This window comes from Pseudomonas sp. Z18(2022), assembly GCF_036346535.1.
Taxonomy (GTDB): Bacteria; Pseudomonadota; Gammaproteobacteria; order Pseudomonadales; family Pseudomonadaceae; genus Aquipseudomonas; species Aquipseudomonas yamanorum_A.
Genome location: NZ_JAOTOA010000007.1, coordinates 56,983 through 172,325, shown reverse-complemented (window position 1 = coordinate 172,325; position 115,343 = coordinate 56,983). Strand labels below are relative to the sequence as shown.

The 115,343-nt window shown below is 60.5% G+C and carries 105 protein-coding genes and 5 tRNA genes (2 of these 110 only partly in view); 50 read left to right on the top strand and 60 right to left on the bottom strand.

The features are described 5' to 3' along the window. Nucleotides 1-592: the 5' portion of an ATP-binding cassette domain-containing protein gene (locus V3W39_RS17085; protein ID WP_003216128.1), read on the bottom strand. The gene continues 218 nt to the left of window position 1, outside the view; only the first 592 of its 810 coding nucleotides appear in the window; its start codon is at nt 590-592; the stop codon falls past the left edge of the window. 292 nt (nt 593-884) lie between these two features. Between V3W39_RS17085 and V3W39_RS17080 the strand changes: the two genes are divergently transcribed. From V3W39_RS17080 to V3W39_RS17035, 10 genes are all read left to right on the top strand, one after another. Beyond that, a complete protein-coding gene (locus tag V3W39_RS17080; protein WP_330212995.1) occupies nt 885-1,859 on the top strand; it encodes a KpsF/GutQ family sugar-phosphate isomerase in 975 nt (324 codons plus the stop codon). Beyond that, nucleotides 1,860-2,384, top strand: a complete 525-nt coding sequence (locus tag V3W39_RS17075) for a KdsC family phosphatase (protein WP_177043444.1) — start codon at nt 1,860-1,862, stop codon at nt 2,382-2,384. 8 nt (nt 2,385-2,392) lie between these two features. Beyond that, complete coding sequence (lptC, locus tag V3W39_RS17070) at nt 2,393-2,965, top strand: LPS export ABC transporter periplasmic protein LptC (RefSeq protein ID WP_177043443.1); 573 nt, start codon at nt 2,393-2,395, stop codon at nt 2,963-2,965. Beyond that, nucleotides 2,952-3,524 (top strand): lipopolysaccharide transport periplasmic protein LptA, encoded by a 573-nt coding sequence (gene lptA, locus V3W39_RS17065; RefSeq protein ID WP_177043442.1) that lies wholly within the window; start codon nt 2,952-2,954, stop codon nt 3,522-3,524. The genes lptC and lptA overlap by 14 nt, the downstream gene beginning before the upstream one ends. Then, nucleotides 3,524-4,249 carry an LPS export ABC transporter ATP-binding protein gene (lptB, locus tag V3W39_RS17060; protein WP_003216119.1) on the top strand — a complete coding sequence of 242 codons (726 nt, stop codon included), beginning with the start codon at nt 3,524-3,526 and terminating at the stop codon, nt 4,247-4,249. The genes lptA and lptB overlap by 1 nt, the downstream gene beginning before the upstream one ends. 184 nt (nt 4,250-4,433) lie before the next feature. Continuing rightward, complete coding sequence (locus V3W39_RS17055; protein ID WP_026078000.1) at nt 4,434-5,927, top strand: RNA polymerase factor sigma-54; 1,494 nt, start codon at nt 4,434-4,436, stop codon at nt 5,925-5,927. Nucleotides 5,928-6,002: 75 nt separating this feature from the next. Next, complete coding sequence (gene hpf / locus V3W39_RS17050) at nt 6,003-6,308, top strand: ribosome hibernation-promoting factor, HPF/YfiA family (protein ID WP_010170586.1); 306 nt, start codon at nt 6,003-6,005, stop codon at nt 6,306-6,308. 12 nt (nt 6,309-6,320) lie between these two features. Next, nucleotides 6,321-6,785: a PTS IIA-like nitrogen regulatory protein PtsN gene (gene ptsN / locus V3W39_RS17045; RefSeq protein WP_010170588.1), complete on the top strand. Its 465-nt coding sequence runs from the start codon at nt 6,321-6,323 to the stop codon at nt 6,783-6,785. Between the two features lie 2 nt (nt 6,786-6,787). Then, nucleotides 6,788-7,645 (top strand): RNase adapter RapZ, encoded by an 858-nt coding sequence (gene rapZ / locus V3W39_RS17040; protein WP_177043441.1) that lies wholly within the window; start codon nt 6,788-6,790, stop codon nt 7,643-7,645. 16 nt (nt 7,646-7,661) lie between these two features. Then, entirely contained in the window at nt 7,662-7,934 is a 273-nt protein-coding gene (locus tag V3W39_RS17035; RefSeq protein WP_330212994.1) for an HPr family phosphocarrier protein, read from the top strand. A 108-nt stretch (nt 7,935-8,042) separates the two neighbouring features. Here the strand turns inward: V3W39_RS17035 and V3W39_RS17030 are convergent, their stop codons facing one another. The 6 genes from V3W39_RS17030 to pmbA form a co-directional block, all read right to left on the bottom strand. Then, on the bottom strand, nt 8,043-8,936 hold the full coding sequence (locus V3W39_RS17030; protein WP_177043440.1) for a ZIP family metal transporter: 894 nt from the start codon (nt 8,934-8,936) through the stop codon (nt 8,043-8,045). A 31-nt stretch (nt 8,937-8,967) separates the two neighbouring features. Further along, nucleotides 8,968-9,579, bottom strand: coding sequence for a superoxide dismutase (locus V3W39_RS17025; protein ID WP_076014428.1), 612 nt, complete (start codon nt 9,577-9,579; stop codon nt 8,968-8,970). Between the two features lies 1 nt (nt 9,580). Continuing rightward, nucleotides 9,581-10,024, bottom strand: coding sequence for a hypothetical protein (locus V3W39_RS17020; protein WP_063027153.1), 444 nt, complete (start codon nt 10,022-10,024; stop codon nt 9,581-9,583). 27 nt (nt 10,025-10,051) lie between these two features. Next, complete coding sequence (locus tag V3W39_RS17015; protein WP_177043439.1) at nt 10,052-11,428, bottom strand: class II fumarate hydratase; 1,377 nt, start codon at nt 11,426-11,428, stop codon at nt 10,052-10,054. Further along, complete coding sequence (locus tag V3W39_RS17010) at nt 11,421-11,816, bottom strand: hypothetical protein (RefSeq protein WP_010170602.1); 396 nt, start codon at nt 11,814-11,816, stop codon at nt 11,421-11,423. The genes V3W39_RS17015 and V3W39_RS17010 overlap by 8 nt, the downstream gene beginning before the upstream one ends. 150 nt (nt 11,817-11,966) lie before the next feature. Continuing rightward, complete coding sequence (pmbA, locus tag V3W39_RS17005) at nt 11,967-13,313, bottom strand: metalloprotease PmbA (RefSeq protein ID WP_003216094.1); 1,347 nt, start codon at nt 13,311-13,313, stop codon at nt 11,967-11,969. Nucleotides 13,314-13,421: 108 nt separating this feature from the next. Here pmbA and yjgA point away from each other — a divergent pair, with 108 nt between their 5' ends. Continuing rightward, complete coding sequence (yjgA, locus tag V3W39_RS17000) at nt 13,422-13,943, top strand: ribosome biogenesis factor YjgA (RefSeq protein ID WP_003216092.1); 522 nt, start codon at nt 13,422-13,424, stop codon at nt 13,941-13,943. A 45-nt stretch (nt 13,944-13,988) separates the two neighbouring features. Here yjgA and tldD read toward each other — a convergent pair whose 3' ends face one another. The 8 genes from tldD to mreB all read right to left on the bottom strand — a co-directional run bounded on the left by tldD (nt 13,989) and on the right by mreB (nt 25,187). Then, nucleotides 13,989-15,431 (bottom strand): metalloprotease TldD, encoded by a 1,443-nt coding sequence (gene tldD, locus V3W39_RS16995; protein WP_010170608.1) that lies wholly within the window; start codon nt 15,429-15,431, stop codon nt 13,989-13,991. 16 nt (nt 15,432-15,447) lie between these two features. Further along, nucleotides 15,448-16,296: a carbon-nitrogen hydrolase family protein gene (locus V3W39_RS16990; RefSeq protein ID WP_177077908.1), complete on the bottom strand. Its 849-nt coding sequence runs from the start codon at nt 16,294-16,296 to the stop codon at nt 15,448-15,450. Between the two features lie 48 nt (nt 16,297-16,344). Then, entirely contained in the window at nt 16,345-20,160 is a 3,816-nt protein-coding gene (locus V3W39_RS16985) for a YhdP family protein (protein WP_330212993.1), read from the bottom strand. 76 nt (nt 20,161-20,236) lie between these two features. Then, nucleotides 20,237-21,694 (bottom strand): ribonuclease G, encoded by a 1,458-nt coding sequence (rng, locus tag V3W39_RS16980; protein ID WP_003216085.1) that lies wholly within the window; start codon nt 21,692-21,694, stop codon nt 20,237-20,239. A gap of 70 nt (nt 21,695-21,764) precedes the next feature. Further along, complete coding sequence (locus V3W39_RS16975; protein ID WP_177043436.1) at nt 21,765-22,361, bottom strand: Maf family protein; 597 nt, start codon at nt 22,359-22,361, stop codon at nt 21,765-21,767. A gap of 50 nt (nt 22,362-22,411) precedes the next feature. Next, the gene (gene mreD, locus V3W39_RS16970; RefSeq protein WP_177043435.1) at nt 22,412-22,900 is read right to left on the bottom strand and encodes a rod shape-determining protein MreD; all 489 of its coding nucleotides are present in this window, start codon (nt 22,898-22,900) and stop codon (nt 22,412-22,414) included. After that, on the bottom strand, nt 22,900-24,009 hold the full coding sequence (gene mreC / locus V3W39_RS16965; protein ID WP_177043518.1) for a rod shape-determining protein MreC: 1,110 nt from the start codon (nt 24,007-24,009) through the stop codon (nt 22,900-22,902). The genes mreD and mreC overlap by 1 nt, the downstream gene beginning before the upstream one ends. A gap of 140 nt (nt 24,010-24,149) precedes the next feature. Next, a complete protein-coding gene (gene mreB / locus V3W39_RS16960) occupies nt 24,150-25,187 on the bottom strand; it encodes a rod shape-determining protein MreB (protein ID WP_002555108.1) in 1,038 nt (345 codons plus the stop codon). A gap of 210 nt (nt 25,188-25,397) precedes the next feature. Between mreB and gatC the strand changes: the two genes are divergently transcribed. The 6 genes from gatC (at nt 25,398) to V3W39_RS16930 (ending at nt 30,621) form a co-directional block, all read left to right on the top strand. Continuing rightward, entirely contained in the window at nt 25,398-25,685 is a 288-nt protein-coding gene (gatC, locus tag V3W39_RS16955; protein ID WP_032860102.1) for an Asp-tRNA(Asn)/Glu-tRNA(Gln) amidotransferase subunit GatC, read from the top strand. Nucleotides 25,686-25,701: 16 nt separating this feature from the next. Beyond that, on the top strand, nt 25,702-27,153 hold the full coding sequence (gene gatA / locus V3W39_RS16950; protein ID WP_177043434.1) for an Asp-tRNA(Asn)/Glu-tRNA(Gln) amidotransferase subunit GatA: 1,452 nt from the start codon (nt 25,702-25,704) through the stop codon (nt 27,151-27,153). A 10-nt stretch (nt 27,154-27,163) separates the two neighbouring features. Continuing rightward, nucleotides 27,164-28,609, top strand: a complete 1,446-nt coding sequence (gene gatB, locus V3W39_RS16945; protein WP_010170723.1) for an Asp-tRNA(Asn)/Glu-tRNA(Gln) amidotransferase subunit GatB — start codon at nt 27,164-27,166, stop codon at nt 28,607-28,609. A 157-nt stretch (nt 28,610-28,766) separates the two neighbouring features. Then, the gene (locus tag V3W39_RS16940) at nt 28,767-29,138 is read left to right on the top strand and encodes a septal ring lytic transglycosylase RlpA family protein (protein WP_177043433.1); all 372 of its coding nucleotides are present in this window, start codon (nt 28,767-28,769) and stop codon (nt 29,136-29,138) included. Nucleotides 29,139-29,188: 50 nt separating this feature from the next. Next, nucleotides 29,189-30,244 carry a calcium/sodium antiporter gene (locus tag V3W39_RS16935; protein WP_177077916.1) on the top strand — a complete coding sequence of 352 codons (1,056 nt, stop codon included), beginning with the start codon at nt 29,189-29,191 and terminating at the stop codon, nt 30,242-30,244. Beyond that, on the top strand, nt 30,241-30,621 hold the full coding sequence (locus tag V3W39_RS16930) for a carboxymuconolactone decarboxylase family protein (RefSeq protein ID WP_003216068.1): 381 nt from the start codon (nt 30,241-30,243) through the stop codon (nt 30,619-30,621). Before V3W39_RS16935 ends, V3W39_RS16930 begins: the two co-directional genes overlap by 4 nt. Here the strand turns inward: V3W39_RS16930 and V3W39_RS16925 are convergent. The 5 genes from V3W39_RS16925 to kdgD form a co-directional block, all read right to left on the bottom strand. Next, complete coding sequence (locus V3W39_RS16925) at nt 30,618-31,559, bottom strand: AEC family transporter (protein ID WP_177043431.1); 942 nt, start codon at nt 31,557-31,559, stop codon at nt 30,618-30,620. The two genes, V3W39_RS16930 and V3W39_RS16925, sit on opposite strands and share 4 nt — an antisense overlap. Nucleotides 31,560-31,748: 189 nt before the next feature. Next, nucleotides 31,749-33,302 carry a galactarate dehydratase gene (garD, locus tag V3W39_RS16920; protein WP_177043430.1) on the bottom strand — a complete coding sequence of 518 codons (1,554 nt, stop codon included), beginning with the start codon at nt 33,300-33,302 and terminating at the stop codon, nt 31,749-31,751. Between the two features lie 13 nt (nt 33,303-33,315). Next, nucleotides 33,316-34,680: an MFS transporter gene (locus tag V3W39_RS16915; RefSeq protein WP_177043429.1), complete on the bottom strand. Its 1,365-nt coding sequence runs from the start codon at nt 34,678-34,680 to the stop codon at nt 33,316-33,318. Between the two features lie 87 nt (nt 34,681-34,767). Then, complete coding sequence (locus V3W39_RS16910) at nt 34,768-36,213, bottom strand: aldehyde dehydrogenase family protein (RefSeq protein WP_177043428.1); 1,446 nt, start codon at nt 36,211-36,213, stop codon at nt 34,768-34,770. A gap of 54 nt (nt 36,214-36,267) precedes the next feature. Then, nucleotides 36,268-37,179, bottom strand: coding sequence for a 5-dehydro-4-deoxyglucarate dehydratase (gene kdgD / locus V3W39_RS16905; RefSeq protein WP_003216058.1), 912 nt, complete (start codon nt 37,177-37,179; stop codon nt 36,268-36,270). Nucleotides 37,180-37,414: 235 nt separating this feature from the next. Between kdgD and V3W39_RS16900 the strand changes: the two genes are divergently transcribed. After that, on the top strand, nt 37,415-38,569 hold the full coding sequence (locus V3W39_RS16900; protein ID WP_330212992.1) for a phospholipase: 1,155 nt from the start codon (nt 37,415-37,417) through the stop codon (nt 38,567-38,569). A 191-nt stretch (nt 38,570-38,760) separates the two neighbouring features. On the opposite strand, the gene V3W39_RS16895 is transcribed toward V3W39_RS16900, so the two are convergent. From V3W39_RS16895 to rplM, 8 genes are all read right to left on the bottom strand, one after another. Continuing rightward, nucleotides 38,761-39,510 carry a FadR/GntR family transcriptional regulator gene (locus V3W39_RS16895; protein WP_177043426.1) on the bottom strand — a complete coding sequence of 250 codons (750 nt, stop codon included), beginning with the start codon at nt 39,508-39,510 and terminating at the stop codon, nt 38,761-38,763. Between the two features lie 170 nt (nt 39,511-39,680). After that, entirely contained in the window at nt 39,681-40,100 is a 420-nt protein-coding gene (locus tag V3W39_RS16890; protein ID WP_003216051.1) for a ClpXP protease specificity-enhancing factor, read from the bottom strand. 17 nt (nt 40,101-40,117) lie between these two features. Beyond that, nucleotides 40,118-40,735: a glutathione S-transferase N-terminal domain-containing protein gene (locus tag V3W39_RS16885; protein WP_010170749.1), complete on the bottom strand. Its 618-nt coding sequence runs from the start codon at nt 40,733-40,735 to the stop codon at nt 40,118-40,120. A gap of 145 nt (nt 40,736-40,880) precedes the next feature. Continuing rightward, a complete protein-coding gene (locus tag V3W39_RS16880) occupies nt 40,881-41,660 on the bottom strand; it encodes a cytochrome c1 (protein WP_010170751.1) in 780 nt (259 codons plus the stop codon). After that, the gene (locus tag V3W39_RS16875; RefSeq protein WP_003216042.1) at nt 41,660-42,871 is read right to left on the bottom strand and encodes a cytochrome b; all 1,212 of its coding nucleotides are present in this window, start codon (nt 42,869-42,871) and stop codon (nt 41,660-41,662) included. The genes V3W39_RS16880 and V3W39_RS16875 overlap by 1 nt, the downstream gene beginning before the upstream one ends. Continuing rightward, the gene (gene petA / locus V3W39_RS16870) at nt 42,871-43,467 is read right to left on the bottom strand and encodes a ubiquinol-cytochrome c reductase iron-sulfur subunit (protein ID WP_003216040.1); all 597 of its coding nucleotides are present in this window, start codon (nt 43,465-43,467) and stop codon (nt 42,871-42,873) included. Before petA ends, V3W39_RS16875 begins: the two co-directional genes overlap by 1 nt. Nucleotides 43,468-43,733: 266 nt before the next feature. Next, nucleotides 43,734-44,126, bottom strand: a complete 393-nt coding sequence (gene rpsI, locus V3W39_RS16865) for a 30S ribosomal protein S9 (RefSeq protein ID WP_003216038.1) — start codon at nt 44,124-44,126, stop codon at nt 43,734-43,736. 14 nt (nt 44,127-44,140) lie between these two features. Further along, complete coding sequence (gene rplM / locus V3W39_RS16860) at nt 44,141-44,569, bottom strand: 50S ribosomal protein L13 (protein WP_003216032.1); 429 nt, start codon at nt 44,567-44,569, stop codon at nt 44,141-44,143. Between the two features lie 248 nt (nt 44,570-44,817). Between rplM and V3W39_RS16855 the strand changes: the two genes are divergently transcribed. Continuing rightward, entirely contained in the window at nt 44,818-45,858 is a 1,041-nt protein-coding gene (locus tag V3W39_RS16855; RefSeq protein WP_177043425.1) for an NADP(H)-dependent aldo-keto reductase, read from the top strand. 107 nt (nt 45,859-45,965) lie between these two features. On the opposite strand, the gene V3W39_RS16850 is transcribed toward V3W39_RS16855, so the two are convergent. Further along, entirely contained in the window at nt 45,966-47,102 is a 1,137-nt protein-coding gene (locus V3W39_RS16850; protein ID WP_003216028.1) for an acyl-CoA dehydrogenase family protein, read from the bottom strand. Nucleotides 47,103-47,322: 220 nt separating this feature from the next. On the opposite strand from V3W39_RS16850, the gene V3W39_RS16845 reads away from it, so the two are divergent. Continuing rightward, nucleotides 47,323-48,243, top strand: a complete 921-nt coding sequence (locus V3W39_RS16845; RefSeq protein WP_172834601.1) for a GlxA family transcriptional regulator — start codon at nt 47,323-47,325, stop codon at nt 48,241-48,243. Nucleotides 48,244-48,437: 194 nt separating this feature from the next. Here V3W39_RS16845 and zapE read toward each other — a convergent pair whose 3' ends face one another. The 3 genes from zapE to V3W39_RS16830 form a co-directional block, all read right to left on the bottom strand. Continuing rightward, nucleotides 48,438-49,532, bottom strand: a complete 1,095-nt coding sequence (gene zapE / locus V3W39_RS16840; protein ID WP_177043424.1) for a cell division protein ZapE — start codon at nt 49,530-49,532, stop codon at nt 48,438-48,440. 78 nt (nt 49,533-49,610) lie between these two features. Continuing rightward, nucleotides 49,611-50,966: a tryptophan--tRNA ligase gene (locus tag V3W39_RS16835; RefSeq protein ID WP_177077920.1), complete on the bottom strand. Its 1,356-nt coding sequence runs from the start codon at nt 50,964-50,966 to the stop codon at nt 49,611-49,613. Nucleotides 50,967-50,982: 16 nt separating this feature from the next. Next, the gene (locus V3W39_RS16830; RefSeq protein WP_026078004.1) at nt 50,983-51,612 is read right to left on the bottom strand and encodes an alpha/beta hydrolase; all 630 of its coding nucleotides are present in this window, start codon (nt 51,610-51,612) and stop codon (nt 50,983-50,985) included. 147 nt (nt 51,613-51,759) lie between these two features. Here V3W39_RS16830 and V3W39_RS16825 point away from each other — a divergent pair, with 147 nt between their 5' ends. Then, complete coding sequence (locus V3W39_RS16825) at nt 51,760-52,197, top strand: YhcB family protein (protein ID WP_010170781.1); 438 nt, start codon at nt 51,760-51,762, stop codon at nt 52,195-52,197. A gap of 198 nt (nt 52,198-52,395) precedes the next feature. Further along, nucleotides 52,396-52,746: a hypothetical protein gene (locus V3W39_RS16820; RefSeq protein ID WP_177043421.1), complete on the top strand. Its 351-nt coding sequence runs from the start codon at nt 52,396-52,398 to the stop codon at nt 52,744-52,746. Nucleotides 52,747-52,792: 46 nt separating this feature from the next. On the opposite strand, the gene V3W39_RS16815 is transcribed toward V3W39_RS16820, so the two are convergent. From V3W39_RS16815 to V3W39_RS16805, 3 genes are all read right to left on the bottom strand, one after another. Further along, nucleotides 52,793-54,514, bottom strand: a complete 1,722-nt coding sequence (locus tag V3W39_RS16815) for an ABC transporter ATP-binding protein/permease (protein ID WP_177113441.1) — start codon at nt 54,512-54,514, stop codon at nt 52,793-52,795. A 99-nt stretch (nt 54,515-54,613) separates the two neighbouring features. Continuing rightward, entirely contained in the window at nt 54,614-55,174 is a 561-nt protein-coding gene (locus V3W39_RS16810; protein WP_003216016.1) for a response regulator transcription factor, read from the bottom strand. After that, the gene (locus V3W39_RS16805) at nt 55,167-56,429 is read right to left on the bottom strand and encodes an ATP-binding protein (RefSeq protein ID WP_177043419.1); all 1,263 of its coding nucleotides are present in this window, start codon (nt 56,427-56,429) and stop codon (nt 55,167-55,169) included. The genes V3W39_RS16810 and V3W39_RS16805 overlap by 8 nt, the downstream gene beginning before the upstream one ends. 206 nt (nt 56,430-56,635) lie before the next feature. Here V3W39_RS16805 and V3W39_RS16800 point away from each other — a divergent pair, with 206 nt between their 5' ends. The 11 genes from V3W39_RS16800 to V3W39_RS16750 all read left to right on the top strand — a co-directional run bounded on the left by V3W39_RS16800 (nt 56,636) and on the right by V3W39_RS16750 (nt 72,653). Continuing rightward, entirely contained in the window at nt 56,636-57,346 is a 711-nt protein-coding gene (locus tag V3W39_RS16800; protein ID WP_330212991.1) for an SIMPL domain-containing protein, read from the top strand. 335 nt (nt 57,347-57,681) lie between these two features. Continuing rightward, entirely contained in the window at nt 57,682-59,925 is a 2,244-nt protein-coding gene (locus V3W39_RS16795) for a hypothetical protein (RefSeq protein WP_330212990.1), read from the top strand. Between the two features lie 126 nt (nt 59,926-60,051). After that, nucleotides 60,052-61,653 (top strand): ABC transporter substrate-binding protein, encoded by a 1,602-nt coding sequence (locus tag V3W39_RS16790; RefSeq protein ID WP_177043417.1) that lies wholly within the window; start codon nt 60,052-60,054, stop codon nt 61,651-61,653. 258 nt (nt 61,654-61,911) lie between these two features. Beyond that, nucleotides 61,912-63,540 (top strand): ABC transporter substrate-binding protein, encoded by a 1,629-nt coding sequence (locus V3W39_RS16785; RefSeq protein WP_010175075.1) that lies wholly within the window; start codon nt 61,912-61,914, stop codon nt 63,538-63,540. Between the two features lie 362 nt (nt 63,541-63,902). Beyond that, complete coding sequence (locus tag V3W39_RS16780) at nt 63,903-65,447, top strand: ABC transporter substrate-binding protein (protein WP_371318569.1); 1,545 nt, start codon at nt 63,903-63,905, stop codon at nt 65,445-65,447. Nucleotides 65,448-65,618: 171 nt separating this feature from the next. After that, nucleotides 65,619-67,016 (top strand): OprD family outer membrane porin, encoded by a 1,398-nt coding sequence (locus V3W39_RS16775; protein WP_177043415.1) that lies wholly within the window; start codon nt 65,619-65,621, stop codon nt 67,014-67,016. Between the two features lie 81 nt (nt 67,017-67,097). Continuing rightward, nucleotides 67,098-68,696 carry an ABC transporter substrate-binding protein gene (locus tag V3W39_RS16770; protein WP_330212989.1) on the top strand — a complete coding sequence of 533 codons (1,599 nt, stop codon included), beginning with the start codon at nt 67,098-67,100 and terminating at the stop codon, nt 68,694-68,696. A gap of 74 nt (nt 68,697-68,770) precedes the next feature. Beyond that, the gene (locus tag V3W39_RS16765) at nt 68,771-69,781 is read left to right on the top strand and encodes an ABC transporter permease subunit (protein WP_177043413.1); all 1,011 of its coding nucleotides are present in this window, start codon (nt 68,771-68,773) and stop codon (nt 69,779-69,781) included. A gap of 10 nt (nt 69,782-69,791) precedes the next feature. Further along, complete coding sequence (locus V3W39_RS16760; RefSeq protein ID WP_003215991.1) at nt 69,792-70,703, top strand: ABC transporter permease subunit; 912 nt, start codon at nt 69,792-69,794, stop codon at nt 70,701-70,703. Between the two features lie 10 nt (nt 70,704-70,713). Then, on the top strand, nt 70,714-71,682 hold the full coding sequence (locus tag V3W39_RS16755) for an ABC transporter ATP-binding protein (protein WP_017138287.1): 969 nt from the start codon (nt 70,714-70,716) through the stop codon (nt 71,680-71,682). Continuing rightward, nucleotides 71,682-72,653 (top strand): peptide ABC transporter ATP-binding protein, encoded by a 972-nt coding sequence (locus V3W39_RS16750; RefSeq protein WP_177043412.1) that lies wholly within the window; start codon nt 71,682-71,684, stop codon nt 72,651-72,653. The genes V3W39_RS16755 and V3W39_RS16750 overlap by 1 nt, the downstream gene beginning before the upstream one ends. A 113-nt stretch (nt 72,654-72,766) precedes the next feature. Here the strand turns inward: V3W39_RS16750 and V3W39_RS16745 are convergent, their stop codons facing one another. Beyond that, nucleotides 72,767-73,042: a hypothetical protein gene (locus V3W39_RS16745; RefSeq protein WP_003215984.1), complete on the bottom strand. Its 276-nt coding sequence runs from the start codon at nt 73,040-73,042 to the stop codon at nt 72,767-72,769. A gap of 168 nt (nt 73,043-73,210) precedes the next feature. Then, on the bottom strand, nt 73,211-74,794 hold the full coding sequence (locus tag V3W39_RS16740; protein WP_010175060.1) for a peptide chain release factor 3: 1,584 nt from the start codon (nt 74,792-74,794) through the stop codon (nt 73,211-73,213). A gap of 331 nt (nt 74,795-75,125) precedes the next feature. On the opposite strand from V3W39_RS16740, the gene V3W39_RS16735 reads away from it, so the two are divergent. The 5 genes from V3W39_RS16735 to V3W39_RS16715 all read left to right on the top strand — a co-directional run bounded on the left by V3W39_RS16735 (nt 75,126) and on the right by V3W39_RS16715 (nt 80,133). Continuing rightward, a complete protein-coding gene (locus V3W39_RS16735) occupies nt 75,126-75,842 on the top strand; it encodes an ABC transporter permease (protein WP_177043411.1) in 717 nt (238 codons plus the stop codon). 21 nt (nt 75,843-75,863) lie between these two features. Further along, nucleotides 75,864-76,757, top strand: a complete 894-nt coding sequence (locus V3W39_RS16730; RefSeq protein WP_177043410.1) for a glycine betaine ABC transporter substrate-binding protein — start codon at nt 75,864-75,866, stop codon at nt 76,755-76,757. An 11-nt stretch (nt 76,758-76,768) separates the two neighbouring features. Next, on the top strand, nt 76,769-77,422 hold the full coding sequence (locus V3W39_RS16725; RefSeq protein WP_003215973.1) for an ABC transporter permease: 654 nt from the start codon (nt 76,769-76,771) through the stop codon (nt 77,420-77,422). Further along, nucleotides 77,419-78,576: an osmoprotectant ABC transporter ATP-binding protein OsmV gene (locus V3W39_RS16720; protein ID WP_008437274.1), complete on the top strand. Its 1,158-nt coding sequence runs from the start codon at nt 77,419-77,421 to the stop codon at nt 78,574-78,576. The genes V3W39_RS16725 and V3W39_RS16720 overlap by 4 nt, the downstream gene beginning before the upstream one ends. Nucleotides 78,577-78,969: 393 nt before the next feature. Beyond that, nucleotides 78,970-80,133, top strand: a complete 1,164-nt coding sequence (locus V3W39_RS16715) for a type III PLP-dependent enzyme (RefSeq protein WP_003215969.1) — start codon at nt 78,970-78,972, stop codon at nt 80,131-80,133. A gap of 86 nt (nt 80,134-80,219) precedes the next feature. Here V3W39_RS16715 and V3W39_RS16710 read toward each other — a convergent pair whose 3' ends face one another. Beyond that, complete coding sequence (locus V3W39_RS16710; RefSeq protein WP_330212988.1) at nt 80,220-80,972, bottom strand: tetratricopeptide repeat protein; 753 nt, start codon at nt 80,970-80,972, stop codon at nt 80,220-80,222. Nucleotides 80,973-80,974: 2 nt separating this feature from the next. After that, nucleotides 80,975-81,655 (bottom strand): Fe2+-dependent dioxygenase, encoded by a 681-nt coding sequence (locus V3W39_RS16705; protein WP_177043408.1) that lies wholly within the window; start codon nt 81,653-81,655, stop codon nt 80,975-80,977. Between the two features lie 218 nt (nt 81,656-81,873). On the opposite strand from V3W39_RS16705, the gene V3W39_RS16700 reads away from it, so the two are divergent. Further along, nucleotides 81,874-84,165 (top strand): TonB-dependent receptor, encoded by a 2,292-nt coding sequence (locus V3W39_RS16700; RefSeq protein ID WP_330212987.1) that lies wholly within the window; start codon nt 81,874-81,876, stop codon nt 84,163-84,165. A gap of 135 nt (nt 84,166-84,300) precedes the next feature. Next, nucleotides 84,301-86,826 (top strand): sulfite reductase flavoprotein subunit alpha, encoded by a 2,526-nt coding sequence (locus V3W39_RS16695; RefSeq protein WP_330213009.1) that lies wholly within the window; start codon nt 84,301-84,303, stop codon nt 86,824-86,826. A 132-nt stretch (nt 86,827-86,958) separates the two neighbouring features. On the opposite strand, the gene V3W39_RS16690 is transcribed toward V3W39_RS16695, so the two are convergent. The 4 genes from V3W39_RS16690 to ptsP all read right to left on the bottom strand — a co-directional run bounded on the left by V3W39_RS16690 (nt 86,959) and on the right by ptsP (nt 94,189). After that, entirely contained in the window at nt 86,959-88,500 is a 1,542-nt protein-coding gene (locus V3W39_RS16690) for an alkaline phosphatase D family protein (protein ID WP_330212986.1), read from the bottom strand. Nucleotides 88,501-88,685: 185 nt separating this feature from the next. Continuing rightward, nucleotides 88,686-90,398, bottom strand: a complete 1,713-nt coding sequence (locus V3W39_RS16685) for a PTS fructose-like transporter subunit IIB (protein WP_330212985.1) — start codon at nt 90,396-90,398, stop codon at nt 88,686-88,688. Between the two features lie 11 nt (nt 90,399-90,409). Then, a complete protein-coding gene (gene pfkB, locus V3W39_RS16680; RefSeq protein ID WP_177113458.1) occupies nt 90,410-91,330 on the bottom strand; it encodes a 1-phosphofructokinase in 921 nt (306 codons plus the stop codon). Then, the gene (gene ptsP, locus V3W39_RS16675) at nt 91,331-94,189 is read right to left on the bottom strand and encodes a phosphoenolpyruvate--protein phosphotransferase (RefSeq protein ID WP_330212984.1); all 2,859 of its coding nucleotides are present in this window, start codon (nt 94,187-94,189) and stop codon (nt 91,331-91,333) included. Nucleotides 94,190-94,483: 294 nt separating this feature from the next. Between ptsP and cra the strand changes: the two genes are divergently transcribed. Together cra and V3W39_RS16665 are read left to right on the top strand one after the other, a co-directional pair. Then, nucleotides 94,484-95,479, top strand: a complete 996-nt coding sequence (cra, locus tag V3W39_RS16670; protein WP_177043402.1) for a catabolite repressor/activator — start codon at nt 94,484-94,486, stop codon at nt 95,477-95,479. Nucleotides 95,480-95,484: 5 nt separating this feature from the next. Further along, on the top strand, nt 95,485-96,261 hold the full coding sequence (locus V3W39_RS16665; RefSeq protein WP_177120535.1) for a TatD family hydrolase: 777 nt from the start codon (nt 95,485-95,487) through the stop codon (nt 96,259-96,261). On the opposite strand, the gene V3W39_RS16660 is transcribed toward V3W39_RS16665, so the two are convergent. From V3W39_RS16660 to V3W39_RS16635, 5 genes are all read right to left on the bottom strand, one after another. Beyond that, nucleotides 96,247-96,639, bottom strand: a complete 393-nt coding sequence (locus V3W39_RS16660; protein ID WP_259195882.1) for a hypothetical protein — start codon at nt 96,637-96,639, stop codon at nt 96,247-96,249. The genes V3W39_RS16665 and V3W39_RS16660 overlap by 15 nt on opposite strands. A gap of 119 nt (nt 96,640-96,758) precedes the next feature. After that, nucleotides 96,759-97,463, bottom strand: coding sequence for a methyl-accepting chemotaxis protein (locus tag V3W39_RS33810; RefSeq protein WP_442968408.1), 705 nt, complete (start codon nt 97,461-97,463; stop codon nt 96,759-96,761). 1,555 nt (nt 97,464-99,018) lie between these two features. Continuing rightward, entirely contained in the window at nt 99,019-99,855 is an 837-nt protein-coding gene (gene ampE / locus V3W39_RS16645) for a regulatory signaling modulator protein AmpE (RefSeq protein ID WP_177043398.1), read from the bottom strand. Next, complete coding sequence (gene ampD, locus V3W39_RS16640; RefSeq protein ID WP_177043397.1) at nt 99,852-100,415, bottom strand: 1,6-anhydro-N-acetylmuramyl-L-alanine amidase AmpD; 564 nt, start codon at nt 100,413-100,415, stop codon at nt 99,852-99,854. Before ampD ends, ampE begins: the two co-directional genes overlap by 4 nt. Nucleotides 100,416-100,476: 61 nt before the next feature. Then, nucleotides 100,477-102,636, bottom strand: coding sequence for a DUF1631 domain-containing protein (locus V3W39_RS16635; RefSeq protein ID WP_330212982.1), 2,160 nt, complete (start codon nt 102,634-102,636; stop codon nt 100,477-100,479). Between the two features lie 282 nt (nt 102,637-102,918). Between V3W39_RS16635 and nadC the strand changes: the two genes are divergently transcribed. Further along, complete coding sequence (nadC, locus tag V3W39_RS16630) at nt 102,919-103,767, top strand: carboxylating nicotinate-nucleotide diphosphorylase (protein ID WP_177043395.1); 849 nt, start codon at nt 102,919-102,921, stop codon at nt 103,765-103,767. Nucleotides 103,768-103,901: 134 nt separating this feature from the next. Here the strand turns inward: nadC and V3W39_RS16625 are convergent, their stop codons facing one another. From V3W39_RS16625 to V3W39_RS16610, 4 genes are all read right to left on the bottom strand, one after another. Continuing rightward, the gene (locus V3W39_RS16625; RefSeq protein ID WP_008437299.1) at nt 103,902-104,207 is read right to left on the bottom strand and encodes a DUF6388 family protein; all 306 of its coding nucleotides are present in this window, start codon (nt 104,205-104,207) and stop codon (nt 103,902-103,904) included. 136 nt (nt 104,208-104,343) lie between these two features. Then, a tRNA-Thr gene (locus tag V3W39_RS16620) sits at nt 104,344-104,416 on the bottom strand. 39 nt (nt 104,417-104,455) lie between these two features. Beyond that, a complete protein-coding gene (locus V3W39_RS16615; RefSeq protein WP_330212981.1) occupies nt 104,456-105,865 on the bottom strand; it encodes an O-antigen ligase family protein in 1,410 nt (469 codons plus the stop codon). An 86-nt stretch (nt 105,866-105,951) separates the two neighbouring features. Further along, nucleotides 105,952-106,365: a pilin gene (locus V3W39_RS16610; protein WP_177113560.1), complete on the bottom strand. Its 414-nt coding sequence runs from the start codon at nt 106,363-106,365 to the stop codon at nt 105,952-105,954. Between the two features lie 201 nt (nt 106,366-106,566). Here V3W39_RS16610 and V3W39_RS16605 point away from each other — a divergent pair, with 201 nt between their 5' ends. Genes V3W39_RS16605 through yacG form a run of 4 tightly spaced genes read left to right on the top strand, consistent with a single transcriptional unit; the run spans nt 106,567 to nt 109,467 of the window. After that, nucleotides 106,567-107,775, top strand: coding sequence for a type II secretion system F family protein (locus V3W39_RS16605; RefSeq protein WP_330212980.1), 1,209 nt, complete (start codon nt 106,567-106,569; stop codon nt 107,773-107,775). Continuing rightward, nucleotides 107,772-108,650, top strand: a complete 879-nt coding sequence (locus V3W39_RS16600) for a prepilin peptidase (protein ID WP_442968406.1) — start codon at nt 107,772-107,774, stop codon at nt 108,648-108,650. The genes V3W39_RS16605 and V3W39_RS16600 overlap by 4 nt, the downstream gene beginning before the upstream one ends. Next, entirely contained in the window at nt 108,647-109,270 is a 624-nt protein-coding gene (gene coaE, locus V3W39_RS16595) for a dephospho-CoA kinase (RefSeq protein WP_177077955.1), read from the top strand. Before V3W39_RS16600 ends, coaE begins: the two co-directional genes overlap by 4 nt. Then, the gene (gene yacG, locus V3W39_RS16590; protein WP_010174995.1) at nt 109,267-109,467 is read left to right on the top strand and encodes a DNA gyrase inhibitor YacG; all 201 of its coding nucleotides are present in this window, start codon (nt 109,267-109,269) and stop codon (nt 109,465-109,467) included. The genes coaE and yacG overlap by 4 nt, the downstream gene beginning before the upstream one ends. Here yacG and V3W39_RS16585 read toward each other — a convergent pair. The 3 genes from V3W39_RS16585 to V3W39_RS16575 form a co-directional block, all read right to left on the bottom strand. Continuing rightward, nucleotides 109,464-109,679 carry a hypothetical protein gene (locus tag V3W39_RS16585; protein ID WP_003215917.1) on the bottom strand — a complete coding sequence of 72 codons (216 nt, stop codon included), beginning with the start codon at nt 109,677-109,679 and terminating at the stop codon, nt 109,464-109,466. The genes yacG and V3W39_RS16585 overlap by 4 nt on opposite strands. Before the next feature lie 65 nt (nt 109,680-109,744). Continuing rightward, entirely contained in the window at nt 109,745-110,434 is a 690-nt protein-coding gene (locus tag V3W39_RS16580) for an energy-coupling factor ABC transporter permease (protein ID WP_177043390.1), read from the bottom strand. Further along, entirely contained in the window at nt 110,431-110,898 is a 468-nt protein-coding gene (locus V3W39_RS16575) for an FAD/FMN-containing dehydrogenase (protein ID WP_177077957.1), read from the bottom strand. The genes V3W39_RS16580 and V3W39_RS16575 overlap by 4 nt, the downstream gene beginning before the upstream one ends. Before the next feature lie 102 nt (nt 110,899-111,000). On the opposite strand from V3W39_RS16575, the gene V3W39_RS16570 reads away from it, so the two are divergent. The 3 genes from V3W39_RS16570 to V3W39_RS16560 all read left to right on the top strand — a co-directional run bounded on the left by V3W39_RS16570 (nt 111,001) and on the right by V3W39_RS16560 (nt 113,252). Then, the gene (locus tag V3W39_RS16570) at nt 111,001-111,630 is read left to right on the top strand and encodes a DUF1780 domain-containing protein (RefSeq protein ID WP_008437312.1); all 630 of its coding nucleotides are present in this window, start codon (nt 111,001-111,003) and stop codon (nt 111,628-111,630) included. Nucleotides 111,631-111,719: 89 nt separating this feature from the next. Beyond that, complete coding sequence (locus tag V3W39_RS16565; RefSeq protein ID WP_177043388.1) at nt 111,720-111,893, top strand: DUF3094 family protein; 174 nt, start codon at nt 111,720-111,722, stop codon at nt 111,891-111,893. A 60-nt stretch (nt 111,894-111,953) separates the two neighbouring features. After that, on the top strand, nt 111,954-113,252 hold the full coding sequence (locus V3W39_RS16560; protein ID WP_177043387.1) for an NAD(P)/FAD-dependent oxidoreductase: 1,299 nt from the start codon (nt 111,954-111,956) through the stop codon (nt 113,250-113,252). A 193-nt stretch (nt 113,253-113,445) separates the two neighbouring features. Here V3W39_RS16560 and V3W39_RS16555 read toward each other — a convergent pair. From V3W39_RS16555 to clpB, 5 genes are all read right to left on the bottom strand, one after another. After that, nucleotides 113,446-113,522: transfer RNA gene (locus V3W39_RS16555), tRNA-Pro, on the bottom strand. 94 nt (nt 113,523-113,616) lie between these two features. After that, nucleotides 113,617-113,692, bottom strand: a tRNA-Lys gene (locus tag V3W39_RS16550). A gap of 5 nt (nt 113,693-113,697) precedes the next feature. Next, a tRNA-Pro gene (locus tag V3W39_RS16545) sits at nt 113,698-113,774 on the bottom strand. 9 nt (nt 113,775-113,783) lie between these two features. Beyond that, nucleotides 113,784-113,859 (bottom strand) — tRNA-Asn (locus V3W39_RS16540). Nucleotides 113,860-114,159: 300 nt separating this feature from the next. Continuing rightward, on the bottom strand, nt 114,160-115,343 hold the end of the coding sequence (gene clpB, locus V3W39_RS16535; protein WP_169386332.1) for an ATP-dependent chaperone ClpB. Its footprint extends 1,381 nt past the window's final position; only the last 1,184 of its 2,565 coding nucleotides appear in the window; its start codon lies beyond the right edge, outside the window; it ends in the stop codon at nt 114,160-114,162.

The window sequence follows — 115,343 nt, the reverse complement described above, 5'->3', positions numbered from 1 at the left end:
TGGTGATACCCAGCGCATCATTGAGCAGGCGGATAAGACGTACCAGGACGCCCATGGCAATCGGGTCCTGGCCAACGAAGGGTTCGTCGTACATGAGAATTTGCGGGTCAAGGGCAATGGCACGCGCCAGGGCCACCCGACGCTTCATGCCACCGGACAGTTCGTCGGGCATCAGGTCGATGGCACCGCGCAGCCCTACGGCCTGCAATTTCAGCAACACAATGTCACGAATCATTTCATCGGACAGCTGTGTATGCACCCGCAGAGGGAACGCCACGTTTTCGAAAACGTCGAGGTCGGTAAACAGGGCACCGCTCTGGAACAGCACGCCCATGTGCTTGCGGGCATCGAACAGGTCGCTGCGCGAGAGGGTCGGCAGGTTCTGGCCATTGACCCAGACTTCACCGGCGGAGGGGCGCAATTGCATGCCCATCAGGCGCAGCAGCGTCGTCTTGCCGCAGCCGGAAGGCCCCATGATGCCCGTGACTTTGCCGCGGGGAATGCGAATATCCACATTATTGAAGATGCTGCGCGTACCGCGCTTGAAGGAAAGGCCCTTCAGCTCGACCGCGTAGGCGTTATCGGCACTCATCTAAACTCCTTGGGATGCAGCCTTTCACTCAGACACCTTGTTTTCGACAAATGCTTGCGTCGAAGAGACAAAAAGGCTGTGCGGACCGAACTGGCGGCGAACTATATCACTGCTGGTACAGCGCCCCCAAGGCCGGAACAGAGCTTGTTCAGAAACAGGACAGCTAAAAAAACCTTGCTGAGGTTCAATCTCAACCACAAACGGAATGAATAAAGCCTGACGAACTTACGTGAGGGAATCGATCATTACCGCTATAATCGCCGACTTTTCGTCAGGCTATACGATTTCAGACATGAGCCAATCCAGCGACCTTATTCAATCCGCACAACGCACCATCCGCCTCGAGCTTGAAGCCGTAGAAGGTTTGCTGGCTCATATCGACGCGGATTTCGTACGCGCCTGCGAGATGATTCTGGCCAGCAAGGGCCGCGTAGTCGTGGTCGGCATGGGCAAATCCGGGCATGTTGGCAACAAGATCGCCGCCACCCTGGCAAGCACCGGTACCACCGCGTTCTTCGTGCATCCGGCCGAAGCCAGCCACGGCGACATGGGCATGATCACCCGGGATGACATCATCCTGGCCCTGTCCAACTCTGGCACCACCAACGAAATCGTGACCCTGCTGCCGCTGATCAAGCGCCTGGGCATCCAGCTGATCAGCGTGACCGGCAACCCGGACTCGACGCTGGCAAAAGCGGCTGAAGTGAATTTGAACGTACACGTTGCCGAAGAAGCCTGCCCGCTGAACCTGGCGCCAACCTCCTCCACCACCGCCGCCCTGGTCATGGGCGATGCACTGGCCGTGGCATTGCTGGAAGCCCGCGGCTTTACCGCCGAAGACTTCGCCTTTTCCCACCCGGGTGGCGCCCTGGGCCGCCGCCTGCTGCTGAAAGTGGAAAACGTGATGCACGCCGGCGAAGAGCTGCCACAGGTGGCGCGCGGCACGTTGCTTAAAGATGCCTTGATGGAAATGACCCTCAAGCGCCTCGGCATGACCGTGATCCTGGAGCCCGACGGGCGCCTGGCCGGGGTTTTCACCGACGGTGACCTGCGCCGCACCCTGGACCGCAACCTCGACATCCAGACTGCAACCATCGACGAAGTCATGACGCCTCACGGCAAGACCGCCCGCCCCGAGATGCTCGCGGCCGAAGCGCTGAAGATCATGGAAGACCATAAAATCCTGGCGCTGGTGGTGGTCGACAGCGACGACCGCCCGGTTGGCGCCTTGAACATGCACGACTTGCTGCGTGCGGGAGTGATGTAAATGACCACCGATCTGCTGCAACGGGGCAAAAACATCAAGCTGGCGATTTTCGACGTCGACGGCGTGCTGACGGACGGCCGCCTGTACTTTCTGGAAGACGGCAGCGAATTCAAGACCTTCAACACCCTCGATGGCCAGGGCATCAAGATGCTGATGGCGGCGGGCGTGCAAACCGGCATCATCAGTGGTCGCAAGACCCCGGTTGTGGAACGCCGCGCACAAAACCTGGGGATTCCTCACCTGTATCAGGGCCGCGAGGATAAACTGGTGGTTCTGGACGAGCTTCTTGGCAAACTCAACCTAAGCTATGAGCAGGTTGCCTACCTCGGTGACGATTTACCCGACCTGCCGGTGATCCGCCGGGTCGGCCTGGGCATGGCTGTGGCCAATGCGGCGGCGTTCGTGCGCGAACACGCGCATGGCGTTACCACCGCCCGTGGCGGCGAAGGCGCCGCCCGCGAGTTCTGCGAGTTGATTCTGCGCGCCCAAGGCAGCCTCGAAGCGGCTCATGCCGCCTACCTATAGAGCGTTTTATGCTGAGTAAAAAGATTCGCAATTTCCTGATATTCGCCGTGATCGCCGCCGTGTTTCTCGCGGTTGGCTACTGGAATATCAGCCCGGAGCGCTTCCTCGACAAGCCTGTTGCGCAGGTCGACGAAAGTGCCATCGACTATTACGCCATCAACGCCCACAGCATCCAGTACCTGCCCGATGGCAAGGTCCAGTATGAAATGACCTCCGACAAGGTCGAGCACTTGAAGGCCTCCGAGGTCACGCTGCTCACCAAGCCGGACATGAACCTGTACCGCGGCGCCGAATTCCCGTGGCACGTCACCAGTGAGCGTGGCGAGGTCAACCCGGACGGCACCCAAGTGGAACTGATTGACTCCGTGCGCGTTGCGCGCACTGACGCCAAGAACCGCGACACCATCATTACCAGCAGTCGCATGACCGTATTCCCACAGAAGCAATATGCGCAGACCGAGCAAGACGTTAGAATCGACGGCGCTGGCGGTGTATCGACTGGCAAGGGAATGAAAGCGTATTTGAAAGAAAGCAGGATACACCTGCTATCGAACGTAAGAGGACAGTATGAGGCTCGTTAAAACCCTCCCTATTTTGCTCGGCCTGGGCGCAGCACTGGGAAGCGTGAGCGCCTGGGCTCTGCCGAACGATAGCCAGCAACCGATCCACATTCAGGCTGACGACGCGCAGCTGGATGACAAGCAAGGTATCGCGACCTACACCGGCAGCGTGATCATCACCCAAGGCTCGATGAAAGTGACGGGTAACACCGTGACACTGACTCGCACCCCGGCAGGCGATATCGACGTGGTCACTTCGGTCGGCAACCTGGCGTATTTCGAACAGCTGCAGAAAGTTGGCGACCCTACGCCGGTCAAAGGCTACGGCAAGACAATTCAGTACCACGCCCAGCAAAATCGCATCGTACTGATCGACCAGGCCCGGGTCATCAATGATGGCAACACCACCGACGGCGAAAAAATCGTCTACGACACGGTGAAGCAGATTGCCCAGGCCGGTCGCGCCACCGGCTCTAAAATCAGCACGCCGAAGCCACGCATCGACATGGTTATCCAGCCTAAGCAGAAACCTGGCGAAGCCCAGGCGGCGCCGAAAACCGACGCGAAGAAGGCGAATTAATGGCAACCCTGAAAGCCCAGCATCTGGCCAAGGCCTATAAAAGCCGTCAGGTCGTGCGCGACGTCAGCCTGTCGATCGACAGCGGCCAGATCGTCGGCTTGCTCGGCCCCAACGGTGCCGGCAAGACCACCTGCTTCTACATGATTGTCGGCCTGGTACAGGCCGATCAAGGCCGCGTCCTGATCGACGACCTGGACGTAAGCCACCAGCCCATGCACGGTCGTGCACAGGCGGGTATCGGCTATCTTCCCCAGGAAGCATCGATCTTCCGCAAATTGTCGGTTTCCGACAACATCATGGCGATCCTCGAGACCCGCAAGGAACTCGACCGCGCCGGGCGCAAGAAAGAGCTGGAAAGCCTGCTGCAGGAATTCCACATCAACCATATCCGCGACAACCTCGGCATGAGCCTTTCCGGCGGCGAGCGTCGTCGTGTGGAAATCGCCCGCGCCCTGGCCACTGCGCCGAAGTTCATCCTGCTGGATGAACCTTTCGCCGGTGTCGACCCGATCTCGGTCGGCGACATCAAGCAGATCATCCACCACCTGAAAGCCAAGGGCATCGGTGTGTTGATCACCGACCACAACGTCCGCGAGACCCTCGATATCTGCGAAACCGCGTATATCGTCAACGATGGACAGCTGATTGCCGAAGGTGACTCCGCCACCATCCTGGCCAACGAACTGGTCAAGGAAGTGTATCTGGGTCACGAGTTCCGCCTGTAAACACGGTGGTATCAGGCCATTCGCCATGGAGCGCGGGAGTCAATAAAAACCTCAGTATTTTTATTGTTACCGCGCTCTAGGCAAAGCCCCCGATATCAGGCATATAATTTGCTTATGTTTGGCGCTCACGCGCCCTGTCGTGGATGGCGCATTGCGCCGGCGAATAAGGTGTTAAGCCCCTGCCATGAAACCATCGCTAGTCCTGAGAATGGGCCAGCAGCTGACGATGACACCGCAGCTGCAACAGGCCATCCGCCTGCTCCAATTGTCGACCCTGGACCTGCAACAGGAAATCCAGGAGGCCCTGGAGTCCAATCCGATGCTCGAACGCCAGGAAGAAGGCGACGACTTCGATAATGCAGACCCGCTGGCCGACAACATCGAGCAAAAACCCAACCCCGACGTACAGGAACCCTCCTACCAGGAAACCGCCCCCACGGTGGATAACCTCGAGGAAGGTGAATGGAACGAACGCATTCCCAACGAACTTCCCGTGGACACCGCGTGGGAAGACGTCTACCAGACCAGCGCCAGCAGCCTGCCCAGCAATGATGATGACGAGTGGGACTTCACCACCCGCACGTCCGCCGGCGAGAGCCTGCAGAGCCATTTGCTCTGGCAACTGAACCTGGCCCCGATGTCCGACACCGATCGCCTGATCGCCGTGACCCTGATCGATTGCATCAACAATCAGGGCTACCTGGACGAGACCCTTGAGGAGATCCTCGAGGCCTTCGACCCGGAACTGGACATCGAACTGGACGAAATCGAAGCCGTCCTGCACCGCATCCAGCAATTCGAGCCCGCCGGCATCGGCGCCCGCACCCTCAGCGAGTGCCTGCTGCTGCAACTGCGCCAATTGCCGGCGAAAACACCTTGGCTGGCCGAAGCGCAGCGCCTGGTCACCGACTACATCGACCTGCTGGGCAGCCGCGACTACAGCCAGTTGATGCGCCGCATGAAGCTCAAGGAAGATGACCTGCGCCAGATCATCGAGCTGGTGCAGAGCCTCAACCCGCGTCCGGGCTCACAGATCGAGTCCAGCGAAGCCGAATACGTCGTGCCGGATGTAATCGTGCGCAAGGACAACGAGCGCTGGCTGGTGGAGCTGAACCAGGAATCGGTACCGCGCCTGCGGGTCAACCCGCAATACGCAGGTTTCGTGCGCCGCGCCGACACCAGCGCCGACAACACCTTCATGCGCAACCAGTTGCAGGAAGCCCGCTGGTTCATCAAGAGCCTGCAAAGCCGCAACGAAACCCTGATGAAAGTCGCCACCCAGATCGTCGAGCACCAGCGCGGCTTCCTGGAATACGGCGATGAAGCGATGAAGCCGCTGGTACTGCACGACATCGCCGAGGCGGTAGGCATGCACGAATCGACGATTTCCCGGGTAACCACGCAAAAATTCATGCATACCCCACGGGGCATTTATGAGCTGAAATACTTTTTCTCCAGCCACGTCAGCACCTCCGAAGGCGGCGAATGCTCGTCCACGGCGATCCGCGCGATCATCAAAAAACTGGTTGCCGCGGAAAATCAGAAAAAGCCGTTGAGTGACAGCAAGATCGCTGGTTTACTGGAGGCACAAGGCATTCAGGTCGCCCGTCGAACCGTCGCCAAGTACCGCGAGTCCCTTGGGATCGCGCCTTCCAGCGAGCGTAAACGTTTGATGTGACGGGCGGGCCATAGCGTTCCAGTGGCAGGCACCCCGGCCTGCCGCTTTATGCACTGGCAACGAAGGAGAAGCTGTATGCAAGTCAACATCAGTGGACACCAACTGGAAGTGACCGAACCGCTGCGCGCCTATATCGGCGAAAAACTCAAACGAATTGAGGGGCATTTCGACAAGATCACCAACGTGCAAGTCATCATGACTGTCGAGAAGCTCAAGCAGAAAATCGAAGCCACCTTGCGTATACCCGGCGGGGAAGTAGTCGCCAATGCCGAGCATTCAGATATGTATGCTGCCATTGACGACCTTACCGACAAGCTGGATCGCCAAATCAAAAAGCATAAGGAAAAGCAGCAGAGTCTTCTTCAAGGCACTGGCCGCTAACACTCCCCACCCATGATTCGACTTGAAACCATCCTGACCCCCGGCCGTTCCCTTGTGAACGTGCCGGGCGGCAGTAAAAAGCGTGCCCTCGAACAAATTGCCAACCTGATCGGCCGCGAAGTGCCCGAACTGGATACGCAAGCTGTGTATGAGGCACTGATCGCCCGTGAAAAGCTCGGTTCCACCGGCTTTGGCAACGGCATCGCCATTCCTCACTGCCGCCTGCAAGGCTGTGAGTCGCCAGTCAGCGCCCTGCTGCACCTGGACGCCCCCATCGATTTCGACGCCATCGACGGCGCGCCGGTCGACCTGCTGTTTGTATTGCTGGTCCCGCAAGCTGCCACCGATGCACACCTGGAACTGCTTAGGCAGATCGCCAGCATGCTCGACCGCAAGGAAGTACGCGACAAACTGCGCAGCGCTCCGAGCAATGAGGCGCTTTATCAGGTTGTCCTGGATGAACAAAACGGGCAGTAATCATGCGTTTGATCATCGTCAGCGGCCGTTCCGGCTCAGGTAAAAGCACGGCTCTCAATGTTCTTGAGGACAACGGCTTCTATTGCATCGACAACCTGCCCGCCGGCCTGCTGCCGGAACTGGCGGAACGTGCACTGATCCATACCGAGCTGGCACAACCGCTGGTCGCTGTTTCCATCGACGCCCGCAACCTGCCCAGCCACCTCACCCGCTTCCCCGAACTGCTCGAAGAAGTGCGGGCCAAGCACATCCATTGCGACGTGCTGTACCTCGACGCCGACGAAGAGACGCTGCTCAAGCGCTTCTCCGAAACCCGTCGACGCCACCCGCTGAGCAGCCCGCACCGCTCGCTGGCCGAAGCCATCGAGGACGAGACCAAGCTGCTGGGGCCGATCATTGACCTGGCCGACCTCAAGATCAACACCACCGGCCTGAACCTGTATCAGTTGCGCGATGCGATCAAGCTGCGCCTGCTGAATCAGCCGGAGCCGGGCACCGCCTTCCTCGTTGAGTCGTTTGGCTTCAAACGCGGTATGCCCGTGGATGCCGACCTGGTGTTTGACGTGCGCTGCCTGCCCAACCCGTACTGGAAGCCGGAACTGCGTGATCAATCCGGGCTGGACGCACCCGTGGCCGAGTACCTGGCGGCGCAACCGGATGTGGAAGAGATGTTCCAGGATATCTCCAGCTACCTGCTCAAATGGCTGCCGCGTTTTGCGGCCAGCAACCGGGCTTATGTCACCATTGCCATTGGCTGCACCGGCGGCCATCACCGTTCCGTCTACCTGACCGAACGCCTGGGCAAGGTGCTGCAACAAACCCTCAAGAACGTCCAGGTTCGCCACCGCGACCTCAGCTGAAAGGAACACCCCCGCGATGCCCGTTCTGGAAATTGAAATCATCAACAAACTGGGCCTGCACGCCCGGGCCTCGGCCAAGTTCGTCGGCGTCGCCGGGCAGTTCCCTTGCCAGATTCGCGCCGGGCGCACCCCGGAATCCATGGTCGACGGAAAAAGCATCATGGCCATGATGATGCTGGCTGCGGGCAAGGGCACGAAGATTCACTTGAAGACGGAAGGCGAGCAAGAGCAGGAAGCGATGGATGCGCTGGTAAAACTGATCAATAACTACTTTGACGAAGGCGAGTAACGCCCTCTGTAGGAGCCGGCTTGCCGGCGATTGGCCCACAAGTCTTGCACTGACCTCAGGAAGGCCATCGCCGGCAAGCCGGCTCCTACAAGGAATTTGGCAGAGTTCTTAGCCCAACGCTGTATCCATCACCATCATCAAACAAAACCCGATACACAACCCCAGGCTGGCGAGCTTGTCATGGCCATTGCGCCGCGACTCGGGAATCACTTCGTGGGTCACCACCAGCAGCATCGCCCCGGCCGCCAGCGCCAACCCCAACGGCAACAACACCTGCGCCAAACTCACCAGCCAGGCACACAGCACGGCAAATACCGGCTCCACCAGGCCTGACGCCGCGCCAATCAGGAACGCCTTGACCCGCGACATCCCCGCCCCGGCCAGCACCAACGCAATCACCAAGCCCTCCGGCACATCCTGCAAGGCGATGCCCATGGCCAGGCTGTCGGCATCGGGCATGCCGCCGCCCGCCGAGACACCGACCGCCATGCCTTCGGGAATGTTGTGCGCAATGATGGCGAACACAAACAGCCAGATGCGCGGCGGTATTACCGGATGCTCCAGACTGCCCACCAGCATTTCCGGGCTGGCGCCGGAGACCTTGCGGTCCACCAGATACAGCCCGAATGCTCCCAGCATGATGCCGAAACTGATCAAACCGCTGGCCGCCCAAGGCGTCAGCCCCAGGCTTTCGGCAGCCGCAATACCCGGCACGATCAGCGAAAACGCAGTGGCCGCCAGCATCACCCCGGCACCGAAGCCGAGCAGCGTGTCACTCACCGCCAACGGCATCCGGCGAATCACCAGTACCGGCACGGCGCCCAAGGCAGTGCCCAGTGCGCAAATCGCACCACCCTGCAAGGCACGCAGGATACGGGGCTCCAGGTCCAGCCAGGCCAGCCCTTGGGCCACCAGCAATGCAGTGCCTGCCAATAGCAGCAGCGAGCCAAACGCATAACGAAACATTCGCACGCTGCTGATCGCCAGTGTTTCAGTGCCCATAGTCGGCCTTAGATCTTGTTATAGAGGAGTTTCAGCCCAGTGCAGCCTGGTAGCGGCCGGCAACTTCCGGCCAATTGATGACGCTGTAGAACGCGTTGATGTATTCCGGACGACGGTTCTGGTACAGCAGGTAATAAGCGTGTTCCCAGACGTCCAGGCCGAGGATTGGCGTATTGCCGTTCATCAGCGGGCTGTCCTGATTACCGCTGCTCTCCACCACCAGGGTCTTTTGCGGGGTGACACTCAACCAGGCCCAGCCACTGCCGAAACGGGTCAAGGCAGCTTTGGTAAAGGCCTCTTTGAAGGCGTCGAAACCGCCCAACTGCTCGTCAATGGCTTTGCCCAGCGCACCGTCTGGCTTGCCGCCGCCCTTGGGCGACATGACGGCCCAGAACAATGAGTGGTTGGCGTGTCCGCCGCCTTGGTTGATCACCGCCGCCCGGAGTTTTTCCGGCAGTTGCTGCACGCTGGAGACCAGCTTTTCCACCGGCCAACCGGCAAACTCGGTGCCTTCCACGGCGGCGTTGAGGTTATTGATGTAGGTCTGGTGGTGCTTGGTGTAGTGGATCTCCATGGTTTGCGCGTCGATATGCGGTTCAAGGGCATCGTAGGCGTAAGGCAAGGCCGGCAAGGTGTAGGACATATCAATGAGCTCCATAAAAAGGGCTGTTGCGGGTCGACGCATCCGATGGCGCCACGTTGCTGCCCAGCAGGCGGTGGGTACGCGGGTACTCACCGTGATCGCTGATGAAATTCAACAGTTCGACGTAGGTCTTGCTGCTCTGGCGCAGCGCCGCTTCCCGCAGTTGCGGGTTGAGGCGGGTGTCCTGCATGGTCTGCAACAGCCGCTGGTGAATGGCGCAGAGGTATTCGGCGCTTTCTTCCGGCTGGTTCAGGCGCAGGTGCAGGTCGGCCAGGTTGTGATGGGAAATGACGCAAGCCGCCACCGCCTCGTCGGCATCCGCCCAGCGCTCAAACAACACTTGAGCCAGGGCCAGGGCTTGCAGGTAGGCCTCGCGGGCATCTACCAGCTCGCCCGCCATAAAGCAGCGATTGGCCCGTTCGATCGTGCGTTTCCAGTGCTCCATGGTGAGCCTCCAAAGCAGGGTCGGTGATTACACGCCGCCGGCCGTGAGCTTTTCCGGATCCAGCAGGATTTCCAGTTGGCTGCGGGGCAAGTCGGTGTGTTCGAGCGCCACATCAATCACCGGACGGCCTTGCTGATAGGCCTTCTTGGCGATTTCGGCGGCCTTTTGGTAACCGATGATCGGGTTGAGTGCGGTCACCAGGATCGGGTTGCGCGACAGCGCTTCCTTGAGCTTGGCTTCATTGACCTTGAAGCTGGCGATAGCCTTGTCGGCCAGCAGGCGGCTGGAATTGGCCAGCAATTCCAGGCTGCCGAGCAGGTTCTGGGCGATGATCGGCAGCATCACATTGAGTTCGAAGTTGCCGGACTGACCGGCGATGGTAATCACCGTGTCATTGCCGATGACTTGCGCGGCAACCATCGCAGTGGCTTCCGGGATCACCGGATTGACCTTGCCCGGCATGATCGAGGAGCCCGGTTGCAGGCCTTCCAGTTCGATTTCACCGAGGCCGGCCAACGGGCCGGAGTTCATCCAGCGCAGGTCGTTGGCAATTTTCATCAAGGACACGGCGGTGGTCTTGAGCTGCCCGGAGACCGCGACGGCTGTGTCCTGGGAGCCGATCAGGGCAAACAGGTTCTTGCCCGGAGTGAACTGCACCTGGGTCAGGCTGCTCAGTTGTTGGCTGAAGCGCGCTGCGAACTCCGGATGCGCATTGATCCCCGTGCCCACCGCGGTGCCGCCTTGGGCCAGCGCCTGCAAACTCGGCAGCAGGTCCTGCAGATGGCCAATATTGGCCTTTAGCTGTTGGGCCCAGCCATTCAGGACTTGGCTCATGCGCACTGGCATGGCGTCCATCAGGTGAGTGCGGCCGGTCTTGACGTAGCGATGCACCTCTTCGGCCTTGTGCTCGATCACCTGCACCAGGTGCAGCAGCGCCGGCAGGGTTTGTTCGTGCAGCACCAGCGCGGCGCTGACGTGGATCGTGGTCGGAATGATGTCGTTGCTGCTCTGGCCGCAGTTGACGTGGTCATTGGGGTTGACCGGCTCGCCCAGCAAACGGCTGGCGAGGGTCGCAATCACTTCGTTGGCGTTCATGTTGGAGCTGGTGCCGGACCCGGTCTGGAAGATATCCACCGGGAAATGTTGCATGAAGTCGCCTTCCAGCAAACCTTGGGCAGCATCGACGATGGCCTTGCCCTGGGCTTCGCTCAGTTGCTTGAGCTCAACGTTGGCCTTGGCGGCGGCGGCCTTGGCCAGGATCAGCGCACGAATGAACTGCGCCGGCATGCGCTGGTGGCTGATGGGAAAGTTATTCACCGCACGCTGGGTTTGTGCGCCATACAAGGCCTCGGCGGGTACTTGCAGTTCGCCCATGCTGTCGCGTTCGATACGGGTGTTACTCATCGGAAGATCCTTGCACCAGGTCAGAGTGAGAAATCGATGGAAGCAATTCGCAGGTCGCCAATTGCCAGGCAAACGTCTGCCAGCGCTTGAGGCGGCAGGCACAGTGGGAAAGCTTTTCCAGGTCGCGCAACGGGCGCCAGGCCTGGTCCAGGCACATGGATCGCCAGTGCCAGGGCAAGGCGATGTCGGAGGCGGTGTCGAGCAACAGGCGGAATGAGGTTTCGCCGATGGTCCACGGATGGGTTGCCGTGCAACAGGCCAGGTACCGGCCTTCGGCCAGATAATGTTCGATCAGGCGGGGCTCGTCGGGATCAAGGCCGCAGCGAATCTGACGACTCATCCAACGCCAGCTTTCCAGGTAGGGATCCTCATGCAGGACAGAACTCATGATCCACGCTCATTCGGTAATGATATTTATTATTAAATGATATTGAGAATCAAAACAAGAGCCTGAGGAAATCACTCGGAATTCCAGGCACAAAAAAAGGCGCGCCACCCAATGGGTGGCGCGCCTTGTTTACAAGTGTCTGTCGGCGGGTCAGCTGCCGGCGACGGTCATCTTCTCGATCAACACCGAACCGGTGCGGATGTTGCTGCGCAGTTCCAGGTCATTACCCACCGCGACGATCTGCTTGAACATGTCACGCATATTGCCGGCGATGGTCACTTCCTGCACGGCGAACTGAATCTCGCCGTTTTCGACCCAGAAACCCGCCGCGCCACGGGAGTAGTCGCCCGTGACCATGTTCAGGCCGTGGCCCATCAACTCGGTGACCAACAAGCCGCGCCCCATACGCCGCAACAGCGCCGCCTGGTCTTCATCGCCATGGGTGATGAACAGGTTGTGCACGCCACCGGAGTTGGCGGTGCTTGGCAGGCCGAGCTTGCGACCGGCGTAGGTGCCCAGCACGTAGGACACCAACTCACCGTTCTCGACGAATGGCTTGGCGTAGGTCGCCAGGCCATCACCGTCGAACGACGAGCTGCCCATGGCGCGCATCAGGTGCGGGCGTTCATCGATGGTCAGCCATTCCGGGAACAGCTTCTGGCCGATCGCCCCTTCCAGGAACGACGACTTGCGATACAAATTGCCGCCGGAAATCGCCCCGAGGAAACTGCCGAACAGACCACCGGCCAGCTCCGCCGAAAACAGCACCGGCACTTCGCACGTCGGCACCGGGCGCGCACCCAGGCGGCTGGCGGCACGTTGCGCGGCACGCTGGCCGATGAGTACCGGGTCCATCAGCAATTCGCCCTGGCGGTTCACGTCGTACCAGTAATCACGCTGCATCTGGCCGTTGGCTTCGGCAATCATCACGCAGCTCAGGCTGTGACGCGTCGAGGCATAACCGCCGATAAAGCCGTGGCTGTTGCCATACACGCGGCAGCCCTGGTGGGTGCTCAAGGTCGTACCATCGGCGTTCTTGATCCGGCTGTCGGCGTCAAATGCCGCCGCTTCACAGGTCAGTGCCTGCTCAATGGCCTGCTCCGGGGTGATGTCCCAGGCATGAAACAGGTCAAAATCCTTCAGGTCGCGTGCCATCAAGGCCGCATCGGCCAAACCCGAGCTTTCATCTTCGGAGGTGTGCTTGGCGATCGCCAGCGCGGCGGCGACGGTTTCGCGAATCGCTTCCGGGCCACTGGCGGAGGTGCTGGCCGAGCCTTTGCGCTGGCCTACGTACAAGGTGATGCCAAACCCCTGGTCGCGGTTGAATTCGACCGTTTCCACTTCCCGCTGGCGGACCGATGTCGACAAGCCCTGCTCCAGGGACACCGCCACTTCACAGGCACTGGCCCCCTGGCGCTTGGCCTCGGCAATGATCTGCTCGACTTGTTCCTGCAGTGCCGGTAACGCTTGCGGACCGACGCTTTGGGCTGCACTCATGGTTTTCTCCACTCAAATTCTGCTTTCGGTTAAGGCCTTCTAGCGACCGGGCCGGACAAGCGGCCCCCGACTGGTTATCATGGCGGCGTTTCTTTGCGGACTGCCACCATGGTTGATTCTTACGACGACTCCCTCGATGGGGAGAAAAGCAAATCTCAGGTCAAACGCGAGCTGCATGCTCTGGTTGACCTCGGCGAGCGCCTTACAACACTCAAGCCTGACTTGTGTGCAAAACTGCCATTGACCGACGCCCTGCGCCGGGCTCTGAACGATGCGCCCAAGCACACCGCGAATATCGCGCGTAAACGGCACCTCATGTTCATCGGCAAACTGATGCGCGACCAGGACACGGACGCCATTCTGACGTTGCTCGATCAACTCGATGCCTCCACTCGCCAGTACAACGAGCGTTTCCATAACCTGGAACGCTGGCGTGATCGCTTGATCGCCGGCGATGACGCGGTACTGGAGAAGTTCGTCATCGAGTACCCGGATGCCGATCGCCAACAATTGCGCTCCCTGATCCGTCAGGCCCAGCACGAACTGGCGCAAAGCAAGCCACCGGCTTCCAGCCGAAAAATCTTCAAATACATCCGTGAGCTGGACGATAGTCAACGCGGCCTGCGCTGACCCTCTTCCCCGGGTGGCGGCCTTCGCCACCCGAAGCTCCCGTTCTTACGAGCCCGTGCCACCCACGGTGATCGCATCAATTTTCAAGGTTGGCTGGCCGACACCCACCGGCACCGACTGACCATCTTTCCCGCACGTCCCCACACCGCTGTCCAGCGACAGGTCGTTACCGACCATCGACACCTTGCTCATGGCTTCCGGGCCGTTGCCAATCAACGTTGCACCCTTGACCGGCGCGGTGATCTTGCCGTCTTCAATCAAGTACGCCTCGCTGGTGGAGAACACGAACTTACCGCTGGTGATGTCCACCTGCCCGCCACCGAGGTTGGCGCAGTAGATCCCGCGTTTCACCGAGGCGATGATTTCGGCCGGATCGCTTTCGCCGCCGAGCATGTAGGTGTTGGTCATGCGTGGCATCGGCAGGTGCGCGTAGGACTCGCGACGGCCGTTACCGGTACGGGCCACGCCCATCAGGCGGGCGTTGAGCTTGTCTTGCATGTAGCCCTTGAGCACACCGTTCTCGATCAGCGTGGTGCACTCGGTCGGCGTGCCTTCGTCATCGACGCTCAACGAACCGCGACGCCCGGCCAGGGTGCCGTCATCGACAATGGTGCAAAGCTTGGACGCGACCATCTCGCCCATGCGCCCGCTGTAGGCGGAACTGCCCTTGCGGTTGAAGTCGCCTTCCAGGCCGTGGCCCACCGCTTCATGCAGCAGCACGCCGGACCAGCCGGAACCCAGCACCACCGGCAACGTGCCGGCCGGTGCCGGAATCGCTTCCAGATTGACCAGCGCCTGGCGCAACGCTTCACGGGCATAACCCATGGCGCGGTCTTCGGTGAGGAAATAACGGTAGTCGGTACGCCCGCCGCCGCCATGGCCACCGCGCTCGCGGCGGCCGTTCTGTTCGACGATCACGCTGACATTGAAGCGCACCAGTGGGCGTACATCTGCCGCCAGGCCGCCATCGGTGGAGGCCACGAGGATGCGCTCCCACACACCGGCCATGCTCACGGTGACTTGCTGGATACGTGGGTCCAGGGCTCGGGTCGCGGCGTCCACACGCTTGAGCAGCTCGACCTTTTCGGCACGGCTGATCACTTCCAGCGGGTTATCCGGCGCATACAACTGGGCCACATCCTGGGTGCTGAACGCCTGCACCGTACCGTTTTGACCGGCGCGGGAGATCGAACGGGCAGCGCGAGCCGCCAGGCCCAAGGCTTCCAGGGTGATGGCGTTGCTGTAGGCAAAGCCGGTTTTCTCACCGGACTGGGCACGCACGCCCACACCCTGGTCGAGGTTGAAGCTGCCTTCCTTGACGATCCCGTCTTCCAGGGCCCAGGACTCGGAAATCTGCCCCTGGAAATACAGGTCGGCAGCGTCGATGCCTGGCCCGGCCAGATCGCCGAGGACTGTTTGCAAGCTTTCGATGGTCACGCCACCGGGCGCCAGGAGGTGTTCACTGACTGAGGACAACAACTCGCTCATAGGTTTGGCCTTAAATTCATCGTTCTGAAGCAGGTCGCTGCGCGCCCTGCGAGAAAAAGCGCCGGTGGCCTGCCACCGGCATGCGCGTCCGTATCGACGCCTGTTCACTGCTGTCGCGTTCGGCCAGTAACACCGCCTCGCCTTGATCCTGTTGTGCCAGCACTCGCCCCCATGGGTCGATAATCGCTGCATGCCCGAAGGTTTCCCGTGGCCCCGGGTGCACGCCGCCCTGGGCAGCCGCCAGCAGGTAGCACTGGGTTTCGATGGCCCGGGCACGAATCAGCACGTCCCAGTGCGCGGCGCCCGTCACCGCCGTAAAGGCGGAAGGCGCGGTGATCAATTCGGCTCCCGCAGCGCGCAATTCGCTGTACAGCTCCGGGAAGCGCAGGTCGTAGCACACCGTCAGCCCCAGACGGCCCACCGGCGTATCCGCCACCACCACCTGGCTACCATGAGCATAGTCATCGGATTCGCGATAACGGCCCCGGGCATCGGCCACGTCGACATCGAACAGGTGCAGCTTGTCGTAACGGGCGACGATTTCGCCCTGATCGTCGATCAACAACGAGCAGGCGTTGGACTTGGCGTTCGGTTGGTCCTTGGGAGGCAGCGGCAAAGTGCCGGCCACTATCCATAAGGTGAGGTCGCGGGCGGTCTGTTTCAACCATGGCAGGACAGGACCTTCGCCCAAGGCCTCGGCGCGACCGATATCGGCCACATCGCGACGGCCCATGGCGGCGAAGTTTTCCGGGAGGACCGCAAGCTTTGCTCCGCCCGCCGCCGCTTGCTCCAGCAGGCGCCGGGCCTGGGCCAGGTTGGCCAGCACGTCGCTTTGGCTGACCATTTGAATTACCGCGAAGGACATGGGCCCACACTCCATAAAAAGCATGAGGCCATGCTACTCCACAGGTACTCAGTTTGGCTTTTCAAATGGCTTGTCGAAGGTGATTTTCGGGTCCTTCCACGGGCCTTCGACCTTGTACTGCACGCTGGCGAAACGCGAAACGCGGTCGCCAATCAGCTTGTCGATCAGGAACAATGCACCGCCAATGGCCGGCGCGCCGACGATCAGCGCCGCAATCGGCAGGTTATTGGTGACCGGTAGCGTCACCAGCAACTTGGCGTCCACACGATCAGCCACCAGGTCCAGGGTGCCGTTGATCTCCAGGTTGCTCGACGGCCCCGTCATGGTGATCGGCTCGCGGGTTACAAACACGCCGTTGCTGGCGGCCAGCAAGCCCTTGACCCGGTCATAGCTCAAGCCTTTGCCGAGCAAGTCCGAGAAGTCCAGGCGCAGACGGCGACCGATGGAGTTGAAGTTCAGCAAGCCAAACACCCGCAGGGCCTGGGCACCGCCTTCCACTTCGACGAATTGGCCTTTGCGAAAGCTTGCATCCAGGCTGCCGGAGAAACGCTTGGGGCCGACCCAGGCCGGCGAACCCGGCCAGCGCCCGTCCACGTCAACATGAAAGTCTTCGCTGGTCACGCTCGGCGCAAACCCCCAGCCCTTGAGCACGTCGCCAATATTCTTGCCATCCAGGCGGCCCTTGTACCAACTGCTGCTGGCCCCGGGAGCGCCTTCCCAACCGCCGGCGCCCTGCAGCAGCATACCTTTGAGCCCCAGGTTGAGGCTGTTGAACGCCATGCCCTTGGTGGTCGGCCGGACTTTCAACGACCAGGCACCTACCAGATCCGGGCCCTGGAACAACTGGGCAATCGAGATATCCAGTGCCGGAATATCCTTGGGATCGACATCAGCCAGCGGGTCCGGCGCATTTTCATCCGCCTGCACCGTCGGATCCACCGCAGGCAATTTCACGTACTGCAAGTTGACCGCAATCGGCGCGCCCTTGGCATCCGGAAGCCCCACGGTGCCTTTGGCCTGCTGGCTGTCGAACTGCAAACCCCAGGCAGCGGGCTTGCGATCCAGTTGCAGGTTGACCTGGTCAAACTGGGTGCCGAAGCCGGTCAGCTTGCCGACCTTGAAGTCGGCGCCGCTCAACAGTTGCTTGGCACTGCCACCCGGGTCGTTGCCGGCGTAGCGGTCTACCAGTTTTTTCCAGGGGTCGATATCCAGCTCCGACAACACACCGCGAATACGCAAGCCCTTGCCGGCTGGCAACACGGCATCGCCTTCCCCCAGGAACAGCTCACCACGGCCATCGGCAAAATTGTCCGCCGGGGCGGCGAAGGTGAAGCTGCCCAACTCGCCATAATCAAACCAGTAGCGGCGCTCCTTACCCTGCAACGTCATGCGGAACACGCTGTCACGGCCCTGGCTCGCCGGCATGCCGAACGGTGCCGGCAGGTCCACGGCCACGCCCTTGAGGTTGGAGCTGACCATCAACTGGCTGTCGGCGCCGTCGAGGTTGAGCTGCAATTGGTACGGAATATCACCGGACACCGGCAACGGCTGGCTGACTTTCAGCCAGTCAGTCAGCCGCTTGACGGTCACTTGCCCCTTGGCGGTCACGCGGGTATTGAGATTGCCCTGCCGGCCATCGGCAAAAATCTGCGCGGTGATCGGCCGGTCGAAGGCCTGGGCGCTGATGTTCTGGCCACTCAGGCCCTTGGCGCTGTCGAAACGGAAATCACCCTTGAGCTGGCTCAGGTCCAGCGTCGGCTCGGCGAGTTGCAGGCGCGCCTTGTCGGTCTTGAAATCCACCACAATCTTGGGATCTGCACCCTTGGCCAGTGGAATATCCAGGTCGAGCTTGCCTTGCAGGTCGCCCTCGCCTTTCCAGCCAGCGAAGGTCGAGGCGGTGCCAATCGGCGCTTCCTGAAGGATCTTGAGGCCATCGCCCAGGCCGCCGGCAAAATTGCCGGTGAGCAGCAGGTGGCTGTCTTTGCCTTCCGGGGCATGGGGAATGTTGACGTAGATGTCGTTGACCTTGGTGTCGAGCAACTGGCCCTTGCTGGCCAGGATGCGCACGCCGCTTTCCTCGACAAACACTTCGCCCTTGACCTTGCTGACGTGGGGCCAGCCCGGCTGGAACGCCAGTTCGGCATCGTGCACCTTGAAGAACAGGCTGATATTGCGCGAAGCAGGCAGCGCATCGTGGTTCAGCGAGCCCTGGTACTGGAAGAAGCCCTCATCCACCGCGCCCTTGAGGATCGCGGTGCGCAGCCACTCATCGAGTGCGGGGCTCAAGACGGCAGGCAGGTATTTGGGGGTGAAGCGGCCATCGCCGTCGACCATACCGACCCGTAGGTCCATGTAGTCTTCCTGGCTATGGTCGAAATGCAGGCGAATCAGGAAGTCCGCCGCCACTTTGCCCTCTTCTCCCAGCACCTTGATGTACGGCGCAATCAGGGTGAAGCCTTCTTTATCCAGCTTCCACGTCAGGCGAGCGTTGGCCTGGATGTACTGCCAGGGCTTGGCAAAAATCGGGAACAGGTGCAAGGAGAAGTCCTTGCTGTCCATGCGCAGCTCGCCCTTGCCCAGGTCACCGCTGATGCTACCGCTGACATTGCGGGCCGCCGGCGCGCCGAAGTAGGCGTCAAAGCCGATGCGATCGAGGTTGGCCGCGAAGCTCACGCGCTGGTCAGTGGTGTCTTCAGGACGGTAATCCAGCAACACGTTGCGCAGCGTACCCGTGGCCTTGAGGTGATCCAGGGTGGTGGCCAGGGCTTCCGGCAACGGTGCCAAGGCATGCAGCAACGGGGTGATCGGGGTCAGGTCGAGGCGATCGGCCTGCAGGTTCCAGACTTCCAGGGCCTTGTCCGTGGCCAGCGTCTGTTGCAGTTGCAGGCGCGATTCCCAGCGGGTGTCGCCGAGGTTCATCGCCAACGAATCAAACAGTACCTTGAGGCCACTGTCACTGCGTTGCAGGTACGCGGTGAGGGCCAGGTTCTCGATATGGGTCGGCTTGCGGTCGGCATAGCTGCCCTTGAGTTGCGGGGCATTGAGGCGCACGGCGGCGCTTTGTACGGTGCCCTTGGCCCAGCTCAGCCAGAATTCGCCGCCAGCCTTCAGCTCGGTGAGCTTCCATTGTTGGGTCAATTTCGCCGGGATCCATTTTGCCCAGTCACTCTGCGGCAAGCTCAGGTAAGCCTCGGCTTCCCCGTCTTTCCACTGGCTGGCGCGGATCCGGGTACGCAGGTTCAGCGCCAACGGCTGGCCGTCGGGCAGGGTCAAGCGTGCGTCCAGGCGCTGGCGGTTGGCGCCGGTCTGCAGGCTCACGCCGACATAGGTCAAGGTCAGCGGCGCCTGGTCGAACGGCTGCAGCGTCACCTGGCTGTCGAGCAATGAGACTTGCCCGACCATTTGCATGCGCGTCAGCAGCTGTTCAGGGTCCAGCGGCTGGTCGTCCTGCACCGGCAGGCCTTGCAGCGCCCAGTGGCCGTCCTTGTCTTCCTTCACGCTGACTTGCAGGCCACTGACTTCCAGATGGGCAATCCGCACTTCCCGCGCCAGCAGGCTGGCCCAGATATCCGGCACCACTTGCACCTGGTCCAGGCGCAGGGCGTTGTTGCCCTCGCCGACCATCACGTCGTGAGCCATCAACACCGGGGCGAAACCGCTCCAGCGCCCTTCCAGGCTGCCGATGTTCAGGGGCATATCCAGCGCGGTGCGGGCCTTGGCTTCGATTTCGCCACGGTATTCCGCTACCAGCGGCGTCAATTCACGGCCAAGGCTCACGTACACCGCTGCCAATACCAGCAGCAAGGCACACAGGCCGAGGCCCCAGCGGGTCAATGCGGCAAAAAAGCGTATCAGACGCTCCATGTCAGGCGACCCTCAAAGGCAATAGTCGGACAGCAGATCAAGGTCTGCCGGTCTCGTTGATAAGAGCTAACGCGAATCAGAGCAGCACCACGTCATATTGTTCCTGGGAATACATGGTTTCGACCTGGAAGCGAATGGTGCGCCCGATAAAACCCTCCAGCTCGGCCACGTTGCCGGACTCTTCATCCAGCAGTCGGTCGACCACCTTCTGGTTAGCCAGGACTCTATAACCCTCGGCCTGGTAGGCGCGCGCCTCCCGTAAGATTTCCCGGAAAATCTCGTAGCAAACCGTTTCCGGGGTCTTCAACTTGCCGCGCCCCTGGCAACTGCTGCACGGCTCGCACAGCACTTGCTCCAGGCTTTCGCGGGTGCGCTTGCGGGTCATCTGCACCAGGCCCAACTCGGTAATGCCAATGATGTTGGTCTTGGCGTGGTCGCGCTCCAGTTGCTTCTCCAGGGTACGCAGCACCTGGCGCTGGTGCTCTTCGTCTTCCATGTCGATGAAGTCGATAATGATGATCCCGCCCAGGTTGCGCAGGCGCAGCTGGCGCGCAATCGCGGTGGCGGCTTCGAGGTTGGTCTTGAAGATGGTTTCTTCGAGGTTGCGATGGCCTACAAAAGCGCCGGTGTTGACGTCGATGGTGCTCATGGCTTCCGCCGGGTCCACCACCAGGTAGCCGCCGGACTTGAGCGGCACTTTGCGCTCGAGGGCTTTCTGGATTTCGTCTTCGACGCCATACAGGTCGAATATCGGCCGTTCGCCCGGGTAGTGCTCCAGGCGGTCGGCGATTTCCGGCATCAGCTCGGCAACAAATTGCGTGGTGCGCTGGAAGGTTTCCCGCGAGTCGATGCGAATTTTCTCGATCTTCGGGCTGACCAGATCGCGCAAGGTGCGCAAGGCCAGGCCGAGGTCTTCATAGATCACGCTGGGTGCGCCGATGGTCTTGATCTGCGCGCCAATCTGATCCCAGAGGCGACGCAGGTAGCGGATGTCCATAAGGATTTCATCGGCGCCGGCGCCTTCTGCGGCGGTACGCAGGATGAAACCTCCGGCTTCCTTGATGCCTTCCAGCGCAACGCAGTCGCTGACCACCTTTTTCAGGCGCTCGCGCTCGGCTTCGTCTTCGATCTTCAGGGAGATGCCAACGTGGGCCGTGCGTGGCATGTACACCAGGTAACGCGAAGGAATCGACAGTTGCGTGGTCAGGCGCGCGCCTTTGGAGCCAATCGGGTCCTTGGTGACTTGCACCACCAGGCTTTGCCCTTCGTGCACCAGGGCGCTGATGCTTTCAACCGCCGGGCCTTCGCGCAGGGAGATTTCCGAAGCATGGATAAACGCGGCGCGGTCCAGGCCGATGTCGACGAAAGCCGCCTGCATCCCCGGCAACACACGCACGACTTTGCCTTTATAGATATTGCCGACGATCCCGCGCTTTTGGGTGCGCTCGACGTGCACTTCTTGCAGAACACCGTTCTCTACCACCGCCACGCGCGATTCCATCGGCGTGATATTGATCAGAATCTCTTCACTCATGGCTGGGTCTCGTTCAGGCGTTTTCACAATAGTGACCGATCGCTTAAGGCTTGGCGCTGGAATACGGCGTTTAGCGCACGGTAAGGTTTTGCCAACAGGGTATGCCGAATTGGCCCAGCAGTTCTGCGGTTTCGCAGACAGGCAGGCCAACGACGGCAGAGTAGCTGCCATTGAGTCCGGCGACGAACACCGCCGCCAAGCCTTGGATAGCATAGCCGCCCGCTTTGTCCTGGGGCTCGCCGCTGTGCCAATAAGTGGTGGCTTCATCCGCTGAAATCTTGCGAAAGCGCACGCGGCTGCTGATCAGCCGCGTTTCGCAACGCTGGCCGTCAATCAGGGCAATAGCCGTCAGAACTTCATGTTCACGATCAGAAAGGGCCAGCAACATGGCCTGGGCGTCGGCCTGACCCACGGGTTTACCGAGGATTTGGCCATCGAGGATGACCGCGGTGTCGGCGCCCAGCACGCAGGTGCCAGCCGCATCGGCCAAGGCCGCACGACCGGCCGCAGCCTTGCCGCGCGCCAGGCGCTCTACGTAGGACGCAGGCGATTCATTGGTAAGAGGAGTTTCATCAATGGCGGCGCTGACGACGGTGAACGGCACACCGATCTGGGTCAGCAGTTCACGTCGCCTCGGAGAGCCCGAGGCCAGATAAAGCGAATTCATGCAGACTCTCCCTGTTGGGTTCGATAACCAGGCAGAGCCTCGCGATCCATTCAATTGATTTTATAGCGACGACGCAACCCACGCAGGCCGAAACTGATCCAGGGCCACAACAGCGCACTGACCAGGGCGGGCAATACCAGCGCCAGGGTCGGTTGGCGGTTGCCGGTCAAGGCACTGAGCCACAGCTGCACCAACTGCGCCAGGCCGAAGATCACCAGGATCACCAGGCACTGTTGCCACATGGGGAACATGCGCAGGCGCTGCTGCAACGACAACACCAGGAAAGTAATCAGGGTCAGGATCAGCGCGTTCTGGCCCAGCAGCGTGCCGTAAAGCACGTCTTCCATCAGCCCCAGGCACATGGCCGTGACCATCCCGACCTTGTGGGGCAACGCCAGAGACCAGAAGGCCAGCAGCAAGGCGAGCCACAACGGACGCAGGATTTCCATGAATTGCGGCAACGGCGAAACGCTGAGCAGCAAGCCGATGGCAAAGGTCAGCCAGACGATCCAGCCGTTACGCGAATGAGTACCGGCCATTATTCTTCCCTCTGCCGAGTGGTTGCCGGGGCCGCTGCCGGTGGCTTGGCGGCGGCGGGCGGTTTGGCAGCGGCAGGTGTTGCAGCCGCAGGCTTGGCCGGACGCGCGCTATGGGCCACCGGTTTGGCCGGGGTTGCGACAGGCGCGGCTGGGGTTGCCGGAGCGGCAGCCGGGGCGGCAGGTACAGCCGGCTTTGGCACGGTGGCCGGAATGATCGGCGCAGTGCCGTTTTGCTTGTCTTCCGCTTCCTGGGCCTGGGCGGCGTCGTTGGCGCGCTCTTCCGGGGTGCGGTTGTCGCTGAACACCAGCAGCAGGTAGCGGCTGCGGTTCAACGCGGCAGTCGGCACGGCGCGCACAATGGCGAACGGCTGGCCGGAGTCGTGGATCACTTCCTTGACCGTCGCGACCGGGTAGCCTGCCGGGAACCGCTGACCCAGGCCGGAACTGACCAGCAGGTCGCCTTCCTTGATGTCGGCGGTGTCTGCAACGTGGCGCAGTTCCAGGCGTTCCGGGTTACCCGTACCGCTGGCAATCGCCCGCAAGCCATTGCGGTTCACTTGCACCGGGATACTGTGGGTGGTGTCGGTGAGCAGCAGGACGCGGGACGTATAAGGCATCAACTCCACCACTTGGCCCATCAAGCCACGGGCATCGAGCACCGGCTGGCCAAGGACCACGCCGTCGCGCTCACCCTTGTTGATGATGATGCGATGGGTGAAGGGGTTCGGGTCCATACCGATCAACTCGGCCACTTCGACCTTCTCGTTGACCAGCGCGGAAGAATTGAGCAACTCGCGCAGCCGAACGTTCTGCTCGGTGAGGGCCGCCAGCTTTTGCATGCGCCCCTGCAGCAGCAGGTTTTCGGTCTTGAGTTTTTCGTTTTCGGCCACCAGCTCGGTACGGCTGCCAAATTGGCTGGCCACACCCTGGTAAAGACGCTGCGGCAGGTCAGTGATCCAGTAAGTCTGCATCAGGACCAGCGACATCTGGCTACGCACTGGCTTGAGCAGTGTGAAGCGGGCATCGACCACCATCAGCGCAACCGATAGCACGACCAGCACCAACAGGCGCACGCCCAATGAGGGGCCTTTGGAGAAAAGCGGTTTAATAAGCCGCTCCTCCCGGGCAAATGTTTTCTTTATTCATACGGCATCAAACCGGCCTGGATGCAGATTGAAGAAGATAAACGCCAACAGGCAGCACTGCAAAGTGCTGCCTGTTGGCGAAGCATGGGCCAACCAGCAAAATCTTATTCGCTGGAGAGCAGGTCCATGGTGTGTTTATCCATCATTTCCAGTGCACGACCACCGCCACGGGCGACGCAGGTCAGCGGGTCTTCAGCGACGATCACTGGCAGACCGGTTTCCTGGGCCAGCAACTTGTCGAGGTCGCGCAGCAAGGCGCCACCACCGGTCAGTACCAGGCCACGCTCGGCGATATCGGAAGCCAGTTCCGGAGGCGATTGCTCCAGGGCGCTCTTCACAGCCTGAACGATGGTGGCCAGGGACTCTTGCAGAGCTTCCAGCACTTCATTGGAGTTCAGGGTGAAGGCACGTGGAACGCCTTCGGCCAGGTTGCGACCGCGAACATCCACTTCGCGAACTTCGCCGCCTGGGTAAGCGGTACCGATTTCCTGCTTGATGCGCTCGGCGGTGGATTCGCCGATCAGGCTGCCGTAGTTACGGCGCACGTAGGTGATGATCGCTTCGTCGAAGCGGTCGCCGCCAACCCGTACGGATTCGGCATACACCACACCATTGAGGGAGATCAGGGCGATTTCAGTGGTACCACCACCGATATCCACCACCATCGAACCGCGGGCTTCTTCAACCGGCAGGCCGGCACCGATCGCAGCAGCCATTGGCTCTTCGATCAGGAACACTTCACGGGCACCGGCACCAAGGGCCGATTCACGGATGGCACGACGCTCCACCTGGGTGGACTTGCACGGAACGCAGATCAGCACACGAGGGCTGGGCTGCAGGAAGCTGTTTTCGTGAACCTTGTTGATGAAGTACTGCAGCATCTTTTCGCAGACGCTGAAGTCGGCAATCACGCCATCCTTCATCGGACGAATGGCAGCAATGTTGCCCGGTGTTCGGCCAAGCATGCGCTTGGCCTCGGTGCCAACGGCAACGACACTTTTCTGATTACCATGGGTCCGAATAGCCACAACCGATGGCTCATTCAGGACGATACCGCGCTCGCGCACGTAAATAAGGGTGTTGGCAGTGCCCAGGTCGATGGAAAGATCGCTGGAAAACATGCCACGCAGTTTCTTGAACATGGGAAAGGGACCCTAGGCAACGCGTGGGTAAAAAAGTGCGGCAAACTCTAACAACGACAGGGATTTTGGGCAAGGCGCCAATGTGCTAAATTGGCCGACTTTCTGTGCACCAACCCCCACAATCGCGGCCATATGACCGTAGAAATGCGGTAGTGTTCCTACAATCTAACACACGGATAGCTTCCGTTCTGTTTTCCACTGGAGAATCCCATGGCGCTTGAACGCTCCGACGTGGAAAAAATCGCTCATCTGGCCTGCCTGGGCCTCAATGAAGCCGATCTTCCACAGACCACTGCAGCCCTGAACAGCATTCTCGGGCTGGTCGACCAAATGCAAGCCGTGAACACCGACGGCATCGAGCCCCTGGCTCACCCGCTGGAAGCCAGCCAGCGCCTGCGCGCCGACGTCGTGACCGAGCGCAATCATCGCGAGGCCTACCAGTCCATCGCGCCAGCGGTCGAAAACGGCCTGTACCTGGTTCCGAAAGTCATCGACTAAAGGGAAAGAGCCTGCAATGCATCAATTGACTCTGGCCGAGATCGCCCGCGGTCTCGCCGACAAAAAGTTTTCTTCCGAAGAGCTGACCAAGACCCTGCTGGCGCGTATCGCCGAGCTGGACCCGAAGGTCAACAGCTTCATCAGCCTCACCGAAGAGCTGGCCCTGAGCCAGGCCAAGGCCGCCGACGCCCGTCGCGCCAACGGTGAGAACGGCGCCCTGTTGGGTGCGCCGATTGCCCACAAAGACCTGTTCTGCACCCAAGGCATTCGCACCAGCTGCGGCTCGAAGATGCTCGACAACTTCAAGGCGCCCTATGACGCCACCGTGGTCGCCAAGCTGGCTGCTGCCGGGGCCGTGACCCTGGGCAAGACCAACATGGACGAATTCGCCATGGGCTCGGCCAACGAGTCGAGCTACTACGGCGCGGTGAAAAACCCGTGGAACCTTGAGCACGTGCCCGGCGGTTCGTCCGGTGGTTCGGCCGCAGCGGTTGCCGCTCGTCTGTTACCTGCCGCCACGGCCACCGATACCGGCGGTTCGATCCGCCAGCCGGCCGCTTTCACCAACCTCACCGGTTTGAAACCGACCTACGGTCGCGTTTCCCGCTGGGGCATGATTGCCTACGCCTCCAGTCTCGATCAGGGCGGCCCTCTGGCACGCACGGCTGAAGACTGCGCAATATTGTTACAAGGCATGGCAGGCTTCGATCCGCAGGACTCCACCAGCATCGATGAACCCGTGCCGGACTACAGCGCCAGCCTGAATACCTCGATCAAAGGCCTGCGCATCGGCGTGCCAAAAGAGTATTTCAGCGCCGGCCTCGACCCGCGCATCGCCGAACTGGTGCACAACAGCGTCAAGGCGCTGGAAAAGCTCGGCGCCGTGATCAAGGAAATCAGCCTGCCGAACAACCAGCACGCGATTCCTGCCTACTACGTGATTGCCCCGGCAGAAGCGTCCTCCAACCTGTCGCGTTTCGACGGCGTGCGTTTCGGCTACCGCTGCGAAAACCCGAAAGACCTCACCGACCTTTATAAGCGCTCCCGCGGCGAAGGTTTCGGCGTGGAAGTACAACGCCGGATCATGGTCGGTGCCTACGCCCTGTCCGCCGGTTACTACGACGCGTACTACCTCAAGGCGCAAAAGATCCGTCGCCTGATCAAGAACGACTTCATGGCTGCCTTTAATGAAGTCGACGTGATCCTCGGCCCAACCACGCCGAACCCGGCCTGGAAGATCGGCGCCAAGACCGGCGACCCGATCGCCGAGTACCTGGAAGACCTGTACACCATCACCGCCAACCTCGCCGGGCTGCCGGGCTTGTCCATGCCTGCAGGTTTCGTCGACGGTTTGCCGGTGGGCGTGCAACTGCTCGCCCCGTATTTCCAGGAAGGCCGCCTGCTCAATGTGGCGCACCAGTACCAGTTGAACACTGACTGGCACACTCGCACCCCTACCGGCTTCTGAGGAGAACACTATGCAATGGGAAGTCGTGATCGGGCTGGAGATTCATACCCAGCTCGCCACCCAATCGAAGATTTTCTCCGGTAGCGCCACCACGTTCGGCTCCGAGCCCAACACCCAGGCCAGCCTCGTAGACCTGGGCATGCCCGGCGTACTGCCGGTGCTGAACCAGGAAGCGGTGCGCATGGCGGTGATGTTCGGCCTCGCCATCGATGCCGAAATCGGCCAGCACAACGTGTTCGCCCGTAAAAACTACTTCTACCCGGACCTGCCCAAGGGCTACCAGATCAGCCAGATGGAATTGCCGATCGTCGGCAAGGGCTACCTGGACATCCCGCTGGAAGACGGCACCATCAAACGTGTCGGCGTGACCCGCGCGCACCTGGAAGAAGATGCCGGCAAGAGCCTGCATGAAGAATTCAACGGCGCCACCGGCATCGACCTGAACCGCGCCGGCACGCCGTTGCTGGAGATCGTGTCCGAGCCGGACATGCGCAGCGCCAAGGAAGCCGTGGCCTACGTCAAGACGATCCACGCGCTGGTACGTTACTTGGGGATTTGCGACGGCAACATGGCCGAAGGCTCCCTGCGTTGCGACTGCAACGTGTCGGTGCGGCCAAAAGGCCAGGCCGAGTACGGCACGCGCTGCGAGATCAAGAACGTCAACTCGTTCCGTTTCATCGAGAAGGCGATCAACACCGAAGTGCGTCGCCAGATCGAGCTGATCGAAGACGGCGGCAAGGTAATCCAGCAGACCCGCCTGTACGACCCGAACAAAGACGAAACCCGCGCCATGCGCAGCAAGGAGGAAGCCAACGACTACCGTTACTTCCCCGACCCGGACCTGTTGCCGGTGGTCATCGAGGACTCGTTCCTGGCTGACGTGCGCGCCACCCTGCCGGAGCTGCCGCCGCAAAAACGCGAGCGCTTCCAGGAGCAGTTCGGTCTTTCGGTGTACGACGCCAGCGTATTGGCCTCGAGCCGCGAGCAAGCCAACTACTTCGAAAAAGTCGTGAGCATTGCCGGCGACGCCAAACTGGCGGCCAACTGGGTGATGGTTGAGCTGGGCAGCCTGTTGAACAAACAGGGCCTGGAAATCGACGAAGCACCGGTGTCGGCCGAGCAATTGGGCGGCATGCTGCTGCGGATCAAGGACAACACCATCTCCGGCAAAATCGCCAAGACTGTGTTTGAAGCCATGGCCGCAGGCGAAGGCAATGCTGACGAGATCATCGAGAAGCGCGGCCTGAAGCAAGTCACCGACAGCGGCGCGATTTCGGCCGTGCTCGACGAGATGCTGGCAGCCAACGCCGAACAGGTTGAACAATACCGTGCAGCGGATGAAGCCAAGCGCGGCAAGATGTTCGGCTTCTTTGTCGGCCAGGCGATGAAAGCCTCCAAAGGCAAGGCCAACCCGCAACAGGTCAACGAACTGCTGAAAAGCAAACTCGAAGGCTGATCGCGGTCGTCTCACTGCGGGAGCCGGCTTGTGTGGGAGCTGGCTTGCTTGCGATAGCATCACCTCGGTGCACCTGAAAGACCGAGGCGCTTGCATCGCGGGCAAGCCCGGCTCCCACATTAAGCCGGTTTCCACATCACTTTCGGGGACACCTTGAATGAAGCGTCTACTCGGCCTGCTGGCCCTGTTCTCACTGCTCGCCGGCTGCGCCAGCGGCCTCATCGACCCCAACGGCTACGACGAAACCGGCACCGCCTCCTACTACGGCGCCAAACACCACGGCAATCGTACTGCCAGCGGTGAACCGTTCAACCAGAATGCCCTGACCGCCGCCCATCGTCGCCTGCCCTTCGGCACGCAGGTGAAGGTCACCAACCTCGACAACGACAAAAGCGTCATTGTCCGCATCAACGACCGCGGCCCGCACACCCGTGGGCGCCTGATCGACCTGTCACGCAAAGCCGCCGAACAGCTGGGAATGATCAGCAGCGGCACCGCACGCGTTCGCGTGCAAGCCCTCAGCAACTGACCCACGGAGCCCAGGCCATTTTCGGATTAACCGCCCTCTCGCTCTTTAGCGTGATCGAACTGATCAGCGGCCTGCTGCTGTTGATCATCGGCGCCGAAGTCCTGGTGCGCGCCGCCGTGCGCCTGGCCGCCAGCCTCAAGGTGCGGCCACTGATCATCGGCCTGAGCATCGTCGCCTTCGGCAGCAGCGCGCCGCAGATAGCCATCAGCCTGCAAGCCACCCTCGCGGACAACACCGACATCGCCGTGGGCAGTGTGATCGGCAGCAGCATCTTCAACACCCTCGTCACCCTTGGCCTGGCGGCCCTGATCATTCCGTTGCGGGTCTCGCGACAACTGGTGCGCCTGGATATCCCGGTGATGATTTTCGCCAGCCTGCTGGTGTTCGTGCTCGCCGCCAACGAAGAGCTGACGCCGGCCGACGGCTTGTTACTGCTGGCGGCCCTGGTGGCCTACCTCGGCGTGCTGCTGTACCAGACCCGTCACTCCCGCCGCCCCCGCACCATTCACACCGTAGTGCAGGCACCTTGGCTGAGCAGCGTATTGCTGATGATCGGCGGCCTGTTGATCCTCGTCCTGGCCGGGCACCTGTTGCTGGGCGCCGCGGTGGACGTGGCCGAGGACCTTGGCCTGTCGGAACGCATCATCGGCCTGACGCTGATTGGCGTCGGCACTTCCCTGCCGTGCCTCGCCACCTCGTTGATCGCCGCCCTGCGCGGCCAGCGGGAAATTGCCGTGGGCAACGTGATCGGCAGCAACCTGTTCAACCTGCTTGGCGTGCTGGGTTTTACCGCGCTGGTGGCGCCCTCGCCGCTGTCAGTATCGCCCAACGCCCTGGATTTCGACCTGCCGGTAATGCTCGGCGTGGCTGCCCTGTGCCTGCCGGTGTTTTATTCGGGCTACCGGGTCACCCGCGCCGAAGGCCTGGTGTTCCTGGGGTTGTACCTGGTGTATGGGCTGCATGTGGTGTCGTTCACCTTCGGCATGCCGCTGGCCACCAAGCTTGAACAACTGATGCTGTATTACGTCCTGCCAGCGCTGGTGGCTTTCCTGTTGTTCACTTCGCTGCAAGCCTGGCGCCGCCAACACAAGAGGGAATCGCAATGACCGAACAGAAAAAACCCGGCGTTGAAATGCGCCGCCAGGTAATGGGTGATGTGTTTGTCGATCGAGCGCTGGGCAATGCCACCGAGTTCAGCCAGCCACTGCAGGATTTCGTCAACGAACATGCCTGGGGCAGTGTGTGGAATCGTGAAGGCCTGCCGCTGAAAACCCGCAGCCTGATCACCCTCGCCGCCTTGACCGCCCTCAAGTGCCCGCAGGAACTCAAGGGCCACGTGCGCGGCGCGCTGAACAACGGTTGCACCGTGGAGGAGATTCGCGAGGCGCTGCTGCATTGCGCGGTGTATGCCGGCGTGCCGGCGGCGATTGATGCCTTCCGCGCGGCTCAGGAAGTGATCGACAGCTACCAGAAAGACGCCTAGATCCAACCGCCCGCCTGCAACACGAAGATCCCGATATTCGTGGTCACCGCCGCCATCAAGGTGGTGATCACGATAATCGCGGCCGCCAGCTCATGATTGCCCTCCGCCGCCCGCGCCATGACAAAACTGGCCGCTGCCGTGGGTGCGCCGAAATACAGGAACAGAATCCCCAGCTCCGGCCCGCGGAACCCCAGCAGCCACGCGCCAAGGGTGGCCAGCACCGGCAGCCAGATCATCTTCATCAGGCTGGCACTCAAGGCCATGTCGCCGCTTTTGCGCAATGCCGCCAGCGACAAAGTGCCGCCGATACAGATCAATGCCAACGGCAAGGTCATGTCCGCCAGATACTGCCCGGACGATTCCAGCCAGCCGGGCAAGCCAATCTGGAAATACGCGAAGGGCGCGGCCACGATCACGCTGATGATCAACGGGTTGGCCAGCACACTCTTGAAGATGCTCCACGGGTCGGACTTGATCACCGGGCTGTACACCGCCAGCACAATGGTCGACAGGGTGTTGTAGAACAGGATCACCAACGCGGCGAGCACCGCGCCCAGGGAAATCCCGTAGTCGCCGTACATGCTGGCCGCCAGTGCCAGGCCGATCACACCGTTGTTACCGCGAAACGCGCCCTGGGCATAGATGCCGCGGTCTTCCCGTGGGCAACGAAAGATCGCCCAGCCCCAGGCCAGGGCAAAGCTCAGCAGCGTGGCGACGGCAAAATAGATCAGCAGGCCCGGCTTGAGGGCTGAATGCAGGTCGGCGTGGAGAATCCCGAGGAACAGCAAGGCCGGCATGGTGACGTTGAACACCAGGGACGAGGCGGTGTGGATAAAGTTGTCGTTGATCCAGTTGATGCGCTTGAGCAGGACGCCCAGGAACAGCATGGCAAACACCGGCGCGGTGATATTCAGGGTTTGTAGGAAGATTGCCAGCATGCCGGGGAGAACCTTGGGTGAGCGTCGGTAGGTGGCTAATGATAAGCCACCTGGCGCGGGTTCGTCTGGAGCACACCGATCAAATGTGGGAGCTGGCTTGCCTGCGATGGCGTCGGTACAGCAAACATCATTGTTGACTGGCTCACCGCTATCGCAGGCAAGCCAGCTCCCACACAGTGCGCATCTGTCTCAGGTAATCGGCGCCGGGTTGAACAACGTAATGTCATTGTGCAGCTTGTGCTGCTCCGCCCACGTCTGTTTCTTGCCGCTGGCCACATCCAGATAGAAGTGGAACAGCTCCCAGCCCAGCTCTTCAATCGTCGCCCGCCCGGTGGCAATCCGCCCGGCGTCGATATCAATCAGGTCCGGCCAGCGCTGCGCCAGCTCGGTACGCGTCGAGACCTTCACCACCGGCGCCATCGCCAACCCATAGGGCGTGCCACGCCCGGTGGTGAACACATGCAGGTTCATCCCCGCCGCCAACTGCAACGTGCCGCACACAAAGTCACTGGCGGGCGTCGCGCAAAAAATCAGGCCCTTGCGATTGAACCGTTCGCCCGGGCCGAGCACCCCATTGATCGCACTGCTGCCCGACTTGACGATAGACCCCAGCGACTTCTCGACAATATTCGACAACCCGCCCTTCTTGTTGCCCGGCGTGGTGTTGGCGCTGCGATCCGCCTCGCCCTTGGCCAGGTAACGGTCGTACCAATCCATTTCCCGCACCAGCTCCCGGGCCACGTCCTGATTCTCGGCGCGGGAGGTCAGCAGGTAGATAGCATCACGTACTTCGGTCACTTCGGAAAACATCACCGTCGCGCCCGCCCGCAGCAGCAGATCCGAGGCATAACCCAGCGCCGGGTTGGCGGTGATCCCGGAGAATGCATCGCTGCCACCGCACTGCATACCGAGGATCAACTCCGACGCCGGTACCGTTTCCCGCCGGCGCAGGTCGAGTTTCTTCAGGCGGGTTTCGGCCAATTCCATGATCTGTTCGATCATTTCGGTAAAGCCGTGGCTGGAATCCTGCAACCGATACAGCCACGGCTCACTCAGATCAACCGAGCTGTCGTTTTCATGCATCACCTGGCCGGCCTGCAATTTCTCGCAACCGAGGCTGATCACCAGGGCCTCACCGCCCAGGTTCGGGTTGCGTGCCAGATTGCGCACGGTGCGAATCGGGATGTAGGCGTCGGTAGCCGTGATCGCCACGCCGCAGCCGTAGCTGTGGGTCAGCGCCACCACGTCATCGACGTTGGGGTACTTGGGCAGCAACTCGTCCTTGATGCGTTTCACCGCATGGTCCAGCACCCCGGTGACGCACTGCACCGTGGTGGTGATGCCGAGGATATTGCGCGTGCCCACGGTGCCGTCAGCGTTGCGATAACCCTCGAAGGTGAACCCTTCCAGCGGTGCCTGGGCCTCGGGCACCTCGGTGGACAGCGGCAAGCTGTCCAGAGGCGGCGCCGTGGGCATGCGCAGTTGATCTTCCTGGACCCAACTGCCGCGGGGAATCGGGTGCAAGGCGTACCCGATGGTCTGGCCGTAGCGAATGATCCGACCGCCTTCGGGGATGTCTTCCAGGGTGACCTTGTGGCTTTGGGGAATGAAATCCACCGTCACCAGGCCGTCGGGAAACTCGGTCCCCGCCGGTACGCCCTGGTCGTTGACCACAATCACCACGTTATCCAGCGCGTGCAAACGGATGGAGCGTGGCGAATCGGCATGTTCAATCAACTGCATGACGCGGGCCCCTTCAGGAATGCGCTTGGGAAAGTTTAGTCAGCTCAGGGCCGTTGGCCGGCGGCTCTTTAAGCACCACACGCTTGATCGGGCCGACGATCACCAGGTAGCTGAACACTGCCAGCAGGGCATTGGCACCGACGAACACCAGGGCCCATTTGAAGGAGCCGGTGGTGCTGATGATGTAGCCGATCACTATCGGTGTGCTGATGGACGCCAGGTTGCCGAACATATTGAACAAACCGCCACTCAGCCCTGCGATTTGTTTCGGCGAGGTGTCGGAAACAACCGCCCAACCCAGTGCGCCAACGCCTTTACCGAAGAAGGCCAGGGCCATGAAGCCCACCACCATCCATTCGATGTCCACGTAGTTGCACGCCACGATGCTACTGGAAATCAGCAGGCCGCCAATGATCGGCGCCTTGCGGGCGAAGGTCAGGGAATGGCCCTTGCGCAGCAGGTAGTCGGAAATCACCCCGCCCAATACGCCGCCGATAAAACCGCAGATCGCTGGCAACGAGGCGATAAAGCCGGCCTTGAGGATGGTCATGCCGCGCTCCTGAACCAGGTACACCGGGAACCAGGTCAGGAAGAAATAGGTAATGCCGTTGATGCAGTACTGGCCCAGGTACACGCCGAGCATCATGCGGTTGGTCAGCAACTGACGGATGTAATCCCACTTCGGGCCGTCGGTTTTCTTGTCTTTGCCCTTGTCCTGGTCCATGTCGACCATGGCGCCGTTGGCCGCAATATGCTGGAACTCAGCCTCATTGATCATCGGGTGCTGGCGCGGGCTGTGGATAACTTTCAGCCAGATCAGCGAGAACACAATGCCGATGCCGCCCATCACCACGAACACGTGCTGCCAGCCGAAGGTGTAGACGATCCAGCCCATCAGCGGCGCAAACAACACGGTGGCGAAATACTGCGCCGAGTTGAAGATGGCCGAGGCCGTACCGCGTTCAGCCGTAGGAAACCAGGCCGCCACGATGCGGGCATTTCCGGGGAAAGATGGCGCTTCAGCCAGGCCCACCAGGAACCGCAGCATGAACAGCGCAACGATAGCGGTGGAGACACCGAACTCACCGACATAGCCTTGCAGCACGGTGAACAGTGACCAGGTGAAGATGCTCAGGGCGTAGACTTTTTTCGAACCGAACCGGTCCAGCAGCCAGCCGCCGGGAATTTGCCCGGCCACGTAGGCCCAACCGAATGCGGAGAAGATATAACCGAGGGTGACGGCGTCAATGCCGAGGTCTTTCTGCAGGCTGGAGCCCGCAATGGCAATGGTCGCCCGGTCGGCGTAGTTGATCGTGGTCACCAGGAACAGCATGAGCAGGATCAAATAGCGGACATGGGTCGGCTTGGTCGCTTGCATGAAAATGTACTCCCACTAATTATTTTTTTTGCGGGTAATCAAATTGTAAGCCTGTGGCGGGCACGGACCCGCCACAGGGTGCAGCCGTTACGAACCGATGTAGCTGGTTTTCACCACGGTGTAGAACTCTTGCGCATAGCGACCTTGCTCACGCGAACCGTAGGATGAACCCTTACGGCCACCGAATGGAACGTGGTAATCCACACCGGCAGTCGGCAGATTGACCATCACCATCCCGGCCTGGGAATGACGCTTGAAGTGGTTGGCGTACTTCAGCGACGTGGTGGCGATACCCGCCGACAGGCCAAACTCGGTGTCGTTGGCCATCGCCAGCGCCGCCTCGTAATCCGCCACGCGCACTACGTTGGCCACCGGGCCGAAGATTTCTTCACGGCTGATGCGCATCGCGGCTTCGCTGTCGGCAAACAGCGTCGGCGCGAGGAAGTAGCCTTCGGTGTCGCAGGTCACCAGTTCACCACCGCTGACCAACCGGGCACCTTCGCTCTGGCCGATGTCGATGTACTTCAAGTCCTGGTCCAGCTGCGCCTGGGAAACCACCGGGCCGATGTCGGTGCCGGTTTTCAGGGCGTGGCCGACCTTGATCGACTTCATCCGCTCGGCCATGGCCGCGACGAACTGGTCGTGAATCCCGGCGGTCACGATAAAGCGGCTGGAAGCGGTGCAACGCTGGCCGGTGGAGTAAAACGCGCTTTGCACCGAGAGCTCGACGGCTTGCTTGAGGTCGGCGTCGTCGAGAATGATCTGCGGGTTCTTGCCGCCCATTTCCAACTGCACCTTGGCCTGGCGCGACACGCAGTTGACCGCGATCTGACGACCCACACCCACCGAGCCGGTAAAGCTGATGCCGTCGACTTTCGGGCTGTTGACCATGGCATCACCGACCACACGGCCGCTGCCCATCACCAGGTTGAACACACCGGCGGGGAAGCCGGCGCGGGAGATGATTTCGGCCAGGGCCCAGGCGCAACCCGGGACCAGTTCGGCCGGCTTGAGTACCACGCAGTTGCCGTAGGCCAGGGCCGGGGCGATTTTCCAGGCAGGAATGGCAATCGGGAAGTTCCACGGCGTGATCAGGCCAACCACGCCCAAGGCTTCGCGGGTCACTTCGACATTGACGCCCGGGCGCACCGACGGCAGGTAGTCGCCGGACAGGCGCAGGCATTCACCGGCGAAGAATTTGAAAATGTTGCCGGCGCGGGTCACTTCGCCGATGGCTTCGGGCAGGGTCTTGCCCTCTTCCCGGGCCAGCAGGGTGCCGAGCTCTTCGCGGCGGGCGAGGATTTCGGTGCCGACTTTATCCAGGGCGTCATGACGGGCCTGGATGCCGGACGTGGACCACGCCGGGAATGCAGCCCGCGCAGCGTCAATGGCGGCGTGGACTTGGGCAAGATCCGCCTTGGCGTATTCGCCAATGACATCAGACAACTCCGACGGATTGAGGTTGGCCGAATAGTCGGCGCCGGCAACCCATTGGCCACCGATGTAGTTTTCAAAACGCTTGGCTTGGGACACGAATGCTCTCCTGACGCAAAAAGCCGCTGATTACTCAGCGGCCTTGGTGATGGGTTATTGCGCGCCTTGCTTGTCGATCAGCGCGGCCAGGGCTTCGTATTCTTCCGGCAGCAGATCGGTCAGCGGCGTACGCACGGGGCCTGCGTCATAACCGACGATTTTCGCCCCGGCCTTGACGATGCTCACGGCGTAACCGGCCTTGCGGTTACGGATATCGAGGTACGGCAGGAAGAAGTCGTCGATGATCTTGCCGACGGTGGCGTGATCTTCCCGGGCAATGGCGTGGTAGAAATCCATCGCGGTTTTCGGAATGAAGTTGAACACCGCCGAGGAGTACACCGGCACGCCCAGGGCCTTGTAGGCCGCGGCGTAAACCTCTGCAGTCGGCAAGCCGCCCAGGTAGCTGAAACGGTCACCGAGGCGACGGCGGATCGACACCATCAATTCGATGTCACCCAGGCCGTCCTTGTAGCCGATCAGGTTCGGGCAGCGCTCGGCCAGGCGTTCCAGCAGCGGCGCGGTCAGGCGGCAGACGTTGCGGTTGTAGACCACTACACCGATCTTGACCGACTTGCACACCGCTTCAACGTGGGCGGCAACCCCGTCCTGGCTGGCTTCGGTCAGGTAGTGCGGCAGCAGCAGCAGGCCTTTGGCGCCAAGACGTTCGGCTTCCTGGGCGTACTCGATGGCCTGGCGGGTGGCACCGCCGACACCGGCAAGAATCGGCACGCTGGTGGCGCAGGTATCAACCGCGGTTTTCACCACTTGCGAATATTCGCTGGCCGCCAGGGAGAAAAACTCACCGGTGCCGCCAGCGGCGAACAAGGCCGTGGCGCCATAAGGGGCCAGCCATTCCAGACGCTTGATGTAGCCCGCCTGGTGGAAATCACCCTGGGCATTGAAATCGGTCACCGGGAAAGACAGCAGACCGTGAGAGAGGATGGACTTCAGTTCTTGTGGATTCATTATTCGAACACCCTGGGCGAAGACTTTCTGTTGTGAGATTGCGGATGGTTATCTTGATGTCGTACGTCATCGTACAACTATAAAAATATTCGTCAACTGCAATTCATCGACCTTCTACCGGTTCGGGATTTGTATACGCCTCCCTTGACGTAGGAAATTTCTCCTCTATGCTCGATTTAACTGTATATACGTACAGTTATTACGGAAGATTCCTACGACATAGCAAGGAGCTAACATGTCAGGTCTTGAACTCGCCACACCTGTAAAAAAGCCACCCACCCTGCGTTTTGAAGGGGGCGAACACACCGCCATCGGCGACGACACCCTGTTGCGCTTCGTCAAGGACGCCCCAGCGATTCCTGCGCGCCAGGTTGAATTGCACCTGCCCAACGGCCTGGCCCTGAGCTATGGCCAGATCATCGCCCTGGGCGGCGATTTCTACGGAATTCCCGGGCGCCCCATCAACGAAGGTGCATCGCCCGCTGATCGCGTGCAGCGCTTTACCGACGCCTTCAACTCGCTGGCGGTACTCCCGGCATCACGGGAGGAAGCGGGCAAGATCCTGGCGGTGATGCAAAAGGAGATCAACGCGGTCAACCAGGCGATCAAGGACGGCAAGCAGCCCCATGAAGCCTATGACGCGCTGGGTGACACACTGTCCGAAGAGTGGAACCGCATCACCGGCGGCGGCAGTGCCGTGTCGGCGCTGATTCCGCTGGGGCGCTACCTGAAACTGGCAGCAGACAATGCCGACCACTTCGGCGAGTGGGCGTTGGCGGCCTATCTGGCGGGCCATACTGCGGCGCTGCAACAAGCAGTCGTGGCCCATCAGACCGGCACCGATCAGGCGCTGGAACTGGCCTACGCCATGAACAGCTTCGCTGATCACTTTTTGACCGATCTGTTTTCCGCCGGCCACCTGCGGGTACCGCGCAAGCAACTGGCGGCAGTGGTGACCCCGGGTGAACTGGGCTCGCTGATCAGCCGCTTCATGCACGATGAAGACAGCAAGTTCGGGCTCAATGTGCGCAACGCCTTGGGCGAACAGTGGCACGCCTACGGGGATAAACGCTATTTCGACAGCAACGATGCGGCCAACCGGGCCATGGTCAAACGTGCCGTGCAGGCCTCGGCCGACGAAATCTTCGAAACGTTTATCAGCGGCGTGGCGCCCTCGCCGGCCAACTTCAAGGCGCCGTTGTATGTGCCGGACCTGAATGCCGCGCAAAACCCGGCGAACAACTTTTCACCGCTATTCAAGGCTGAAGGCGACAAGGTGCTGCGGCGCAAGGACGTCAACAACCTGAACGACAAGCAGTGGACCAATGACTGGTGGGGCTGGAGTACGTACCTGCTGCTCAAGGACTACAAGCCGAATCAGCCGGCCTGAACGACATGAGTTAAGCCTTGTGCATTAACCTGTGGCGAGGGAGCTTGCTCCCGTTGGGCTGCGAAGCAGCCCCAGCGAGAACACGGGGTTCTTTCAGACAGAACTCGGGGGAATGGTTTTGGGGCCGCTGCGCGGCCCAACGGGAGCAAGCTCCCTCGCCACAATGAGCTTCCAAGCCTTCCAGGCTGGAATTAACCGCGCTGCGCTTCAGCCTCTTCATGAGCATGGCGCAGCCGCTCACGGCTGTTGGTCAGGTGCAAACGCATGGCCGCCCGCGCCGCATCCGAGTCCTGGCGAGCGATCGCCTCATAGATCTCTTCGTGTTCGCGGCTCAGGCGGCTCATGTAGTGCTGCTGGTCATCATGGGCCAGGCGCGCCGAGTTCAACCGTGTGCGCGGAATAATGCTGGTGCCCAGGTGGGTCATGATGTCGGTGAAGTAGCGGTTGCCGGTGGACAGGGCAATCTGCAGATGGAACTGGAAGTCCGACGCCACCGCATCACCAGCGCGGGCCGCGCTTTCGTTCAGGGCATCGAGGGCTGCGCGCATGCCTGCCAATTGCTCTTCGCTGCGACGCTGGGCAGCAAGGCCGGCAGACTCCACTTCCAGGCTGATCCGCAGTTCGAGGATCGCCAGAACATCACGCAGCGTAACAACAGTGGCCGGGTCGATCCGGAAGCCGCTGGGACTCGGCGTATCCAGCACAAAGGTGCCGATGCCATGGCGGGTTTCCACCTGCCCCGCCGCCTGCAATCGCGAGATGGCTTCACGCACCACGGTGCGGCTGACCCCATGGGCATCCATGATCGCCGACTCGGTGGGCAGCTTGTCGCCACGTTTGAGTTGGCCGTCGCGGATCTGCTCGGACAACACCGTGACCAATTCCTGGGCAAGGCTGCGGCGCTTGCGGGGATGACGAGGGGCGGCGCTGGCGTTTTCCATGATGAATCATCTATCTCGGCGATCAGAAGTACGCATGATAGCCCATGGCGGTTGTACGATCACCGTTGCGTCATGACTTTCATCTATAACCGCCGGGGTTTTCACCAGGCAAAAAAATGCCCCGGCATTGCCGAGGCATTTTCAACACTGGCCCGAGGGCTGGCGTCTTGTTACTTCACCACTTTCAGACTCGGCCGACCGCTTGGGCGCGGTGGCTCGGAATCCGGCGGCGGTACATCATCTTCGCCTTCGAGCTCGATCGCTTCGTCATCCTCAAGGGACGACTCCAGATCAAACACCATGCCCTGGCCATTTTCCCGGGCGTAAATCCCGAGGATGGCGCCGATGGGCACGAACAGCGTATGCGGCACACCGCCGAAACGCCCTTCGAAGCTGACCGCTTCATTGTCCATGTGCAGGTGACGCACAGCACTGGGTGAAACGTTCAGGACGATTTGTCCGTCACTGGCAAAACCTTGCGGTACCTGAACCGCGGGAAACTCGGAATTGACCAGCATGTGCGGGGTGCAATCGTTGTCCACTATCCACTCATAGAGCGCGCGGACCAGGTAAGGTCGACTGGAGTTCATCAACGGCTCCTTAAGCCTTAGCGCATATCGCGTTCGACGCCAGACAGACTCGCCTGGAAAGCCTCACGCGCAAACTGGCGCTCCATGTAGTCAAGCAGCGGCTTGGCAGGCCGCGGCAGTTCTATGCCCAAAATCGGCAAGCGCCAGAGTATGGGTAATAGGCAGCAATCCACCAGACTTTGTTCCTCGCTGAGGAAAAAAGGTTTGTCGGCAAACAACGGCGAAACACCGGTCAGGCTCTCGCGCAATTCCTTGCGTGCCTGAACCCGGGCCGCTTCTTTACTGCGTGAATCCAGAATCAGGTCCACCAGGCCACACCAGTCACGCTGGATCCGATGGATCAGCAGGCGGCTGTTGGCACGCGCCACCGGATACACCGGCAACAACGGCGGATGGGGATAACGCTCATCCAGGTATTCCATCACCACGGTTGACTCCCACAACGCCAGGTCACGATCGACCAGGGTGGGCAAGCTGCCGTAAGGGTTCACTTCGATCAGTTTCGGTGGGTGACGACCCGCCTCCACAGTAATGATCTCTGCGCTGACACCCTTCTCTGCGAGCACGATGCGTACTCGGTGGGAATAGTGGTCGGCGGGGTCGGAGTAACAGGCCAACCGATTGGTCACGCCCATGGCGGTCCTCCTCGCTTGTTGAAATTATCGGAAGCTCAAAAACGAGCGCGCCCAGCGAGCATCTCCGTGACGCCTGGATAAACCAGACTTACCTTCAGAGATGCCGCTGGGCGCGCAAGATTAACAGCAATTACTTACGGTTGGATCAATGCACATCCTTCCAGTATTCGCGTTTCAGCAGATAGGCGAACACGAAGAAGAAGGCCAGGTACAGCAACACATAGGTACCAATGCGCTGATGCTGCAGCTTCACTGGGTTGGCCGAGTAGGCCAGGAAGGTCACCAGATTCTTGACCTTCTCGTCGAACTGCTCTTCGTTCAGCGCGCCGGTCTTCGGCACTATGGTCAGCTGATCGCACGCTTCATGAGTCAAAGGCGTACCGGTGAGCGGATCATACTGCTTCTTGCCGTCTTCGACGATTTGTACTTGCTTGCATCCTACCACTTGGCGGCCTTGCAGGCCGACCAGAACGTTAGGCATACCGACGTTCGGGAACACTTTATTGTTCACGCCGTAGGGACGCGTCGGGTCTTCGTAGAAGGATTTCAGGTAGCCGTAGAGCCAATCGGTGCCACGCACACGGGCCACCAGGGTCAGGTCGGGCGGTGCAGCCCCGAACCAGGTCTTGGCGTCGGCAGGTTGCATGCCGATGGTCATGTGGTCGCCGATCTTCGCACCGGTAAACACCGAGTGGCTGAGCATCACGTCATGGGGAATGCCCAGGTCATCGGCTACGCGCTCGTAACGCTGGAACTTGGCGCTGTGGCAGCCCATGCAGTAGTTGGTGAACGTGCGCAGCCCGTCCTGCATCGCAGCCTTGTCCGACACATCGATGTCGACTTTTTCCAGCTCTGGGCCGTGTTCAGCGGCGAAAGACAGCAGCGGCAGGGCCGCAAGAATGAATGCAACGAATAATTTTTTCATCAGCCAGTCACCCTTTCCGGTACCGGTTTGGTCTTCTCGAGCCGGGTGTAGAACGGCATCAGAATGAAGTAGGCGAAGTACAGGAAGGTGCAGACCTGCGACAACAACGTCCGCTCCGGGGTCGGCGCCAACACGCCCAGTACACCCAGGATCACGAACGCAATGCAGAACACCCACAGCCAGATCTTGCTCAGCCAGCCCTTGTAGCGCATGGACTTGACCGGGCTACGGTCGAGCCAGGGCAGCACGAACAGCACCGCAATCGCCGCGCCCATGGCGATAACGCCCATGAGTTTGTCGGGAATCGCTCGCAAGATTGCGTAGAACGGAGTGAAGTACCAGACCGGGGCAATGTGTTCCGGGGTCTTGAACGCGTTCGCCTGTTCGAAGTTGGGTTTCTCGAGGAAATAACCGCCCATCTCCGGGAAAAAGAACACGATCGAGCAGAAGATGAACAGGAACACCACCACGCCGACAATGTCTTTCACCGTGTAATACGGGTGGAAAGGAATGCCGTCCAGCGGTACGCCGTTTTCGTCTTTGTGCTTCTTGATGTCCACGCCGTCGGGGTTGTTCGAACCCACTTCGTGCAATGCCAGGATGTGCAGCACTACCAGGCCCAGGATCACGATCGGCAAGGCCACCACGTGCAAGGCAAAGAAGCGGTTCAGGGTGATCCCGGAAATCAGGTAGTCACCACGAATCCACTGGGTCAGGTCGTTGCCGATGACCGGGATCGCGCCGAACAGCGAGATGATCACCTGGGCGCCCCAGTAGGACATCTGGCCCCACGGCAGCAGGTAACCCATGAAGGCCTCGGCCATCAGCGCCAGGTAGATCAGCATGCCGAACACCCACACCAGCTCGCGGGGCTTCTGGTACGAACCGTAGAGCAAGCCACGGAACATGTGCATGTAGACCACGATGAAGAACGCCGAGGCGCCGGTGGAGTGCAGCAGACGCAGGATCGAGCCGTACTCGACGTCGCGCATGATGTATTCGACGGAGGCAAAGGCTTCTTCGGCCGACGGGGTGTAGCTCATCGTCAGCCAGACACCGGTAACGATCTGGTTGACCAGTACCAGAAGTGCCAGGGAGCCAAAGAAATAGAAGAAGTTGAAATTCTTCGGTGCGTAGTACTTGCTGAGGTGGTCTTCCCACATTTTGGTCGCGGGGAAGCGCGCATCCACCCAATCCATGAACTTGCTCATCAGGCTTTCTCCCCCTCGTCGACGCCAATGACAATGACACTGTCAGTCTCGTAGTGATGTGGCGGAACTGGCAGGTTCAGTGGTGCGGGTTGTGACTTGTAGACGCGGCCAGCGAGGTCGTAGTGAGAACCGTGGCACGGGCAGAAATAGCCCCCGACCCAGTCCTTGCCCAGGTCCGCGGGCGCCACTTCCGGGCGGAAGGTGGGAGAGCAACCCAAGTGGGTGCAGATACCGATCAGCAGCAGAATCTCCGGCTTGATCGAGCGAATTTCCTTATCGACGTAAGCGGGTTGGTCGGAATTCTTCGAGTCGGGGTCAGACAGTTGGCCCTCGATCTTCTTCAGATTTCCCAGGATTTCCTCGGTACGACGAACGATGAACACTGGCTGACCGCGCCACTCAGCAATCATTTGCTGGCCTGGATCGATCTTGCTGACATTCACCTTCACCGGTGCACCTGCGGCTTTCGCCTTGGCACTGGGAAACCATGACCCCACGAACGGGACCGCAGCCCCCACCGCTCCTGCAGCACCCACCACGGATGTGGCTGCTACCAAGAAGCGACGCCGGCCTGCATTCACGCCGTCATTGCTCATTCAGTCCTCTCCCATCAGCTTTGTGGCCTGTTAAATCAGGCGTCTACTAAGTGTTAAATCTGAACTTATAAAAATTTTGCCGAATGGTAATGAAAAGCCCCACGTCTGACAAGGTAATTACCCCCGGCACCAGCTCCAAGCCTTTGAGTATAGGGGCTCTACGGATGTGGCAAGTTGTCACAGAGATTTTTTTACATAAATAGCAGGCAATAAAAAACGCCCAGCTCCGTGAGGAGGCTGGGCGTTTTCTGGAACGTAAAAGCGAATTAACGCTTCGAGTACTGCGGACGCTTACGCGCTTTACGCAGACCAACTTTCTTACGTTCAACTTCACGAGCATCGCGAGTAACGAAGCCAGCTTTGCGCAGAGCGCCACGCAGGGTTTCGTCGTACTGCATCAGAGCGCGAGTGATACCGTGGCGGATTGCGCCAGCTTGACCACTTACACCGCCACCGATAACGGTGACGTAGATGTCGAACTTTTCAACGGTCTCGGTCAATTCCAGCGGCTGACGAACTACCATGCGGGCAGTTTCGCGACCGAAGAAATTTTCCAGAGTGCGGTTGTTGATCGAGATGTTACCAGTACCCGGACGCAGGAAAACGCGAGCGGTAGCGGTTTTGCGACGGCCAGTGCCGTAATTTTGAGTCGCCGACATAATGAACTATTCCGTTAAAACTTCAGTTCTTGGGGCTGCTGAGCAGCATGAGGGTGAGCAGCGCCCGCATAGACTTTCAGCTTGCGATACATGTCGCGACCCAGTGGGCCCTTCGGCAGCATACCTTTGACCGCGATTTCAATCGGGGCTTCAGGCTTTTTGGAGATCAGGCCTTCGAAGTTCGAAGACTTGATACCGCCTGGGAAACCGGAGTGACGGTAGTACATTTTGTCTTGCGCTTTGTTGCCGGTAACACGTACCTGCTCGGCGTTGATGATGACAATGTAGTCACCGGTATCAACGTGAGGGGTGTACTCAGGCTTGTGCTTGCCACGCAGACGGCTGGCGACTTCAGTGGCCAGACGACCCAGGGTCTGACCAGCGGCGTCGACGACAAACCAGTCGCGCTGAACTGTTTCTGGTTTTGCAGTAAAAGTTGTCATTCTTTAATAGCCTCAGGGGCCGCCATGTAAATTAGACGGCGGATCTTACTGAATAGTGCGTACTTTGACAAGTCAAAGGCAGCCGGATACAGACGCTATCGGGGGCTCGGGTCGGCGCGTCCGTTCAACGGCAAGATTCTTCGGCAGGCGGCGCATCACTTCCACTGCAGAAAGAGGTGGGCAATTATGCAGATTGCCAAAAAAATTTCAACCTGCTTTTATGATTGTTTTCCCCGAAGGAGTACCCGATGGACTATCGACAGCTGGGCCGAACCGATCTGAACGTGAGCGCGATAGCCTTGGGCACCATGACCTGGGGCGAGCAGAACAGCGAGGCAGAGGCCTTCGCACAGATCGAACGGGCCAAGGCCGCGGGCATCAACTTCATCGACACCGCAGAAATGTACCCGGTGCCGCCCAAGGCAGATACCTACGCCACCACCGAGCGCTATATCGGTAATTACTTCAAAAGCCGCGGCGACCGTGCCGACTGGATCCTCGCCAGCAAGATCGCCGGCCCCGGCAACACCATCGACTACATCCGCGACGGCAGCCTCAAGCACAACCGCAAGCACATCACAGAAGCCCTGGACGCGAGCCTCAAACGCCTGCAAACCGACTGGATCGACCTCTACCAACTGCACTGGCCCGAGCGCAGCACCAACTTTTTCGGCCAACTGGGCTACAAGCACAAAGCTGAAGAGGACCTGACGCCGCTGGAGGAAACCCTCGAAGCCCTGGATGAACAGGTCAAGGCCGGCAAGATCCGCCACATCGGCCTGTCCAACGAAACGCCGTGGGGCACCATGAAGTTCCTGGCCCTGGCCGAAGCCCGCGGCTGGACCCGCGCGGTGTCGATCCAGAACCCCTACAACCTGCTCAACCGCAGCTTTGAAGTGGGCCTGGCGGAAATCGCGATTCGTGAACAGTGTGGGTTGCTGGCTTATTCACCGCTGGCGTTCGGCATGCTCAGCGGCAAATACGAAGGTGGCGCACGCCCGGCCAAGGGCCGCCTGAGCCTCTACAGCCGCTTCAGCCGCTACTTCAATGCGCAATCGGAAGCAGCGTGCAGCCGTTATGTGGCATTGGCCCGTGAGCACGGCCTGGACCCGGCGCAGATGGCATTGGCATTTGTGACCCAGCAACCGTTCGTGACCAGCAACATCATTGGCGCCACTACCCTGGAGCAACTGGACAGCAACATTGCCAGTGCCGACCTGAAACTGTCGGATGAAGTGTTGGCGGGGATTGAGGCGATCCAGAAGGATCATCCGAATCCTGCGCCGTGATTGACCTTTAGATAGCTATCGCAGGCAAGCCAGCTCCCACAGGAAAATGCATTCCAACTGTGGGAGCCGGGCTTGCCCGCGATAGCATCATCAGCCACACCGAAGATTCAAAGTGCCCGCGCAATAATCTCCTTCATGATCTCGTTGGTCCCCGCATAAATCCGCTGCACCCGCGCATCCGCCCACGCCCGCGCGATCGGGTATTCCCACATGAAGCCGTAGCCTCCGTGCAACTGCACGCACTCATCCAGCACCTTGCACTGCAGGTCCGTGGCCCAGTACTTGGCCATCGCCGCCGTTGGCACATCCAGCTTGCCTTCCAGATGCAGCTCCATGCATTTGTCGACAAACACCCGGCCAATCTGGGTTTCCGTAGCAATCTCCGCCAACTTGAAACGGGTGTTCTGGAAATCAATGATCGCCTTGCCGAACGCCTTGCGGTCGCGGGTGTACTCCAGCGTCCACTGCAACGCCGCCTCGGCTGACGACAACGCACCAATCGCCACCGTCAGGCGCTCCTGGGGCAACTCCTGCATCAGATAGGCAAAGCCCATCCCCGCCTGGCCCAGCAAGTTTTCCTTGGGTACGCGCACATCTTGGAAGAACAGCTCCGACGTATCCTGGGCCTTCATTCCGACCTTCTCCAGGCGCTTGCCCTTGTCGAATCCCGGCGTGTTGGCTTCCACCAGGAACAGGCTGGTGCCTTTGGCGCCGGCCTTGGGATCGGTCTTGGCGACAACGATCACCAGGTCCGCCAGAAAGCCATTAGTGATGAAGGTCTTGGAGCCGTTGATCACGTATTCATCACCGTCCAGCACCGCTGTGGTCTTGACCCCTTGCAGGTCCGACCCGGCACCCGGTTCGGTCATGGCGATGGCCGTGACCATCTCCCCGGAGATCAGCTTGGGCAGGTATTTGTGCTTCAGCGCCTCACTGCCGTAATGCAGGATGTAAGGCGCGACGATGTCCGAATGCAGGGAGAAACCAATCCCGGTCAGCCCCAGCCGGCTGATCTCCTCGATCACCACCGCGCTGTAGAGAAAGTCCGCCCCGAGGCCGCCGTACTCCTCCGGCAGGTGCGAGCAGAGCATCCCCGCCTCCCCTGCCTTGTTCCACAGGTTGCGATCAATGTAGCCCTGCTTTTCCCATTGCCCGTGGAACGGCGCCGCGTCTTTTTCGAGGAAGGTGCGCACGCTCTGGCGGAAGAGTTCGTGCTCCGAGCTGAACAAGGTTCTGGGAATCATGGGTCACCTGCGTGAATTGTCGGACAAGACCGGGATCACAGAGCCTAAGCCGCGAAGGCGTCACGGGACACTGGACACATGCGACAAAAAATAAGACGATCCAGCCGTCTGGTGACCACTTTCCCCTATAAGAATAAATGAAATTATGTCTAACCAAATCTCCACGCCCTTGCGGCGCGTCAGCATTTTGGCCATTGATCGGGTATTCGCTTCAACCCTCATGCAAGCCAAGGATTTCTTTCACCTCGCCAGCCTGCGCTACGGCAAACAGCTGGGCCAGGGCCTTACTCCCGCGTTTGAAACCCGCCTGGTCAGCCCCGACGGGCAATCGGTGCGCAGCTTCAGCGATGTGATCATGCCGGTGGACGGCGGCCTCGAAAACGCCGACATCATCGTACTCCCGGCCTTCTGGGACGACTTTGACTCGCTGTGCCAACGCTACCCCCAAGTGCTGCCCTGGCTGCGCGAACAACATGCCCGTGGCGCGGTGCTGTGCGGCGAAGCCACCGGGGTGTTCTGGCTTGCCGAAGCCGGCCTGCTGGACGGCAAGGAGGCGACCACCTACTGGCGTTTCTTCAACGCCTTCAGCGAACGCTTCCCCAAGGTGCAACTGAACCAGGACAAGCACCTGACCGACGCCGACAACCTGTACTGCGCCGGCGGCACCACCTCGGCCTGCGACCTCTACATCTACCTGATCGAACGTTTCTGCGGCGCCAACATCGCCCAGGCCGTGGCCCGCGACATCCTCTATGAAGTGCAGCGCAGCTATGCACCGGGGCGTATCGGGTTTGGCGGCCAGAAGCTGCACCAGGACGTGATTATCCTGCAAATCCAGCACTGGCTCGAAGAGCACTTCGCCGACAAGTTCCGCTTCGAAGACGTGGCCCGGGAACACGGCATGAGCATCCGCAACTTCATGCGCCGCTTCCAGACCGCCACGGGTGACAAGCCGCTGCACTACCTGCAACGCCTGCGCATCGAGACGGCCAAGGGCTTGCTGTCCGGTAGCCGCAAAAGCATCAAGACCATCAGCTACGAAGTGGGTTACGACGACGCGAGCTTCTTTGCGCGGCTGTTCCGGCAGCACACCGAGCTGTCGCCCAACCAGTATCGCCAGCAGTTCCAGCAGGCCGCATAACCAAAGGGTGTACACAGTACAAATGTGGGAGCTGGCTTGCCTGCGATGGCGGCGTGTCAGGCACCAGCTGCATTAGCTGCCAGACCGCTATCGAGGGCAAGCCCGGCTCCCACAGTTGATTTCTGTTGATCTGGAAATTTTGCATAAAAAAAGGCCCGCATCGCTGCGGGCCTTTTTCATTTCGAGCACATCGCTTACGGCTTGTGCGCCCGCGACAGGAACTCGTGGGACTGCATTTCCAGCAAGCGGCTCAAGGTCCGTTGGAATTCAAAGTTCAAGCGACCGCCCGTGTAGAGGTCCTTGAGCTCGACTTCCGCCGAGATGATCAGCTTGACGTTACGGTCGTAGAATTCATCGACCATGTTGATAAAGCGCCGCGCGATGTCGTCGGTGGTGACGCTCATCTGCTCGACACCGCTCAGGATCACCGCATGGAAGATCTTGCCCAGTTCGATGTAGTCGTTCTGGCTGCGAGGGCCGTCGCACAGCTCGCGGAAATCGAACCAGGCCACGTCATCGCAGGTGCGCAGCGCAATGATTTCGCGGTTTTCAATGATCAGCTTGTCGTTTTCGATCGCCTGGGTGCATTCCGGCGTCAGCGCACGGAAGCTCTTGCGCAGGCTTTCCTGGGCCACTTCGTTGAGCGGATAGTGGAACAGTTCGGCTTGCTCGAGGTGACGCAGGCGGTAGTCGACGCCGCTGTCGACGTTGACGATGTCGGTGTTCTGCTTGATCAGGGCGATGGCCGGCAGGAAGCGCGCGCGTTGCAGGCCGTCCTTGTACAGGCCGTCGGGCACGATGTTCGACGTGGCGACCAGGGTCACACCGTTCTTGAACAGCTCTTCCATCAGGGTGCCGAGGATCATCGCGTCGGTGATGTCGGACACGAAGAACTCATCGAAACAGATCACCCGGGCCTCTTCCGAGAAGCGCTTGGCGATGATGGTCAGCGGGTTCTTCTCGCCCGGCAGGGTCTTCATCTCTTCGTGCACGCGCTTCATGAAGCGGTGGAAGTGAGTACGGACCTTTTCCTTGAACGGCAGCGCCTCGAAGAAAGTGTCCACCAGGTAAGTCTTGCCCCGGCCAACACCACCCCAGAAATACAGGCCCTTGACCGGCGTGTGGTCTTTCTTGCCAAACAACTTGCTGAACATGCCCGGCTTGTTCTGCGAGGCCTGGACCAGATCGTCGTACAGGCGCTGCAAATGGCGCACCGCAGTTTCCTGGGCAGCGTCATGGAAGAATTCGGGGCGTTTCAGATCAGCTTGATATCGTTCTAGGGGCGTCATAATTCGTTAGCAAGGCAACAAAAACGGGCCGCCACTGTAACGACGGCCCTGAAGAATGGCAATCAACCCTTGGTCGGGTCAATCCTCGATTGGGGTCAACGCAACGCGCAAGGCTTCGATGGCCGCGTCACGCGAGGCGCTGTCGGCGAACGCCGGGCTATCGGCGACGGCAGCACCTTCCAGCCACACGCTGAAGCTCAAGTCTTCACTGCGTACATCCAGCGCCTGACCCGATTGCAGCTGCTTGGTCACAGCGCCAGCGGTTTTGCCGTCGGCAAAGTTGCGCGACAACAGCAATTGCTCGCCTTCGGCCGCCAGCAAACGGAAACGGAAGCTGCCGTCGTCTTCGCGAAAGCTCACAAAACGCGCGGCTTTCGCGGCTTTCTTCTTGGTGGTGGCGGCAACGGCGACCGGGTTGACAAACGAACGCAGGCCCACCGCTTCACGCAGCTCGGCCAGGAACGGTGCAGCCACGGCGCGGGCTTTGCGGGCGCCGATCAGCAGCAGGTCTTCCATGTCCGACGGGCGCGACATCAGTTGGTGGTAACGCTCGCGCGCTTCACCCAGTTGGCCGTCCAGCAATTGGAACAGACGGTTCTTCGCCTCGCCCCAGCCCAGGCCTTGCAGCAGTTCGCCGCGGAATTCTTCTTCCTGGGCCTTGGTGGCAAATGCCTGGTACAGGGTGAACAGGTGGGAGTTGTCCGGGTCCTTCGCTTCGCCCGGCGCGCGGGAGTCGGTGACGATGCGCGAGATCGCGTCCTTCATCTCCTTGGCGCTGGTGAACAGCGGGATGGTGTTGTCGTAGCTCTTCGACATCTTGCGGCCATCCAGGCCCGGCAAGGTGGCGACGCTTTCTTCGATCAACGCCTCGGGCATGGTGAAGAATTCCTTGCCCTTGCCAAACAGGTGGTTGAAGCGCTGGCCGATGTCCCGGGCCATTTCCACGTGCTGGATCTGGTCACGACCGACCGGCACCTTGTGGGCATTGAACATCAGGATGTCCGCTGCCATCAGCACCGGGTAGCTGTACAGGCCCATGGTGATGCCCGCATCCGGGTCTTCGCCGTTTTCCAGGTTCTTGTCCACCGAGGCCTTGTAGGCGTGCGCACGGTTGAGCAGGCCCTTGGCCGCTACGCAGGTCAGCAGCCAGGTCAGCTCGGGAATTTCCGGGATGTCGGACTGGCGATAGAACGTCACCCGGTTCACATCCAGGCCACCGGCCAGCCAGGTCGCAGCGATTTCCATACGCGAGCGCTGGATGCGCTGCGGGTCATCGCACTTGATCAGGGCGTGGTAGTCGGCCAGGAAGTAGAAGGAGTCGGCATTGGCGTCCTGGCTGGCAAGGATCGCCGGGCGAATCGCGCCGGCGTAGTTGCCCAGGTGCGGCGTGCCGGTGGTGGTGATGCCGGTGAGGATGCGGGTACGGGTCGTCATGGGTGATCGCTTGTCATCAATTCGAAAGACGTGGCAGCACAAGATCCTTGAGATCGGTCAGCTTGCCATGAAAAAAGTGTCCGCATTCTGCCACTTTCAGAAGCTCATGGGGGCGATTCAGGGCGGCGGACCAGTCGTAGACCAGTTGCGGGTCGACCACTTCGTCGGTTTCCGGCTGGATCACGGTCAATGGGCAGCCTTGTGGTAGCACATCGTTATCCCGCAGGCGCATCACGGCCGCGGCCACCATGAACAGGTGTGCAAGTTTCTCGCCCTTGGCTTCCAGGCGGCCGCCGAGGGTGGCCGCCACAAATCCGCCGAAGGAAAACCCCAGCAGGGTAATCGGCAGATCGGGGTGTTTTTCACGCAGCCAGGTGGCGGCCGCTTCGGCGTCGTCGACTTCACCGGTGCCCATATCGTGCGTACCGGCGCTGGCGCCGACACCGCGATAATTGAATCGCAATGTGATCAAGCCGGCATCGCGGGCGGTGCGTTGCAGGGTCGATACAACTTTGTTGAGCATGGTGCCGCCCTGCACCGGGTTAGGGTGGCAGATCAGCGCCAGGCCACGTGGCTCGGGGTGATCCAGATACAGGGCTTCCAGTTGGCCTACCGGGCCATCGATCAAAACAGGGGTTTCACGCATCAGCAAGGAAGGAACTCCGTGACCTCTCAAGGGGTCGACTCGTCTAGCTAAAAGTCTGTGCATGGCATCATTGCGAGCTTAATCGCGGTATACAGCGCAGGTCCGAGCCGTTAACGTAAAGCAAAGCCGTTTATAGAGGAAGGACTCGTGGAACACTCGCTCTTAGTTTGGTTGTTGCCGACTCTCGCCTTGGTTGCCGGTGTCGCCATTGGATTCCTGGTTGCCCGCCTGCTGCCGAATGCCGCGCCTAACCGCACGCAGCGTCAGCTGGATGACATTCAGGAACGTTTTGACAGTTATCAGAACGAGGTTGTTACCCACTTCAACAGTACCGCGACCCTGGTGAAAAAGCTCACTCAGAGCTACCAGGAAGTACAGGATCATCTCGCCGAGGGTGCCAACCGCCTGGCCCTGGACGACATCACCCGCCAGCGCCTGCTGGCCGCGCTGCATTCCGATGCACCGCAAGCGCCACGGGAACGCCTGACCCCACCCCGGGAAAATCAGGAACCGCCACGGGACTACGCGCCAAAAACGCCAAACGCCCCGGGGATGCTGGATGAGCATTACGGCTTGAAAAAGTAATACGCTTTCAAGCGACATGAAAAAGCCCGGCTGATCGATGATCAGCCGGGCTTTTTTGTCAGCGCCAGCCGACCGCTTATCGACACTGTTATTTCTAACAGTAGGCAACCGCGCCGGGATTGGCCCTAATGAATCCGCTACCTGGGTGCTTGCAAGCACAGCACTCCGGGACGAGGACTTCATCAAAGGAACGGACACATGCAAATCATCCCGCTGAAAAACCGTCATACCTGGCCAGCCCCCACCAGCACTGATGTGAAAGACGGCACGCTGCTGACGGCCAGCCTGAAGGAGTTTTTTCATCTCACCATCGCCTTTCCCGGCCTGAAAAAAGGCGATCGCATAGACACGCAAATACTGGTCACGCATGACAGGTTTTCTCCACCACAACTGTGGAGCGGCCAAGTCATCGCTGGACAGGACAACAGTGAAACCTTCCAGACATCGAAGACCCCGTTTTCAGGTACGTTCAGTAAAGGAACAGGGGTTGTTTCCTTTACGGCGCACGGGCAGTCGTCCGTCCCCCTGGAGTTCTCAATCACCTCCTGAACGCCTACGCGGGGTTAGCGATGTGCGCCAAACCCCGCGGCCATCCCTAAACGCTTTGTTCGATCAGCTGCCCGTTCTCGATCCGCACATGCCGCCCATGGAAACGCTTGAGGCTGCTGCGATGGCCGACGCTGACGATGCTCAAGCCCGGCAGCTCATCGATCAACGCCTGATACAGCGCCGCCTCGTCCTCTTCATCCATCGCCGACGTGGCTTCATCCATGTACAGCCATTGCGGTTCAAACAACAACGCGCGGGCAAAGGCCAGGCGTTGCTGCTCACCCGGTGACAACATGCGCTGCCAGTGGTTGGCTTCATCCAACCTTGGAGTCAGGTGTGCCAGGCGACAGGTTTCCAGCACCTGTGCATAACGTTCCGCCGGGTAGGCGCCCTCCTCCTGTGGATAACTCAACACGCCGCGCAAGGTGCCGATCGGCAGGTACGGCTTCTGCGGCAGGAACAGGTAACGCTCGGCCGGCAGACGGATGTTGCCGTGGCCGTTCGGCCACAGATTGCCCATGGCCCGCAGCAAGGTTGATTTGCCGCTGCCGGAGCGGCCGCTGAGCATCAGGCGTTCACCTTCGGCGACGCTCAGGTTGGCGCCGTCGAGCAGGTGACGACCGTCAGCCAGATCAAGGCTGAGGTTGTTCATCTGCAAATTGCCGCCCTGACGCTGCAACTCAATGCCCATGTTGCGGCCTTCGTTTTCTTCCATCGCCTCGCCAAAGCTCAGCAGACGATCGCAGGTAGCGCGCCAGCTGGCCAACACGGTGTACGCGTCGACAAACCAGCTCAGGCTGCCCTGCACGCTGCCAAACGCACTGGCCACCTGCATCAGCACACCCAGCTCTATCTGCCCGGAAAAGTAGCGCGGCGCGGCCACCACAAACGGAAAGATGATCGCAATCTGCGAGTAACCGCTGGTGAAGAAATTCAGGCGCTTCTTGAGCTGCATGATGCTCCAGAAGTTGCTCCACACCCGCCCGAAACGTGCGCTCAGCTGCTGGTGTTCATTCGGCTCGCCATTGAACAGCGCGATGCTTTCGGCGTTCTCGCGCACCCGCACCAGGCTGAAACGCAAGTCGGCCTCAAACCGTTGTTGGCGGTTGCTCAAGCCGATCAGTTTTCGACCAATCAAGTGGGTCAACCAGCTGCCGAGCACGGCATACACCAGCGCCGCCCAGAACATGTAGCCGGGAATGGTGATGCCCCACACTTCGATGCTGCCGGACACGCCCCACAAAATCACCGAGAACGACACCAGGCTCACCAGGTTACTGATGAAACCCAGGCCCAGGCTGAGGGTGCTGCTGGTGAAGGCGTTGAGGTCTTCGGAGATACGTTGGTCCGGGTTATCGGTATAGCCGCCGTATTCCAGGTGGTAGTAGTTCTTCTGGCTCAGCCACTTGGCGAAGTAGGTTTCGGTCAGCCAGCGCCGCCAGCGGATGGTGAGCATCTGCTGCAGATAGGAGGTGAACACCCCGGTGACGATCGCCACCACCGCGATCACGCTGAAATACATCAGCAAGTGGGTGAAGGCGTCGTAGTCCTTCTTCTCCAGGGCGTTATAGAAGTCGCGGTTCCAGCTGTTGAACCACACCGACACGGCCACGCTGAACAGCGACAGCCCCAGCACCACCAGCAGCAACAGCCAGGCCTTGCCCTTCTCCTCACTGCGCCAGTAAGGGGTGATCAGCGCCCAGACTTTCCTTAAAAATTGCCCACGCACCGCGTCATTGACCGCGGAATACTCAGCGTTCTGATTCATTGTTCAGGCTCGATAGGAAATAAAGAACAGGCGTCGGACCGATCATAGCCGATCGATCCGGGGCTCCGTGCAGCCTGAAGCAGATTGTTCAGTCGCCGTTCAACGTCGAACCGGGCGCTTCTGCAGCTTGCGCTGCAACGTCCGGCGATGCATGCCCAGGGCGCGGGCAGTGGCGGAGATATTGCCTTCGTGCTCGGTCAACACCCGCTGGATGTGTTCCCACTGCAGGCGGTCCACCGACATCGGGTTTTCCGGCACCAGGGTGTCGAGGTCGGCGTGCTCGGAGAGCAAGGCGGCCAGCACGTCGTCGGCGTCTGCCGGCTTGCACAGGTAGTTGCAGGCGCCGCGCTTGATCGCCTCGACAGCAGTGGCAATGCTGGAATAGCCGGTGAGGATCACCACGCGCATTTCCGGGTCCAGCTCCAGCAGCTTGGGCAGCAGCACCAGGCCGGAGTCGCCGTCCATTTTCAGGTCCAGGGCGGCATATTCCGGCAGGTCGGCGGTGGCGATGGCCAGGCCTTCCTCGGCGGAACCGGCGGTGCTCACGCGAAAGCCACGACGGCTCATGGCGCGGGCCATCACGCGGGTAAAGGTGGCGTCGTCATCTACCAGCAACAGGTGCGGCAGTTCTTCGCCTTCGACTTGGATCTCGTCACTCATCGATGTCTCCTCGTGCGACACGGGGCAGGCGCAGCTCGGTGAGCGTGCCGCCTTCCTCATGACTATAGAGTTTCACTGAGCCGCCCGCGCGAGTCACGCTGGCCTTGCTCAAAAACAGGCCCAGGCCGAAGCCTTTGCCTTTGGTGGTAAAGAATGGCTTGCCGATCTGCTCGGCAATCGCCAGCGGCACACCGGCGCCATGGTCGCGAATGCTGATGGTGAGGTCTTCGGCGTCCCAGTTCAGGGTCACTTCCAGCCCCTCCGGGCAGGCATCGGCGGCGTTGTTCAGCAGGTTCAGCAGCGCCTGGGTCAGGTCCGGCGGCGGCGCCATGCGCGGCACTGTGCCCTGGCCCAGCAGGTGGAAACGGTAGCTGGCTTCGGGACGCATCAGGTGCCAGCGGTTCAGGGCTTCGTCCAGCCACTGGGTGACGTCTTGCATCTCCACGGCGAGGCGACGATTGGCTTCAGCGGCACGCACCAATTGCTGCAACGTCAACTTGCACTGCTTGACCTGCTCCTGCAGCACGCTGAGGTCGTCTTGCAGGGCCGGGTCGTGATGGTCCTGGGTCATTTCCTTGAGCAGTACGCTCATGGTCGCCAGCGGCGTCCCCAGTTCATGGGCCGCGCCGGCAGCCTGGGTGGCGACGGCCAGCAGTTGCTGGTCTCGCAGGCCCTCTTCACGGCGAATGGCGCGCAGTTCTTCCTGGCGACGCAGCTCTTCCGCCATTCGTGCGGCAAAGAAGGTGATGACCGCCGCCGACAGGGCGAAGCTCAGCCACATGCCGTAGATCTGCAGGTTTTCCCGGGCGATGGGGAAGGTCTGCAACGGGTAGAACTGGGCGAGCAGCAGGGTGTACAGGGCCAGGGCGATGCCCGACAGCACCACCGAGTAACGCCATGGCAAGGTCACCGCAGCGATAGTCAGTGGCACCAGGTAATAAGAAACAAACGGGTTGGTGGAACCACCGGAGAAGTACAGCAACACACTGTGGATAAACAGGTCGCAGGCCAGTTGCAGGGCGTATTCCAACTCGGTCACCGGCCACGTGGTGCGCAGCCGGATGGCGGTAAACACGCACAAGACGGTCGAGAAGCCGAGGGTCACGGCCAACTGCAACCAAGGCAGCGGCAGCAGCTTGAACCAATAGGCAAGCCCCACCGAACCGGCCTGTGCGGCCAGCACCAAGGTGCGGATGAACGTCAGGCGCCAGAGGTTCTGGCGGGTGGCGGAAGTCAGTTTTACGGCGGCGAGCATGAGCTCTCCCGATGAGCGCTGCAGGCGGATCGCACGGAGTATAAACGAAGCGACAGCGCTGGCACGGCGTGTGTGGCTCTTTGACGCAGGGGTCAGGAACATGACCGTTCGTCGGCATTGAGTAACTTGTTGCGAATGTGTAAACCCGAAGAACTGAAACCTTGCGTCTACAGTCTTACCGAACACGAACATCTCAAGGAGCTTACATGTCACGTTTCATTCGCAGTGCAGCCACCCTCGCCCTCGGCGCCGCCACCCTCGCCAGCCTGCCTGCCATGGCCGCTGATGAACTGCATTACAACCAGATTTCCCTGCGTGCCGAAGTCAGCCAGGAAGTGGCGCGCGACCAGATGATCGTCACCCTGTACACCGAGTCGCAGAACGCCGACCCGGCCAAGCTGGCCGCCGAAATCACCACCACCATGAACAAGGCGCTGGCCCAGGCCCGTGAAGTCAAAGGCGTGACCTTGCGCCAGGGCAGCCGCAACAGCTACCCGATCTACGACAACAAGAACCAGAAAATCACCGGCTGGCGTGAACGCGCCGAGCTGCGCATGGAAAGCGCCGACTTTGCCGCGCTGTCCAAGCTCACCGGCGACATGCTGACCAACCTGAAAATGGACAGCATGGATTTCGCCATCGCCAACCCGACCCGCAAGGCCAGCGAAGATGCCTTGCTTAAAGAAGCGGTCACCGCGTTCAAGGCCCGTGCACAACTGGCCACCGACGCGCTGGGCGGCAAGGGCTACAAAATCGTCAACCTGAACTTCAACACCAACGGTTATCCACAGCCCTACGCCCGCGGCGGGATGATGATGAAAGCCGCTGCGATGGATTCGGCGCCGACGCCGGAAGTCGAAGCCGGCACCAGCCAGGTGAGCATGAGTGCCGACGGAGTGATTGAAGTCCAGCAATAAACTTATTCAAGATAAAAGAATGGCGCGACCCTATAGGGCTCGCGCCTTTTTTTATCCAGAAGTTCCGACCAAGCGGGCAATATGCGCGCCGTTGAATATGGTCCACGTCTTATATCGTTGACTGCAAAATACCCAACATGTAAAAAAACCTGATACGTAAATGATATTTACTTACTTATGACTCGGAACTCTTCCTGCATATCCATCCACATAAGTGGATAGAACAATGTCGCTTCACCACGTACGCCATTTGAGGTTACACCAATGAAAGTGGTCGCTCATCCAACGGCGCAGCGCCATAAATATGCATCCCGCACCCTGCCAGGTAACATAAAATGACAACATCGACTCAGTATAGTATTGTCCGTTACCCAACAGCACCAATTCCCGGATCTACCCAGGAAGAACGCACCGAGTCACAGGAACAGAAAGTCCCACAACCGTTGAGCAATAGTGAAACATATAGCCTAGAAAACAATACATCACAGACCAGCTCTGACGAGGTTGCATCTTCCACATTCGAATCCAATACCTACAAAACAACAATTTATGGATCGGGCAGCGCTTCTGCGCCTATAGCCGGGCTTTCTCTGCTGGAACGGGAACAGCTTGTTGACGCCTATGCCAACCGTGTAAAGGCGCAAATCGGAAATATAGAAAGTGGCAGCGAAGGCGAAAGAAACGTTAAGTTCCAGAATGTGCGTTTATTCATGGAGCCCTCTGGATATTTCAGTGCTGGCTTGTTGGCAGCCGGGTATGACCCGAATAAAAAAATCACGGTAACGTTCAACTCCTACGTAGGGAAATGGAAACCGGAACACCTGACCGATACCGACACACGCACCTACTTTGCATGGGAAATTGCAGCGGGTGCCCTTAAGCACGATAAGCCACCAGGAGGCGGTCTGCTCAATTTCCATCAGATGGAAATCGCGCCTAAAGATCAGAGTAAGATTAACGATCTGGAGTCACTTGGCAAGAAACTCCAAAATTACTGGGAAGACGAAATAGCCAAGCCGATGCGGGATGAGTCGGGAGAAATTACGAAGCGTTCAGGAAAAGCAGATAACTATATAACACGGGGAACCTTGCAAAGCCTGGCCAATAACAAGGAAAGTTTTAAAAAATTAAGCACTGAAGGCCAAGAGGCGGTTAATAGTACATTGGAAAATAATGGACAAGTCATTATCCCCAACATATATGGCTTTCCACTGGCGGGGTATGCATTTATCCCTTATACCCCCTATGACGGCAATTATGATCATAGACCCAATAAGGGCCTGATGATCGATTTGAAGAACGGCGCCGTCCATGAAATCAGGGGAGATGAAGATTTTTCCAACTGGACTAAAAGCAATCGAAATGATTTGCTGCGTAGCTTCAATGCCAGCGATAGGCAAGGAGGTAAAGATGCTCATTGGCCAAAGGCGGGGGATGTGCTCGACAACTTGATCGCAGGCAATCATGCCAGCTACCCGGGATACTCCAGCCTCCTAAAAGATAAAGCAGTACCGGTGTGGGAGACATTTAACTATACCGAATCACGGGGTAGCGAATATCGGTTGAAGTACGGCAACCTCGACTCCAGTATTGCGGCAAAATACCAGGAGGTGAACGCCAAAAATGCGGTGTGGTCCGACCAGACCGAAGTGTTTGGTTCCTCGCAGCAAATCTGGAAGGACGCGAAAGAATTGTGGGGGCGCACCTTTGGTTACGTGCCCATCCTTGGCAACGCGGGCAATATTTATTTCGGCGTCCATGACTCCACTTATGGCATGACAGCCGACGATCGCATTGGCGGGTCTGCTGCCGCAGTAATATCGGGCCTGCAATTACTGCACGAACTTGCGCCCTATGCGGCAGAGTCCGGATCGGGTGATGTACCGGCGAACGTTAACGCCCTGAAGGCCAAAGATTACAGCTGGGAATACAATTCAAAGACAAATGATTTTGAGTTGGTACGAGTGCAGAAGGAGCCAACGTCCCTGGCGCCAGTGGCCCCCATCACCGAAACCGTGTCGAAGGATGGCAATCTGGTCACACTCACAGGGACCAAAGACAACCTGAATAAAGTCGAAGATAACCTTTACACCTTTGCCGACATGAACAAAAAAGGTACCCAACATCGACTCAACATCATTGCCCACGGCGATGGTACGCACATCTTCTACAACGGCAAAAAACACACCCCGCAAGGGCTATACAACACGCTAAAGCGTAACGGCGTCATCGTTTCACACTATGACAACATTCGAATTTTGAGTTGTTACTCAGGAAAGCTCGGCGAAAACTCTTTCGCCGCCGAATTTCAACGGCTCACCGACCGTCCTGTTAAAGGCTATACAGGAGAGATCATTGCCAGGTACTCCGCCGAAGAGATTACAGGCGACTCTAACGTTATCTATAAGAGCGGCGAAAACCCGGTGGACAACCCTGATGCCATAAACAACAACAGTATCGAAAATAAGGAATTCAAACCGGAAAAAAACAACCCTTATTCGATTTTCCAGAACCCGTTCAAGTGGTGGAAATTCAGCTACAAACCCGTCGTATTCGCACCGGGTACTAACAGCCTGTAGCCCAGGAACGCCGACCGGGCCAAGTAGACCCTTCAGTGACCCCTACCTGACAATCCTGAACGGCGGTAACCTCGGTGACCGCCGTTTTCGTTTGGGCAGCCTTCAGCTGCCATCTCAGGGGTCTCCATGGAAAGAATCGCCTTTAAACCGCTCCTCCTCGCTGCCGGCCTGCTGGCATTTATGCCGATGGCCCAGGCGGCCAGCACCCTGGTCTACTGCTCCGAAGCCAGTCCCGCCGGTTTCGATCCCAGCCAGTACACCAGCGGCACCGATTTTGATGCCTCCGCCGAAACCGTGTTCAACCGCCTGACCCAGTTCAAGCGCGGCGGCACCGAAGTCGAACCGGGCCTGGCAACCAGTTGGGACGTGTCCAAAGACGGCCTGACCTACACCTTCCACCTGCGCGATGGCGTCAAGTTCCACACCACCGACTATTTCACCCCGACCCGCGACTTCAACGCCGATGACGTGCTGTTCACCTTCCAGCGCCTGCTCGACCCCGAGAACGCGTTCCGCAAGGCCTACCCATCGGAGTCGCCGTACTTCACCGACATGGGCTTGAACACCACCATCAAGAACGTCGAAAAACTCGACGAGCACACCGTGCGCTTCAACCTGAACAACGTCGACGCTTCTTTCGTGCAGAACCTGGCCATGAGCTTCGCCTCGGTGCAGTCCGCCGAATACGCCGCGCAGTTGCTCAAGGAAGGCAAGGCCGCCGACATCAACCAGAAGCCGGTGGGCACCGGGCCGTTTGTGTTCAAGCGTTACCAGAAGGATTCGCAGATTCGCTACAGCGCCAATAAACAGTATTGGAAGCCCGAGGATGTGAAGCTCGACAACCTGGTGTTCTCGATCACCCCGGACGCTGCGGTGCGCCTGCAAAAGCTCAAGACCGGCGAGTGCCAGGTCAGCGGTTACCCGCGCCCTTCCGACATTGAAGTGATGAAGCAGGACCCGAACCTGCGGGTGCTGCAGCAAGCCGGCTTCAATCTGGGCTTTCTCGCCTACAACGTGACCCACCCGCCCCTGGACCAGCTCAAGGTACGCCAGGCCCTGGACATGGCCATCGACAAGCCAGCAATCATCAAGGCGGTGTACCAGAGCGCCGGACAATTGGCGCAGAACGCGCTACCTCCGGCGCAGTGGTCTTATGACCCGACGATCAAGGACGCACCCTACGACCCGGCCAAGGCTCGGGCGCTACTAAAAGAAGCAGGGGTTGCACCAGGTACCACCATCAATCTGTGGGCGATGACGGTTCAACGCGCGTCCAATCCCAATGCCCGAATGTCGGCGCAGATGATCCAGCAGGATTGGGAAAAGATCGGCATCAAGGCCAATATCGTCAGCTATGAGTGGGGCGAATACATCAAACGCGCCAAAGCCGGCGAGCATGACGTGATGATTTACGGCTGGACCGGCGACAACGGTGACCCGGATAACTGGCTCGGCGTGCTCTACAGTTGTGCTGCGGTGAAGGGCAGCAACTATGCCAAATGGTGTAATCCGGCCTACGACAAACTCGTGCAGCAGGCCAAGGTCAGCAGCGACCGCGAGCAGCGCATCAAGTGGTATCAACAGGCACAAAAAATCCTTAAAGAACAAGTACCTATAACGCCTATCGCAAACTCGACGGTTTTCCAGCCCCTTCGAAAGGAAGTGCAGGATTTCAAAATCAGTCCATTTGGGCTCACACCGTTCTATGGCGTCAGTCTGAATAAGTAACAACCTCGCCCCAACCGAGTGCGCCAGACGCCTCGGTTGGGCATTCCTGGTGCACGCCTCGCACCGAAAAAAACCCTCAAAAGTGCGTAAATGTGTCTGAACTTACACATATGCGACATTCGTGTACGTTCGTACCACTGTTTAGCCGTTGTAGGCTCTCAACATCTTGCATTGGGTATGGGCCCTGCATAAGTATCCGCAGGTCGACTCACGAGGTCGCCCTCACTACCAAAAATGACAACAAATCATGAGGCCAACATGCTTAAACACGCAGTCATTCCGTTATTAGTCAGCGCCGGTTTAATGGCTGCTGCACCTTTCGCCCAAGCGGCGAGCAACCTGGTGTTCTGCTCCGAAGGGAGCCCGGCCGGTTTTGATCCAGGCCAGTACACCACCGGAACAGACTTCGATGCTTCGGCCGAAACCATGTTCAACCGTCTGACCCAGTTTGAGCGCGGCGGCACCGCTGTTGTTCCTGGGCTGGCCACCACCTGGGACGTTTCCCCGGATGGCCTGACGTACACCTTCCACCTTCGTGAAGGCGTCAAGTTCCACACCACCCCGTACTTCAAGCCAACTCGTGAATTTTCGGCTGACGACGTACTGTTCACTTTCAACCGGATGATCAACAAAGATGATCCGTTCCGCAAAGCCTACCCAACCGAGTTCCCGTACTTCACGGACATGGGTATGGACACCAACATCAAGAACATCGAGAAAGTCGATGCCCATACCGTCAAGTTCACCCTTGGCACTGTGGACGCCGCCTTTATCCAGAACCTGGCAATGAGCTTCGCCTCCATCCAGTCGGCTGAATACGCCGCCCAGCTGTTGAAGGAAGGCAAGGCACAGGACATCAACCAGAAGCCAATCGGTACTGGTCCGTTCGTGTTCAAGAGCTACCAGAAAGACTCCAACATCCGTTACACCGGCAACAAGGATTACTGGAAGCCTGAAGACGTGAAGATCGACAACCTGATCTTCGCCATCACCACCGACCCGTCGGTGCGTATCCAGAAGCTGAAGAAAAACGAATGCCAGGTGACCCTGTTCCCGCGTCCGGCCGACCTCAAGGCGCTGGGTGAAGACAAGGACCTGAAACTGCCGCACCAGGCCGGTTTCAACCTGGGCTACATTGCCTACAACGTAATGCCGGTCCTCAAGGGCCAGACTGCACCGAACCCACTGTCCGACCTGCGCGTGCGTGAGGCCCTGGACATGTCGGTGAACAAGCAGCAGATCATCGACTCGGTTTACCAGGGCGCTGGCCAACTGGCCGTCAACGCCATGCCGCCAACCCAGTGGTCCTACGACACCACCATCAAGGACGCCCCGTTCGACGTGACCAAAGCCAAGGCTTTGCTCAAGGAAGCCGGCGTCAAGGAAGGCACCGAGATCACCCTGTGGGCGATGCCGGTCCAGCGTCCGTACAACCCGAACGCCAAGCTGATGGCTGAGATGCTGCAGAACGACTGGAAACAGATCGGCCTTAAAGTGAACATCGTCAGCTATGAGTGGGGCGAGTACATCAAGCGCTCCAAAGGCGGCGAGAACCAGGCCATGATCATTGGCTGGAGCGGCGACAATGGTGACCCGGACAACTGGCTGAACGTGCTGTTCGGCTGCGATTCCCTGGCCGGCAACAACTTCTCCAAGTGGTGCGACAAGAAATTCGATGGCATCGTGAAAGAAGCCAAGGCGACTTCCGACGTAGCCAAACGCACCGAGCTGTACAAGCAGGCGCAACATATCCTCAAAGATGCAGTCCCGATGACACCTATCGCGCACTCGACGGTGTATCAACCCATGCGCAACAACGTGCAGGACTTCAAGATCAGCCCATTTGGCTTGAACTCCTTCTACGGCGTGAGCGTAAGCGGCAAGTAAGGGTCACTGGCGGCGACGTTTCATAAACGTCGCCGTTATTGCATCCGCCAAGACCGTAGGAAACAGACCACATCCGCACACGCTGCCGTCCTACGGCAGCTAACTGCGAATCGCGGCTCCGTTGCCTACAAGGTCTGTCAGATTCGTTGCATTTACTGCCCGGCTCCCGACCCATAACGTCGTGGCACGGCAGAAGCATCGTCTCTGATAAGGCAACTGCCGTTGTGGGATCAGTGTTGTCCCAGGGCCAAGGCCTTGGGATTGCTCACTGACGAGAACAACAAACAAGGATCGGGATTGTCATGCGCCATACCACCGTTCTATCCGCGATATTTGGCACCAGCCTGTTGGCTGTGGCCTCGATGGGCCAGGCTGCCGAGAAAAAGAGCCTGGTGTTTTGCTCCGAAGGCAGCCCGGCTGGCTTCGACACCGCGCAATACACGACGGCCACCGATAACGACGCCGCCGAGCCTATCTACAACCGCTTGGCCGAGTTTGAAAAAGGCGCGACCAATGTCGTACCAGGCCTGGCAACCCGTTGGGATATTTCCGAAGACGGCCTGACCTACACCTTCCACCTGCGCGAAGGGGTGAAATTCCACAGCAACAAGGACTTCAAGCCGACGCGTGATTTCAACGCCGACGACGTGCTGTTCACCTTCAATCGCATGCTTGACCCCGAACATCCGTTCCGCAAGGCCTACCCCACCGAGTTTCCGTACTTCAACGGGATGAGCCTGAACAAGAACATAGCGAAGGTCGAAAAAACCGACCCGCACACCGTGGTGATGACCCTGAACACGGTCGACGCCGCGTTTATCCAGAACATCGCCATGAGCTTCGCCTCGATCCTGTCGGCTGAATACGCCGACCATTTGCTCAAGGTCGGCAAGCCCAGCGACATCAACCAGAAGCCGATCGGCACCGGGCCGTTCGTGTTCCAGCGTTACCAGAAAGACTCGCAGATCCGCTACACCGGCAACAAACAGTACTGGGACCCGAGCCGCGTGAAGCTCGACCAGCTGATTTTTGCGATCAACACCGACGCGTCGGTGCGGGTACAAAAGCTCAAGGCCGGCGAATGCCAGATCACCCTGCACCCGCGCCCGGCCGACGTCGAAGCCCTGAAGGCCGACCCGAAGCTGCAACTGCTGACCAAACCCGGCTTCAACCTCGGCTACATCGCCTATAACGTGCGGCACAAGCCCTTCGACCAGCTTGAAGTGCGCCAGGCCCTGGACATGGCGGTGAACAAGCAGAGCATTCTCAACGCCGTGTACCAGGGCGCAGGGCAACTGGCGGTCAATGCCATGCCGCCGACCCAGTGGTCTTACGACGACACCATCAAGGACGCCGCCTACAACCCGGAAAAAGCCAAGGAATTGCTCAAGGCTGCCGGCGTGAAGGAAGGCACCGAGATCACCCTGTGGGCGATGCCGGTGCAACGGCCGTACAACCCCAACGCCAAGCTGATGGCCGAAATGCTGCAAAGCGATTGGGCGAAGATTGGCCTCAAGGTCAAGATCGTCAGCTATGAATGGGGCGAGTACATCAAGCGCACCAAAAATGGCGAGCACGACATCAGCCTGATCGGCTGGACCGGCGACAACGGTGACCCGGACAACTGGCTGGGCACCCTCTACAGCTGCGACGCCATCGGCGGGAACAACTACTCGATGTGGTGTGACCCGGCGTACGACAAGCTGATCAAGCAAGCCAAGGTCGTGACCGACCGCGAACAAAGGACTGTTCTGTACAAACAGGCGCAGCAACTGCTTAAAGCACAGGTGCCGATCACGCCAGTCGCCCACTCGACGGTCAACCAGCCGTTAAGCGCCAAAGTCGAAGGCTTCAAAGTGAGCCCCTTCGGCCGCAACGTGTTCTCGGGCGTCAGTCTCAACCCATAAAAAGATAACCGGATTGCGCAGGGTGAGCATTCACCTTGCTGCAAACGTGCAGCCTTATTTCGGGTTTTACCCAAGGGCAAACGTTTGCAAAGGCTTGAAAGAGTTACACACCCAATAGCCGGTTCACCTAAAAAGACCGGCATTAAAAAGAGAACCAAAGGAGCTTCACCCATGAAACTGAGCAGCACCGCGCTACTGGCCCTGGCCATCAGCAGCATCACGGCTACCGCCTACGCTGAACCTGCAAGCCAGGACTTCGTTCCAACCACACTGGCCGGCACCAGCGCCCAAAGCGAGGCCAAAGGCTTTATCGATGGATTCAGCCTGGGCGGCACTACCCGCAACTGGTTCTCCAGCGAGAATAAATTCCGTGGTCAGCGTTTCTCGTACGAGAAGCACAACGTGACACAAACCGACGCCAACCGTACCAACTGGGTACAGGGCACCATCCTCAACGGCACCTCGGGCTTCACCCAAGGCACCGTGGGCGTGAGCACTGAAGTGGCGGTCTACAACGCTCTGGTCCTGGACCGCAGCAAGCGCGACATCAAGGGTGGCTCCAACCGTACCCTGGCCGACTCCGACGGCGATGCTGTAGGCCAGTGGAGCAAACTGGGCCTGGCCAACGTCAAGTTCCGTGTTTCTAACACCACCTTGACCGCCGGTCGCCAGAACTTCAGCAGCGGCATCGTCGACACCATCGGCAACCGTGCACTGCCTTCGAGCTTTGAAGGTGTGAGCTTCAACAGTGAAGAGTTCAGCAACCTGTCGTTCCAGGGCGGCGTGTTTGACCGCGTTTCGCCACGGACCGAGCAGAGCCTGTCGAAATTCCGTTCCGAATACGGCAATGGCCAGGAAACCGACAAGGTCAAGACCCTGGGCGTTAACTACCAGCCGTTCAAGAGCCTGAAAACCAGCCTGTTCGCCGCCAACGTAGAAGACTTCTGGAACCAGTACTACTTCGGCGCTACCCACGAGTTGGGCGACAGCCAGACCCTGTCCCTGACCACCGGCCTGAACTACTACAAAACTACCGATACCGGTAAAAAGCTGATGGGGAATATCGACAACGATACCTACTCCCTGTCCCTGGGCCTGACTCACCAAGCCCACAGCCTGACCTTCTCCTACCAGGCCATCAACGGTAACGAGTACTTCGACTACCTGCACGAAACCAACGGCATCTACCTGGCCAACTCCTTGACCTCCGACTTTAACGGACCGAACGAGAAATCCTTCCAGATCGCCTACGGCATCAACATGGCCGAATACGGCGTGCCAGGCCTGAAATTCAACGTCTACTCGGCGCGCGGCTGGGGCATCGACGGTACTCACTACACCGGCACTGCCTACGGCGAATCCGGCGTGGCGCGTAGCGACCTGCGTCTGATGGACGGCGAGACCCACCAGGAATACGGCGTGGGCGCGGCTTACGCGATCCAGAGCGGCTCGCTCAAGGCCACCACCATCCGTGGTACCTACGTGACTCACCGTGCCAGCGCCAACCAGGCTGACGGCAACATCCGTGAGTTCCGCCTGGTCACCACCATTCCGTTCAACATTCTTTAATCAGCGCCAGGTAGGCGGCGGGCTCAGGACGAGCCTGCCGCCTACGCTTGTCTGGTCCAATCGATTGCAGAGGGCTCTTAGATGAAAATGCTCCCGTTACAAGCTGCCATTGCCGCTGCGCTGTTGAGCGTCGCCGTCGGCATCTCGGCCAAACCGTTGGTCGTCTGCACCGAAGCCAGCCCGGAAGGCTTCGATCCGGTCCTGTACACCACGGCCGTCACCGCTGACGCCGCGGCCGAAACCATGTTCAACCGCCTGGTGGACTTCAAGCCCGGCACCACCGAAGTGATCCCGGCGCTCGCCAAGGACCTGCCGCAAATCAGCGCCGATGGCCTGACCTACACCTTTCACCTGCGTGACGACATCAAGTTCCACACCACCGACTACTTCAAACCCACGCGCAACATGAATGCCGACGACGTGCTTTGGAGCTTCCAGCGCCAGCTGGACCCGAAACACCCGTGGCACAACAAGTCCAACGTGGGCTACCCGTACTTTGAAAGCATGGGCTTCAAGGAACTGCTCAAGAGCGTAGAGAAGACCGATGACCACACCGTGGTCTTCACCCTGACCCGCCCTGAAGCACCGTTCCTGGCCGACCTGGCCATGGCGTTTTCCTCGATTCACTCCGCCGAATACGCCGACCAGTTGCTCAAGTCCGGCAAGACCGATGACCTGAACGCCAAGCCCATCGGCACCGGCCCGTTCATCTTCACCCGCTACGCCAAAGACGCCCAAGTGCGCTTCAAGGCCAACCCGGACTACTTCCGTGGCAAGCCGCCGGCCGATCCGCTGATCCTGGCCATCACCACCGACAACAACGTGCGCCTGCAAAAGCTCAAGGCCAACGAATGCCAGATCGCGCTGTATCCGAAACCGGATGACGTGCCGAGCATGAAGGCCGACCCGAACCTGAAGGTGGCGGAACTGGCAGCCATGACCACCGCCTACACCGCCATGAACACCACCCACAAGTACATGAGCGACGCGCGGGTGCGCCACGCGATCAACATCGCGTTCGACAAGAAAGGCTACAACGAGTCCCTGTACGGCAAAGGCAACGCGGTCGACGCCACCGGCCCGTACCCGCCAACGCTGCTGGGTTTCAGCGACAAGCTGAAGAATCCGCCCCGTGACCTCGACAAGGCCCGCGCCCTGCTCAAGGAAGCCGGCGTACCGGAAGGCACCGAGTTCACCCTGTTCACCCGCAACGGCGGCGGCCCGACCAACCCCAACCCGATGCTCGGCGCCCAGCGCATGCAGGCGGACCTGGCGCAAATCGGCCTGAAAGTGAACATCAGGGTCATGGAATGGGGCGAAATGCTCAAGCGCGCCAAAAATGGCGAACATGACATGGTCTCCGCCGGCTGGGCCGGGGATAACGGGGACCCGGATAACTTCCTCACGCCGAACTTGAGTTGCGATGCAGCGAAAAACGGCGAAAACTACGCCCGCTGGTGTAACAAAGAGTTTCAAGACTTGATCGACAAGGCGCGCGCCATCGCTGAACCCACACAGCGCGCTGCACTCTATGAACAAGCAATGGACGTTTTCGACAAGGACCAACCATGGATTCCCATGGCTTACCCGAAAATGTTCACCGCCATGCGTAAAAACGTCGAGGGTTTTACCCAAAGCCCTCTGACCACAAATAACTTCGCCACCACCCAGGTGAAGTAGATAAGAGACGCTCGGCACCGTCGACATTGACGGTGCCGAACCTGCCTAACCGGCTGATTGAGGTACACAACAAGATGTTTAGTTTTATTGCCCGCCGATTGGGGTTATTGATCCCCACGTTTTTCGGCATCACCTTGCTGACTTTCGCGTTGATTCGCATGATCCCTGGCGACCCCGTCGAAGTCATGATGGGCGAACGACGAGTCGACCCCGAGATGCACGCTCAGGCAATGGAACGCCTTGGTCTGAACAAACCGCTCTACGCGCAATACCTGGATTATGTCGGCAAGCTCGCCCAGGGCGACCTCGGCGAATCCCTGCGCACCCGTACCAGCGTGTGGACTGAATTCACCGCACTCTTCCCCGCGACCCTGGAACTGTCCATGGCCGCCCTGTTGTTCGCCGGCATCCTGGGGCTGTTAGCCGGGGTGATCGCGGCCTTGAAGCGAGGATCCCTGTTCGACCATGGGGTGATGGGCATCTCCCTGGCGGGATATTCGATGCCGATCTTCTGGTGGGGCCTGATCCTGATCATGTTCTTCTCCGTGAGCCTGGGCTGGACACCTGTGTCCGGGCGGATCGACCTGCTCTACGACATCGAGCCGCGCACCGGCTTCATGCTGATCGACACTCTGCTGGCTGGCGAAACGGATGCTTTCTGGGACGCCCTGCACCACCTGATCCTGCCGGCCATCGTGCTCGGCACCATCCCGCTGGCCGTTATCGCGCGGATGACCCGTTCGTCGATGCTCGAAGTGCTGCGCGAAGACTACATCCGCACCGCCAAGGCCAAGGGCCTGTCGCCGGCGCGCGTGGTGTTCGTCCACGGCCTGCGTAACGCGTTGATCCCGGTACTCACCGTGGTCGGCCTGCAAGTCGGCACACTGCTGGCCGGTGCGGTCCTGACCGAAACCATCTTCTCGTGGCCCGGCATCGGCAAATGGCTGATTGAAGCCATTGGCGCACGGGATTATCCCGTGGTGCAAAACGGCATCCTGTTAATCGCCTGCCTGGTGATTCTGGTGAACTTCGTGGTGGATATCCTCTACGGCTTCGCCAACCCACGCATCCGTCACCAGCGCTGAGATCATGACCATGACCACACCTACTCCCGCGGTAGCAGTCGATCAAAGCCTGCTGTATCCGTCCCCGTACAAAGAATTCTGGCAAGCCTTTTCCAAGAACAAGGGCGCCGTTGCCGGCCTGTTGTTCATGTTGCTGGTGGTGTTTTGCGCGCTGTTCGCCCCTTGGGTGGCACCGCATAACCCGAGCGAGCAATACCGTGACTTCCTGCTGACCCCTCCGGCCTGGCTGGAAGGCGGGCAGATCCAGTTCCTGCTGGGCACCGATGAACTGGGTCGTGACCTGCTGTCGCGCCTGATCCAGGGTTCGCGCCTGTCGTTGCTGATCGGCTTGTCGTCGGTAGTGATGTCGCTGATCCCGGGGATCCTGCTGGGCCTGTTCGCCGGCTTCTTCCCGCGCCTGCTCGGCCCGACCATCATGCGTTTGATGGACATCATGCTGGCCCTGCCGTCGCTGCTGCTGGCCGTAGCCATTGTCGCGATCCTCGGCCCTGGCCTGATCAACACCGTGATCGCGATTGCGATCGTATCGCTGCCGTCCTATGTCCGTCTGACCCGCGCCGCGGTGATGGGCGAACTGAACCGTGACTACGTGACCGCCGCCCGCCTCGCCGGCGCCGGCCTGCCGCGCCTGATGTTCGTCACCGTGCTGCCAAACTGCATGGCGCCGCTGATCGTTCAGGCCACCTTGAGTTTCTCCTCGGCAATTCTCGATGCCGCTGCCCTTGGCTTCCTGGGCCTTGGCGTACAACCGCCAACGCCTGAGTGGGGCACCATGCTGGCCTCGGCCCGCGACTACATCGAACGCGCCTGGTGGGTCGTGAGTCTGCCTGGCTTGACCATTTTGCTCAGCGTGCTGGCAATCAACCTGATGGGCGACGGCCTGCGCGATGCGCTGGACCCGAAACTCAAGAACGCCGCCTGAGGAGATTCCCATGTCACTGCTAGAAATCAAGAATCTCAATGTCCGCTTCGGCGACAAGACCGCCGTACCGGTGGTCGATGGCCTCGACATCTCCGTCGACAAAGGCGAAGTATTGGCGATCGTGGGCGAGTCGGGTTCGGGTAAATCCGTGACCATGATGGCGCTGATGGGCCTGATCGAGCACCCCGGCATCGTCACCGCCGACGCCCTGAACTTCGACGGCAAGGACATGCTCAAGCTGAGCAACCGTCAGCGTCGGCAGATCGTCGGCAAAGACCTGGCGATGGTGTTCCAGGACCCGATGACTGCGCTGAACCCCAGCTACACCGTGGGCTTCCAGATCGAAGAAGTGCTGCGCCTGCATCTGAAAATGTCCGGCAAGCAAGCGCGCAAGCGTGCTATCGAACTGCTCGAAAAGGTGGAAATCCCGGGCGCAGCCAGCCGAATGGATGCCTACCCGCACCAGCTGTCCGGTGGTATGAGCCAGCGTGTGGCTATCGCCATGGCAATCGCCGGCGAGCCAAAACTGCTGATCGCCGATGAACCGACCACAGCCCTCGACGTGACCATCCAGGCCCAGATCATGGAACTGCTGCTGGCCTTGCAGAAAGAGCAGAACATGGGCCTGGTGCTGATCACCCACGACCTCGCGGTGGTGGCCGAAACCGCCCAGCGCGTGTGCGTGATGTACGCCGGCCAGGCCGTGGAAGTCGGCCAGGTGCCACAGTTGTTCGACATCCCGGCGCACCCGTACAGCGAAGCGCTGCTCAAGGCGATTCCCGAGCACAGCCTGGGTGCCACGCGCCTGGCCACGCTGCCGGGCATCGTGCCTGGCCGTTATGACCGCCCGCAGGGTTGCCTGCTGTCGCCGCGCTGCCCGTATGTGCAGGAGTCCTGCCGCGCCCAACGCCCGGGCCTTGACCCGAAAAGCAACAGCCTCGCCCGCTGCTTCTACCCGCTGAATCAGGAGGTGGCGTAATGGCCGTCGTACTTACCGCCCGCGACCTGACCCGTCACTACGAAGTGTCCCGTGGCCTGTTCAAGGGCCACGCCCTGGTGCGTGCCCTCAACGGCGTGTCGTTCGAACTGGAAGCCGGCAAGACCCTCGCGGTCGTGGGCGAATCCGGTTGCGGAAAATCCACCCTGGCCCGCGCCCTGACGCTGATTGAAGAACCGTCTTCAGGCTCGCTGAAAATCGCCGGGCAAGAAGTCACCGGTGCCGACAAGGCCCAGCGCAAGCAATTGCGCAAAGACGTGCAGATGGTGTTCCAGAGCCCGTACGCCTCGTTGAACCCGCGCCAGAAGGTCGGTGACCAACTGGGCGAACCGCTGCTGATCAACACCAACCTGTCCGCCGCCGAGCGTCGGGAAAAGGTCCAGGCGATGATGAAGCAGGTGGGCCTGCGCCCCGAGCATTATCAGCGCTACCCGCACATGTTCTCCGGTGGCCAGCGCCAGCGGATCGCACTGGCACGGGCGATGATGCTGCAACCCAAGGTGCTGGTGGCGGATGAACCGACCTCGGCGCTGGACGTGTCGATCCAGGCCCAGGTGCTGAACCTGTTCATGGATCTGCAGCAGGAATTCAACACCGCCTACGTGTTCATCTCCCACAACCTCGCGGTGGTGCAACACGTTGCCGATGACGTGATGGTGATGTACCTCGGCCGCCCGGTTGAAGTGGGCCCGAAGGAAGACATCTACGCGCGCCCGCTGCATCCCTACACCCAGGCGCTGCTGTCGGCGACCCCGACCATTCATCCGGACCCGAACAAACCGAAGATCAAAATCGTCGGCGAGTTGCCCAACCCGTTGAACCCGCCGTCCGGCTGCGCATTCCACAAGCGCTGCCCGTACGCGACCCAGCTGTGCAGCACCGATGAACCGGTGCTGCGACCACTCGACAACCGCCAGGTGGCTTGCCACTACGCGGAGCAATTTGTGGTCTGACCTGCAAAAAAAATGCTCTGGAGGGTGAGTCCAGAGCATTCCAGTGTTCTACAGCCCTGCTTGTCGGATAGCGCATCTGTCCGGTAAGCGGGGCTTTCTTTTGCCTGCGTTACTTACGTATCGCTGTCGCCATCGTTGTAGGTGTCGCTGTCTTCGCCGTCATTGTCCGGGTTTTCGGCGTCGTCATCGTCCTTGGAACCGCCCTGGTTCTCGTCACCGGGCTCGGATTCACTCTTGGCCAGCTGCAAGCCACCCGCCTGCACCGTCTTCGCCGCCACAAACCCTGTGCCGTGGCTTTGCACGGCCGTATTGGCCCACGCGGCAGACATGCCCAGTGACATCATCACCAGCACTTTGAGCAACAGCACCACACGTTGAAAGATACTCATGGTCGAATTCCGCCCAGTCAGGAGTTGAATTGCGTACGACGGCTGTGCGCCGTCGCCTTGCTTCAAGCTAGTCCCGAACTGAAGTTTTCGCCAATGAAACAACCCGGATAGCAGCCAAAGAAAAAGGCGAAGCCATCACAGCTTCGCCCTCTCTTATATCGCCAACCCTTAGTGATGCTCGCGGGTCGCGCGGAATTTCACATCCGGCCAGCGCTCTTCCATCAGCGCCAGGTTGACCCGGGTCGGGGCCAGGTAGGTCAGGTGACCACCGCCGTCGATCGCGAGGTTTTCCACCGCCTTGATCTTGAACTCTTCCAGCTTCTTCTTATCGCTGCAGTCGATCCAGCGCGCGGAGTACACGGTGATCGGCTCGTAGGAGCATTCGACCTTGTATTCCTCTTTCAGGCGACTGGCCACCACATCGAACTGCAGCACACCCACGGCGCCAAGGATGATGTCGTTGCTGCGTTCCGGGAAGAACACCTGGGTGGCGCCCTCTTCCGCCAGCTGCTGCAAACCCTGGCGCAGTTGCTTGGATTTCAGCGGGTCACGCAGGCGTACGCGGCGGAACAGTTCCGGGGCGAAGTGCGGGATACCGGTGAAGCCCAGCACTTCGCCTTCGGTGAAAGTGTCACCGATCTGGATGGTGCCGTGGTTGTGCAAGCCGATGATGTCGCCGGCAAACGCCTCTTCCAGTTGCTCACGCTCGGAGGAGAAGAAGGTCAGGGCGTCGCCGATGCGCACGTCCTTGCCGGTGCGCACGTGGCGCATCTTCATGCCTTTTTCGTATTTGCCGGAGCAGATGCGCATGAAGGCGATGCGGTCGCGGTGCTTGGGGTCCATGTTCGCCTGGATCTTGAACACGAAGCCGGCGAACTTCTCTTCCACAGGCTCCACGGTACGCTCGTTGGCAACCCGGGCCAGCGGCTTGGGTGCCCAATTGACCACGGCGTCCAGCACGTGGTCGACACCGAAGTTGCCCAGGGCGGTACCGAAGAACACCGGCGTCAACTGGCCGTCGAGGAATTCCTGCTGGTTGAACTCGTGGCAGGCGCCCTGCACCAGTTCCAACTGGTCGACAAACCGGTCGTACTCGTCACCCAGGTGGGCGCGGGCTTCGTCGGAGTCGAGCTTCTCGATGATTTTCACATCGGTACGTTCGTGGCCGTGGCCGGCGGTGTACACGATGATGTAGTCGTCGGCCAGGTGGTACACGCCCTTGAAGTCGCGGTAGCAGCCAATCGGCCAGGTGATCGGCGCGGCCTTGATCTTCAGGACGGCTTCGATTTCGTCCAGCAGTTCGATCGGATCGCGGATGTCACGGTCGAGTTTGTTGATAAAGCTGACAATCGGCGTGTCCCGCAGACGGCAGACGTCCATCAGCGCGATGGTGCGGGGCTCAACGCCTTTACCGCCGTCGAGGACCATCAGGGCCGAGTCCACCGCGGTCAGGGTGCGGTAGGTGTCTTCGGAGAAGTCTTCGTGGCCCGGGGTGTCGAGCAGGTTGATCATGTGATCGCGATACGGGAACTGCATGACCGACGTGGTGATGGAGATACCACGCTGCTTTTCCATTTCCATCCAGTCAGAGGTGGCATGGCGGTCGGATTTACGGGATTTCACCGTGCCGGCCACCGCGATCGCCTTGCCCATCAGCAACAGCTTCTCGGTGATGGTGGTTTTACCGGCATCGGGGTGGGAAATAATGGCGAAAGTGCGGCGTTTCGCGACTTCGGCGGCCTGGTGGGTCATGGGAAATCGCCTGGCAGGTGAGTCAAAAAAGGGCGGCGAGTATAGCGCAAACCCGAGGTGACGGACCACCGTTCACCCCATTGGGGGTGGCTAATTGCTGCCAAGTATGGAACCTTTTAAAAGGTAGAGACGTCCACTCCCCTGCTACCGCACTCGTAACAGGGGCTGAAAAATCAGCAAGTTAGCCTGACGAGGCTGCGCTCATGGCTCGACCGCATACCGCGTTGCCGGTAATGGCGAGCTGCTATTCGCGACCACATTCAGAGGCAGCCAGGAATGGCATTGCCGCTCGGAAATGTGTTCGCCGACAAAAGAAAAAAGGAGTCCGCCTGTGGCTATTCGCTATGGCAAAGGGCTGATAGGAGGAGTGGTTGTCGTCGCTCTCCTGGCCCTGCTGGTCCACTGGATCGGCATCAACACGATCGAACTGTACCGCGACGATTTGTTGTTTTACCTGCAAGCTCATTTGATCCTTGTTCTAGTCTCCATGCTGGCGGCCCTGATTGTGGGCATCCCCGCCGGTATCCTGCTCAGCCGACCGAACATGGTCGGGCGCGCAGAACGCTTCATGCAGATCTTCAACATCGGCAATACCGTCCCTCCCCTGGCCGTACTGGCCATCGCCCTCGGTGTCCTCGGCATCGGCAGCGGCCCTGCGATCTTCGCGCTGTTCCTCGCCTCGTTGCTGCCGATTGTGCGCAACACCTATGAAGGCCTGAAAAACGTACAAGGCTCCCTGAAAGAAGCCGCCGTGGGTATCGGCATGACGCCGCGCCAGGTGCTGTTTCGGGTGGAGCTGCCCAACGCCGTGCCGATCATCATCGGTGGCGTGCGTGTGGCCCTGGCGATCAACGTCGGTACCGCGCCCCTGGCCTTCCTGATTGGCGCCAACAGCCTGGGCAGCCTGATCTTCCCCGGCATCGCCCTGAACAATCAGCCGCAACTGTTGCTCGGCGCCGCGTGCACCGCGCTGCTGGCCTTGCTGCTCGACGGCCTGGTGACCATGGCCAGCCGTCTCTGGCTGGAACGCGGGTTGCGTCCGTCTTAAGGCTTTGGCAAAGGAATTCACATGAAAAAACTGACATTGATATTGAGCTGCGTCCTGCTGTTCGCAGGATTTGCACAAGCCGCTGAAAAACCGGTCATCCGCATCGGCGCCCGGGTGTTCACCGAACAGACCCTGCTCGCCGAAATCACTTCCCAGTACCTGCGCACCAAGGGTTACGACACCCGTGTGACCGGCGGCCTGGGCAGCAACCTGGCGCGCAGTGCCCAGGAAAGCGGGCAACTGGACCTGATCTGGGAATACACCGGCGTGTCGCTGGTGGCCTATAACCACGTCGACGAGAAACTCGACAGCGAACAGTCCTACGCCCGGGTGAAAGAACTCGACGCTAAAAAAGGCCTGGTCTGGCTCTCCCCGTCGAAATTCAGCAACACCTACGCCCTGGCGCTGCCAGAGAACGTGGCCAAGGAATTCCCGCAGATCAACAGCATCAGCGACCTGACCACGGCCCTCGCCGAGAAAACCAAGGGCACGCGCCTGGTGGCCCTCGACACCGAGTTCGCCAACCGTTCCGACGGCATGGCCGGCATGGTCAAGCTCTACGAAATGAACCTGACCCGCAAGAACACCCGGCAGATGGACGCCGGCCTGGTGTACACCGCGCTGCGTAATGGCCAGGTGTTTGCCGGTTTGGTCTACACCACCGACGGTCGCCTGAACGCCTTCAAATTGAAGCTGCTGGAGGACGACAAGCATTACTTCCCGGACTACACCGCAGCGCCTGTGGTGCGTCAGGTTTATCTCGACGCCCACCCTGAATTGGCCGCCGACCTGAAACCGCTGGCCGCGCTGTTCGACAACGAAACCATGCGCCAGCTGAACGCGCGGGTCGACGTCGACCATGAAAGCCCGTCCGCCGTGGCCGCAGATTTCCTGCGCCAGCATCCGATCAACTAAGAGGAGAAGACATGGAATTCCTGAACGCCTTTTCCCATCTTGATTGGGCCCAAGTCCTGCACCTGACCTGGCAGCACATCACCCTGGTCGGTATTGCCGTGATCCTGGCAATCGTCGTGGGCGTGCCCCTGGGCGTGCTGATGACCCGCTTCCCGACACTCGCCGGCCCGTTGCAAGCCAGCGCCACGGTGCTGCTCACCGTGCCGTCGATTGCCTTGTTCGGCCTGCTGCTGCCGTTCTACTCCAAGTTTGGCCAGGGCCTGGGGCCGATGCCGGCGATCACCGCCGTGTTCCTCTACTCCCTGCTGCCCATCATGCGTAACACCTACCTCGCCCTCACCGGCGTTGAGCCGGGCATCCGCGAAGCCGCCAAAGGCATCGGCATGACCTTCGGCCAGCGCCTGCGCATGGTCGAGCTGCCGATTGCCGTACCGGTGATCCTCGCCGGTGTGCGCACAGCCGTCGTCATGAACATTGGTGTGATGACCATCGCCGCCACCATCGGCGCCGGTGGCCTGGGTGTACTTATTCTGGCTTCCATCAGCCGCAGCGACATGTCGATGCTGATCGTTGGCGCCGTGCTGGTCAGTCTCCTGGCCATCTTCGCCGACCTGCTTCTGCAATGGCTGCAACGCACGCTGACTCCAAAAGGACTGCTCAAATGATCGAACTTCAAAACCTGACCAAGACCTTCCAAAGCAACGGCAAGACCATTACCGCCGTTGATTCCGTAAGCCTGACCGTCAACGAAGGCGAAATTTGCGTATTCCTCGGCCCGTCGGGCTGCGGCAAGAGCACCACGCTGAAGATGATCAACCGCCTGATCAAGCCGACCTCGGGCAAGATCCTGATCAACGGCGAAGACACCACCGACCTCGACGAAGTGACCCTGCGTCGCAACATCGGCTACGTGATCCAGCAGATCGGCCTGTTCCCGAACATGACCATCGAAGAGAACATCGTTGTCGTGCCCAAGCTGCTGGGCTGGGACAAGCAGAAATGCCACGACCGCGCCCGCGAGTTGATGAGCATGATCAAGCTGGAGCCCAAGCAGTACCTGCACCGCTACCCGCGTGAACTGTCCGGTGGCCAGCAACAGCGGATCGGCGTAATCCGGGCCCTGGCGGCGGATGCCCCGCTGCTGCTGATGGATGAGCCGTTCGGTGCGGTCGACCCGATCAACCGCGAGATGATCCAGAACGAGTTCTTCGAGATGCAGCGCGCGCTGAACAAGACCGTGATCATGGTCAGCCACGACATCGACGAAGCCATCAAGCTGGGTGACAAGATCGCGATCTTCCGCGCCGGCAAGCTGCTGCAGATCGATCACCCGGACACCCTGCTGGCCCACCCTGCCGACGAGTTCGTCAGCAACTTCGTGGGCCAGGACAGCACCCTCAAGCGCCTGTTGCTGGTGAAGGCCGAGGATGCGGCGGACAACGCACCGTCCGTCAGCCCGGAAACGCCGGTGGCAGATGCCCTGGAGCAGATGGACGAACTCGACCGTCGCTACGTGGTGGTCACCGATGCCGAGAACAAGGCACTGGGTTATGTGCGACGTCGCGACCTGCACCGTCAGACCGGCACCTGCGGCCAGTACCTGCGCGAGTTCAACGCCACGGCGGCGTACGACGAGCATTTGCGCATCCTGTTGTCGCGCATGTACGAGTTCAACCGCTCATGGTTGCCGGTGATGGATGCGGAGCGGGTGTTCCTCGGGGAAGTGACCCAGGAGTCGATTGCCGAGTACCTGAGTTCCGGTAAGTCCCGTGGGGGCAAGACCAGTATCGTGTCGCCTGCCGAGACAGCACTGGCCTGATATCCCCTTGTGGCGAGGGAGCTTGCTCCCTCGCCACAAAAGCGCTCCAAATTCCCCTCGAATAACACTCCTGGGGGAACATCAATCCGTCACACCGGTCGGTTACATAAGTAGCTGCACGCGGCCTCACGACGAACGCGTGCAAAAACGCGACATTTTTAGTTGATCTATAGCCCCTCACGTCCTAAAGTTCGCGCCGAACGTCCATGCTGGAAACGATCCATCCGGCTCAAGTACTGACGACGAGACAGCAAGGCCAAGGGAAGCAGTTGATCCCATGGCCTTTTTGCTTTCGGCGACATGCCTTGGGAAGTAGGCGAACCAAAGTGGGGATACGGAGGACGTTCATTTGCACCCATTGATCAATCTAGTTTGCCAGTAGGAGTTCCCAGCATGTCGATCCAGGTCGAAGACTATTTCGCGCGCGCCACTTTTGACAAAATGAAGGCGTTCGCCGATACCCAGGAAACCCCGTTCGTGGTGATCGACACCGCGATGATCAGCCAGGCCTACGATGACCTGCGCGCCGGTTTCGAATTCGCCAAGGTGTACTACGCCGTCAAGGCCAACCCGGCCGTCGAGATCATCGACCTGCTCAAGGATAAAGGCTCGAGCTTCGACATCGCGTCGATCTACGAGCTGGACAAGGTCATGGACCGCGGCGTCAGCCCCGACCGTATCAGCTACGGCAACACCATCAAGAAATCCAAGGACATCCGCTACTTCTACGAGAAGGGCGTGCGCCTGTTCTCCACCGACTCCGAAGCCGACCTGCGCAACATCGCCAAGGCCGCGCCGGGTTCGAAAGTGTACGTGCGTATCCTCACCGAAGGCTCGACCACGGCCGACTGGCCGCTGTCGCGCAAATTCGGCTGCCAGACCGACATGGCCATGGACCTGCTGATCCTGGCCCGCGACCTGGGCCTGGTGCCTTACGGCATCTCCTTCCACGTCGGCTCGCAACAGCGTGACATCAGCGTGTGGGACGCGGCGATCGCCAAGGTCAAAGTGATCTTCGAGCGCCTGAAGGAAGAAGACGGTATCCACCTGAAGCTGATCAACATGGGCGGTGGCTTCCCGGCCAACTACATCACCCGCACCAACAGCCTGGAAACCTACGCCGAGGAAATCATCCGCTTCCTCAAGGAAGATTTCGGTGACGACCTGCCGGAAATCATCCTGGAACCGGGCCGTTCGTTGATCGCCAACGCCGGCATTCTGGTGAGTGAAGTGGTATTGGTTGCGCGCAAATCCCGTACCGCCGTCGAGCGTTGGGTATACACCGACGTGGGCAAATTCTCCGGCCTGATCGAAACCATGGACGAAGCCATCAAGTTCCCGATCTGGACCGAGAAGAAAGGCGAGATGGAAGAAGTGGTCATCGCCGGCCCCACCTGCGACAGCGCCGACATCATGTACGAGAACTACAAGTACGGCCTGCCGCTGAACCTGGCGATTGGTGACCGGATGTACTGGTTGTCTACCGGTGCGTACACCACCAGCTACAGCGCGGTTGAATTCAATGGCTTCCCGCCGCTGAAATCGTTCTACCTGTAAGCCCCCCTTGTAGGAGCCGGCTTGCCGGCGATAGGGCCCTTGAGATCACATTGATCGTTCGGGCCTCATCGCCGGCAAGCCGGCTCCTACAGGTTTAATTGCGTAGCACGATCTTGATAGGCCTCGGCCATCGCCCGTATCTGCGGGTCGTTGGCGGCACACAACGCCTTGTGCGCCACACGCAAAAACTTCAAATTCCCGCCCGCCAGCGCCTTGCGCAGCCATTCCAGCGCCGCGTCGACCTGACCGCGATCCGCCAACACCGCCGCATAACTGAACTGCCCGCGAAAATCCCCGCCTTCTGCTGACCGGCGATACCACCCCACCGCCGCCTCCAGATCCCTTGGGCAGAACTGCCCTTCTTCCAGGTAACGCCCCAACAGGTTCATCGACTTGGCATGGCCCAGTTCCGCTGCCTGTCGATAACACGCCAGCGCCTGGGCTTGATCCTCGGCAACCCCGCGCCCGGTCGCCAGCAGGTTGGCGTAGTTGTACAAGCCCCAACCCAGCCCGGCCTCCGCCGCCAGCCGATATTCCCGGGCCGCCGCCACGGCATCCGCCTCGCAACCCCAGCCATGCTCCAGGCAGCGCCCGAGCATGTTGCGCGCCATCAAGTGCCCGCCTTGGGCCGCGATGCGGAACCAGCGCACCGCCAGCGCTTCATCGCGCTCGATGCCGCGCCCTTCCAGCAGGATTTGCCCAAGCAGCGCCTGGGCATCCACCACGCCCTCCTTCGCCGCGATCAGAATCGCCTGGGCGGCGCGCACCGGGGAATCGTCGAGCATGCTCTGCAATTGCTCGACGTTGAGCACTTCTTCTCGACGCAATAAAAAGCCCATGGTCAGACCTCAACCCAGCGGCGCAGCAGGTTGTGATAAGTGCCGGTGAGCTGGATCAGCGCCGGGTGGTCGGGCACGTCCCGGCTCAACTGCTGGATCGCACCGTCCATCTCGAACAGCAAGGTGCGCTGGCTGTCTTCGCGCACCAGGCTCTGGGTCCAGAAAAACGAGGCGTAGCGCGCGCCACGGGTCACGGCGTTGACCTTGTGCAGGCTGGAGCCGGGGTACAGCACCATGTCACCCGCCGGCAACTTGACCCGTTGCAAGCCGAAGGTGTCCTGGATTTCCAGCTCGCCGCCGTCGTAGTCGTCGGGGTCGCTGAAAAACACGGTGGAGGACAGGTCGGTGCGCACTCGCTCGTGGCTGCCCTTGGACTGGCGCACGGCGTTGTCGATATGGAAGTCGAAACTGCCGCCAGCGGTGTAACAGTTCACCAACGGCGGGATGACCTTGTGCGGCAACGCCGCTGACATAAAGAGCGGGCTTTTCCACAGGCGCTCAAGGATCGCCGCGCCGATTTCCTTCGCAAGCGGGTGGCCTTCCGGCAGTTGCAGGTTGTGTTTGGCCTTGGCCGACTGATGCCCGGCAGTGATTTTGCCGTCGGCCCATTCGGTGTGCGCCAGGGCTTCGCGGATGCGCAGCACTTCCTCGCGAGAGAACAGGCCGGGAATGTGCAGCAACATGAGGGCGTTACCTGAAAACAGTGAGGCGCCAATGGTAGTGATTCTTATTGACTGTGTACAACCCTACTCCGCCCAAAGGACGAACGAGAGAGTAAAAACCGTAAGCAAAAAGTGTAAAGAACGTAAATTCAGTGCGAATAGTAATGTATCGCAATTGATATAAAGTCTTGTTCTCCCTATATTCCGCGGCCTCACCTCCTTGGGGAAAGGACACTGTCATGCCGCGCACTTCTATAAAAACACCTGCCAGTTCACCGCGTTTGCTGGCCTCGGCCATCGGCGTTGCCATCAGTGCCAGTGCTGCCGCCCAAATGGCGCAAGCAGCTGAAGACACCGAGCAGAAAGGCGAGCGCAACAGCATTTCCCTGGGAGCCACCAGCATCACCGGCCAGGAACAGGACAGCACGTCCTACCAGGTCGAAAAAGCCTCCTCGCAGAAGTACACCGCACCGCTGGTAGATACCCCGCGCTCGGTCACAGTCGTGCCGCAACAAGTACTCAAGGACACCGCCGCCACCTCGTTGCAGGATGCCTTGCGCACCGTGCCGGGGATTACCTTCGGCGCCGGTGAAGGCGGCAACCCTCAGGGCGACCGTCCGTTCATTCGCGGTTTCGACGCCCAGGGCGACACCTACCTCGACGGCGTGCGCGACACCGGCGGCCAGAGCCGTGAGATCTTCGACATCGAATCCATCGAAGTCAGCAAAGGCCCCAACTCATCCTTCGGCGGTCGCGGTTCGGCCGGCGGCAGCCTCAACCTGGTGAGCAAGACGCCACAGGCGCGGGACTTCACCAACGGTGGTTTCACCTACGGCTCCGACCAGACCCGCCGCTACGTGCTCGACGTCAACCGCCAGTTCCTCGACAGCGCGGCATTCCGCCTGAACCTGATGAGCCACGAACAGAACGTCGCCGGGCGTGACGCCGTCAACTACGACCGTTGGGGCGTGGCGCCGTCGCTGACCTTCGGCCTGGGCACACCGACCCGCGTCAACGTCAGCTACTACCACATGGAAAGCAACGACCTGCCGGATTCGGGGATTCCGTATGGCTACAGCTCGCCGACCGCCGCTACCCACGGCCATGACAAACCCACCGATGGCGGCGACAGCAATAACTTCTACGGCCTGAAAGATCGCGACTTCCGCAAGACCCGCGCCGACATCAGTACGTTCTCCATCGAGCACGACCTGAACGAGAACATGACGCTGAAAAACACCCTGCGCCATGGCAACACCGGGCAGGATTACATCCTCACACAACCGGACGACAGCAAGCGCAACGTCAGCCAATTCGGCACCGTATGGCGCCGCGCCAACGCCCGCGTGTCCACCACCGAAACCACCACCAACCAGACCGACCTGTTTGGCAGCTTCCAGGCCCTGGGCTTCAAGCACTCTTACTCCACCGGCCTGGAATTCACCGGTGAAGAAACCCGTGTCAGCGGCTACAACTTCGGCACCTCCAACAACGCGCAAGTGTGCAACCCCGGCACCGCGCCCAGCTGTACTTCGTTGAGCAACCCAAACCCGAACGACCCGTGGAACAGCAGCATCACGCGTAACTACAACGGCACCAACACCAAGGCCACCAGCCGCGCGGCCTACGTGTTCGACACCATCGAACTTGACCCGCAATGGCTGCTGAACGTCGGCCTGCGCTACGACACCTTCGACACCGTGGCCAACACCAACGCGGTGCCGAGCGCTACCGTCAAGGCCCGCAGCAAGATCAAGAATGACAGCCAGTTCTTCAACTGGCAGGCCGGCCTCGTCTGGAAGCCAGCGGAAAACGGCAGCATCTACGCCTCCTACGCCACCTCGGCATCGCCTGCCGGCGGTCTGGTGGGTGAAGGCGCCGACGGCAACCCGCTGTCTGCCGGGGCCGCCACCAGCGACCTGCAACCGGAAGAAACCGTCAACTATGAGCTGGGCACCAAGTGGGACCTGTTCCATGATCGCCTGTCTCTGACCGCGGCGGTGTTCCGCACCGAGAAGAAAAACACGCGGATCCTGGTGGACGCGCTGACCTATGAAAACGGCGGCGAATCCCGCGTCGACGGCCTGGAGCTGTCCGCCAGCGGCAAGCTCACCGATCACTGGCAAGTGTTCGCCGGCTACAGCTACCTGAAAAGCGAACTGGTAGACCCGGGGTTGAACGGTCGTAACGGCGTCATCGGCAGCGGCTCCAGCAAGGGCAACCAAATGCCCAACACGCCGAAAAACAGCTTCAGCCTCTGGACCACTTATGACGTGACACCCAAGCTGACCATCGGCGGCGGCGCGTTCTATGTCGACGAAGTCTACGGCGATGCTGGCAACACCGTGTACGTGCCGTCCTACACCCGCTACGACGCCATGGCCAGCTACAAGCTGACCAAGAATGTCGACCTGCAACTGAACGTGCAGAACCTGACCGACAAGACCTATTACGACAAGGCGTTCGCAGCACACTTCGCCAACCAGGCGGCAGGCCGCACAGCCATGTTGACCACCAGTTTCCATTTCTAAACCGATACAAATCACCGCACAAAACCCCACGCATCGGATGCGTGGGGTTTTTGCGTGTAAAAAAGAATCTTTCTCGACAACTCGCGGCATAATGCGCGCCGTGAGACACCTAACCTGATGACGAGGCCGTACGACGTGTTGAAGAAAACCCTGTTCCAGTTGCATTGGTTCTTCGGCATTACCGCCGGGCTGGTGTTGGCCTTGATGGGGATCACCGGCGCGACGGTGTCGTTCCAGGACGAAATCATCGAGGCGCTGAACCCGACCATATTGACGGTTCAACAGCGCCCGGCCGGTGTACTGCCGCCCGCTGAACTGGTGCGCCTGTTGGAAGCCCGGGAAGGCAAAGTCGTGTCGATGCTCACGGTGCAACCCGACAGCACCAATGCCGCCAAGGCCTGGTTCACTCCACCGCCCGGTGAACGTCGCGGCCAGATGCGCTACTTCGACCCGTACACCGGCGACTACCTGGGCGACCCGGTCGGCCAGGACTTCTTCGGCTTCGTGCTGCAACTGCACCGCTTCCTCGCCATCGGCGACACTGGCCGGCAAATCACCGGCGCCTGCACTTTGATCCTGGTGTTCTTCTGCCTCTCGGGCCTGTACCTGCGCTGGCCGCGCCAGGTGGCAAGCTGGCGTGCGTGGTTGACCCTGGACTGGCGCAAAAAGGGCCGCAGCTTCAACTGGGACCTGCACTCGGTGTTCGGCACCTGGTGCCTGCTGTTCTATCTATTGGCGGCACTGACCGGGCTGTTCTGGTCCTACGAATGGTACAGCGACGGCATGACCAAGCTGCTGTCCGACGCTCCGCAAAACGAACGGGTACGCAAGCGCGGCCCGGCGCCGGAAGGCCCGACGCCCGTGGCCAATTACGACGCGATCTGGAGCAGCATCTACAGCAACGCCGGCCCCGGCTTGAGCGGCTACAACATCCGTATGCCAGCAGTGGCTGGCCAGCCCGCCACGGTCTACTACCTGCTGAAGACCTCGCCCCACGACCGCGCCCTGAACCAGATCAACCTCGACCCGGCCACCGGCGAGGTCAAGTCCCACGCCACCTACGCCGGCAAAAGCTTCAAGGCGCAGATTCTGACCAGCATCTATGCACTGCACACCGGCAGCTATTTCGGCCTGCCAGGGCGCATCATCCTGACCTTCACCGCGCTGCTCATGCCGCTGTTCTTTATCACCGGCTGGCTGCTGTACCTGGACCGTCGCCGCAAAAAACGCCAGGTGCGCGATGCACGCAAAGGCCTGGCCGATAACCACAGCGACGCACCAGCCTGGCTGATCGGTTTTGCCAGCCAGAGCGGCTTTGCCGAGCAACTGGCCTGGCAGACCGCCGGGCAATTGCAGGCCGCCGGCTTGCCGGTGAAGGTGCAATCGCTGGGCAGCGTCAGCGAAGAGGATTTGCGCCAATCGAGCAATGCATTGTTCGTGGTCAGCACCTTCGGCGACGGCGAAGCGCCGGACAGCGCCCGGGGTTTCGAGCGCAGCGTGCTCGGCCGGGACGTGTCCCTCAAGGGCTTGAACTACTCCGTACTGGCCTTGGGTGACCGCCAGTATCAACACTTCTGCGGCTTCGCCCGGCGCCTGCATTTCTGGCTGACCAACCAGGGCGGCAACCCACTGTTCGCCCCGGTGGAAGTCGACAGCGGCGACACCGATGCCCTGCTGCACTGGCAGCAACAACTGGGTCAACTGACTGGCCATGTACCGGCGACGGCATGGGCCACCGCGACTTATGAAAACTGGACGCTGAGCCAGCGCACGCTGCTCAATCCGGACAGCAGTGGCTCCGGCGTCTATCTGCTCGGCCTCACCCCACCCGCGCCCCGGGATTGGCTGGCGGGTGACCTGGTGGAAGTGCTGCCGCGCAATTGCCCGTGGGCCATCGAACACTTCCTGGAGGGTCTGGGCTTGGCCGGCAGTGAAGGCGTCGTGATCGACGGCCTGACCCACACCCTGGACCAGGCGCTGGCCAGCCGCCAACTGCCGGACAATCGCGCGCACCTGGTGGGCCTGCATGCCCAGGCGCTGGTCAATGCACTGGTGCCGTTGAGCATGCGCGAATACTCCATCGCCTCGATTGCCAGCGATGGCGTGCTGGAACTGATCGTGCGCCAGGAACGCCACCCCGACGGCAGCCTGGGCGTGGCTTCCGGCTGGCTGACCGAGCATACGCCGCAGGGTTCGAGCATCAGCCTGCGGCTGCGGCGCAACAGTGGGTTCCATTTGCCAACCGAACCGGTGCCGATGATTCTATTGGGCAACGGCACTGGCCTGGCCGGGTTGCGCAGCCTGCTCAAAGCTCGGATCGCCGACGGCCAGCAGCGCAACTGGTTGCTGTTTGGCGAACGCAATATCGCCCACGACTACCACTGCCAGGACGAGTTGCAAGGCTGGCTGGCCAGCGGTGACCTGGCGTTGCTGGACCTGGCGTTTTCCCGGGACCAGGCAGAGAAAATCTACGTTCAGGATCGCCTGCGAGAGTCGGCTGATGTGCTGCGTAAATGGGTGGCGGAAGGCGCCGCGATTTATGTCTGCGGCAGTTTGCAGGGGATGGCGGCGGGTGTGGAGCAGGTGCTGCACGATGTGCTGGGCAGTGAAGCCGTCGAGCGGTTGATCGAGCAGGGGCGCTATCGCCGGGATGTCTACTGATTTCCTCCAGACAATGAAGGTCAACTGTGGGAGCTGGCTTGCCTGCGATGGCGGTGTATCAGTTAAAAATTATTGACTGACACTCCGCCATCGCAGGCAAGCCAGCTCCTACATTTTTAACGGCATTCCAAATCAGGCGGGCTGCAGCTTCTGCTCGAACACCGACACGCCATCCAGGTCCCGCAAAATCACGGTCAACTCCGCCGTCTGCCCATCAATCTGCACCTCGCCAAAAAACTGGAAGCCGGCAAACGGCGAGCTGTTCTGCACCGTCGGTGCCTTCTCGAACACCACTTGCGGGCCAAACGTCTTATCCAGCGGATTAGGCCCGAAACTCCCGGCATTCAGCGGCCCGGCGACAAACTCCCAGAACGGCTCAAAGTCCTGGAACGCCGCCCGGTCCGGGTGGTAATGATGGGCCGCGCAGTAATGCACATCCGCCGTCAGCCACACGTGATTGCGCACCTGCTGCGCCCGCAAAAACCCGAGCAATTCGGCGATCTCCAATTCCCGTCCCTGGGCCGGGCCCGGGTCGCCGTTGGCGATGGCCTCCCAGCGCGGCACACCGGGGCTGACTTCACCGTCGGGCACACCGAGACCGATGGGCATGTCGGCGGCAATGACTTTCCACTGGGCCTGGGAGGCCTTCAATTCGCGCTTGAGCCAGTCCAGTTGCTCACGCCCAAGGAACGGTTTTTCACCGCCAAGATTGTCATCGTTGGGCCCGCGATAGCTGCGCATGTCCAGCACAAACACATCCAGCAACGGGCCATAGCTGAGCTTGCGATAGATGCGCCCGCCCTGGTCAGCGCTCTGCCGGCGCATCGGTGAATATTCCAGCCAGGCCTGGCGTGCGCGGCCCACCAGGGTGTTGATATCGCGAGTCTTGTAGCGCTCATCCAACTGCTTGCTCGGCGACCAGTTGTTGATCACTTCGTGGTCGTCCCACTGCCAGATCTGCGGCACTTCGGCGTTGAAGCGGCGCACGTTGTCGTCCATCAGGTTGTAGCGGTAGTTGCCACGGTATTCATTCAGGGTTTCGGCGACTTTGCTCTTGGCTTCGGTGGTGATGTTGCGCCAGAGGCGTCCGTCTTCGGTGGTCAGTTGCGCGGGCACCGGGCCGTCGGCGTAGATGGTGTCGCCGCTGTGGATAAAGAAGTCCGGCAGGCGCAGGCGCATGGCTTCGTAGATGCGCATGCCGCCGATGTCCGGGTTGATGCCGAAGCCTTGGCCAACGGTGTCGCCGCTCCATACGAAGCGGATGTCCCGGCGCTGTTGCGGCACGCTGCGCAGGTGGCCGAACCAGGGCTCGCTGGCCACGCCGGTCTGGGCGTCTTCGAAGTGCACACGGTAGAAAATCGCCTGGTCGACGGGCAGGCCGGTGAGTTCGACACGGGCGGTGAAGTCGGTGCGGCTGTCGGCCAGGGGCGAGACGAATTTGCGCGGGTTGCTGAACACGCTGCGGGTGTCCCACTCCACCACCATCCGTGCCGGGCGGTCGCTGCGGCTCCAGATCATCGCGCGGTCGCCCAGCAGGTCGCCGGACTGCACGCCGTCGGTGAGCTGCGGGCGGTCCTTGACCGAGGCGATCACCGCTGGCGCGAGGCCCGGCAGCAACAGGCCGGCGCCGACGGCTTGCATCACGCGGCGGCGGCCGAGATTGAAGTGGCTCATGCAGGTTCCCTCTCGAGCAGCAAAAGGGAAACTTAAGCATGGGGGCGTGAAGGGCGTGTGACACCCTCTCAGACACTGGAGATCAAATGTGGGAGCTGGCTTGCCTGCGATGGCGGACTGCCAGTTGACATCCCTGTTGCTGATGCACCGCTATCGCAGGCAAGCCAGCTCCCACATTGACCGAGTCAGACCTTGACGGGCGCGACCGTCAACTCGACCGCTTCGGGCCGCTTGATCAAGGCATACACCACCGCCGTCAACAAACTCCCCGCCACAATCGCAAACAGATACAGCAGCGCATGGTTGATTGCATTCGGGATCAGCATCACGAACAACCCGCCATGGGGCGCCATCAGCTTGCAGCCGAAATACATCGACAGCGCACCGGTCAATGCGCCGCCGGCGATGCTGGCCGGGATCACCCGCAGCGGGTCCTTGGCGGCAAACGGAATCGCGCCTTCGGAGATAAAGCACATGCCGAGGATCAGCGCCGCCTTGCCGGCCTCGCGTTCGGTCTGGGCGAACTTGCGTCGTGCCAGCAAGGTGGCGATGCCCATGCCAATCGGCGGCACCATGCCGGCGGCCATGGTCGCGGCCATCGGCGCGCCGCTCTGGGCCGCCAGCAGGCCGACGGAAAACGCATAGGCCGCCTTGTTGATCGGCCCACCCAGGTCGACGCACATCATGCCGCCCAGCAAGATGCCCAGCAGCACGGCGTTGGTGGTGCCCATGGTGCTGAGGAAATCCGTGAGGCCGGTGAGCATCTGCGCCACCGGCGGCCCCACCAGGTAAATCATCGCCAGGCCCGTGAACAGGCTCGCCAGCAACGGGATGATCAGGATCGGTTTGAGGGCTTCCAGGCTCTGTGGCAAGCGGATCGCGCGGCTGATGAATTTGACGCAGTAGCCAGCCAGGAAACCGGCGAAGATCCCGCCGATAAACCCCGCCCCCAAGGTGCTGGCCAGCAGGCCGCCGATCATCCCGGGCGCCAGGCCCGGACGGTCGGCAATCGAGTAGGCGATGTAGCCTGCCAACAGCGGCACCATCAGCATGAAGGCCTGGTCACCGACAGTTTTCAGCGCGGCGGCCAGGGTGCCTTTTTCTTCAAAGGCATGAATGCCGAACACGAACGACAGGGCGATCAGCAGACCGCCCGCCACTACCATCGGCAGCATGAACGACACGCCGGTAAGCAGGTGTTTGTAGACACCAGTCTTTTCCGGCTTGGCAGCGCCACCGCTGGCGGCGGACTCCTGCTTGGCTTCGGCCAGCGCCTTGTTGAGAGTCACCTCCGATTGCTTGAGCGCAATCCCGGTGCCACAGCGATAGATTTTCTTGCCGGCAAATCGCTCGGTGGCGACTTCGATATCCGCCGCCAGCAGCACCACGTCGGCGTCACGAATCGCCTCCGGGCTCAACGGCGTGCGGGCGCCCACCGAACCCTGGGTTTCCACCTGCAGGTCATACCCCAGGCGCTTGGCTGTTTGCTGCAACGCTTCGGCAGCCATGAAGGTGTGGGCGACGCCGGTCGGGCACGCGGTGATCGCAACGATACGCGGCGTGCTTTTAGCCGGAGCCGCTTCAGCCACCTGCACCTGGGCCTCTTCGGCCCCGCGACGCAACACCGCTTCCACATCCTGCAACGCCTGGGCCGGCGTGCTGCGGAATACGCGCTTGCCGACAAAACGCTGCATGTCCACCGGGGTGCTGGTGACCAGCAATACCCACTCAGCGGCCTCAAGGGTGGCCGCCGACAACTGGCGTTCCGGGTGTTGCACATCGACCACTTCGACGCTGGTGCTCCAGCCCTGGCGTTGCGCGGCGGCGTCCAGCAAGCGGGCGCACAGCACGCTGGTGACCATGCCATTCGGGCAGGCAGTAACAATGGCTAACTTCATGACCAACCCTCTTATTGTTCTGTCAGCGGGCGCACGTGGACGCCGCTCTGCAAAGACTCAAGCTGTGCGTCGTCGGTGATGCCGAAGCCGATCTGCGTGACCGCCATCGCGGCGATTGCGGTGGCGCGGCGCAAGGTGGTTTCGGGCACGTCGAAGGTCAGCAAACCGTGGAGCATCCCGGCCAGCAGCGAATCCCCGGCACCCACGGTGCTGGCGACGCGGACCTTGGGCGGCGTGGCGTGCAATGCCGTGCCGGGGCTATACCAGCTCACACCCGCAGCACCGTCGGAGACCACCACATGTTCCACACCCAGCTGGTGCAGCTCGCGGATTGCATCCGTGGAATGACCCAGGGCATCGGCCAGTTCTTCAGTGTTGGGTTTGATCAACCAGGGGCCGGCATTCAGCCCGGCGCGCAACGCTTCACCGCTGGTGTCCAGGGCGACTTTCAAACCAAGGTTTTTCAGTTGCTGCAGCAAGCCCTGGAACCACTGTGGGGTGATGCCACGAGGCAGGCTGCCGGCCACGACGACCGCATCGTATCCGGGTGCAATCCGCGCCAGTTGTTCAAGCAGCGCCTGTTGCGCCTGCTCACTGACTATCGGCCCGGGTGCGTTGACGTCCGTTACCCGCCCATCCTGCTCGGCGATCTTGATATTGCTGCGGGTTTCGCCCGGCACGCGAATAAACGCATCGGTAAAACCACGCCGCGCAATCAGCATCTCAAACGCTTGAGGATTGTCCTCCCCAAGAAAGCCGCCCACGGTCACCTGATGGCCAAGGTCCGCCAGCACCTGGGCCACGTTCACGCCCTTGCCGGCGGCGTGGGTGATCATCGCTTCGCTGCGGTTGACCTCACCCGGTTCCAGGCGGGCCAGGCGTACCGTGAGGTCCAACGCCGGGTTCAGCGTCAGGCTTAAAATCCTTGCCATTTACACGGCCTCCACAAGTGCACGCACTTCGGCGGGAGAACCCACCGCCAGGGCTTTTTGGGCCAGGCCTTGAGCCTCGACCAGACTGAATTCACGTACCCGCGCCTTGACCTCGGGGATGCTGCGCGCCGAGACGCTCAGCTCATCCACACCCAGGCCGATCAGCACCGGAACCGCCAGCGGGTCGGCCGCCAACTCGCCGCACACGCCCACCCATTTGCCATGGGCATGGGCGGCGCGCACGGTGATGTCGATCAATTGCAGCACCGCCGGGTGCAGGCCATCCGCCTGGGCCGACAGCGTCGGGTGGCCACGGTCGATGGCCAGGGTGTACTGGGTCAGGTCGTTGGTGCCGACGCTGAAAAAGTCCACTTCCTTGGCCAGCACCGGCGCCAGCAGCGCGGCCGACGGCACTTCGATCATGATCCCCAGTTGCAGGTCGGCCACCGGGATTTCCAGGCGCAGGCGCTCGGTCATCTCACGGGCCTGGCGCCACTCGTCAACGCTGCCGACCATGGGGAACATGATGCGCAGCGGACGGTTATCCGCCGAGCGCAGCAACGCGCGCAATTGCGCTTCCATGATCTGCGGGCGTTGCAGGGTCAGGCGAATGCCGCGCACGCCGAGGAAGGGGTTTTCTTCCTTGGCGATCGGCCAGTACGGCAGCGGTTTGTCGCCGCCCACATCGAGGGTGCGCACCACCAGCGGCCGACCGCCGAGGCCGTCGAGCACGCGGCGGTATTCGGCTTCCTGAGTGGCTTCGTCGGGCGCCTGTTTGTGGGCCATGAAAATCAGTTCGGTGCGCAGCAGGCCAATGCCTTCGGCGCCCTGCTCCACCGCGCTGGCAACCCCGGCGCTTTCGCCGATATTGGCGAATACTTCAACGGCGTGGCCGTCGCGGGTCAGGGCCGGCTCATGGCGTTGCGCGGCAGCGGCTTGCAGGCGTTGTTCGCGGGTGTCGCGCTCGACGGTGGCACGCTGCAAGGTGGCGGCGTCGGCGTCGACATGCAGGCGACCGCGCTGGCCATCAAGCAACAACGGCGTGCCGGACGCCAGCAGCAACACGGCAGCGCCTGCGCCCACCAGCGCCGGAATGCCCAGGGCACGGGCGACGATGGCGCTGTGGGCGGTGGCGCCGCCACGGGCAGTGAGGATGCCGGCGACACGCACCGGATCCAGGCGTGCCACGTCCGAGGGGCCGACTTCGTCCATCACCAGGATGTAGGGTTCGTCGGGCTCCTGAGCAGTTTCGACGCCACACAGTTGCGCCAGCACGCGGCGGCCAATGTCACGCAGATCGGCGGCGCGCTCAGCGAGCAAGGCGTCCTGCAGCGATTCCTGCTGTTTGGCGGCGGCTTCGATCACGCTCATCCAGGCCGCTTCGGCGCTTTCGCCCTGCTTGAGGCGCGTCTCGACTTCGTCGGTCAGTTCCGGGTCGTCGAGCATCTCTTGATGGGTGATGAAGATCTCGCGAATGGCCTTGGACTTACTGCGTTCGATCAGGCCCTGGATATCCTGGCGCACATCGGTCAACGCGGCGTGCAGGCGTTGGCGCTCGATCACCGGCGACTCGCCGCGCAGCTTGTACTCGAAGGGTTGCAGCACCTGGATATGTGCCGGGCCAATCGCGATGCCGGGAGCGGCGGCGATGGCCTGGATCAGGCTGCCGGATGCTGGCGCGCTGAGCACCGGTTCGATGTCGACCACAGCCTGTTGAACGCTGACCGCCGGCAGCGGCTCGACTTCTTCGCCAAGGCCTTCTTCCACCGCCGCCAACAAGGCCGGCAAGGCGTCACCGGCAATGCCCGGTTCAGCGACAAACTCCAGCACCTGACCACGACGCGCGCCGAGGCTCAGCAACTTGCTCAGGCTTTTTACCGACACGGCGCTGACGTCGCCATCCACGATGCGCACACGGATTTCACCGTCAAAACTTTTTGCCAACTGCGCGAGGATCTTCGCCGGGCGCGCATGCAAGCCGTGGGCGTTGGCCAGGGCGATGCGCACGCTTGGCCAGTCGGCAGGCAACTCACCGCCGAGCACTTCCAGCACGGCGCGGCTGCTGGTGGCGCGGCCGAGTTCCTGGCCGCGACCTTCGATCAGCAAGGCACACAGGCGTTCGAGCAGGGTTTGGTGGGCCTCGCCCAGGCTGGCCAGGCAGAACAGGCCACTCAAGGGCTGGCCCAGGTAGCGCATGGGTTTGTCCGGAGTGACAAAGGCCAGGCCCGGACGTTTGACCGTCTGCTCGCTGTGCAGCCACCACAGGCCATCGCCCAGGGGCAGCGCGTCGACTTGCTGCAGCACGGCGGCAAAACCATTGCTCACGCAATCGGCCTGGCGCAACAGGCGCGCGCCTCTCCAGACAAGCTCTTCGAAATCGTCAGCCGACACGCCCAGGCCGATCATCTGTGCATCCAGCGCCAACTCCTGCGGCGCACCTTGCAGCAGCTTCAGCAAGGCTTCGGCGGAGCCGGCGCGACGCAGGGCCTGGCCCAGGTCGGTCTCGCCGAGGGCGCGGGTCAGCAGTTGCAGCAGGCGCAGGTGTTCGTCGGATTTGGCGGCAATGCCGATCGCCAGGTAGACGATCTGGCCATCGCCCCAATCCACACCGTCGGGAAACTGCAGCAGGCGCACGCCGGTGGCGAACACTTGGTCGCGGGTCTCCGGGGTGCCGTGGGGGATGGCGATGCCTTGGCCGAGAAAGGTCGAGCCCTGGGCTTCACGCGCTTGCAAGCCACTGAGGTATCCCTCGGCGACCAGGCCATCGGCCACCAGTTTTTCAGCGAGCAGTTGCAAGGCAGCAGACTTATCCACAGCCGTCTGGCCCATGGAAATCTGCTCGTGGGTGAGCTCAAGCATGCCGTTCTCCTAGTTAGTGCGGCGGGCGCACTAGGTATTATTTTGAATAAATCAGTGCAAAAGCGTTCGAATAAAATTGACTGAGTGGTCAGTTGGCAGGACCACGTTCGTCGCGATAATCGTAAAAATACGCTTGCTGAAACGTTTAATCTAGAATTTATGGCAGATTACGCGTTAATTAAGCATGATTGAAGAGCCACTCGGCTGTTGAGTTGCGACAATGGTCGCCTGCAGTAATCGGTTACGATTGGACAAAGTGTCGGGGCAAGCTCTAAAAAACAAGGAAATCCCGGTTTGAAACTCAGTGATATCGCGCGCATTGCCGGTGTGTCCGTGACCACCGCCAGCTACGTCATCAATGGCAAGGCCGAACAGCAACGGATCAGCAGCGCAACCGTCGAACGGGTGCGCGCCGTGGTTGAAGAACATGGCTTTACGCCCAACCCCCAGGCCGCCGGGCTGCGCAGCCGGCACACCCGTACCCTGGGCTTTATCCTGCCGGACCTGGAAAACCCCAGTTACGCCCGGATCGCCAAGCTTCTGGAACAAGGCGCGCGGGCCCGTGGCTATCAACTGCTGATCGCCAGCTCCGACGACGACGCCAACAGTGAACGGCAATTGCTGCAGTTGTTCCGCGCCCGCCGGTGCGATGCGCTGTTTGTTGCCAGCTGCCTGCCGGCCAGCGACGACAGCTACCGTGAACTGCAAGCCAAGGGGCTGCCGGTGATCGCCATCGACCGGGTCATGGAGTCTACGCAGTTCTGCTCGGTGGTCAGTGATGATCGCCAGGCCTGCCAGCAATTGACCAGCAGCCTGCTGCAACCGCTGCCCAAGCAGATCGTGTTGATCGGCGCCCGGCCCGAGCTGAGCATCAGCCAGGAACGTACCGCCGGCTTCAAGGAAGCGCTGAAAGACTTCAGCGGTGAAGTGCTGATCGAACAGGGCGAGGCCTTCAGTCGCGACTGTGGCCGACAGCTGATGGAGCAATTGCTGCAAAGCCTGGGGCATTTGCCTGACGCGCTGGTGACGACGTCCTACGTGCTGCTGCAAGGCGTGTTTGATGCGCTGCATGATTTCCCGCTCAAATCCCGCCCCCTGCGCCTCGGCACCTTTGGCGACACACAGTTGCTGGACTTCCTGCCGCTGCCAGTGAACGCCATGGCCCAGCAGCATCAATTGATCGCCGACACCGCGCTGCGCCTGGCGCTGGCGGCCATTGAAGAACAGCACTACGCGCCGGGCGTGCATGCCATCGGCCGTACCTTCAAGCAGCGGATTCACGCGGAGTAAACGGTGTGGAGCTGATCGACAGCCACACCCATCTGGACTTTCCGGACTTCGATGCCGACCGCAGTGAAGTCCTGACGCGCAGCCGCGAGTCGGGTGTGCGCCGGATGGTGGTGCTGGGGGTCTATCAGCAGAATTGGCAACGGCTGTGGGACCTGGTGCAAACGGACGCGGATCTATTCGCCGCTTTCGGCCTGCATCCGGTGTATCTCGACGACCATCGCCCCGCCGACCTGACGGAGCTGGGCGACTGGCTGACCCGCTTGAGCGGCCACCGGCAACTGTGTGCGGTGGGGGAAATCGGCCTGGATTACTTCCTCGAACAACTGGATCGCGAACGCCAGCAGGCCCTGTTTGAAGCCCAACTGAAGTTGGCCGTGGATTTCCAGCTCCCGGCGCTGCTGCACGTGCGCCGCAGCCACGCCGCCGTGATCGCCACCCTCAAGCGCATTCGCCTGCCACGGGGCGGCATCATTCACGCATTTGCCGGCAGCCAGGAAGAGGCTCGCGAGTACATCAAGCTCGGTTTCAAACTGGGCCTGGGCGGCGCGGCGACATGGCCCCAAGCCCTGCGGATGCACAAGGTGATCGCCCGCCTGCCACTGGAAACCGTAGTGCTGGAAACCGACTCGCCGGACATGGCGCCCGTGATGTACCCCGGCCAGCGCAACAGCCCCGAACACCTGCCCGACATCTGCACCGCTCTGGCGGAGCGCATGGGCATCAGTCCTTCAGCATTGGCGCAAGCGAGCACCCGCAATGCCTGCGAGCTATTCAACTGGTAAGGGTTTTACCTCACGCAGTGTCAGGGTCATTCGCTGGCGATGACGGGCATAGCGCAAGGTGATGAAGTAGATCAGCACAGCCACCAGTGAGATGTTTAGCTGCCCGATCACGCTGATCAGCCCTATCCACTCCGCCACCAGTGCCACCAGCAGCGCCGCGCTGGTGAGTACGATCATGCTCGGGCGCAGCAGGCCTAGGTTCTCCAGGGACTTGAACTGCTTCAACTGCTTGGGGCAACTCGGTTCCACGCCTTTGTGGCAATACGGGCACTCAAAGGGTTCGTTGATGGCAATGGCATTGAGCTGCCAGGGCTTGAGCTCAAAGGACACATCGCAAAGGACGCAATGCCCTCTGACGCCGACAATGGCAGCGGTCATAAGCGAACCTCCGAGAAATATGTGGCACAAATTTTGGTCTATTTTGGCAGCGGAAAAAGGTCAGCACCAAAAATAAGACAAATGCCACGCCACCCTCGAAGTAATCCTACAGCCAAACCTCACACCCGAAAGGCACCGATCAACTGCTTCAGCTCGATCACCTGCAAGGACAACTGCCGGCTGGCCTCTTCGGTCTGGTGCGCGCCGTGCGCCGCGTGTTCACCGGCACGGTTGATTTCAACGATGTTCTGATCGATATCGTGGGCCACGGCGGTCTGCTGCTCAACGGCAGCGGCAATCTGCTGGTTCTGGTCGACGATCATGCCCACGGCGCCGAGGATATTTTCCAGAGCCTGCTGGACTTTTTCCGACTGGCCCACGGTGCCATTGGCCATCTCGTGGCTGGTGCCCATGGCCTTCACTGCCGCGCCGACACCGCTGTGGAGCTTGGCGATCATCTGCTCGATTTCCTCGGTGGAGTGTTGGGTGCGCCGGGCCAGGGTGCGCACCTCATCGGCCACCACGGCAAAACCGCGCCCTTGCTCACCGGCGCGCGCGGCCTCGATGGCGGCATTCAGCGCCAGCAGATTGGTTTGTTCGGCAATGCTCTTGATCACTTCCAGTACGCGGCTGATGGACTGGCTGTCGATGGCCAACTGGTTGATCACCCGCACCGATTGATCGATCTCCGAGGCCAACGCCGCGATGCTGCCTTGCTGGGACTGCACCAGGCCACGACCGCTGACGGTTTCATCGTTGACGCTGTGGGCGCTGCTGACCGCCGCTGCCGCGCTGCGGGCCACTTCCTGGGCAGTGGATGACATCTGGTTCATGGCGGTGGCCACTTGCTCGATCTGGCTGCGCTGGCCGGACACGGCCTGGTTGCTGCTGGCCGAAACCGACTCCACTTGCCCAGCCTGGTGTTCGACCTGGTTGACGGTGTGCCCTACCCGCTCGATCAAGTCATGGATCTTGGCCACAGTGCCGTTGAACACCTGGCCCAAGTCCCCCAGTTCGTCACGGCTGTGGGCCACGAAGGTGACGGTCATGTCGCCCGCCGCCACCTTGTCCATCATCGCCCCGAGGCGGCGCAGGGTGGTGCGGGTGGAGGCGTAGAACCCGGCGTACAGGTAGAAGATCAGCAAAAACACCGACGACAGGGCTGCCACCAACCCGATCATGTGTGTGCGGTTTTCCGACAGGCGCTGCTCCAGTTGCTGCTCGAGGAACGCCAGGGTGGCTTCGTCCAACTGATAGGTCTTGGCCATCAATGTGCTGACTTCGTCGTAAAACCCTTGCCACGGGGCGTCCAGGGTTTCGGCCATGACGACCTGTTCTTCGAACAACTCACTGCCTTGCTTGAGGCTGGCTTTGCTCGCGTCCGCCAGGCTTGCCAGGGCAGCGTGAGCGGGTTTGCTGGCGCCGAGGGCGTCTTGCAGTTTCAGGCCATATTCGGCCTGGAGTTTTTCCAGTTGCTGCAGCAATTCATCAAAGCGGGTACTGGAAGATGAGTTGAGAAAGCCCTGGCCCAGCGAATAAGCCCCCATCGCCCGGCCTTCGCCCAGGGTCTGGGTGACGAGCGGAGTGACGCTGGTGATCAGTTCGCTGAGTTGGCGCAGGTCACCTTGGCGGTCACGGCTCAAGCCCGACTGGCTGGCAATGATCTGGCTGAGCATTTGCGCCTTGTTGAGGAGTTTGCCGATCAGCGCGCTTTTGCTGAGCAGCGAGGTTTCCTGTTGCTGGGCCTTGAACGCAGCGATCATTTCATCGCGTTTGCCTTCGAAGGCGGCGGCTTGTTCGGGGTCGGCGGACAGCGCCTGGAAGCTTTGCAGGCGCTGCAACAGGCTCTGTTCAAGGGCGACGATCTTGCCTTCGATATCACCGGCCTTGCCCGACTGGCCAAGAGTTGCGTTGATCTGCACCTGGTTGTTCAAGGTTTCCAGGTCGCGACGCAGGGCCAAGCTGCTGCCCAGCAGGTCGAGGCTTTGCAGCTCGATGCGGGTGCCCTGGAATTCACGCCAGGAATCGCGCACCAGGTAGTAGTTGGTAGCCAGCATGGGCAACAGGAACAGCACGCTGATCAGGCTGAACTTCATGCCGAAGGTCAGGCGGTTCATGAACGCGACGGCGGGATAGAGCAAGCTCTTCACAGGTGAACTCCCTTTTCTTTTATTTTTATTGAGGGCGCAGGGCGGCGGCAGATAGCCACTATTTGGCGCTCTGTCTGTATAGCTCAATTCGAAAAGGAGGTTTGTAACTTAAGGTTAAAGAGGTAGGAGCGAGCTTGCTCGCGAAGAACGTCAACGATAACGCGCGCTATCTGGATGCACGCGGTGTCCTTGCGTTTTTCGCGAGCAAGCTCGCTCCTACAGGGGTGGATCAGGGCAGCACGGTCCAGATGGCGAAGCCGGCGTACCACAGCACGGCGGCGCGCAGCAGCAGTTCCCAGATTCGGTCGAGGCTGTTGATGCCCTCGGCGCCCACCACCGGTGGCGGGATTTCAGCGGCCACCAGGCCGACCTTGTCCACCAGTTGCGCCGCCGTGATGTCCCAGCTCAGCAGCTCATGCAGCATCACCCGGCCGACCGCCACAAAGTTGCCCACCAGGGCGAAACTTGCCGCCAGCAGGCGTACCGGCAACCAGTCGAAGGCATGGCGCAATTGCCCGGCACGTTCGGCCACCAGCGGGTTCTGGCTGTTTTCGGTGGCCAGCGCCAGCAGCCGGTAGGCCAGGGCCGCAACCGGTCCGAGGAGGAAGTACCAGAAAATCACCGCAAAGAAGCTTTGGTAGGCCTGCCACAACAGATGGCCCTGGACCCGTTCCAGCAACTGCTCGCCACTGTCGGCGCTGATGCTCAAGTCGCGCTCGGCCACATGCTCGGCGGCTTGCAGGTCACCCCGGCGCCAGGCATCCCGAAACGGTCCCAGCCCGGCCAATAGATCGCCACGGCCCAGGCTGTAGATCACCACCAGCAAATGCACCGGCAGCGCCAACAGGCCATAGGCAACGGGCTCCAGCACCAGCAACAACAGCGCGAGCAAGGCCACCGGCAGCAGCACCAGCAGCGCAAGGATCAGCCATGGCTGTTTGCCCAGGCTGGCGCTCGATTCCAGCTTGGCCAGCTCACGCAGCCAACCGCCATCACGTTGTATACGCTGGCGCAGGGCCGAGAACTTCTCGATCCATACGGCCAGCACCAACACCAGAAAACTCATTGTGCGTGTCCTCCATCCTGCAAGGCGCTGCGAAAGCGCGCCCAATCAAAAGCGGGTCCGGGATCGGTCTTGCGTCCCGGGGCGATATCGCTATGGCCACAAATGCGCTGGCGGGTAATGCCCGGGTACGCCGCCAGCAACTGGCGCGTCAGGGTAATCAGGGATTGATACTGGGCATCGGTGAAAGGCAGGTCGTCCGTGCCTTCCAGCTCGATCCCCAAGGAAAAGTCGTTACAGGTCTCGCGACCTTCAAAGCTGGATATACCGGCATGCCAGGCCCGGTCCCGACACGAGACAAACTGCGTCACCGCACCCTCACGCTCAATCAGAAAATGCGCAGAAACCCGTAGGTCGGCAATGCCTTCAAAGTAGGGATGTTCCGTGACATCCAGACGATTCTGGAAAAACTCGTGCACCTTGCCGGTGGCGAATTGCGCAGGCGGCAGGCTGATGTTGTGCACCACCAACAGGGAAATCTCGCCACCGGGGCGCTCGTTGAAGTTGGGCGAGGGGCAATGACGAATGCCCTGGCACCAACCGCTGGCGGGGTCCAACTGCATACAGGTTCCTTGAACGAGGCTGGGGTGACTCAGTATGCCGCGTTCCGCTGTCTGGTTGCGATCACTTGGCGCGATGAAGTTGACGCAGGTTGCCAATCACCGAGGCCAGGGCACGGTCAAACAGCAGCGCATCGTCCAGGGTTCGCACCGCGCCGCGCTTGAACTCCAAAGCCAGTTCAACCGGGCTTCTTTCCAGAACCTTGAGGCCGGTTCGATTGACGAAAATACAGGTATTGCCCGGCGCAATAATCGCCGTCAGCTTGCAACGCAGGGTGTTTTCAGCGTCTTCCTGGAACTCGACCCAGCAACCGACCCGCAACTGGCGAGCCTTGAGCAGGTCGGGATCATCTTCCGGCAGGCTCACCGCAATGGCCGGTGCAGCCGGATGGAGGACGAATGCCTCGCGCACCTCGATCGGCGACAGCGAAGGTTGTTCGCCGGCATCGCCCCGGAACGATTGAACATGCAGGGTTTGCAACTGGGTGAAAAAATCCCGGGTGATGAAGGGATCAAATGCCGCGCCGCTCAACCCATCCCGCAAGGCCTTGAGCAAGCCCGGTAACTGCTCCAGCAAGTGCCGGCCGGCTTCGGTGTCTTCGTTCAGGCCCACACTCCAGATCAACTCGTCCATGGTGCGCAGCCCGGCTGCCCATTGCGGCGAGTCATCGCCATGTTTCAGGCACGCCAGCAACAGCACCTGGCTCCAGGCTTGCTGCAGGAACTGCACGACGAACGCGGGCAGCATTTTGCCCAGCAACCGCCGATTGAGGGCCTCGGCCACCCGCTGACGGGCGATTTCGGTACGGGCGCGCCCCTCTTCCGCATCGCGGGTGCGTTGTTCCAGCAATTCGCTGCGGCGTCGCTCGTCATGGCTGAACGCGGTGAACTCCGCCAACAGCTGGGAGAAAATCGCCGGGTCATCCACAAAGTCGTTCAACAACCGCTGCACCACCTGCTCGATGTGCAGGTACAGGCTGTCACGCTGATAGTCGTCGCGTCGGCTCCAGCCCATGGCGGCCGCGGCGATTTCATTGAGCAGGCGCCGCGCCGGATGATTGGCGCGGCTGAAAAAGCTCTTGTCCAGCACCGCCACCTTCAGCATCGGAATCTGCAGGCGGGCAATCAACGCCTTGAGGGACTCGGGCACCGTGCCGTCGTTGAGGATGAACTCGAAGAGCATGGCGATCAGGTTGATCACATCCTCGTCCGCATCCTCCACCACCCGCGACTTGCCGCTCTTGACGCTGACTCGGGTCAGCAGCTGTTCAAGCTGGTTGCGCAGGTCGAAATCATCCTCGACCTCGGGCGCGGGCACGTATTGCTGCAAATGGGAGAGCAGGCGCAGCAGGTCGCGGGTGGAAATCGGCTGGGTCTCGGCACTGGCCTCGAGGGTGGGTGCCACACTGCCGCGCACGGCAGACAACAACTCCTGCAGCGCCGCGAAGACTTCCTGCCCACTGTCGTCGGCGGAGTGTTCGGCAACGGGGGGCGCGTCTTCGGGCAACTCAGCGGTGGCGACGGCACGCCGCGATGGCACGGCCTTGAGTTCGGGCAAGACGCCGGTGGCGATCAACAACTGATTGGCTTCGCCGTACAGCAGGTCGGCATCACTGAGGACGTATTTTTCAAACAGCTTGAGAATGATCAGCTTGACCCGGATTTCCACGCCAAGGCTGCGTCCCGCTTGCAGGAAGAACGCGCACAGCATCGCCGGGCCAAGGGGGTTGTCCCGATCGTCCAGCGGGTTGTCGAGCAGCGCGCTCAACCGGGCCGTCAACTGCCCAAGGGCCAGGCCATCACGGCGCAGCACCTTGCCCAGCATGGCCTCAAGGGCGACGGCTTTTTCCAGCTCATCGCCGGAAACACCAGGCACCGCGGTGTAGGACACCACCGGAATCAGTTGCAGGTCGCCGCGCTCCACAGTGCCAAGGTTGGCAAACGCCTCGTAGAGCTGCTCCATGAAGCCACGCTCGAAATTCTTGCGCTTGAGGCGCAAGTCGCGCATGGCTTCAAAGAAAATACCGTGGTCGACATTGCTGCGGGTCTTGTCGGCCATTTCGAACAAGGTGTCGTCGGCGTTATCAAACAGTTCCTGCAATCCCTGCCTGAGTTGCTGCGCCGCCTTGTCACGGACCTGAAGCAACACCACCGGCAGGCGGGCAAGCGGCGATGGCGTTGCCCGTGCCTTATTGATCGGCACCACCTTCCCGTCATTGTGCATCCTGGCCTCCTGAAACGGCGGTATTCGATTGTGTGAAAGATCGGTGCAGTCACGGAGCAAACACCCCGGAACACTGCGAAAATCGGGCTATCACTGCGACGTCAAAGCTATGACGCCAATTGCAAGGCGCGAGATTATCTTGCAAATGGGGGTTGTTGCGCCAGCAAACTCTGTGATGGCCGTGTAAATGAGCACCGCAAGCCGCGTCAGTGGTACTTGCTTGCCTTGGGTTCAGGCCCGCCCTGCCCCTATAATCCAGGCACTTTGTTTGTGGAGCCTGTTATGCCCAATCTTCGTCTAGCCGACCTGACCGCCGAAATCGAAGCCAACGTGCGTCGCGCACTGCTGGAAGACATCGGCAGTGGGGATATCACCGCACAACTGATCCCGGCCGAACGCCTGGCCAAGGCCACGATCATTACGCGCGATGCCGCCGTTATCAGCGGCACGGCCTGGGTGGATGCGGTGTTTCGCCAGCTGGACCCGCGCGTTGCGGTGCATTGGCAGGTGCGCGACGGTGAGCGCGTCAGCCCGAACCAGGCGCTGTTTCACCTGGAAGGCCCGGCCCGTTCGCTGCTCAGTGGCGAGCGTTGTGCGCTGAATTTCCTGCAACTGCTGTCAGGCGTTGCCACCCGCGCCCAATATTTGGCGGACTTTGTCGCGTCTACCCAAGTCAAGCTGCTGGACACCCGCAAGACCCTGCCCGGCCTGCGCCTGGCGCAGAAGTACGCGGTGACCTGCGGCGGTTGCCATAACCATCGCATCGGCCTGTATGACGCGTTCCTGATCAAGGAAAACCACATCGCGGCCTGCGGTGGCATTGCCCAGGCCATCAGCGCCGCCCACAAGATCGCCCCGGGCAAGCCGGTGGAAATCGAAGTGGAAAGCCTGGAGGAACTGCGCGAAGCATTGGCGGCGGGCGCCGACATCATCATGCTCGATGAGCTGAGCCTGGATGACATGCGCGAAGCGGTGCGCCTGAACGGCGGCAAGGCCAAGCTGGAGGCCAGCGGCGGAATTAACGAAAGCACCTTGCTGCCCATCGCTGAAACCGGCGTGGACTACATCTCCATCGGAGCGATGACCAAGGATGTGAAGGCGGTGGATTTGTCGATGCGGTTGAGTCTCTGAAACGCCTTTAAATGTAAGCGCATGCTTTTGTGGCGAGGGAGCTTGCTCCCGCTGGGTTGCGAAGCGACCCCAAAAACCTTGGGAGCGCTGCGCACTCCAGCGGGAGCAAGCTCCCTCGCCACATTAAACTTGTGTCAGATCGCGAGATTATTCATCCCGCAATACTCGTTCCAGTCGACACCCAGCACCTCGGCAGCCTCCTTGTGCAACGCCAGGCGCGCCGCCTCGAACGCTTCGGGGGTGGAGGTGTACTTCAGGGTCAATTCCCATGGCTGCAGGCCCTGAGCCTCGGCCTCATCCTCAAATGCCCATTGGATCTGGTCCCTTTGATCATCGGCGCTCAGGTCCTTGATCTCATCCAGCAGTTCCGGCGACTCCGCCACGTACTTTTTGAGGGCTGCTTCGTGCCGCGCTTCCTGGGTCATTTCTTGTGTGGTCATGTCGTTCTCTTAGATCGAGGAATGGGGATGCATCTGGGTCATCAAGGTCGCGCAGATACAAAAGAACAGGCATGAATACCGGTTCGTCTGGCCTTCAGAACCATTCTGGGATCATCTGAAAACTGTGTTGCCTTTTTGCCCGAGACAGGAATCGAACCTGCGACCTTCGCGTTACGAGTGCGCTGCTCTACCGACTGAGCTACACGGGCGGTGGGCTAAAGCTAGCACTGCCTTGGACGTCCGGCAACTCACTGCTTTTCGAGGGCAATCACGCCCTGCACCCAAAAGCGTGGCTGCAGATGACCGTCACTCAGTTTCATATAGTGCTCGCTACGTTGCGTGAGGTGGGGCACGTCACGAGTCGCGACGAACACCAGCAAGCCGATGGCCACGACACTCGCCGCCAGCCAGGTCCTGTAAAACATCGGCGCCGGCACGACCGGTGGAGTTCGCCACACATGCAATGCCATCAACCAGCCCACCACCAACGCCAGCCAGAGTTGCGAAACGGGCATCACAATCACGCCGTCCACCATGGACTGGGTCAAAGCCCCCACCAGTGCGCCAAACAGACACAGGCGCAGCAGATCCACGGGCGCCAACGACAACGCACGCTCACGCAACACACCCACCGTTGCCCAACTCGCCCGCGCAACCAACACGATCACACACAGGGCCGACGGTACGCCCCATTCGCTGGCCCACTGCAGGATCGCCTGGTGAGGATGCGCGGCAATGTCGTTGGCGATGTCGGCGAAATGCATCGGCCCGAAGCCCAGCCAAGGCCGCTCAACGATCATGCTCCAGGCCTGCCACCAGATGGGCCCACGCCCCGACAAACTGGTCGTCAGGCGGTCTGCGGCAGCATTGGAAACTTCAATCCCCAGGTAGCCGGCCAGCACACTGAACACCCACCAATACAGCAATAACCCGCAGGCCAGCGCCGCCAACTGCCAGGCCAGCCAGCGCCGCCCCGACGGCCCAAAAAACACCAGCATGGAGCCGGCGACACCCATACCTAGCCACGTGCCACGGGTGCCGCCAGCTATCGCGATCAGCCACCAGGCACAGAGCAGCGCAAACACCATTGCCCGCGCTGTACGCGAGGTAGTTGAAAGCAGCAAGGGAAGTGCCAGCAGCGGCAGGGTGAAGGTCTGGAATTGCCCATAAAAGCGCTTGTTGGAAAACCCCGAAAGCAGCAGATCCGGGTCCAATATCGCTGCACCGCTGGAAAACGCGAGGATGCCAGCATGCAGATACTGAATACTTTTGATCAGGCACAGCAACAATACGAACAGGATCAACACGCGATCCAGGGACTCATCCCCCTTGCGCCTGACCCGGCTGAAAGTAACGGCAATGGCGCAACAACTGATTGCCAGCGCCAGCTCGGTGAAGGCCCAGACCGGCTGATGGGCCAATACGGCAGAAGCCAGGCCCATCACCCCAATCAGTAACACTCCGACGGCTGTCGGCCTATCGACGCATCGGTCTGCCCGCGGCGAGCACAGCCCATACACCACGGCACACACCGCCACCGATATCTGCACCACACGTTGCCAGTCGTGACTGCTGAAAGGCGCGCAAATAGCCAGGGTCAGCAAACACATCACCACGACGAGGAATGTGCTCCCCCGCTGCTGGACAGACAACGTCATCGGCAACCTCTACTTCCTTGTGGCGGATGTGGAGCGGTTTACGCAAGCGCTCTCCATTGTTGGCTAAACAGTAGACGACCTTGCGATCATGCGCCGCCGGAGGCACACCCTTTGGCAGCGTATTGATCTTCTGCCGTGGTAGCGCACTTCCAGCCGGTTGTGGCGCTGCGGGTCAAGGTGATGCTCTTGCCCAGGACCGGTGCGGGCGCATCGAGGATTTCGCAGGCAATGGTGCCGGCACCGGTGGCGACATCGCCGGTCACGTCAATCTTGCAGTTGGCGGTGGGGCTGGTCCCGCCAATCAACGCCAGGGTCGGCGGCGTACCTTGGTTCAGCGTGTCTTCAAAGCCCGCCTTCAACGCGGAGATTTCAGCCAGCCCGGCAGTGAACTTGGCCTTGGCCTGGTGCTTGGTGTACATGGGCAGGCCGATGGTGGCCAAAATGCCGATGATCGCCACGACGATCAACAATTCGATCAAGGTAAAGCCTTTCTGACGCATCACATTCACTCTCCAGAATAAAACCTGTCGCAAGGCGCATCCTGCACCCCGTCTCGGTAACCGCGCCAGTGTACTCATCCCCGCGCAGCCAATCCTGTACAAGACGCACAAACTGACATTTTTTCGCTCAAGACGCCCAGGCCCCAATCCGTCACCTGACTAAGCTATAAAACTTCCACTGTCGGCGTGCGGAACTGCGAAATGAATGATGTTTCAGCGATCTATGCCTGGGAAGGCGTCAACCGCAAAGGGCACAAAGTATCTGGAGAAACCAGTGGCCATAATCCTGCATTGATCAAGGCCCTGTTACGCCAGCAAGGGATCAGCCCCGGGCGGGTGCGGAAAAAATTCAGGGGTTGGCCGAGCCTAGCAGCTCCGGTCAAATCGACAGAGATCGCCCTCTTCACCCGCCAGTTGGCAACGCTGCTAAAGGCCGGCATTGCACTGTTGCAGGCGCTGGACATCATTACCGAAGGGGTCGAAAACCGGCACATGCGGGCACTGGTACAAGGTTTGAAACAGGAGATCGCCGCCGGCAGCAGCCTGGCAGCCGCGCTGCAAAAACAGCCACGCTACTTCGATGAGCTGTACTGCAATCTGATCGCAGCAGGCGAGCAGGCGGGCGCGCTCGAAGCACTGCTGGAACGGGTCGCCATTCACCTGGAAAAAAGCCAGCAGCTGAAAGCCAAAATCAAGAAAGCCATGACCTATCCCATCACGGTGCTGGCAGTCGCCACCGTCGTCAGCGCGATCTTGCTGATACACGTCGTGCCGCAGTTCCAAAGCCTGTTTGCCGGCGTCGATGCGCCACTGCCGGGCTTTACCCTGGGCGTCATCAGCCTGTCGGAGTTCATCCAGCAAAACGGGTGGGTGCTGATGCTGGCCGCAGGAACCAGTTTCATCGGGTTGCGCAAAGCCTATGGTGCATCCACGGGCTTTCGCTACTGGCTCGATGCCAGTTTGTTGAAAGCCCCCGTGGCAGGCACACTGCTGAAAAAATCGGCGGTCGCCCGTTACGCCCGTACGCTCTCCACCACCTTTGCTGCCGGTGTACCGTTGGTGCAAGCACTGGACTCAGTGGCCGGCGCCACGGGCAATGGGCTGTTCAAACAGGCAATCAATCGCATGCGGCACGACGTATCAACCGGAACCCAATTGAATGAATCCATGGCCACAAGCGGTCTGTTTCCTGGCATGGCGATCCAGATGACCGCTATCGGCGAGGAGTCGGGCACCCTCGACACCATGCTGGAAAAAGTCGCCAGCCACTACGAAGCCGACGTCGACAATCTGGTGGACAACCTCACCAGCCTGATGGAACCGCTGATCATGGTGGTAGTCGGGGGCATCGTCGGGGCCTTGGTACTCGCCATGTACCTGCCGATCTTCCAGCTCGGTACTGCCTTTTGAGCACGCCATTGACTGAAATCCTGGTTTATCAGCCATGGGTGTTCGTATCGGCTGCGCTGGTGCTGGGCCTGATTGTCGGCAGTTTTCTCAACGTGCTGGTATGGCGCCTGCCGAAGATGCTGGAGCGCGAATGGCGAGCCCAGGCCCATGAAGTCCTTGGCCTGCCCGCCGAGCCGGTGGCCGCCCCCTACAACCTGATGCGCCCCAACTCCTGCTGCCCCCACTGCAACCACCCGATTCGGCCCTGGGAGAATATCCCGCTGCTCAGCTACCTGATGCTCAAGGGGCAGTGCTCGAGCTGCCATCAACCGATCGGCGCGCGCTATCCGTTCACCGAGCTGACATGTGGATTGATCTCGGCGGTTGTCGCCTGGCATTTCGGCTTTGGCTGGGCGGCCGGCGCAGTGCTGGTATTGAGCTGGGGCTTGCTGGCAATGAGCCTGATCGACGTAGACCACCAACTGCTGCCGGACGCACTGATACTGCCATTGCTGTGGCTGGGATTGATCCTCAACAGCTTCGGCGTTTTTGTGTCGTTGCCCGATGCGTTATGGGGCGCGGTAGCCGGTTACATGAGCCTGTGGTCGGTGTTCTGGTTGTTCAAGCTGATCACCGGCAAGGACGGTATGGGGTACGGTGATTTCAAGCTGCTGGCAATGCTCGGTGCCTGGGGCGGCTGGCAAATCCTGCCGATGACGCTGCTGCTGTCATCCCTGGTGGGCGTGATGGGTGGCCTGATTCTATTGCGCCTGCGCAAAGCCCAAGCCTCCACGCCAATGCCTTTTGGTCCGTATCTGGCAATTGCCGGCTGGATTGCATTGCTCTGGGGTGGTCAAATAACCGACTTCTATTTGCAGTCTGTCGGTTTCAGATGACCACTTCTGTTGCAACACCCTGGATTCTTGGCCTCACTGGCGGCATCGGCAGTGGCAAAAGCGCGGCAGCCGAACACTTCGTGCGGCTTGGCGTGGACTTGATTGACGCCGACCACGCCGCGCGCTGGGTCGTCGAACCCGGGCGCCCTGCCCTGGTGCAGATTGCCGCGCATTTCGGTGCGGGCGTGCTGCAACCTGACGGGCAACTGGACCGCGGGGCGTTGCGCAAGCTGATCTTTGAAGTACCCAACGAGCGCCGTTGGCTGGAGGCTTTACTGCACCCGCTGATCAACGAGGAGATTCGCAGCCATCTGGCCCGCGCACAATCGCCTTACGCGATCCTGGTGTCACCGTTGCTGATCGAGTCCGGCCAGTACACCATGACCCAGCGCGTGCTGGTTATCGACGTGCCGCAATCGTTGCAGATTCAGCGTACCCTGCAGCGCGATGGCATCAGCGAAGAGCAGGTGCAGGCGATTCTCAAGGCCCAGGCCACCCGTGAAGACCGCCTGCGCCATGCCGATGACGTGCTGGTCAACGACCAGGACCTGGCCCGGCTGCATGCCGAGGTCGAGCGACTGCACCACTTTTACCTTACTTTGCGTGGAGGCCGATCATGAGCCAACCCTTGACCGTCGAATGCCCAACCTGCGGCGCGCCCGTGGAATGGAAAGCGACCAACCCCAACCGCCCGTTCTGCTCGGACCGTTGCAAACTGATCGACCTGGGCGCCTGGGCGTCGGAAGAACACAAGATTCCGGTCAGCCCGGACGCCGAGGACGAACTGTTCTCCGAAGACTTTCAGCCCAAACACTAAGGCCGCATAAAGCCATAGTCCTGCTGGTCGTCGAGATTCTCTGCAAGGTATTGCAGCTCGTCGGCCAGGTCTTCAAAACTGCGTACGCCCTTGCTCTGCTGCACCACCGCGCTGAGCATGGCGCGCAGGGTCAAGCCCGGGTCAAAGCCGATTTCCTGCGCCGCGTCCTGGCTTCTGCGTAACTCCTGCCGTGCCCACTCGTACACACTCATGATTCCGTGCTCCTGGAAATTTTGCAGAGCATGCGACCACTCACGTGTACAGGATTTGACCTGGATCAAGGCCGTGGATCGTCGTCCTTCCAGGGCGCCGAGAGGTAGCGGGTGCGGTTGAATGTCTCCAGCCACTCAGGGCAAAACACCACCAGGGCGCTGATCACCATGCCGTTGATAAAGGCCTCGGGGAAAATGATCAGCCACAGGTAGCCGACGAAATCCTCGATCCACTCCGGCATCGCGAAACGGCCGTCGAACCATAGCAACCCCAGGCCAACCAGCAGGCACAGCAACGCCGACAGCGCGGCGGCGAAAAAGCCCGAACAGAAGATATACACAAAGGGATTACGCGGTTTCGCCCGTTCCACCAGCAGCGCACAGCCTTCGGTGACCAGCACCGGCAACAGGATCAACAGCATGCCGTTGATGCCCACGGCGGCCAGGTCCTGGCGACCGAGCAACACCAGGCCCAACTGCGCGGCAAACCCGCCGACGATGGCCAGGGGCCAATCAAGCAACAAGGTCACGGCGGTCATGCCGATGAAGTGGTAGGACACACCGGTGTCGAAATCCCGGCGCACCAACCACAACATAAACAGCGCAAACACGGTACCAAACAGTAAATGCTGGCGCCGCCGGTCGGCAAACAGTTCGACCCACGGCGAACGCAGGAGCGCCCACATCACTACCGGCGCATACAGCAGCCAGCCGATGCTGAGGGTTTCCGGCGCCAGCACCGCTGCGCTGATCACGGCTGCACCTGCTCCAGGGCCTGGCGCAGTTCAGCGGCGGAAGCGTATTCGTGCTGCGCCACCAGCGTGCCGTGGTTCAGTTGCAGCCACAGGACTTTATCCACAGGCGCCGGATAGCGCGGCGTTATGCGCGCATCGCGGTCCAACATGACGCGATAGTTGTAGGCCTGCATCGCCGGCACCGCGAACAGCTTCGCAATCAGCCGGGGCATACGCTGGATATCCGCGAGAAACACGGTATGCCGCGCCTCCAGATAACCCTTGGGCTGGCCTTGCAGCGCCGCATCGACGATTTTGGCCGCGTCCATGCTGCGGGCGACGAGCAGGGTTTGCGCCTGGTCATCCAGGGTGTACGCCTGGTCGAACTGGTCAAGCAACGTCCAGGGTGCAACACGCTCACCGACCTCGACGGCCTGGGCCCACAAGGGCAGAAGACTCAAGAACAGCACCACAAAAAACTTCACTGCACGCACCTCTCAGCACGGGAAACTGTCGAGCGACAAGTCTACACCGACCTTTTGACCCGGGACTTCCTGCGGTCATCATTTGGACGCTAAGCTGGTGACATGGATGACTCAGATTATTTGCGCCTGCTCACCGTAGCGGCCGAACAAGCCAACGCGTTCCTGTCCAATGCCCGCAAATGGGAGCGTGAGCGTTGGGTCTGCCAGCGCCTGTTGCAAGGCTTGAACGTGCCCTACCGTGCCGAAGAATTCCACGCCGCCGGGCAAGAGCCGCCGGATGTGCTGTTTCGCGACGCCAGTTTCGAGGTGTTTTTCGTACTCGACGAAGGCCGGCGCCTGAACGACGAGTGGCGCGACGAACTGCTGCGTCGACGCAGTGCCTTTTCCCTGAGCCAACTGGTTCGGCGCGAAGCCAAGCCGCGGCGCATTCCCGCCCACGAATTCCTGCTGCGCCTGGCACCCACCCTGCGCAAGAAGGCTCATAACTATAAGGAGCGCGGGATGGACCTGGGGGAGCTGGACCTGATCGCCTTCGCCAGTCTCAAGCGCGAAGTGCTGGACCTCAACAGCCATTTTCCACCGCCCACCGAGTACCTGCGCCAGGGCTGGCGCTCGTTGTCCCTGGTCGGCCCGACCTTTGCCCGCGTATTGTTTGCTCATCCGGACGCTCCGGACTTCTTGCGCAACAATCTGGGGCGCAGCATAGTGTTCGATGTGGGCATCAGCCTGTGATCGGGTTGGCGACTATGCTTCCTGCAATGCCGCCAATCACACGACTGTAACGTGGCGCCCTTTAGCAACGTCTACCTGACGAGGCCTTTATGACCAGCCGCCTGAACCCCGACGACCAACAGCATGTCGAAGAGTACCTGCAACTGTCCCAGAACCAAGTCGAGCGCAAGCCTTTCCGGCCCTGGCTGCTCCTTGCCGTGGTGCTGGTTGCAGTGATCGGCATGGGTTTGCTGAGCCGCCTTTTGAGTTACCTGACGCTATGAGCTGCCTTGCGCTCGCACGGGTAACCGCACCGATTTCTTTTAGCCTTGCGAGATATCCCCATGACCCATCGTATTATTATCGTCGGCGGCGGCGCCGGCGGCCTGGAGTTGGCTACCCGCCTGGGTAAGACTCTGGGCAAGCGCGGCACTGCCAGCATCACGCTGGTGGACGCCAACCTTACCCATATCTGGAAGCCCTTGCTCCACGAAGTGGCGGCCGGTTCGTTGAACTCCTCGGAAGACGAGCTCAATTATGTTGCCCAGGCCAAATGGAACCACTTCGAGTTCCAGCTGGGGCGTATGAGCGGGCTTGATCGCGAGCAGAAAAAAATCCAGCTGGCCGCCACCCTCGACGAAGAAGGCCGGGAACTGGTGCCTGCGCGCGTGCTGGGCTATGACAGCCTGGTGATCGCGGTCGGCAGCACCACCAATGACTTCGGCACCGAGGGCGCAGCGCAACACTGCCTGTTCCTCGACACCCGCAAACAGGCCGAGCGTTTCCACCAGCAGTTGCTCAACCACTATCTGCGGGCCCATGCCGGGCAAACGGATGTGGTGGAGCAGATCAGCGTCGCCATCGTCGGTGCCGGTGCTACCGGGGTCGAGCTGGCCGCCGAGCTGCATAACGCGGCCCATGAACTGGCGGCCTACGGCCTGGACAAGATCAAACCGGAAAACATGCACATCACCCTGATCGAAGCCGGCCCACGGGTGCTGCCTGCCCTGCCGGAGCGTATCGGCGGGCCGGTGCACAAAACCCTGGAGAAACTTGGGGTGACCGTACTGACCAACTCCGCCGTAAGTGAAGTGACTGCCGACGCCCTGATCACCAGCAGCGGCCAGGTGATTCCCGCCAGCCTCAAGGTCTGGGCTGCGGGGATTCGCGCGCCTGGGTTCCTCAAGGATATCGACGGCCTGGAAACCAACCGCATCAACCAGCTGCAAGTGCTGCCGACCCTGCAAACCACTCGCGACGAGAACATCTTCGCCTTTGGTGACTGCGCGGCCTGTCCGCAACCTGGCACCGATCGCAACGTGCCGCCACGGGCCCAGGCAGCTCACCAGCAGGCGTCCTTGCTGGCCAAGTCGCTGAAACTGCGGATCGAGGGCAAGGACCTGCCGTCGTACAAGTACACCGACTACGGTTCGCTGATCTCGCTGTCGCGTTTTTCGGCGGTGGGTAACTTGATGGGCAACCTGACGGGCAGCGTGATGCTGGAAGGCTGGCTGGCGCGGATGTTCTATGTGTCGCTGTACCGCATGCACCAGATGGCGCTGTATGGCTTCTTCCGCACGGCGATGCTGATGCTGGGGAGCAAGATTGGGCGAGGGACCGAGCCGCGCCTTAAATTGCACTGATAACACGGCCCCGGATGGGGCGCGGTTAGTGTGGGAGCGGGCTTGCTCGCGAAAGCGGTGTGTCAGTCAGTACATCTGGCACTGAACCACCGCTTTCGCGAGCAAGCCCGCTCCCACATTTTTTTGTGGTGAACCCAGGATTTTCGCGCACAAAAAAAAATCCCCGTATCTTTCGATACGAGGATTTTTAATATGGTCGGGGTAAGGGGATTCGAACTCCTGACATCCTGCTCCCAAAGCAGGCGCGCTACCGGACTGCGCTATACCCCGGTAAAAAAAAGGCGACCTTTCAGTCGCCTTCTTCGATCAGCGCTTTTGGCCTCTGATCTTAAGATTCGATTCCAGCGTTAACTGGTCTCAAAAATGGTGGGTCGTGTGGGATTCGAACCTACGACCAATTGGTTAAAAGCCAACTGCTCTACCAACTGAGCTAACGACCCAAATATGGTCGGGGTAAGGGGATTCGAACTCCTGACATCCTGCTCCCAAAGCAGGCGCGCTACCGGACTGCGCTATACCCCGGTTTGAAATTGGCTCCGTGACCAGGACTCGAACCTGGGACCCAATGATTAACAGTCATTTGCTCTACCGACTGAGCTATCACGGAACTACATATTTCAAAGTGTTACGTTGTTGCTTGTTACCTTCTCTTCGTCGCTTCCGTATCGCTACGTTAGTGCCTCTGAGGCGCGCTATTCTACAATCTTAAAAACCTCTGTCAACCCTTTAAATTGCTTTTAAGACAAGGATTTGCGCTTCTTTCTGATTTCTCCTTGGGGAGAAGAAACCGTTGGGCTGACGTTGCTGCGGGGCGCACTTTACAAGCCTTTGCCTTACAGTTCAACGCCCTATCGAAAAAAAAGGCCCCGCAATGCGAGGCCTCTTCTTATAGCACTACAGCCTGGACTCAGTGGAAGACGATTTCGTCGTTCTCCACCGTAGCCTCGACGCTGGTGCCCGGCATAAAGCTGCCCGACAGGATCAGCTGTGCCAACGGGTTCTCGATCCAGCGCTGGATAGCACGCTTCAACGGCCGTGCGCCATACACCGGGTCGTAACCAACGGCGATCAGCTTGTCCAACGCCTCGCGGCTCAGCTCCAGCGACAACTCGCGCTCCGCCAGACGGCTGCGCAGGCGGCCCAACTGGATCTCGGTGATGCCCGCGATCTGATCCCGCGCCAAAGGCTCGAAGATCACCACTTCATCGACCCGGTTGATGAACTCCGGCCGGAAGTGGCTGGTCAGCGCGTCCATCACCGCTGCACGCTGGGCTTCACGATCACCCACCAGTTCCTGGATCTGTACCGAGCCCAGGTTGGAGGTCATCACGATCACCGTATTACGGAAATCCACGGTACGCCCGTGGCTGTCCGTCAGCCGGCCATCTTCCAGCACTTGCAGCAACACGTTGAACACATCCGGGTGGGCCTTCTCGACCTCGTCCAGGAGGATCACCGAGTAAGGCTTGCGCCGCACTGCCTCGGTCAGGTAACCGCCCTCCTCGTACCCTACATAGCCTGGTGGAGCTCCGATCAGGCGAGCCACGGAATGTTTCTCCATGAACTCGGACATATCGATCCGTACCATGGCCTCTTCGGTATCAAAGAGGAACTCGGCCAAGGCCTTGCACAGTTCGGTCTTACCCACGCCGGTCGGGCCGAGGAACATGAACGAGCCGCTCGGACGGTTCGGGTCGGACAACCCGGCCCGGGAACGCCGTACCGCGTTGGACACCGCGACAACCGCCTCTTCCTGGCCGATGACGCGCTGGTGCAACAGGCTTTCCATCTTCAACAGCTTGTCGCGCTCGCCTTCGAGCATTTTCGACACAGGGATACCGGTCCACTTCGAGACGACTTCGGCGATTTCTTCCTCAGTCACCTTGCTGCGCAGCAATTGGTTCTCAGGCTTGCCGTGCTGGTCGACCATCTGCAGGCTGCGCTCCAGGTCCGGGATCACCCCGTACTGCAACTCGGCCATGCGGTTCAGGTCGCCTTTACGGCGTGCCGCTTCCAACTCCTGGCGGGACTGCTCGATCTTTTGCTGGATCTGCGCCGAACCCTGCACTTCGGCTTTTTCCGAGGTCCAGA

Bases quoted from the DNA above. Each gene is read 5' to 3' on its own strand.
- V3W39_RS17080 (WP_330212995.1), top strand. From the start codon at position 885: ATGAGCCAATCCAGCGACCTTATTCAATCCGCACAACGCACCATCCGC.
- V3W39_RS17075 (WP_177043444.1), top strand. From the start codon at position 1,860: ATGACCACCGATCTGCTGCAACGGGGCAAAAACATCAAGCTGGCGATT.
- lptC (WP_177043443.1), top strand. From the start codon at position 2,393: ATGCTGAGTAAAAAGATTCGCAATTTCCTGATATTCGCCGTGATCGCC.
- lptA (WP_177043442.1), top strand. From the start codon at position 2,952: ATGAGGCTCGTTAAAACCCTCCCTATTTTGCTCGGCCTGGGCGCAGCA.
- lptB (WP_003216119.1), top strand. From the start codon at position 3,524: ATGGCAACCCTGAAAGCCCAGCATCTGGCCAAGGCCTATAAAAGCCGT.
- V3W39_RS17055 (WP_026078000.1), top strand. From the start codon at position 4,434: ATGAAACCATCGCTAGTCCTGAGAATGGGCCAGCAGCTGACGATGACA.
- hpf (WP_010170586.1), top strand. From the start codon at position 6,003: ATGCAAGTCAACATCAGTGGACACCAACTGGAAGTGACCGAACCGCTG.
- ptsN (WP_010170588.1), top strand. From the start codon at position 6,321: ATGATTCGACTTGAAACCATCCTGACCCCCGGCCGTTCCCTTGTGAAC.
- rapZ (WP_177043441.1), top strand. From the start codon at position 6,788: ATGCGTTTGATCATCGTCAGCGGCCGTTCCGGCTCAGGTAAAAGCACG.
- V3W39_RS17035 (WP_330212994.1), top strand. From the start codon at position 7,662: ATGCCCGTTCTGGAAATTGAAATCATCAACAAACTGGGCCTGCACGCC.
- V3W39_RS17030 (WP_177043440.1), bottom strand. From the start codon at position 8,936: ATGGGCACTGAAACACTGGCGATCAGCAGCGTGCGAATGTTTCGTTAT.
- V3W39_RS17025 (WP_076014428.1), bottom strand. From the start codon at position 9,579: ATGTCCTACACCTTGCCGGCCTTGCCTTACGCCTACGATGCCCTTGAA.
- V3W39_RS17020 (WP_063027153.1), bottom strand. From the start codon at position 10,024: ATGGAGCACTGGAAACGCACGATCGAACGGGCCAATCGCTGCTTTATG.
- V3W39_RS17015 (WP_177043439.1), bottom strand. From the start codon at position 11,428: ATGAGTAACACCCGTATCGAACGCGACAGCATGGGCGAACTGCAAGTA.
- V3W39_RS17010 (WP_010170602.1), bottom strand. From the start codon at position 11,816: ATGAGTTCTGTCCTGCATGAGGATCCCTACCTGGAAAGCTGGCGTTGG.
- pmbA (WP_003216094.1), bottom strand. From the start codon at position 13,313: ATGAGTGCAGCCCAAAGCGTCGGTCCGCAAGCGTTACCGGCACTGCAG.
- yjgA (WP_003216092.1), top strand. From the start codon at position 13,422: ATGGTTGATTCTTACGACGACTCCCTCGATGGGGAGAAAAGCAAATCT.
- tldD (WP_010170608.1), bottom strand. From the start codon at position 15,431: ATGAGCGAGTTGTTGTCCTCAGTCAGTGAACACCTCCTGGCGCCCGGT.
- V3W39_RS16990 (WP_177077908.1), bottom strand. From the start codon at position 16,296: ATGTCCTTCGCGGTAATTCAAATGGTCAGCCAAAGCGACGTGCTGGCC.
- V3W39_RS16985 (WP_330212993.1), bottom strand. From the start codon at position 20,160: ATGGAGCGTCTGATACGCTTTTTTGCCGCATTGACCCGCTGGGGCCTC.
- rng (WP_003216085.1), bottom strand. From the start codon at position 21,694: ATGAGTGAAGAGATTCTGATCAATATCACGCCGATGGAATCGCGCGTG.
- V3W39_RS16975 (WP_177043436.1), bottom strand. From the start codon at position 22,361: ATGAATTCGCTTTATCTGGCCTCGGGCTCTCCGAGGCGACGTGAACTG.
- mreD (WP_177043435.1), bottom strand. From the start codon at position 22,900: ATGGCCGGTACTCATTCGCGTAACGGCTGGATCGTCTGGCTGACCTTT.
- mreB (WP_002555108.1), bottom strand. From the start codon at position 25,187: ATGTTCAAGAAACTGCGTGGCATGTTTTCCAGCGATCTTTCCATCGAC.
- gatC (WP_032860102.1), top strand. From the start codon at position 25,398: ATGGCGCTTGAACGCTCCGACGTGGAAAAAATCGCTCATCTGGCCTGC.
- gatA (WP_177043434.1), top strand. From the start codon at position 25,702: ATGCATCAATTGACTCTGGCCGAGATCGCCCGCGGTCTCGCCGACAAA.
- gatB (WP_010170723.1), top strand. From the start codon at position 27,164: ATGCAATGGGAAGTCGTGATCGGGCTGGAGATTCATACCCAGCTCGCC.
- V3W39_RS16940 (WP_177043433.1), top strand. From the start codon at position 28,767: ATGAAGCGTCTACTCGGCCTGCTGGCCCTGTTCTCACTGCTCGCCGGC.
- V3W39_RS16930 (WP_003216068.1), top strand. From the start codon at position 30,241: ATGACCGAACAGAAAAAACCCGGCGTTGAAATGCGCCGCCAGGTAATG.
- V3W39_RS16925 (WP_177043431.1), bottom strand. From the start codon at position 31,559: ATGCTGGCAATCTTCCTACAAACCCTGAATATCACCGCGCCGGTGTTT.
- garD (WP_177043430.1), bottom strand. From the start codon at position 33,302: ATGCAGTTGATTGAACATGCCGATTCGCCACGCTCCATCCGTTTGCAC.
- V3W39_RS16915 (WP_177043429.1), bottom strand. From the start codon at position 34,680: ATGCAAGCGACCAAGCCGACCCATGTCCGCTATTTGATCCTGCTCATG.
- kdgD (WP_003216058.1), bottom strand. From the start codon at position 37,179: ATGAATCCACAAGAACTGAAGTCCATCCTCTCTCACGGTCTGCTGTCT.
- V3W39_RS16900 (WP_330212992.1), top strand. From the start codon at position 37,415: ATGTCAGGTCTTGAACTCGCCACACCTGTAAAAAAGCCACCCACCCTG.
- V3W39_RS16895 (WP_177043426.1), bottom strand. From the start codon at position 39,510: ATGGAAAACGCCAGCGCCGCCCCTCGTCATCCCCGCAAGCGCCGCAGC.
- V3W39_RS16890 (WP_003216051.1), bottom strand. From the start codon at position 40,100: ATGAACTCCAGTCGACCTTACCTGGTCCGCGCGCTCTATGAGTGGATA.
- V3W39_RS16885 (WP_010170749.1), bottom strand. From the start codon at position 40,735: ATGGGCGTGACCAATCGGTTGGCCTGTTACTCCGACCCCGCCGACCAC.
- V3W39_RS16880 (WP_010170751.1), bottom strand. From the start codon at position 41,660: ATGAAAAAATTATTCGTTGCATTCATTCTTGCGGCCCTGCCGCTGCTG.
- V3W39_RS16875 (WP_003216042.1), bottom strand. From the start codon at position 42,871: ATGAGCAAGTTCATGGATTGGGTGGATGCGCGCTTCCCCGCGACCAAA.
- petA (WP_003216040.1), bottom strand. From the start codon at position 43,467: ATGAGCAATGACGGCGTGAATGCAGGCCGGCGTCGCTTCTTGGTAGCA.
- rpsI (WP_003216038.1), bottom strand. From the start codon at position 44,126: ATGTCGGCGACTCAAAATTACGGCACTGGCCGTCGCAAAACCGCTACC.
- rplM (WP_003216032.1), bottom strand. From the start codon at position 44,569: ATGACAACTTTTACTGCAAAACCAGAAACAGTTCAGCGCGACTGGTTT.
- V3W39_RS16855 (WP_177043425.1), top strand. From the start codon at position 44,818: ATGGACTATCGACAGCTGGGCCGAACCGATCTGAACGTGAGCGCGATA.
- V3W39_RS16850 (WP_003216028.1), bottom strand. From the start codon at position 47,102: ATGATTCCCAGAACCTTGTTCAGCTCGGAGCACGAACTCTTCCGCCAG.
- V3W39_RS16845 (WP_172834601.1), top strand. From the start codon at position 47,323: ATGCAAGCCAAGGATTTCTTTCACCTCGCCAGCCTGCGCTACGGCAAA.
- zapE (WP_177043424.1), bottom strand. From the start codon at position 49,532: ATGACGCCCCTAGAACGATATCAAGCTGATCTGAAACGCCCCGAATTC.
- V3W39_RS16835 (WP_177077920.1), bottom strand. From the start codon at position 50,966: ATGACGACCCGTACCCGCATCCTCACCGGCATCACCACCACCGGCACG.
- V3W39_RS16830 (WP_026078004.1), bottom strand. From the start codon at position 51,612: ATGCGTGAAACCCCTGTTTTGATCGATGGCCCGGTAGGCCAACTGGAA.
- V3W39_RS16820 (WP_177043421.1), top strand. From the start codon at position 52,396: ATGCAAATCATCCCGCTGAAAAACCGTCATACCTGGCCAGCCCCCACC.
- V3W39_RS16815 (WP_177113441.1), bottom strand. From the start codon at position 54,514: ATGAATCAGAACGCTGAGTATTCCGCGGTCAATGACGCGGTGCGTGGG.
- V3W39_RS16810 (WP_003216016.1), bottom strand. From the start codon at position 55,174: ATGAGTGACGAGATCCAAGTCGAAGGCGAAGAACTGCCGCACCTGTTG.
- V3W39_RS16805 (WP_177043419.1), bottom strand. From the start codon at position 56,429: ATGCTCGCCGCCGTAAAACTGACTTCCGCCACCCGCCAGAACCTCTGG.
- V3W39_RS16800 (WP_330212991.1), top strand. From the start codon at position 56,636: ATGTCACGTTTCATTCGCAGTGCAGCCACCCTCGCCCTCGGCGCCGCC.
- V3W39_RS16795 (WP_330212990.1), top strand. From the start codon at position 57,682: ATGACAACATCGACTCAGTATAGTATTGTCCGTTACCCAACAGCACCA.
- V3W39_RS16790 (WP_177043417.1), top strand. From the start codon at position 60,052: ATGGAAAGAATCGCCTTTAAACCGCTCCTCCTCGCTGCCGGCCTGCTG.
- V3W39_RS16785 (WP_010175075.1), top strand. From the start codon at position 61,912: ATGCTTAAACACGCAGTCATTCCGTTATTAGTCAGCGCCGGTTTAATG.
- V3W39_RS16780 (WP_371318569.1), top strand. From the start codon at position 63,903: ATGGGCCAGGCTGCCGAGAAAAAGAGCCTGGTGTTTTGCTCCGAAGGC.
- V3W39_RS16775 (WP_177043415.1), top strand. From the start codon at position 65,619: ATGAAACTGAGCAGCACCGCGCTACTGGCCCTGGCCATCAGCAGCATC.
- V3W39_RS16770 (WP_330212989.1), top strand. From the start codon at position 67,098: ATGAAAATGCTCCCGTTACAAGCTGCCATTGCCGCTGCGCTGTTGAGC.
- V3W39_RS16765 (WP_177043413.1), top strand. From the start codon at position 68,771: ATGTTTAGTTTTATTGCCCGCCGATTGGGGTTATTGATCCCCACGTTT.
- V3W39_RS16760 (WP_003215991.1), top strand. From the start codon at position 69,792: ATGACCACACCTACTCCCGCGGTAGCAGTCGATCAAAGCCTGCTGTAT.
- V3W39_RS16755 (WP_017138287.1), top strand. From the start codon at position 70,714: ATGTCACTGCTAGAAATCAAGAATCTCAATGTCCGCTTCGGCGACAAG.
- V3W39_RS16750 (WP_177043412.1), top strand. From the start codon at position 71,682: ATGGCCGTCGTACTTACCGCCCGCGACCTGACCCGTCACTACGAAGTG.
- V3W39_RS16745 (WP_003215984.1), bottom strand. From the start codon at position 73,042: ATGAGTATCTTTCAACGTGTGGTGCTGTTGCTCAAAGTGCTGGTGATG.
- V3W39_RS16740 (WP_010175060.1), bottom strand. From the start codon at position 74,794: ATGACCCACCAGGCCGCCGAAGTCGCGAAACGCCGCACTTTCGCCATT.
- V3W39_RS16730 (WP_177043410.1), top strand. From the start codon at position 75,864: ATGAAAAAACTGACATTGATATTGAGCTGCGTCCTGCTGTTCGCAGGA.
- V3W39_RS16725 (WP_003215973.1), top strand. From the start codon at position 76,769: ATGGAATTCCTGAACGCCTTTTCCCATCTTGATTGGGCCCAAGTCCTG.
- V3W39_RS16720 (WP_008437274.1), top strand. From the start codon at position 77,419: ATGATCGAACTTCAAAACCTGACCAAGACCTTCCAAAGCAACGGCAAG.
- V3W39_RS16715 (WP_003215969.1), top strand. From the start codon at position 78,970: ATGTCGATCCAGGTCGAAGACTATTTCGCGCGCGCCACTTTTGACAAA.
- V3W39_RS16710 (WP_330212988.1), bottom strand. From the start codon at position 80,972: ATGGGCTTTTTATTGCGTCGAGAAGAAGTGCTCAACGTCGAGCAATTG.
- V3W39_RS16705 (WP_177043408.1), bottom strand. From the start codon at position 81,655: ATGTTGCTGCACATTCCCGGCCTGTTCTCTCGCGAGGAAGTGCTGCGC.
- V3W39_RS16700 (WP_330212987.1), top strand. From the start codon at position 81,874: ATGCCGCGCACTTCTATAAAAACACCTGCCAGTTCACCGCGTTTGCTG.
- V3W39_RS16690 (WP_330212986.1), bottom strand. From the start codon at position 88,500: ATGAGCCACTTCAATCTCGGCCGCCGCCGCGTGATGCAAGCCGTCGGC.
- V3W39_RS16685 (WP_330212985.1), bottom strand. From the start codon at position 90,398: ATGAAGTTAGCCATTGTTACTGCCTGCCCGAATGGCATGGTCACCAGC.
- pfkB (WP_177113458.1), bottom strand. From the start codon at position 91,330: ATGGCAAGGATTTTAAGCCTGACGCTGAACCCGGCGTTGGACCTCACG.
- ptsP (WP_330212984.1), bottom strand. From the start codon at position 94,189: ATGCTTGAGCTCACCCACGAGCAGATTTCCATGGGCCAGACGGCTGTG.
- V3W39_RS16660 (WP_259195882.1), bottom strand. From the start codon at position 96,639: ATGACCGCTGCCATTGTCGGCGTCAGAGGGCATTGCGTCCTTTGCGAT.
- V3W39_RS33810 (WP_442968408.1), bottom strand. From the start codon at position 97,463: ATGTCATCCACTGCCCAGGAAGTGGCCCGCAGCGCGGCAGCGGCGGTC.
- ampE (WP_177043398.1), bottom strand. From the start codon at position 99,855: ATGAGTTTTCTGGTGTTGGTGCTGGCCGTATGGATCGAGAAGTTCTCG.
- ampD (WP_177043397.1), bottom strand. From the start codon at position 100,415: ATGCAGTTGGACCCCGCCAGCGGTTGGTGCCAGGGCATTCGTCATTGC.
- V3W39_RS16635 (WP_330212982.1), bottom strand. From the start codon at position 102,636: ATGCACAATGACGGGAAGGTGGTGCCGATCAATAAGGCACGGGCAACG.
- nadC (WP_177043395.1), top strand. From the start codon at position 102,919: ATGCCCAATCTTCGTCTAGCCGACCTGACCGCCGAAATCGAAGCCAAC.
- V3W39_RS16625 (WP_008437299.1), bottom strand. From the start codon at position 104,207: ATGACCACACAAGAAATGACCCAGGAAGCGCGGCACGAAGCAGCCCTC.
- V3W39_RS16615 (WP_330212981.1), bottom strand. From the start codon at position 105,865: ATGACGTTGTCTGTCCAGCAGCGGGGGAGCACATTCCTCGTCGTGGTG.
- V3W39_RS16610 (WP_177113560.1), bottom strand. From the start codon at position 106,365: ATGCGTCAGAAAGGCTTTACCTTGATCGAATTGTTGATCGTCGTGGCG.
- V3W39_RS16605 (WP_330212980.1), top strand. From the start codon at position 106,567: ATGAATGATGTTTCAGCGATCTATGCCTGGGAAGGCGTCAACCGCAAA.
- coaE (WP_177077955.1), top strand. From the start codon at position 108,647: ATGACCACTTCTGTTGCAACACCCTGGATTCTTGGCCTCACTGGCGGC.
- yacG (WP_010174995.1), top strand. From the start codon at position 109,267: ATGAGCCAACCCTTGACCGTCGAATGCCCAACCTGCGGCGCGCCCGTG.
- V3W39_RS16585 (WP_003215917.1), bottom strand. From the start codon at position 109,679: ATGAGTGTGTACGAGTGGGCACGGCAGGAGTTACGCAGAAGCCAGGAC.
- V3W39_RS16570 (WP_008437312.1), top strand. From the start codon at position 111,001: ATGGATGACTCAGATTATTTGCGCCTGCTCACCGTAGCGGCCGAACAA.
- V3W39_RS16565 (WP_177043388.1), top strand. From the start codon at position 111,720: ATGACCAGCCGCCTGAACCCCGACGACCAACAGCATGTCGAAGAGTAC.
- V3W39_RS16560 (WP_177043387.1), top strand. From the start codon at position 111,954: ATGACCCATCGTATTATTATCGTCGGCGGCGGCGCCGGCGGCCTGGAG.